Annotated in this window: 116 protein-coding genes, 1 tRNA gene and 2 pseudogenes (1 of these 119 cut by a window edge); 59 read left to right on the top strand and 60 right to left on the bottom strand. The window is 60.6% G+C overall.

Going from position 1 to position 111,094, the window contains the following annotated elements; genetic code table 11:
- A protein-coding gene (locus V6S97_RS08200; protein WP_020011674.1) for an alpha/beta hydrolase fold domain-containing protein crosses the window boundary here: on the bottom strand, positions 1-726 show its 5' portion. It extends 84 nt beyond the left edge of the window; the window shows 726 of its 810 coding nt (coding positions 1-726); the start codon lies at positions 724-726; its stop codon lies beyond the left edge, outside the window.
- A gap of 147 nt (positions 727-873) precedes the next feature.
- Between V6S97_RS08200 and V6S97_RS08195 the strand changes: the two genes are divergently transcribed.
- Positions 874-1,773: a LysR family transcriptional regulator gene (locus tag V6S97_RS08195; protein WP_060726767.1), complete on the top strand. Its 900-nt coding sequence runs from the start codon at positions 874-876 to the stop codon at positions 1,771-1,773.
- A gap of 25 nt (positions 1,774-1,798) precedes the next feature.
- Here V6S97_RS08195 and V6S97_RS08190 read toward each other — a convergent pair whose 3' ends face one another.
- The gene (locus V6S97_RS08190; RefSeq protein WP_035212649.1) at positions 1,799-2,698 is read right to left on the bottom strand and encodes a LysR family transcriptional regulator; all 900 of its coding nucleotides are present in this window, start codon (positions 2,696-2,698) and stop codon (positions 1,799-1,801) included.
- Positions 2,699-2,889: 191 nt separating this feature from the next.
- On the opposite strand from V6S97_RS08190, the gene V6S97_RS08185 reads away from it, so the two are divergent.
- On the top strand, positions 2,890-4,071 hold the full coding sequence (locus tag V6S97_RS08185) for an MFS transporter (protein ID WP_080866418.1): 1,182 nt from the start codon (positions 2,890-2,892) through the stop codon (positions 4,069-4,071).
- A gap of 62 nt (positions 4,072-4,133) precedes the next feature.
- Positions 4,134-4,967 carry an aldo/keto reductase gene (locus V6S97_RS08180; protein ID WP_334426505.1) on the top strand — a complete coding sequence of 278 codons (834 nt, stop codon included), beginning with the start codon at positions 4,134-4,136 and terminating at the stop codon, positions 4,965-4,967.
- A gap of 219 nt (positions 4,968-5,186) precedes the next feature.
- Here the strand turns inward: V6S97_RS08180 and V6S97_RS08175 are convergent, their stop codons facing one another.
- Together V6S97_RS08175 and V6S97_RS08170 are read right to left on the bottom strand one after the other, a co-directional pair.
- A complete protein-coding gene (locus V6S97_RS08175) occupies positions 5,187-7,148 on the bottom strand; it encodes a methyl-accepting chemotaxis protein (RefSeq protein WP_004429888.1) in 1,962 nt (653 codons plus the stop codon).
- 313 nt (positions 7,149-7,461) lie between these two features.
- Positions 7,462-7,536, bottom strand: a tRNA-Gly gene (locus V6S97_RS08170).
- A 367-nt stretch (positions 7,537-7,903) separates the two neighbouring features.
- Between V6S97_RS08170 and V6S97_RS08165 the strand changes: the two genes are divergently transcribed.
- Positions 7,904-8,125 (top strand): hypothetical protein, encoded by a 222-nt coding sequence (locus tag V6S97_RS08165; RefSeq protein ID WP_004429892.1) that lies wholly within the window; start codon positions 7,904-7,906, stop codon positions 8,123-8,125.
- 70 nt (positions 8,126-8,195) lie between these two features.
- Here the strand turns inward: V6S97_RS08165 and dps are convergent, their stop codons facing one another.
- The 10 genes from dps to V6S97_RS08115 all read right to left on the bottom strand — a co-directional run bounded on the left by dps (position 8,196) and on the right by V6S97_RS08115 (position 17,900).
- On the bottom strand, positions 8,196-8,684 hold the full coding sequence (gene dps / locus V6S97_RS08160; protein ID WP_004429894.1) for a DNA starvation/stationary phase protection protein Dps: 489 nt from the start codon (positions 8,682-8,684) through the stop codon (positions 8,196-8,198).
- 122 nt (positions 8,685-8,806) lie between these two features.
- Complete coding sequence (locus V6S97_RS08155) at positions 8,807-9,565, bottom strand: iron ABC transporter ATP-binding protein (RefSeq protein WP_060723681.1); 759 nt, start codon at positions 9,563-9,565, stop codon at positions 8,807-8,809.
- Complete coding sequence (locus tag V6S97_RS08150; protein WP_334426503.1) at positions 9,562-10,530, bottom strand: iron chelate uptake ABC transporter family permease subunit; 969 nt, start codon at positions 10,528-10,530, stop codon at positions 9,562-9,564. Before V6S97_RS08150 ends, V6S97_RS08155 begins: the two co-directional genes overlap by 4 nt.
- Positions 10,523-11,488, bottom strand: coding sequence for an ABC transporter permease (locus V6S97_RS08145; protein ID WP_334426502.1), 966 nt, complete (start codon positions 11,486-11,488; stop codon positions 10,523-10,525). Before V6S97_RS08145 ends, V6S97_RS08150 begins: the two co-directional genes overlap by 8 nt.
- Positions 11,489-11,637: 149 nt before the next feature.
- Positions 11,638-12,576: a siderophore ABC transporter substrate-binding protein gene (locus V6S97_RS08140; RefSeq protein WP_099085886.1), complete on the bottom strand. Its 939-nt coding sequence runs from the start codon at positions 12,574-12,576 to the stop codon at positions 11,638-11,640.
- A 333-nt stretch (positions 12,577-12,909) separates the two neighbouring features.
- On the bottom strand, positions 12,910-13,170 hold the full coding sequence (locus V6S97_RS08135; RefSeq protein ID WP_004429904.1) for a hypothetical protein: 261 nt from the start codon (positions 13,168-13,170) through the stop codon (positions 12,910-12,912).
- Positions 13,171-13,298: 128 nt separating this feature from the next.
- On the bottom strand, positions 13,299-14,816 hold the full coding sequence (locus tag V6S97_RS08130) for a tripartite tricarboxylate transporter permease (RefSeq protein ID WP_004429907.1): 1,518 nt from the start codon (positions 14,814-14,816) through the stop codon (positions 13,299-13,301).
- A gap of 94 nt (positions 14,817-14,910) precedes the next feature.
- Complete coding sequence (locus tag V6S97_RS08125; RefSeq protein WP_004429909.1) at positions 14,911-15,405, bottom strand: tripartite tricarboxylate transporter TctB family protein; 495 nt, start codon at positions 15,403-15,405, stop codon at positions 14,911-14,913.
- Positions 15,402-16,310 carry a Bug family tripartite tricarboxylate transporter substrate binding protein gene (locus V6S97_RS08120; RefSeq protein WP_153463847.1) on the bottom strand — a complete coding sequence of 303 codons (909 nt, stop codon included), beginning with the start codon at positions 16,308-16,310 and terminating at the stop codon, positions 15,402-15,404. Before V6S97_RS08120 ends, V6S97_RS08125 begins: the two co-directional genes overlap by 4 nt.
- A gap of 492 nt (positions 16,311-16,802) precedes the next feature.
- A complete protein-coding gene (locus tag V6S97_RS08115; RefSeq protein WP_376903886.1) occupies positions 16,803-17,900 on the bottom strand; it encodes an ABC transporter substrate-binding protein in 1,098 nt (365 codons plus the stop codon).
- Between the two features lie 51 nt (positions 17,901-17,951).
- On the opposite strand from V6S97_RS08115, the gene V6S97_RS08110 reads away from it, so the two are divergent.
- Both V6S97_RS08110 and V6S97_RS08105 read left to right on the top strand, forming a co-directional pair.
- On the top strand, positions 17,952-18,632 hold the full coding sequence (locus V6S97_RS08110; protein ID WP_003491888.1) for a response regulator: 681 nt from the start codon (positions 17,952-17,954) through the stop codon (positions 18,630-18,632).
- Positions 18,629-20,023 carry a sensor histidine kinase gene (locus tag V6S97_RS08105; protein WP_334426496.1) on the top strand — a complete coding sequence of 465 codons (1,395 nt, stop codon included), beginning with the start codon at positions 18,629-18,631 and terminating at the stop codon, positions 20,021-20,023. The genes V6S97_RS08110 and V6S97_RS08105 overlap by 4 nt, the downstream gene beginning before the upstream one ends.
- 13 nt (positions 20,024-20,036) lie before the next feature.
- Here the strand turns inward: V6S97_RS08105 and V6S97_RS08100 are convergent, their stop codons facing one another.
- The 9 genes and pseudogenes from V6S97_RS08100 to V6S97_RS08060 all read right to left on the bottom strand — a co-directional run bounded on the left by V6S97_RS08100 (position 20,037) and on the right by V6S97_RS08060 (position 25,051).
- A complete protein-coding gene (locus V6S97_RS08100; RefSeq protein WP_060723677.1) occupies positions 20,037-20,342 on the bottom strand; it encodes an addiction module antidote protein in 306 nt (101 codons plus the stop codon).
- Positions 20,343-20,346: 4 nt separating this feature from the next.
- Positions 20,347-20,645 (bottom strand): annotated as a pseudogene (locus V6S97_RS08095) (type II toxin-antitoxin system RelE/ParE family toxin).
- A gap of 45 nt (positions 20,646-20,690) precedes the next feature.
- Complete coding sequence (gene purU, locus V6S97_RS08090) at positions 20,691-21,575, bottom strand: formyltetrahydrofolate deformylase (protein ID WP_099085890.1); 885 nt, start codon at positions 21,573-21,575, stop codon at positions 20,691-20,693.
- Positions 21,576-21,781: 206 nt separating this feature from the next.
- A complete protein-coding gene (locus tag V6S97_RS08085) occupies positions 21,782-22,558 on the bottom strand; it encodes a YbaY family lipoprotein (protein WP_334426495.1) in 777 nt (258 codons plus the stop codon).
- Between the two features lie 93 nt (positions 22,559-22,651).
- Entirely contained in the window at positions 22,652-22,894 is a 243-nt protein-coding gene (locus tag V6S97_RS08080) for a helix-turn-helix domain-containing protein (RefSeq protein ID WP_060723674.1), read from the bottom strand.
- Positions 22,895-22,903: 9 nt separating this feature from the next.
- The gene (locus V6S97_RS08075; RefSeq protein WP_060723673.1) at positions 22,904-23,443 is read right to left on the bottom strand and encodes a DUF2975 domain-containing protein; all 540 of its coding nucleotides are present in this window, start codon (positions 23,441-23,443) and stop codon (positions 22,904-22,906) included.
- A 152-nt stretch (positions 23,444-23,595) separates the two neighbouring features.
- On the bottom strand, positions 23,596-23,985 hold the full coding sequence (locus V6S97_RS08070; RefSeq protein WP_233282764.1) for a hypothetical protein: 390 nt from the start codon (positions 23,983-23,985) through the stop codon (positions 23,596-23,598).
- 184 nt (positions 23,986-24,169) lie between these two features.
- Complete coding sequence (gene hutX / locus V6S97_RS08065; protein ID WP_020809370.1) at positions 24,170-24,694, bottom strand: heme utilization cystosolic carrier protein HutX; 525 nt, start codon at positions 24,692-24,694, stop codon at positions 24,170-24,172.
- A 9-nt stretch (positions 24,695-24,703) separates the two neighbouring features.
- Positions 24,704-25,051 (bottom strand): antibiotic biosynthesis monooxygenase family protein, encoded by a 348-nt coding sequence (locus V6S97_RS08060; RefSeq protein ID WP_004429958.1) that lies wholly within the window; start codon positions 25,049-25,051, stop codon positions 24,704-24,706.
- A 186-nt stretch (positions 25,052-25,237) separates the two neighbouring features.
- On the opposite strand from V6S97_RS08060, the gene V6S97_RS08055 reads away from it, so the two are divergent.
- Genes V6S97_RS08055 through V6S97_RS08045 form a run of 3 tightly spaced genes read left to right on the top strand, consistent with a single transcriptional unit; the run spans position 25,238 to position 27,995 of the window.
- Positions 25,238-26,131 carry a heme/hemin ABC transporter substrate-binding protein gene (locus tag V6S97_RS08055; protein ID WP_111834086.1) on the top strand — a complete coding sequence of 298 codons (894 nt, stop codon included), beginning with the start codon at positions 25,238-25,240 and terminating at the stop codon, positions 26,129-26,131.
- Complete coding sequence (locus V6S97_RS08050; protein WP_060723669.1) at positions 26,128-27,216, top strand: FecCD family ABC transporter permease; 1,089 nt, start codon at positions 26,128-26,130, stop codon at positions 27,214-27,216. Before V6S97_RS08055 ends, V6S97_RS08050 begins: the two co-directional genes overlap by 4 nt.
- Positions 27,213-27,995: a heme ABC transporter ATP-binding protein gene (locus tag V6S97_RS08045; protein ID WP_111782123.1), complete on the top strand. Its 783-nt coding sequence runs from the start codon at positions 27,213-27,215 to the stop codon at positions 27,993-27,995. Before V6S97_RS08050 ends, V6S97_RS08045 begins: the two co-directional genes overlap by 4 nt.
- 8 nt (positions 27,996-28,003) lie before the next feature.
- On the opposite strand, the gene V6S97_RS08040 is transcribed toward V6S97_RS08045, so the two are convergent.
- Positions 28,004-28,360 carry a YbaN family protein gene (locus V6S97_RS08040; RefSeq protein WP_020809365.1) on the bottom strand — a complete coding sequence of 119 codons (357 nt, stop codon included), beginning with the start codon at positions 28,358-28,360 and terminating at the stop codon, positions 28,004-28,006.
- Positions 28,361-28,612: 252 nt separating this feature from the next.
- Between V6S97_RS08040 and V6S97_RS08035 the strand changes: the two genes are divergently transcribed.
- From V6S97_RS08035 to V6S97_RS08015, 5 genes are all read left to right on the top strand, one after another.
- Entirely contained in the window at positions 28,613-29,008 is a 396-nt protein-coding gene (locus V6S97_RS08035; RefSeq protein WP_334426489.1) for a VOC family protein, read from the top strand.
- Positions 29,009-29,026: 18 nt separating this feature from the next.
- Positions 29,027-29,740: a uracil-DNA glycosylase gene (gene ung, locus V6S97_RS08030; RefSeq protein ID WP_031233587.1), complete on the top strand. Its 714-nt coding sequence runs from the start codon at positions 29,027-29,029 to the stop codon at positions 29,738-29,740.
- A 71-nt stretch (positions 29,741-29,811) separates the two neighbouring features.
- Positions 29,812-30,888 carry a siderophore-interacting protein gene (locus V6S97_RS08025; protein WP_334426488.1) on the top strand — a complete coding sequence of 359 codons (1,077 nt, stop codon included), beginning with the start codon at positions 29,812-29,814 and terminating at the stop codon, positions 30,886-30,888.
- 163 nt (positions 30,889-31,051) lie between these two features.
- Entirely contained in the window at positions 31,052-31,996 is a 945-nt protein-coding gene (locus V6S97_RS08020) for a VOC family protein (protein WP_004429973.1), read from the top strand.
- A gap of 256 nt (positions 31,997-32,252) precedes the next feature.
- The gene (locus tag V6S97_RS08015) at positions 32,253-32,867 is read left to right on the top strand and encodes an alpha/beta hydrolase (RefSeq protein ID WP_004429975.1); all 615 of its coding nucleotides are present in this window, start codon (positions 32,253-32,255) and stop codon (positions 32,865-32,867) included.
- A gap of 169 nt (positions 32,868-33,036) precedes the next feature.
- Here the strand turns inward: V6S97_RS08015 and V6S97_RS08010 are convergent, their stop codons facing one another.
- Complete coding sequence (locus tag V6S97_RS08010; protein WP_004429977.1) at positions 33,037-33,621, bottom strand: transglycosylase SLT domain-containing protein; 585 nt, start codon at positions 33,619-33,621, stop codon at positions 33,037-33,039.
- A gap of 666 nt (positions 33,622-34,287) precedes the next feature.
- Between V6S97_RS08010 and V6S97_RS08005 the strand changes: the two genes are divergently transcribed.
- Positions 34,288-34,821 carry a transglutaminase-like cysteine peptidase gene (locus V6S97_RS08005; protein WP_060723664.1) on the top strand — a complete coding sequence of 178 codons (534 nt, stop codon included), beginning with the start codon at positions 34,288-34,290 and terminating at the stop codon, positions 34,819-34,821.
- A 92-nt stretch (positions 34,822-34,913) separates the two neighbouring features.
- Here V6S97_RS08005 and V6S97_RS08000 read toward each other — a convergent pair whose 3' ends face one another.
- Positions 34,914-35,801 (bottom strand): DMT family transporter, encoded by an 888-nt coding sequence (locus tag V6S97_RS08000; protein WP_161974134.1) that lies wholly within the window; start codon positions 35,799-35,801, stop codon positions 34,914-34,916.
- Positions 35,802-36,042: 241 nt separating this feature from the next.
- Here V6S97_RS08000 and V6S97_RS07995 point away from each other — a divergent pair, with 241 nt between their 5' ends.
- Both V6S97_RS07995 and V6S97_RS07990 read left to right on the top strand, forming a co-directional pair.
- A complete protein-coding gene (locus V6S97_RS07995; RefSeq protein ID WP_004429984.1) occupies positions 36,043-37,341 on the top strand; it encodes an adenylosuccinate synthase in 1,299 nt (432 codons plus the stop codon).
- A gap of 70 nt (positions 37,342-37,411) precedes the next feature.
- On the top strand, positions 37,412-39,709 hold the full coding sequence (locus tag V6S97_RS07990; protein WP_334426486.1) for a hypothetical protein: 2,298 nt from the start codon (positions 37,412-37,414) through the stop codon (positions 39,707-39,709).
- Between the two features lie 349 nt (positions 39,710-40,058).
- Here V6S97_RS07990 and rpoH read toward each other — a convergent pair whose 3' ends face one another.
- The 3 genes from rpoH to V6S97_RS07975 form a co-directional block, all read right to left on the bottom strand.
- Entirely contained in the window at positions 40,059-40,961 is a 903-nt protein-coding gene (gene rpoH / locus V6S97_RS07985; protein ID WP_003491840.1) for an RNA polymerase sigma factor RpoH, read from the bottom strand.
- 166 nt (positions 40,962-41,127) lie between these two features.
- Positions 41,128-41,952: a class I SAM-dependent methyltransferase gene (locus V6S97_RS07980; RefSeq protein ID WP_099085896.1), complete on the bottom strand. Its 825-nt coding sequence runs from the start codon at positions 41,950-41,952 to the stop codon at positions 41,128-41,130.
- A 287-nt stretch (positions 41,953-42,239) separates the two neighbouring features.
- A complete protein-coding gene (locus tag V6S97_RS07975; protein WP_004429992.1) occupies positions 42,240-43,262 on the bottom strand; it encodes an RluA family pseudouridine synthase in 1,023 nt (340 codons plus the stop codon).
- A gap of 38 nt (positions 43,263-43,300) precedes the next feature.
- Here V6S97_RS07975 and V6S97_RS07970 point away from each other — a divergent pair, with 38 nt between their 5' ends.
- Positions 43,301-43,693, top strand: a complete 393-nt coding sequence (locus V6S97_RS07970; protein ID WP_004429994.1) for a hypothetical protein — start codon at positions 43,301-43,303, stop codon at positions 43,691-43,693.
- Positions 43,683-44,537: a TrmH family RNA methyltransferase gene (locus V6S97_RS07965; RefSeq protein ID WP_004429996.1), complete on the top strand. Its 855-nt coding sequence runs from the start codon at positions 43,683-43,685 to the stop codon at positions 44,535-44,537. Before V6S97_RS07970 ends, V6S97_RS07965 begins: the two co-directional genes overlap by 11 nt.
- 187 nt (positions 44,538-44,724) lie before the next feature.
- Here V6S97_RS07965 and V6S97_RS07960 read toward each other — a convergent pair whose 3' ends face one another.
- Entirely contained in the window at positions 44,725-45,954 is a 1,230-nt protein-coding gene (locus tag V6S97_RS07960) for a hypothetical protein (protein ID WP_112958707.1), read from the bottom strand.
- A 143-nt stretch (positions 45,955-46,097) separates the two neighbouring features.
- Positions 46,098-46,694: a DUF1134 domain-containing protein gene (locus V6S97_RS07955; protein WP_020011624.1), complete on the bottom strand. Its 597-nt coding sequence runs from the start codon at positions 46,692-46,694 to the stop codon at positions 46,098-46,100.
- 252 nt (positions 46,695-46,946) lie between these two features.
- Between V6S97_RS07955 and chpT the strand changes: the two genes are divergently transcribed.
- The 3 genes from chpT (at position 46,947) to V6S97_RS07940 (ending at position 49,392) form a co-directional block, all read left to right on the top strand.
- Positions 46,947-47,594, top strand: coding sequence for a histidine phosphotransferase ChpT (gene chpT, locus V6S97_RS07950; RefSeq protein WP_060723657.1), 648 nt, complete (start codon positions 46,947-46,949; stop codon positions 47,592-47,594).
- Positions 47,595-47,680: 86 nt separating this feature from the next.
- Entirely contained in the window at positions 47,681-48,208 is a 528-nt protein-coding gene (locus V6S97_RS07945) for a GNAT family N-acetyltransferase (RefSeq protein ID WP_004430003.1), read from the top strand.
- A gap of 137 nt (positions 48,209-48,345) precedes the next feature.
- Positions 48,346-49,392, top strand: coding sequence for an alpha/beta hydrolase family protein (locus V6S97_RS07940; RefSeq protein WP_161974130.1), 1,047 nt, complete (start codon positions 48,346-48,348; stop codon positions 49,390-49,392).
- 52 nt (positions 49,393-49,444) lie between these two features.
- Here V6S97_RS07940 and V6S97_RS07935 read toward each other — a convergent pair whose 3' ends face one another.
- Both V6S97_RS07935 and ctrA read right to left on the bottom strand, forming a co-directional pair.
- Entirely contained in the window at positions 49,445-49,960 is a 516-nt protein-coding gene (locus tag V6S97_RS07935) for a GNAT family N-acetyltransferase (protein ID WP_087744881.1), read from the bottom strand.
- Between the two features lie 225 nt (positions 49,961-50,185).
- Complete coding sequence (gene ctrA / locus V6S97_RS07930) at positions 50,186-50,890, bottom strand: response regulator transcription factor CtrA (RefSeq protein ID WP_003522926.1); 705 nt, start codon at positions 50,888-50,890, stop codon at positions 50,186-50,188.
- A 479-nt stretch (positions 50,891-51,369) separates the two neighbouring features.
- On the opposite strand from ctrA, the gene V6S97_RS07925 reads away from it, so the two are divergent.
- Together V6S97_RS07925 and V6S97_RS07920 are read left to right on the top strand one after the other, a co-directional pair.
- A complete protein-coding gene (locus V6S97_RS07925) occupies positions 51,370-51,720 on the top strand; it encodes a flagellar export protein FliJ (protein ID WP_003491821.1) in 351 nt (116 codons plus the stop codon).
- Positions 51,721-52,007: 287 nt separating this feature from the next.
- On the top strand, positions 52,008-52,211 hold the full coding sequence (locus V6S97_RS07920) for a DUF1059 domain-containing protein (protein WP_004430026.1): 204 nt from the start codon (positions 52,008-52,010) through the stop codon (positions 52,209-52,211).
- A gap of 210 nt (positions 52,212-52,421) precedes the next feature.
- On the opposite strand, the gene V6S97_RS07915 is transcribed toward V6S97_RS07920, so the two are convergent.
- The 4 genes from V6S97_RS07915 to cysQ all read right to left on the bottom strand — a co-directional run bounded on the left by V6S97_RS07915 (position 52,422) and on the right by cysQ (position 55,560).
- On the bottom strand, positions 52,422-52,703 hold the full coding sequence (locus tag V6S97_RS07915; protein WP_004430028.1) for a GNAT family N-acetyltransferase: 282 nt from the start codon (positions 52,701-52,703) through the stop codon (positions 52,422-52,424).
- Positions 52,704-52,926: 223 nt separating this feature from the next.
- Complete coding sequence (gene sciP, locus V6S97_RS07910) at positions 52,927-53,202, bottom strand: CtrA inhibitor SciP (RefSeq protein ID WP_004430042.1); 276 nt, start codon at positions 53,200-53,202, stop codon at positions 52,927-52,929.
- A gap of 191 nt (positions 53,203-53,393) precedes the next feature.
- On the bottom strand, positions 53,394-54,434 hold the full coding sequence (locus V6S97_RS07905) for a DUF2793 domain-containing protein (RefSeq protein WP_004430045.1): 1,041 nt from the start codon (positions 54,432-54,434) through the stop codon (positions 53,394-53,396).
- A 337-nt stretch (positions 54,435-54,771) separates the two neighbouring features.
- Positions 54,772-55,560, bottom strand: a complete 789-nt coding sequence (gene cysQ / locus V6S97_RS07900; protein WP_004430047.1) for a 3'(2'),5'-bisphosphate nucleotidase CysQ — start codon at positions 55,558-55,560, stop codon at positions 54,772-54,774.
- Between the two features lie 335 nt (positions 55,561-55,895).
- Between cysQ and V6S97_RS07895 the strand changes: the two genes are divergently transcribed.
- From V6S97_RS07895 to V6S97_RS07865, 7 genes are all read left to right on the top strand, one after another.
- Positions 55,896-56,798 (top strand): branched-chain amino acid ABC transporter permease, encoded by a 903-nt coding sequence (locus V6S97_RS07895; RefSeq protein ID WP_004430050.1) that lies wholly within the window; start codon positions 55,896-55,898, stop codon positions 56,796-56,798.
- A gap of 4 nt (positions 56,799-56,802) precedes the next feature.
- Positions 56,803-58,200: a high-affinity branched-chain amino acid ABC transporter permease LivM gene (gene livM / locus V6S97_RS07890; RefSeq protein WP_004430051.1), complete on the top strand. Its 1,398-nt coding sequence runs from the start codon at positions 56,803-56,805 to the stop codon at positions 58,198-58,200.
- Complete coding sequence (locus V6S97_RS07885; protein WP_004430053.1) at positions 58,200-59,078, top strand: ABC transporter ATP-binding protein; 879 nt, start codon at positions 58,200-58,202, stop codon at positions 59,076-59,078. The genes livM and V6S97_RS07885 overlap by 1 nt, the downstream gene beginning before the upstream one ends.
- Complete coding sequence (locus tag V6S97_RS07880; RefSeq protein ID WP_004430059.1) at positions 59,078-59,806, top strand: ABC transporter ATP-binding protein; 729 nt, start codon at positions 59,078-59,080, stop codon at positions 59,804-59,806. The genes V6S97_RS07885 and V6S97_RS07880 overlap by 1 nt, the downstream gene beginning before the upstream one ends.
- Before the next feature lie 181 nt (positions 59,807-59,987).
- Positions 59,988-60,341 (top strand): DUF6867 family protein, encoded by a 354-nt coding sequence (locus V6S97_RS07875; RefSeq protein WP_004430061.1) that lies wholly within the window; start codon positions 59,988-59,990, stop codon positions 60,339-60,341.
- Between the two features lie 119 nt (positions 60,342-60,460).
- Positions 60,461-61,579 carry a branched-chain amino acid ABC transporter substrate-binding protein gene (locus V6S97_RS07870; protein WP_004430064.1) on the top strand — a complete coding sequence of 373 codons (1,119 nt, stop codon included), beginning with the start codon at positions 60,461-60,463 and terminating at the stop codon, positions 61,577-61,579.
- Positions 61,580-61,710: 131 nt separating this feature from the next.
- Complete coding sequence (locus V6S97_RS07865) at positions 61,711-62,418, top strand: polysaccharide deacetylase family protein (RefSeq protein WP_004430067.1); 708 nt, start codon at positions 61,711-61,713, stop codon at positions 62,416-62,418.
- Between the two features lie 26 nt (positions 62,419-62,444).
- Here V6S97_RS07865 and V6S97_RS07860 read toward each other — a convergent pair whose 3' ends face one another.
- From V6S97_RS07860 to V6S97_RS07840, 5 genes are all read right to left on the bottom strand, one after another.
- Positions 62,445-62,969, bottom strand: a complete 525-nt coding sequence (locus V6S97_RS07860) for an AAA family ATPase (RefSeq protein WP_334426477.1) — start codon at positions 62,967-62,969, stop codon at positions 62,445-62,447.
- 283 nt (positions 62,970-63,252) lie between these two features.
- Positions 63,253-64,182 carry a response regulator gene (locus tag V6S97_RS07855; RefSeq protein WP_003510174.1) on the bottom strand — a complete coding sequence of 310 codons (930 nt, stop codon included), beginning with the start codon at positions 64,180-64,182 and terminating at the stop codon, positions 63,253-63,255.
- Positions 64,179-67,574 carry a hybrid sensor histidine kinase/response regulator gene (locus V6S97_RS07850; RefSeq protein WP_080866401.1) on the bottom strand — a complete coding sequence of 1,132 codons (3,396 nt, stop codon included), beginning with the start codon at positions 67,572-67,574 and terminating at the stop codon, positions 64,179-64,181. Before V6S97_RS07850 ends, V6S97_RS07855 begins: the two co-directional genes overlap by 4 nt.
- A gap of 97 nt (positions 67,575-67,671) precedes the next feature.
- Positions 67,672-68,442: an SDR family oxidoreductase gene (locus tag V6S97_RS07845; RefSeq protein WP_080866400.1), complete on the bottom strand. Its 771-nt coding sequence runs from the start codon at positions 68,440-68,442 to the stop codon at positions 67,672-67,674.
- A gap of 216 nt (positions 68,443-68,658) precedes the next feature.
- Positions 68,659-69,693 (bottom strand): glutamine synthetase beta-grasp domain-containing protein, encoded by a 1,035-nt coding sequence (locus tag V6S97_RS07840; protein WP_003510168.1) that lies wholly within the window; start codon positions 69,691-69,693, stop codon positions 68,659-68,661.
- Between the two features lie 481 nt (positions 69,694-70,174).
- Here V6S97_RS07840 and V6S97_RS07835 point away from each other — a divergent pair, with 481 nt between their 5' ends.
- From V6S97_RS07835 to aidB, 22 genes are all read left to right on the top strand, one after another.
- Entirely contained in the window at positions 70,175-70,381 is a 207-nt protein-coding gene (locus V6S97_RS07835; protein ID WP_003510163.1) for a DUF2735 domain-containing protein, read from the top strand.
- A gap of 360 nt (positions 70,382-70,741) precedes the next feature.
- Positions 70,742-72,031, top strand: coding sequence for an urea ABC transporter substrate-binding protein (gene urtA / locus V6S97_RS07830; protein WP_003510158.1), 1,290 nt, complete (start codon positions 70,742-70,744; stop codon positions 72,029-72,031).
- 157 nt (positions 72,032-72,188) lie between these two features.
- The gene (urtB, locus tag V6S97_RS07825; RefSeq protein ID WP_334426475.1) at positions 72,189-73,802 is read left to right on the top strand and encodes an urea ABC transporter permease subunit UrtB; all 1,614 of its coding nucleotides are present in this window, start codon (positions 72,189-72,191) and stop codon (positions 73,800-73,802) included.
- On the top strand, positions 73,799-74,971 hold the full coding sequence (urtC, locus tag V6S97_RS07820) for an urea ABC transporter permease subunit UrtC (protein ID WP_334426474.1): 1,173 nt from the start codon (positions 73,799-73,801) through the stop codon (positions 74,969-74,971). The genes urtB and urtC overlap by 4 nt, the downstream gene beginning before the upstream one ends.
- 4 nt (positions 74,972-74,975) lie before the next feature.
- Positions 74,976-75,737 (top strand): urea ABC transporter ATP-binding protein UrtD, encoded by a 762-nt coding sequence (gene urtD / locus V6S97_RS07815; RefSeq protein WP_020011597.1) that lies wholly within the window; start codon positions 74,976-74,978, stop codon positions 75,735-75,737.
- Between the two features lie 19 nt (positions 75,738-75,756).
- Complete coding sequence (locus V6S97_RS07810; protein WP_334426472.1) at positions 75,757-76,332, top strand: hypothetical protein; 576 nt, start codon at positions 75,757-75,759, stop codon at positions 76,330-76,332.
- Positions 76,333-76,346: 14 nt separating this feature from the next.
- Positions 76,347-77,042 carry an urea ABC transporter ATP-binding subunit UrtE gene (gene urtE / locus V6S97_RS07805; protein WP_003510152.1) on the top strand — a complete coding sequence of 232 codons (696 nt, stop codon included), beginning with the start codon at positions 76,347-76,349 and terminating at the stop codon, positions 77,040-77,042.
- 242 nt (positions 77,043-77,284) lie between these two features.
- On the top strand, positions 77,285-78,538 hold the full coding sequence (locus V6S97_RS07800; RefSeq protein WP_334426471.1) for an alpha/beta hydrolase family esterase: 1,254 nt from the start codon (positions 77,285-77,287) through the stop codon (positions 78,536-78,538).
- The gene (locus tag V6S97_RS07795; protein ID WP_003510148.1) at positions 78,445-79,296 is read left to right on the top strand and encodes an urease accessory protein UreD; all 852 of its coding nucleotides are present in this window, start codon (positions 78,445-78,447) and stop codon (positions 79,294-79,296) included. Before V6S97_RS07800 ends, V6S97_RS07795 begins: the two co-directional genes overlap by 94 nt.
- A 109-nt stretch (positions 79,297-79,405) precedes the next feature.
- The gene (locus V6S97_RS07790; RefSeq protein ID WP_003510146.1) at positions 79,406-79,708 is read left to right on the top strand and encodes an urease subunit gamma; all 303 of its coding nucleotides are present in this window, start codon (positions 79,406-79,408) and stop codon (positions 79,706-79,708) included.
- 9 nt (positions 79,709-79,717) lie between these two features.
- Positions 79,718-79,975, top strand: coding sequence for a DUF1272 domain-containing protein (locus tag V6S97_RS07785; protein ID WP_111793143.1), 258 nt, complete (start codon positions 79,718-79,720; stop codon positions 79,973-79,975).
- Positions 79,976-79,994: 19 nt separating this feature from the next.
- Entirely contained in the window at positions 79,995-80,300 is a 306-nt protein-coding gene (locus V6S97_RS07780; protein ID WP_003510142.1) for an urease subunit beta, read from the top strand.
- Position 80,301: 1 nt separating this feature from the next.
- Positions 80,302-80,658 carry a GFA family protein gene (locus V6S97_RS07775; RefSeq protein WP_003510140.1) on the top strand — a complete coding sequence of 119 codons (357 nt, stop codon included), beginning with the start codon at positions 80,302-80,304 and terminating at the stop codon, positions 80,656-80,658.
- Positions 80,659-80,661: 3 nt separating this feature from the next.
- On the top strand, positions 80,662-81,084 hold the full coding sequence (locus V6S97_RS07770; protein WP_138983519.1) for a lysozyme inhibitor LprI family protein: 423 nt from the start codon (positions 80,662-80,664) through the stop codon (positions 81,082-81,084).
- A 4-nt stretch (positions 81,085-81,088) separates the two neighbouring features.
- Entirely contained in the window at positions 81,089-81,733 is a 645-nt protein-coding gene (locus V6S97_RS07765; protein ID WP_003510137.1) for a hypothetical protein, read from the top strand.
- A gap of 4 nt (positions 81,734-81,737) precedes the next feature.
- The gene (gene ureC / locus V6S97_RS07760; RefSeq protein WP_020813390.1) at positions 81,738-83,447 is read left to right on the top strand and encodes an urease subunit alpha; all 1,710 of its coding nucleotides are present in this window, start codon (positions 81,738-81,740) and stop codon (positions 83,445-83,447) included.
- Between the two features lie 9 nt (positions 83,448-83,456).
- Entirely contained in the window at positions 83,457-84,137 is a 681-nt protein-coding gene (locus V6S97_RS07755; protein ID WP_035213596.1) for a TIGR02117 family protein, read from the top strand.
- A gap of 143 nt (positions 84,138-84,280) precedes the next feature.
- Positions 84,281-84,817 carry a peroxiredoxin gene (locus V6S97_RS07750; protein ID WP_003510133.1) on the top strand — a complete coding sequence of 179 codons (537 nt, stop codon included), beginning with the start codon at positions 84,281-84,283 and terminating at the stop codon, positions 84,815-84,817.
- Positions 84,818-85,089: 272 nt separating this feature from the next.
- Complete coding sequence (gene ureE / locus V6S97_RS07745) at positions 85,090-85,575, top strand: urease accessory protein UreE (protein WP_031234548.1); 486 nt, start codon at positions 85,090-85,092, stop codon at positions 85,573-85,575.
- Between the two features lie 3 nt (positions 85,576-85,578).
- A complete protein-coding gene (locus tag V6S97_RS07740) occupies positions 85,579-86,250 on the top strand; it encodes an urease accessory protein UreF (protein WP_162729154.1) in 672 nt (223 codons plus the stop codon).
- Between the two features lie 145 nt (positions 86,251-86,395).
- Positions 86,396-87,007, top strand: a complete 612-nt coding sequence (ureG, locus tag V6S97_RS07735) for an urease accessory protein UreG (RefSeq protein ID WP_334426466.1) — start codon at positions 86,396-86,398, stop codon at positions 87,005-87,007.
- 3 nt (positions 87,008-87,010) lie between these two features.
- Positions 87,011-87,835 carry an AidB family quorum-quenching N-acyl homoserine lactonase gene (gene aidB / locus V6S97_RS07730; RefSeq protein WP_113083424.1) on the top strand — a complete coding sequence of 275 codons (825 nt, stop codon included), beginning with the start codon at positions 87,011-87,013 and terminating at the stop codon, positions 87,833-87,835.
- A 72-nt stretch (positions 87,836-87,907) separates the two neighbouring features.
- Here the strand turns inward: aidB and V6S97_RS07725 are convergent, their stop codons facing one another.
- The 10 genes from V6S97_RS07725 to V6S97_RS07680 form a co-directional block, all read right to left on the bottom strand.
- A complete protein-coding gene (locus V6S97_RS07725; RefSeq protein ID WP_003510124.1) occupies positions 87,908-88,597 on the bottom strand; it encodes a Crp/Fnr family transcriptional regulator in 690 nt (229 codons plus the stop codon).
- 382 nt (positions 88,598-88,979) lie between these two features.
- Positions 88,980-92,300 (bottom strand): efflux RND transporter permease subunit, encoded by a 3,321-nt coding sequence (locus V6S97_RS07720; protein ID WP_060725235.1) that lies wholly within the window; start codon positions 92,298-92,300, stop codon positions 88,980-88,982.
- A gap of 13 nt (positions 92,301-92,313) precedes the next feature.
- On the bottom strand, positions 92,314-93,507 hold the full coding sequence (locus tag V6S97_RS07715) for an efflux RND transporter periplasmic adaptor subunit (protein WP_111784205.1): 1,194 nt from the start codon (positions 93,505-93,507) through the stop codon (positions 92,314-92,316).
- 361 nt (positions 93,508-93,868) lie between these two features.
- Positions 93,869-94,861, bottom strand: a complete 993-nt coding sequence (locus V6S97_RS07710) for an ABC transporter substrate-binding protein (RefSeq protein WP_080866391.1) — start codon at positions 94,859-94,861, stop codon at positions 93,869-93,871.
- Positions 94,862-94,882: 21 nt separating this feature from the next.
- Positions 94,883-95,755 carry an ABC transporter permease gene (locus tag V6S97_RS07705; RefSeq protein WP_003510113.1) on the bottom strand — a complete coding sequence of 291 codons (873 nt, stop codon included), beginning with the start codon at positions 95,753-95,755 and terminating at the stop codon, positions 94,883-94,885.
- Positions 95,752-96,627 carry an ABC transporter permease gene (locus V6S97_RS07700; protein ID WP_003510111.1) on the bottom strand — a complete coding sequence of 292 codons (876 nt, stop codon included), beginning with the start codon at positions 96,625-96,627 and terminating at the stop codon, positions 95,752-95,754. The genes V6S97_RS07705 and V6S97_RS07700 overlap by 4 nt, the downstream gene beginning before the upstream one ends.
- A gap of 222 nt (positions 96,628-96,849) precedes the next feature.
- Positions 96,850-97,644: an ABC transporter ATP-binding protein gene (locus V6S97_RS07695; protein ID WP_020011573.1), complete on the bottom strand. Its 795-nt coding sequence runs from the start codon at positions 97,642-97,644 to the stop codon at positions 96,850-96,852.
- Complete coding sequence (locus V6S97_RS07690) at positions 97,641-98,084, bottom strand: NUDIX hydrolase (RefSeq protein ID WP_003509390.1); 444 nt, start codon at positions 98,082-98,084, stop codon at positions 97,641-97,643. The genes V6S97_RS07695 and V6S97_RS07690 overlap by 4 nt, the downstream gene beginning before the upstream one ends.
- The gene (gene hydA / locus V6S97_RS07685) at positions 98,081-99,538 is read right to left on the bottom strand and encodes a dihydropyrimidinase (protein WP_334426460.1); all 1,458 of its coding nucleotides are present in this window, start codon (positions 99,536-99,538) and stop codon (positions 98,081-98,083) included. The genes V6S97_RS07690 and hydA overlap by 4 nt, the downstream gene beginning before the upstream one ends.
- Positions 99,535-100,782 carry a Zn-dependent hydrolase gene (locus V6S97_RS07680; protein ID WP_003509393.1) on the bottom strand — a complete coding sequence of 416 codons (1,248 nt, stop codon included), beginning with the start codon at positions 100,780-100,782 and terminating at the stop codon, positions 99,535-99,537. The genes hydA and V6S97_RS07680 overlap by 4 nt, the downstream gene beginning before the upstream one ends.
- A 260-nt stretch (positions 100,783-101,042) precedes the next feature.
- Between V6S97_RS07680 and rutR the strand changes: the two genes are divergently transcribed.
- The 3 genes and pseudogenes from rutR (at position 101,043) to V6S97_RS07665 (ending at position 102,530) form a co-directional block, all read left to right on the top strand.
- Positions 101,043-101,684 carry an HTH-type transcriptional regulator RutR gene (rutR, locus tag V6S97_RS07675; RefSeq protein ID WP_003509395.1) on the top strand — a complete coding sequence of 214 codons (642 nt, stop codon included), beginning with the start codon at positions 101,043-101,045 and terminating at the stop codon, positions 101,682-101,684.
- A 254-nt stretch (positions 101,685-101,938) separates the two neighbouring features.
- Positions 101,939-102,262: pseudogene (locus tag V6S97_RS07670) on the top strand (DUF2325 domain-containing protein); the annotation flags it as partial.
- Positions 102,243-102,530: a hypothetical protein gene (locus V6S97_RS07665; protein WP_003509399.1), complete on the top strand. Its 288-nt coding sequence runs from the start codon at positions 102,243-102,245 to the stop codon at positions 102,528-102,530. The pseudogene V6S97_RS07670 and the gene V6S97_RS07665, both read left to right, overlap by 20 nt.
- Before the next feature lie 9 nt (positions 102,531-102,539).
- Here V6S97_RS07665 and V6S97_RS07660 read toward each other — a convergent pair whose 3' ends face one another.
- The 5 genes from V6S97_RS07660 to uppO form a co-directional block, all read right to left on the bottom strand.
- Positions 102,540-102,935 (bottom strand): DUF423 domain-containing protein, encoded by a 396-nt coding sequence (locus tag V6S97_RS07660; RefSeq protein ID WP_003509401.1) that lies wholly within the window; start codon positions 102,933-102,935, stop codon positions 102,540-102,542.
- Complete coding sequence (locus tag V6S97_RS07655) at positions 102,932-103,333, bottom strand: group II truncated hemoglobin (RefSeq protein ID WP_003509402.1); 402 nt, start codon at positions 103,331-103,333, stop codon at positions 102,932-102,934. The genes V6S97_RS07660 and V6S97_RS07655 overlap by 4 nt, the downstream gene beginning before the upstream one ends.
- Positions 103,334-103,437: 104 nt before the next feature.
- Positions 103,438-103,791, bottom strand: coding sequence for a HepT-like ribonuclease domain-containing protein (locus V6S97_RS07650; RefSeq protein WP_003509406.1), 354 nt, complete (start codon positions 103,789-103,791; stop codon positions 103,438-103,440).
- Positions 103,791-104,087 carry a nucleotidyltransferase family protein gene (locus V6S97_RS07645; RefSeq protein WP_035213477.1) on the bottom strand — a complete coding sequence of 99 codons (297 nt, stop codon included), beginning with the start codon at positions 104,085-104,087 and terminating at the stop codon, positions 103,791-103,793. Before V6S97_RS07645 ends, V6S97_RS07650 begins: the two co-directional genes overlap by 1 nt.
- Positions 104,088-104,125: 38 nt before the next feature.
- Complete coding sequence (gene uppO / locus V6S97_RS07640; RefSeq protein WP_003509411.1) at positions 104,126-105,541, bottom strand: polysaccharide biosynthesis phosphomannomutase UppO; 1,416 nt, start codon at positions 105,539-105,541, stop codon at positions 104,126-104,128.
- Between the two features lie 260 nt (positions 105,542-105,801).
- Here uppO and uppM point away from each other — a divergent pair, with 260 nt between their 5' ends.
- Complete coding sequence (gene uppM / locus V6S97_RS07635) at positions 105,802-107,424, top strand: polysaccharide biosynthesis protein UppM (protein ID WP_162694833.1); 1,623 nt, start codon at positions 105,802-105,804, stop codon at positions 107,422-107,424.
- Positions 107,425-107,448: 24 nt separating this feature from the next.
- Here the strand turns inward: uppM and V6S97_RS07630 are convergent, their stop codons facing one another.
- Positions 107,449-107,658: a hypothetical protein gene (locus V6S97_RS07630; protein WP_003509414.1), complete on the bottom strand. Its 210-nt coding sequence runs from the start codon at positions 107,656-107,658 to the stop codon at positions 107,449-107,451.
- A 245-nt stretch (positions 107,659-107,903) separates the two neighbouring features.
- Between V6S97_RS07630 and uppL the strand changes: the two genes are divergently transcribed.
- Positions 107,904-108,704, top strand: coding sequence for a polysaccharide biosynthesis UDP-hexose transferase UppL (uppL, locus tag V6S97_RS07625; RefSeq protein WP_003509417.1), 801 nt, complete (start codon positions 107,904-107,906; stop codon positions 108,702-108,704).
- A gap of 154 nt (positions 108,705-108,858) precedes the next feature.
- Positions 108,859-109,107: a hypothetical protein gene (locus tag V6S97_RS07620; protein ID WP_003509419.1), complete on the top strand. Its 249-nt coding sequence runs from the start codon at positions 108,859-108,861 to the stop codon at positions 109,105-109,107.
- Between the two features lie 22 nt (positions 109,108-109,129).
- On the opposite strand, the gene uppJ is transcribed toward V6S97_RS07620, so the two are convergent.
- Together uppJ and uppH are read right to left on the bottom strand one after the other, a co-directional pair.
- Complete coding sequence (gene uppJ, locus V6S97_RS07615) at positions 109,130-110,074, bottom strand: polysaccharide biosynthesis UDP-hexose transferase UppJ (protein ID WP_334426457.1); 945 nt, start codon at positions 110,072-110,074, stop codon at positions 109,130-109,132.
- A gap of 8 nt (positions 110,075-110,082) precedes the next feature.
- Entirely contained in the window at positions 110,083-110,994 is a 912-nt protein-coding gene (gene uppH, locus V6S97_RS07610) for a polysaccharide biosynthesis endo-1,4-beta-xylanase UppH (RefSeq protein ID WP_233282904.1), read from the bottom strand.
- Between the last annotated feature and the right edge of the window lie 100 nt (positions 110,995-111,094).

Genomic DNA, 111,094 nt, shown 5'->3' with positions numbered 1-111,094 from the left:
CGTCCAGCCGACGCCGGCGGGAAAAACATGCTGCCGGACGCTGACGCCTGAGGCGATGAGGCGGTCTGCATAATTGACCGTTTCGTCGCGCAGAGGGTCGTCCTCGGCCGTAAAGATCAGCGCCGGCGCCACCCGGTTCAGCCGCGTGCACTGGCAGGGCGCGGCATAGGGGTGGAAGAACCCGCACGCCTTGGCAAGGTAATGGCTCCAGCCATCGGCCCAACGCTGGCGCATGCCGATCCTGTCCGCATCACGGAAGGATTCCGTCGTCATCATCGGGTCGATCATGGGCGACAGAAGAATCTGGCCTGCGAGCTTGCCCGGCATGCGGTCACGGGCCTTCAAGGCAAGCCCCGCCGCCACATTGCCGCCTGCTTCTTCGCCGGCCACAAACAGCAGCGATTTCGCGCCGCCATAGTGCTTGCGATCCCGGCTCAGATGATCGAGCGCCTCATAGGCGCAGTCGATCACCATCGGAAACTCGTTGCCGGACGGCTTGCTGTAATCGGCTTCCACGACCACTGCACCGCTTTCCGCAAGCGCGCGGGCCACCGGAAGCTCGGGGCAATTGCCGCCCGGCTCGAGGCCGGGTTCCAGAAAGGATCCGCCGCGCAGATAAAGCACGACAGGCGGATGGCTGCAGAGGCAGGAACCTTCATAACGGCGCACGGAGAGCTTCGGCGCGGACGCCTCGCTGCTGCCGATGTTTTCCCAATGCGCGTTCATGACTCCAGATCCTTTGCGCCGCCACCAATAGGCGGATCGTATTGCAAAATCTGAAATCTATATTATTGTTCGGATCGAAACGATCAAGCATGCAAATTTGAAAACACTATTCCGAAATCACGGATAATCACCTCTCCGAGGCAGTGAATGGATCAGCTCTCCGCCATGCGGGTTTTTACGCGGGTTGTGGAAACCGGCAATTTCAGCCGCGCCGCCACCGCGCTGAACATGCCGAAAACCACTGTCACCAACATGGTGCAGGCGCTTGAGGCGCATTTGCACACCACACTTCTCAACCGCACCACGCGCCGGGTGATGCTGACAACGGACGGCGCTCTCTATTATGAGCGGGCCTCACAGATTTTATCGGAAATCGAAGAACTTGACGGCAGCATGTCCAGCGCACAGGTGCAGCCATCCGGCCGGTTGCGGGTGGAAATGGCCGGTGTCTTCGCGGACCTGGTGGTTATCCCACATCTTTGCGAATTTTACCAGCGTTATCCGCATATCCGTCTCGATCTCGGTGTCGGCGACCGTCTGGTCGATTATATAGCGGAGAATGTCGACTGTGCGCTGCGCGTCGGCGTGCTGCGCGATCAGTCGCTGATTGCCCGAAAAGTGGGCGAACTCCGGTTCGAAACATTCGCCTCGCCATCCTACATCGAAAACTTCGGCATGCCGCAAGAACCGGAGGATCTGGAGAAGGATCATTATTCGGTGGGCTACCTCAATGCCACCACCGGTCAGATCATGCCGGCATCCTTCGACAATGGTGTGCGCAGCGTTGAACTGACCCCGAACTATGTCGTCTCGGTCAATGACAGCCGTACCTATCTCAACGCGGCACTGGCCGGCATGGGCATCGTGCAGCTTCCCGTCTTCATGGTGAGGGATGCGCTTTCGCGGGGTGAACTGGTGCCGGTGCTTTCCGAATGGCGGCGCGAAGCCATGCCGATCTATGTGGTCTATCCACAAACCCGGCATGTGACCAACAAGGTCCGCGTTTTCGTCGACTGGCTGGCAAAGCTCGTTCACGGCCTGGTGTGAGACGGCCAATCACTTTCCGGCCCAATCAGCGCCCGACCCTTGTGGCGAGGAAATCGATGAAGGCGCGCACGCGGGCGGCGAGATGCTCGTGGCCGGCATAAACCGCGTGGATTACCTCCATGTCCTCGGCATTATAGTCCTCAAGGACAGGGACGAGCAGACCGGCCTTGATATCGGGTTCGATATGAAATTCCCCGACCCTTCCTAGTCCGAGACCCGTGAGGCAGAGCCTGCGCATCGCCATGCCGCTATTGACCGATGCATTACCGGTGATGGGGAAGCGATACACCTCCGTCGATCCGGGATCGCGGAAGGGCCATTCGTTGAGGTTGCGGCTGAAATTGAAGCTCAGGCAATTGTGCTGCGCCAGATCCTGCGGTTTTTCCGGCATGCCGTGTTTTTCGATATAGGCAGGGGAGGCGACGATGACGCGGCGGACTTCTTTCAGCTTTCTTGCCTTCAGGGATGAATCGCCCATGGCGCCGGAGCGGATCGCAATATCGGTGCGTTCCTCGATCAGGCTGATGACGCCATCGGTCAGCGAGATATCCAGCTCGATCTCCGGATAAAGCGACAGAAATTCCGGTGCAAGCGGCAGGAGATAACGTTCCCCGAAGCCCAGCGTCGCATTGACGCGCAGCAGGCCGCGCGGCACCACCTTGCCGCCGCTCGCCACGATCTGCTCCGTTTCAGTGATGTCGGCGAGAATGCGCCTTGCCCGCGCCAGATAGACTTCGCCCTCCGGTGTGAGCGTGACAAGCCGGGTGGAGCGGGCCAGCAGTCGCGTGCCGAGGCGGTCTTCGATGCGTGTGACAAGCTTGCTCACCGCCGAGGGGGAAAGCTTCAGCCTGCGCCCGGCAGCGGAAAAGCTGCCGAGTTCCGCCGCTGCCACGAAGACTTCCATTTCTCCGGCCCTGTTGTCCATCGCCTCACCATCTGTGAAATCAATTCAAAGGCGTTTATCCAATCTTGCCGATTATCATGCAAGTCCCCTTCGCCCATATTGCCTCCATAGATTTGATCCAACCGGACAGCACCGCTGTCCAAATGATCCAAACCGACAGCCCTGCTGTCCAGAACGCCCGCGATACCGCTCCGGGCGGAGAGGTAGTCATCATGCCATTGGCCATATTTGCCCTGACGATCGCGGCCTATGCGATCGGAACAACGGAATTTGTCATCGTCGGCCTACTGCCGACGGTCGCCAACGATCTTCACATCACCCTGCCGCTGGCCGGTCTCATCGTCAGCGTCTACGCGCTTGGCGTCACCTTCGGCGCGCCGATCCTGACAGCGCTGACCGGCCGGATCGAAAGAAAGCCGCTGCTGCTCGGCCTCATGGCCCTGTTCATCGTCGGCAACAGCGCTGCGGCCCTGTCGCCGAGCTATGAGATGCTGCTCGTCGCCCGGGTCATTGCCGCCTTCGCCCATGGCGTCTTCTTCTCGGTCGGCTCCACCATCGCCGCCGATCTCGTGCCGGAAAACCGCCGCGCCTCGGCCATCGCCATGATGTTCATGGGGCTGACGGTCGCCATCGTCACCGGGGTTCCGCTCGGCACCTATATCGGGCAGGTCTTCGGCTGGCGCGCGACCTTCTGGGCCGTTGCCGCCCTTGGCGTGATTGCCTTCCTGGGCATTGCCACGCTTCTGCCGAACACGCTCAAGAAAGCGCCACCGGCAAGCCTCTTCGATCAGGTCCGCGTTCTCGGTTCCGGCCGCCTGCTCATCGTTTTCGCCATGACCGCGCTCGGTTACGGCGGCACCTTCGTCGCCTTCACCTTCCTTGCGCCGATCCTGCAGGATGTGACCGGCTTTTCGGAAAAGAGCGTCAGCCTGATCCTCGTGCTCTATGGCATCGCCATTGCGGCCGGCAATATTGGCGGCGGCAGGATCGCCAACCATAACCCGGCCAAGGCGCTGATCGGTCTCTTCCTCGCGCAGGCCATCGTGCTGCTCGTCTTCTCCTTCACGGCCTTCTCGCCGGTGCTGACGCTTATCACGCTTGCCGCGCTCGGCTTCCTGTCCTTCGCCAATGTTCCCGGCCTGCAGCTTTATGTCGTGCAGCTTGCCAAGGAACACCGTCCCGGCGCGGTCGATGTCGCCTCGGCGCTCAATATCGCCGCCTTCAATCTCGGCATCGCGATTGGCGCATGGCTCGGCGGTCTGGTGGTGGAATCGCCGATGGGCCTTGCTGCAACGCCCTGGGTCGGCGCCATCCTCGTCGCCATCGCCCTGCTTTTGACCCTCTGGAGCAGCGCGCTCGACCGCCGTGCCGCGCTGACGCTGAAAACCGCCTGAGCTTTTCATAAAATTCCCGGCCATGTCCCAGGCTGGCCGGGCAACCTCAAAGGAGAAAATATATGTTTGATGTCACCGCAAATGGCGCTTCGATCCCGGCGCTCGGCTTCGGCACCTTCCGCATTCCCGGCCCCGATGTCCTGCGCATCGTTCCGCATGCGCTGAAGGCCGGTTTTCGCCATATCGATACCGCCCAGATCTATGGCAACGAAGCCGAGGTCGGCGAAGCCATTGCTGCTTCGGGCATTGCACGCGGCGAGGTGTTTCTCACCACCAAGGTCTGGGTCGAGAACTACAAGCACGAGGCCTTCCTCGCCTCCGTCGACGAGAGCCTGAAAAAGCTGAAGGCCGATTATGTCGACCTGCTGCTGCTGCATTGGCCGAACGACGTGGTCTCGCTTGCCGAACAGATCGGAGCGCTGAACGAGGTGAGGCAAGCCGGCAAGGTGCGCCATATCGGCGTCTCCAACTTCAATACGGCGCTAATGGCCGAGGCGGTGAAGCTCTCCAGGGCTCCGATCGTGACCAACCAGATCGAATACCACCCCTATATGGATCAGGATGTGGTTATCGCTGCCGCCAAGGCTGCCGGCATGTCGGTGACGGGCTATTACGGCATGGCCGATGGCAAGGTCTTTGCCGACCCGGTGCTGAAGGAGATCGCCGCAGGCCGAGGCAAGTCGGTGGCGCAGGTGGTGCTGCGCTGGCTCGTGCAGCAGCAGGGTGTCGTCGCCCTGTCGAAAACGGTCAGTGAAGCCCGTGTCGATGAAAATCTCGCCATCTTCGATTTCGAGCTTTCGGCCGATGAAATGGCGGCGATCCATGCGCTCGCCAAGCAGGATGGCCGCATTGTCTCGCCGGATGGGCTCGCGCCTGAGTGGGACGAGGCTGCCTGATTATCAGGGCCGGCATGGGAACTCCTAGTGCCGTCACCCCGGATTTGATCCGGGGTCCAGTGCGATCAAGTCATTGATCGTGGAAGATTCTTTTCATGGCACCGACGCGCCATGGCTGGATGCCGGGTCAAGCCCGGCATGACGGAGGAGGTTTTCAACCTTTGTCACCAACTTCAAGACACCCGGATAATGATCCGGGTGTCTTTTGAGCGGGTGGGATCAGAATTCGGCCCAGCTCTGCTCTTTTGACGCGGTCGATACGCCGAGTGCCGCGGCCACCTGGCCCATCATGCGCCGTGCCGGCGATGGTCTCGGCTGGGCATTGTCCGCAACGCGCAGCTGCGTCGATGGCTGATGGGCGTTTCGGGTTTTGCGGGCGGTTGCGGCGGTGCCGTCGAGCCTGAACTGGCCGATGATTTCGCGGAGCGTCTCGGCATCGCCGGCAAGCGATGTGCTGGAGGCCTTGGCCCTTTCGACCATCGCGGCATTCTGCTGCGTCACCTGATCCATCTGGTTGACCGCGCTGTTGACCTCGGCCAAGCCGACCGACTGCTCCCTTGCGGAGGTTGCGATGGCGTCGAGCTGCGTATTGATGGCGATGACGTGACCTTCAATGACCTTCAGGGCATCGCCCGTGGCGGTCACGAGTTTGACGCCGTTTTGAACCTCGTCGGCGGAGTTGCGGATAAGCTCCTTGATTTCCTTGGCCGCCTGCGCCGAACGCTGCGCCAGCTCACGCACTTCCTGCGCGACAACCGCAAAACCTTTGCCCGCCTCACCCGCGCGGGCTGCCTCGACCCCTGCATTGAGCGCCAGAAGGTTGGTCTGGAACGCAATCTCGTCGATGACGCCGATGATGTTGGAAATCTGGCTTGAGGAGCTCTCGATGCGCTTCATGGCGTCAACCGCATTTGCGACGACCTGACCGGAGGTTTGCGCCGATCGGTTCGCCTCCACCGCCACGCTTCGCGCCTCTTCCGTGCGCTTCGTCGAATTGCTGACGTTGCTGGTGATCTGGTCGAGCGCGGCGGCTGTTTCCTCCAGCGAAGCGGCCTGTGTTTCGGTACGGTGCGACAGGTCTCCCGCACTCGAATTCAGTTCCTGCGAGCCGCCATCGATCGTCGCCGTGACCTCGGCAACCGAGAGCAATGTCTTGTTCAACTGACCGACGGCCATATTGAAGTCCGCCCGCAGGCTTTCGAAATCCGCCGCGAAAGGCGTCGTCAGCTGATAGGAGAGGTCGCCGTCGGCCATATGCTTCAGGCCGCCTGCCAGACCGCTTGTCGCCTCCGCCATTTCCGCCGCGCGCCTGCGGTCTATATCGGCGGCCCTTTGACGGTCCGCTTCGGACTGGTCGCGCACCTGGGCCGCATCCGCTTCCAGCCGGCGGGCCTTCAGCTCGTTGTCCTTGAAGATCTGCACGGCCTTGGCCATGGTGCCGACCTCATCGCGCCGGTCCGTTCCGTCGATGTTGGCGGAAAGGTCGCCATTGGCAAGCCTCTGCATGGTGCCGGCAAGCCCCTGCATCGGCGTGACAAGCCAGGTGCGGATCGCGAAATATCCGGCGACGACCACCGTAAGGAAACCGAGGATGACCGCTACGACCGTAATCAGCGCGGTCTGGTCGCTCGTCTCCGTCAGAGCGCCGCTCTCCGTGTCGTTGCGGGTTGTGATTTCCGTGGCGATCTGCGTCAGTTTCGCGCCGATCCTGGCGAAGACCGGCTGGCATTCCATGCCGAATGCCTTTTGCGATGCCAGTGCCTCCTCCACGTTCGATGCGGTGCGGCCCAGATTCCAGGCATTCTTGCACGTAATATTGTAGAGTCTCAGCGCTTCGTCCTTGAGTGCGGGCAGACGGCTGTCACCGGGGACCGAGGCGATGGCTTTATCCAGCAAATGGGCAAATTCCCCACGCGTGGCCTTTGCCTCGACTTCGGCGGCGGCATTGCCCTCTTCCGTAAAGGCAATCATCATATCGGCCAAAGCGGCGCGTCCGTTCAACAAGGCATGGTTTGCCAGTGCCAGGTTGAGGGCTGCCGCGCTGTCATGCTCGATAAGGTCGCTATAGCTCTTGTCGATTGTCTTGATCTGCACTGCGGAATAAGCCGCGATCAAGATTGCGCAAATGCCGAACAGCGCAAATACCGTCAGGAATTTTCCAACGACAGGAATATTTCTCATGGCAACAACTCCGATAGGAAATTGATCCCTTCATGGGTTCTGTGTCGGCATCATGCACTTTGATGGGGAATTATATACTTGGCAAATTAAGAAATAATTATGTATTATTAGCGGATATGTATTTAATATTCATTTTTACTTTGAATAAATTATGTAAAAGTAATGAATAATACTTTGATGGCGTGAGGTGATCAGTGGCATCTTCCGGCCTCTGTTCAACGCGCAATGCGGCTGAACGCCATGCCTGTGGCACAGCCAATCATGGTGCAGAGCTGAAATTCTTTTTTGATAGTTCTGTATCTGCTGGGAAAACTGGAGCGGGCGAAGGGATTTGAACCCTCGACCCCAACCTTGGCAAGGTTGTGCTCTACCCCTGAGCTACACCCGCTCAAATCCACCGGTCCGGGGTAGTTCGCTGAACCGTGGGCCACCGAAGCGGCGACGGGTGCTATATCGCTCAATCGTTTTTGGAATGCAACAGTTTCTTTTGCGGTTTCGGTGGAAATCCACGCGGCTGCACGTTTTTCCGCAGTGCAAGGGCGGCCGGGAACCGAAACAAGAGCGCGCCAGGAAGAAGATGTTGTTTCGATTGGGTTTTATCTCCTTCCTACGGAATATGGCGGTGGAGGAGGCCAGAAAATAACCTATTTACATTTGGTTAAAATCTGATTCGACAAGTGATTCGTTCGGGTGTACAAATTTGATGTCCACGAAAAAAAGAAACGATACTTGGCATATCATCAGGAGGATGAGCCTTGTCGTACGCAGCTTTTGAACGGGTTGGCGCACAATTGTCGCCGGAGCAGATTACCGATCTGCAGAATATTTTCGATGGCGTATGTTTCGAGTGTTTTCAAGATCGCAGTAGCCACGTTGCCAATGAGTGCGCAGCGGTTCTTATCCGCAGCGCCCAGCGGGGCATTCTCGATCACGAGATGCTGCGGGACATCGGGCTTGCCGTTCTGCGGCGCCACTGACGCTTGAATACGAGAAAAAAGCGCCCGGATCATCCGGGCGCTTTGTTGTTGGGGTGGCGGATTTTTCCGCTCAGCTCTTTTCCTGCACATGCGCTTCCAGGAACCAAAGCGACTTGTCGAGATCGCGCGAGGCGGCGGTGAAGATGTCGGCCGTCGTCGGATCACCGGCCTCGTCGGAATCGTCGATGGCCTTGCGGATCATGTTCGCCACGTCGCCATAACGCTCGATCAGCGCATCCAGATGGTCGTGGATTTTGTAGATATCGGTCGGATAGGCCTTGAGCTTGGTCGTCGAGGAGACGGATTGCAGGCTGCCAAGCGCCGTGCCGCCAAGCTGGACGACGCGCTCGGCAATCGTGTCGCCGTGATTGTCGAGTTGTGTGCGGAACGTATCGAGAAGTTCATGGACGGCGATGAATTGCGGGCCCTTGAGGTTCCAGTGCGCCTGCTTGGTGATGAGCGCAAGGTCGATGACGGAAGCGAGCGATTCATTCAGAATGCCGATTACGGTCGACTTGGCGTTGGAAGGCAGGTCGTTCTTCGTCTTGTGCGTCTTCATCGATGTCTCCTGAAGTTGCGGACGGAATGCCGCTTTGGAAAAGTCCGTCGTTTAACGTCCGGGCCTGTGGCCCTGTTCCATGCTAAGCACTGGGACAGTAAAAATCCTGCACAATCATCATGTCATTCGTAAAACAGGCAGATGCGCCGGCCCTCTATCTCATTGACGCGGATCGGCATGTCGTAGATTTCCTGGAGAATCTCGGGGCGGATGATCTCTTCTGCAGGTCCGTGATGGCAGATGCGGCCCTCGCGCATGGCGATGATGGTGTCGGAATACCAGGAGGCGAAGTTGATGTCGTGCAGCACCAGAACCACGGTCTTTTTCAGCTCGTCGGCGGCCTTGCGCATGATCTTCATCATGCTGGAGGCGTGTTTCATGTCGAGATTGTTGAGCGGTTCGTCGAGCAGCACATAATCCGTATCCTGACACAGCACCATGGCCACGAAGGCGCGCTGGCGCTGGCCGCCGGAAAGCTCATCCAGAAACCGGCCGGCAAGGGGTTCGAGATGCAGATATTCCAACGCCCGGTCGATATGGACCTTGTCCTCGATGGTGGGGCGGCCCTTTGAATAGGGGTAGCGGCCGAAACCGACGAGGTCGCGCACCGTCAGGCGCGAGGAGATGTGGTTGTCCTGCCGCAGGATAGAAAGCCGCTTCGCCAGCGTGTCGGAAGCGGTTTTCGTAACATCGAGCCCGTCGACCGTGACGGTCCCGGCATCCATCGACATCAGCCGCGCCACGATGGAAAGCAGCGTCGATTTTCCCGCCCCGTTCGGCCCGATGATGGAGGTGACGCCGCCTGCCGGAATGGAGACGGAGACGCCGTCTATCACAACCGTGTCGCCATAGGATTTGCTGATCTGATTGGCGATGATCATCGCGCACCTCGTTTCAGAATAAGACCGATAAAGACGATGCCGCCCAGAAATTCGATGATGATCGAGAGCGCCGTATCGAAGGCGAATATCCGCTCCAGCACCACCTGACCGCCCACGAGGCAGATCACGGCGATGAGGATCGCGGCCGGCAGCACATATGCGTGCTTGCCATTGCCGGTGAGATAATGGGCAAGGGCCGCAACCAGCAGCCCGAAGAACATGACCGGGCCGACAAGCGCGGTGGAGACGGCAACGAGCACGGAGACCAGAACGAGGGTGATGGTGACCGTGCGCTTGTATTCGACGCCGAGGCTGATGGCCGTCGCACGGCCGAGCGAGAGGACATCGAGCGTGTGCATGAGCCTCAGCCCGATGATGGTCACCACGCCGATGATGACGGCGGAGACCATGAGAAGGGTTGGATCGATGGAATTGAAGCTGGCGAACAGCACGTCCTGCAGCACCGTATACTCATTGGGGTCGAGTACGCGCTGCATGAAGCCCGAGAGGCTGCGGAAAAACACGCCGAAGACGATGCCGACCAGTACGAGAAGATGCAGGCTGCGTTCCGCGCCGACGAACAGCCAGCGATAGAGCAGGGCGGAAAAGGCGACGAGCAGCCCGGTTTCGACGAGAAACTTCAGTTGCGGATCGATCATCACGACGGTTGCCGAGCCGAAGACGAAAATCAGCCCTGTCTGCATCAGCACGTAAAGCGAATCGAAGCCCATGACCGAAGGGGTGAGGATGCGATTATTGGTGACCGTCTGGAACAGTATGGTGGAGACCGCGATGGCATAGGCCACCAGCAAAAGCGACAGAAGCTTGATGCCGCGAAACGGCAGCACGAAGCTCCAGCTTCCCTTTGCGCCGAGCGTCATGAAGGCGGCCATGGAGATGAGCGCGAATGCCGCAAGCACGAGCAGAACGGTTTTTGCGCGCCTTTCGGGGTTTTTCTCACGCATGGTGGCGTTTCCGCAGCAGGAGATAAAGGAACAGCACGCTGCCGATGACGCCGACCACGGTTCCGATCGGTATTTCATAAGGCGCGCGCACGGTTCGGCCGATGATGTCGCAGGAGAGAACGAAGACTGCGCCAAGCGTCGCCACCCATGGAACCGAGCGGCGCATATTGTCGCCGATCATCAGGCTGACGACGTTCGGCACGATCAGCCCGAGAAAGGGGATCATGCCGACGGTGACGACGACAACGGCGCTGACCAGCGAGACGATGGTGAGGCCGAGCGCCATCACCCGGCGATAGTTGAGGCCGAGATTGGTGGTGAAGTCGCGCCCCATGCCAGCCACCGTAAACCGGTCCGCGGCGAGATAGGCGGCAATGGCGAAGAGGAAACCGACCCAGAGCAATTCATAGCGGCCGCGCAGCACGCCGGAAAAATCCCCCGTCATCCATGCGCCGAGCGATTGCAAGAGATCGAAACGATAAGCGAAGAAGGTGGTGACGGCGGAGATGACGCCGCCCAGCATGATGCCGATCAGCGGCACCAGCAGCACGTCCCGCAATGGCACTTGTCTCAGGATACGCAGGAACAGCGCGGTGCCGGCGAGCGCGAAAACGGCGGCCACCAGCATCTTGCCGAAGATCGGCGTGTCGGGTGCAATCAGGGTGGCGGTGAGCAGGCCGAGACCGGCGGATTCGGTGGTGCCCGCCGTCGAAGGCTCCACGAAACGGTTGCGCACCAGCATCTGCATGATGAGACCGGCAATCGCCATCGAGCTTCCGGCCAGTATCAGCGCCAGCGTGCGCGGAATGCGGCTGACGAGCAGCACGCGCAGTGCATCCGTGCTTGTGTCAGGTGCAAAAAGCGTGGCCAGAGAAACGTTGCTCACACCGACGAACAGGCTGACGATTGCGAGTGTCAGCGCCAGAAGAAGGGCAAGGATGAGAGACAGGGATTTCACGTTGGTGGTATTTCGAAAATAGCGAAAGCTCCCGGTGGCTTGGCAGGCTGCCGAAACAGGCGTCCGACCTCTCCTTGGTCCTCCTCGGGTCAAGCCCGAGGATGACTGGGAGTGTGGAGCAGCCTTCAGGAGCGAGTGCCCAGCAGTTTTTACGACTTCTTATCGGAAACGGCCTTGTAGACCTGATCGAGCAGGGTGGTGAGCGCCGTATAACCGCTGCTGACGATATAGGCCGCCTGCGGGTCGAGATAGACGATCTGCTTTTTCTTCCAGGCATTGGTCTGGTGCACCAGCTCGTTATCCAGCACCTGCGCGGCTGCCTTGCCCGGATCGGTGGCGCGGCCGATGCCGGCATCGCGGTCGATCACGAACAGCCATTCGGGGTTGACCTCGGCCAGATATTCGAAGGACACGACGTCGCCGCGGTCGAAACGGTCGTCAATATCGGCGGCGACCGGCTTGAAGCCGATTTCGGTGTGCAGCCAGCCGGTGCGCGAGCTTGGACCGTAAACGCCGACCTTGCCGGCATTGGTGACGAGGATCATCGCCGTGCCGGAGTTGGGAGCGATCTCCTTCAGCTTCGCGACCTTCTCATCGATGACGGCATCAAGTTTCTTTGCTTCTTCCTGCTTGCCGAAGATATCGCCGAGCTTGGTGATGTTGCCTTTGACGCTGTTGATGAATTCCTTGGAATCGATCGACATGTCGATAGCGGGCGTGATCTTCGCAACGTCAGGATATTTCGCCCGCGAACGGCCGCCGACGATGACGAGATCGGCCTCGGCCGCATTGATCGCCTCGTAGTCGGGTTCGAACAGCGTGCCGACCTTCAGATATTTGCCGTCGGCATATTTCTGCAGGTAGGTCGGCAGGTTGGAGCCGACGACGCCTGTTGGCTCGACGCCGAGCGCATCGAGATTGTCGAGCGAGGGAATATCGAGAACCAGAACCTTCTTCGGCGCCGCCTTCAGCACGGTCTCGCCCTGCGCGTGCTTGATCGTCATTTCCTCAGCGCCCGCAGTCATCGCGCCAAGGCTGAAGGCCGCTGCCGCCAGCAGTCGAACGGGGAAGGTGAAGTTGATGGCCACTTATATGTCCCTTGCAATATGGTTCTGAACCGGCGGAAGTGCTCCCGCAGGGTTAACTTGATGTTCGCTATCAGCTTTATTGGCAAGGTATGCGGAAATCAAAAATATGTTTTAGAACGGTTCTGAATTGCGGTGAGCGGGAAATGTGGGGACAGTGAAACATTTGCTCAAACCTCTTCCCGGTCATCCTCGGGCTTGACCCGAGGATCCACTGTGCTGGGGTGATGGATCCTCGGGTCAAGCCCGAGGATGACGTTGAGGGTGAGGAGAGGCCGGGGCCAATGTCGTGGGTGCCCTTTTATCCGTCTGTTTTACCCGTCACGACAGCCGCGCTCACTCCGGCGGCCAGTCACCAACGATTTCGCGTCTCTCCAGCTTCAGGGAGCGGTCTGGCTGTATTCGGTAGGTCTCAATCGCCAGCCGTCCGTCGCCCATGACGAATTCATTACTGAGCGTGCTGCCGATGGGAGATTTGGTCAATTTGGTGCGGGGCTGTCCGCCATAGGTGATGCTGCCGGGAATGGGCTCCACGTCGGGTGCGGCGGTGGCGCAGCCGGCGAGGGCCAGAACCATCAAGATCGCGATCTTGCGCATGTTTTTCTCCTGCGTTTGGAGCGGAATCATATCATGGCCGCGTCTGCGCCACACATCCCGTTGGTGTGAATAAAAAAGCCCCGCATCCGAAGATACGGGGCCAGTTGCCCTAGGAGGTTTCCGGTTTATCAGTCCTCGTTGGCGGCAAGCTGTGTCAGCACCTCGCCGCGGCCGCGGATACGCATGATCAGCGGAATGATGAAGGCGGCTGCCGCGACAAGGAACAGGCCAACGGCAATCGGTGAGGTGAACAGCACCGTCGGGTCGCCCTGGCCGATGGCGAGCGCGCGGCGCAGCTGCTGTTCCGCAAGCGGGCCGAGGATGAGACCGACCACCGCAGGCGCAATCGGATAACCGAAGATGCGCATGATGTAACCGAGGATACCGAAGGCGAGCAGCATGCCGAGTTCGAACACGGACGGGTTGGCGCCGATGGTGCCGAGCGTCGCGAACAACAGAATACCCGCATAGAGCCATGGCTTCGGAATGGTCAGCAGCTTCACCCACAGGCCGACGAGCGGCAGGTTGAGCACCAGCAGCATCAGGTTGGCGATGAAGAGGCTGGCGATCAGGCCCCAGACCAGCTGCGGATTGGTGGCAAACAGCAGCGGGCCGGGCTGAAGGCCATATTGCTGGAAGCCGGCGAGCATGATGGCGGCCGTCGCCGTCGTCGGCAGGCCGAGCGTCAGCAGCGGCACCAGTGTGCCAGCGGCGGACGCGTTGTTGGCGGCTTCCGGACCGGCCACGCCTTCAATGGCGCCATGGCCGAATTCTTCCGGATATTTGGTTAGCTTCTTTTCGGTGGCATAGGACAGGAAGGTGCCGATTTCAGCACCGCCCGCTGGCATGGCGCCGATAGGAAAGCCGATCAGCGTGCCGCGCAGCCAGGCTTTCCAGGAACGCGCCCAGTCCTGCGCGCTCATCCAGACCGAACCCTTGACGGCCTCGACCTTGTCCGGGCCGGTGCTGCCCTGCGCGACGATGAACAGCGTCTCGCCGATGGCGAACATGGCAACCGCAAGCGTCGTCACTTCCACGCCGTCAAGCAGGTCGGGAATGCCGAAGCTCATGCGGGTCTGGCCGGTCAGCTGGTCGATGCCGACGATGGCGAGCGCAAAGCCGATGAACAGCGAGGTGAGGCCGCGCAACGCCGAATCCCCGAAGGCGGAGGAAACGGTGACGAAGGCGAGCACCATCAGCGCGAAATATTCACGCGGGCCGAAGACCAGCGCCAGCTTGACGATGTATGGCGCGATAAACGCGAGCGCGATGGTGGCGATGAGGCCGGCGACGAAGGAGCCGATGGCGGCGGTGGCCAAGGCCGGGCCGCCTCTGCCCTTGCGGGCCATCTTGTTGCCTTCGAGCGCGGTGACGATCGAGGCGCTTTCGCCCGGCGTGTTGAGCAGGATCGAGGTGGTCGATCCGCCATACATGCCGCCGTAATAGATGCCGGCGAACATGATGAGCGAGCCAGCGGGATCGAGCCTGTAGGTGACGGGCAGAAGCAGCGCCACGGTCAGCGCCGGCCCGATGCCGGGCAGAACTCCGACGGCGGTGCCGAGTGTGACGCCGATCAGCGCATAGAGCAGGTTCATGGGTTGGGCGGCAACCTCAAGACCGTGCAGCAGGAATTCAAAGGTACTCATGGACAGATGTCCCCCTGTCGGGCGGAACGGCTGGCGTATGCGTCATCGCGTGCCTGCGGTTTCCTGTGATCTCGAATTTTGGTCGGAATGGCCGTCAGAAGAACAGCCGTTCCAGAGGCCCGGCGGGCAGTGAAAGCTGCAGCAGCCGCGCGAAAATAAACCAGATGACGAAGCTGAGGGCGATGCCGATGGGGATCGAATACCAGAGCTTGCGTTTGCCGAAGGCGCGCGCCGTGAAGGCAAAAAGCAGGCCGGTGGCAATGGAGAAACCCGCCACCTTCAGCAGCAGCATCTGCGCGGCAAGACCGGCGACAACCCAGATAACAGGGGCAATTTCCTGTCTGTCGCGTTCGGGAAAATCGCCGCGCCATGCTTCGATGGCCGTCCAGAGCGCCAGGCCGATGAGACAGAAGCCGATGGCGTAAGGCACGGTTGCCGGGCCGACCGGCGAATAACCGGTGACGCTGGCGAGGCGGGCGCTGTCCCAGAAGATCACGCTTGCGATGAGGACGAGGAAGACGGCGATCGCCAGCGCCGCCCAGTCAGGGCGGCGCTTTTGATGCTCAGAAGGGTTGGAACCCTGGCTCATTTTACCAGTCCGATGTCTTTGAGGATGGCGGCGGTGGCGTCGGTATCCTTGGCAAGCTGTGCCTTGAATTCGTCACCGGCAAGATAGGTGTCCATCCAGCTCTTGGTCTTCAGGGTTTCCTGCCACTTGGCGGATTTCACCAGCTTCTCGATATCGGCATTGACGGCCTTTTCCTGTTCCGGCGTCAGGCCGGGAGGAGCGGCGACCATGCGCCAGTTCTGGACGACGACATCAAGGCCGCTTTCCTTCAGTGTCGGTGCGTCGACACCTTCCAGCTTCTCTTCGCTGGAAACCGCGAGCAGGCGCAGCGTGCCGGCCTTCACCTGGCTTTCGAATTCGCCGTAGCTCGAAATGCCGGCCGTTACCTGCGAACCGAGGATCGAGGCAAGCGCTTCGCCGCCGCCGGAGTAAGCGATGTAGTTGATCTTGGTCGGATCGACGCCGGCCGCCTTGGCGATCAGGCCAACGGCGATATGGTCGGTGCCGCCGGCGGAACCGCCGCCCCAGGAAACGCTGCCCGGGTCCTTCTTGAGCTGGTCGACGAGGTCGCCGATGGTCTTCAGCGGCGAGGATGCCGGAACGACGATGGCTTCATATTCACCGGTCAGGCGGGCGATCGGCGTCACTTCCTTGAGGGTGACGGGCGCATTGTTGGTGAGGATGGCGCCGACCATCACGTAACCGCCGACGATGAGGGCGTTCGGGTTGCCCTTCTGCTGGCTGGCGAACTGCGCAAGACCGATGGTGCCGCCGGCGCCCGGTACGTTCTGTACCTGAACGCTCTTGGAAATGCCTTCTTCCTGCAGCACGCTCTGCAGGGAACGCGCGGTCTGGTCCCAGCCGCCGCCGGGATTGGCCGGGGCAATGATGGTGTAATCCGCTGCAGCGGCCGGAAGAGCGATCATGCCCGCCAGAAATGTGCCGATAAGAAAATGTTTCACGTAGAAAACCCTCCTCAGGATGCCCTTTTTGGGCGTCGTTTTTCGTTTATGCGGGGGGCTTTCAGGACGCGTCTGTGCCGGCGCTGAATAGTCAGCGTGGTGCTTGGCAATCGTCCTGGATTTCCTCCCGCATCTTCTTCCGCCTCCACGGAATGAAGAAGGATTGCAGAGCATCACAAAAAGCTGTCATCTAACTGACGCTACGCAAGTCCTTGCTCATTTACTCTCTATTAATTTCCGTCGGGCGTCTACTGTGGCGTGTGTGGGCGACTTTGTTTTGCGCTTTTGAAGCTTGCTCCACCCTCATTCCCGTGCCTGTCACGGGAATCCAGCCGATGCGCGTCGGCGCGGCGGAAGGACTCCTTTCAGCCCAAGGACTTGGGCTGGCTGGATCCCTGTGACAAGCACAGGGATGAGGGAGAGTTACGGCACCCGGATTGGTTTGCGGGCGCAACCCTATTGCGACCTCAACGCCTCGTTCCAGCGCTCGATCAGGCGGCTGCGTTTCACCTGATCCAGATAGACCATCAGGCCGGGGCTGACGGGTACGGGGCGCAATTGTGCGCCGTGGATGGCCTGCATGGTGTTGGCGGTGTTTTCGCCCGCCACCTCAGGGCTGACGGCGGGAATCTGCAATTGCCGGGCCATGATCGTCTGGCCCTCCTTGGACATGAAGAACTCGAGATAACGACGCCCGAGCGCCGGGTTGGCGGCGGCTTCCGGCACCAGCCCGATACGCGACATGACCACGGTATAGTCTTTCGGCAGCACGATGCCGACATCGGGGTGGCGCGAGGCCCAGTCGGCCGCATAAGAGCCAAGAATGTTGTATCCCAGCACGAAGCGGCCGTCGGAGACCCGCTCCAGAATGGCGGAGGAGGTGGAGTAAACCTTCACGCCCGCCGCGCCCATGGCCTTGATGACGTTCCATATATCGCCGAACTGCTCCTGATCGCGTGACATGAACAGGAAGCCGACGCCGGAGCGTTCGATGTCGTAAGTTGCGATGCGGCCATGCACTTGCCTGGCGTGGCGTTCGAGATAATCGACAAATTCGGCGCGGGTGGCGGGCGGCTTTTCCGTGGTGAAGCTCGGCTTGTGATAGACGAAAACCGCCGGCTCGAAGGTCAGCGCATAGGCGGTGTTGCGCCAGTTCGCCCAGGCGGGCCAGCGGGCGCTCATGGCAAGATCGGAGCGCTGCGCATAACCGTCATTGCTCAGCTTCACCTGCAGATCCATGGCGGAGGAAAAGGCGAAATCGGCGGTCTTCTTGCCCGCATCGGTTTCTTTTACGATGCGGTCGTAGATTTCGCCGGTTAGCATATCCTCGTAGTGGACGGCGATATCGGGATTGGCCTTCTGGAAACCCTCGATCATCGGCGTCGCCAGCGGCTCATCCAGCGAGGAATAGACCACCAGCGTTTCCGCATCCGCCTTGCCTGATGGGGCGGGAAAAATGGCGACCTGCGCAAGCGCGGGCGAGGCCATGCAAAGACAGAGGCAGAGAAAAAGGCAGATACGCATGGAAAAGATCATGCCGCACGCGCTTGCCATTCACAAGCGGCAAGGGCTTGGTTAAATTCGGCGGATTGCGGGAGGGAAGATTTGCGTATTTTGCTGGTCGAGGACAATCAGGTGCTGTCGGAAGGGCTTTCCGCACTTCTGCGCGGCAGCGGTTATGCGGTGGACGTGGTTTCAGACGGCGCTTCCGCCGATGCGGCGATTGCAGCGGAAAGTTTCGACCTCGTCATTCTCGATCTCAACCTGCCGGAAATGGATGGCATCGAGGTGCTGCGCTCCATGCGCTCGCGTCAGGACAAGGCGGCGGTGCTGATACTGACGGCGCGCGGCACGCCGGAAGAAAAGGTCAAGGGGCTCGATCTCGGCGCCGACGACTACATGATCAAGCCGTTCGACATCACGGAATTCGAGGCCCGTGTGCGGGTGCTGCTGCGCCGCAATGCCGGCTTGCGTTCCTCCGCCCTCAGTTTCGGCAAGGTGCTTTTCGATCTCAATTCCCGCACCTTTTCCGCAGATGGGCGTCCGCTCGATATTCCGGCGCGCGAGGTGGCGCTGCTTGAGGTGCTGTTCATGCGGGCGGGCAAGGTTGTCGCCAAGGAGGCGATCGTGCAGTCGCTGACCGGCTTCGACGACGATATTTCCGCCAATGCCATCGAGCAATATGTCAGCCGCCTGCGCAAGCGGCTCGCGCCCCACGGGCTGACGGTCAAGACGGCGCGCGGCATCGGTTATTATCTCGAAAAGCTGCCGGAGATGGCTGAATGATACAGGCCGCCTATTCGCTCAGGCGGCGTCTTCTAGGCTGGCTTCTCATCTCCACCGCCATTATCGGCTGCGTTGCGCTTACCGATACATGGCGGGAGGCGGTCAATACCGCCAATGTCGTCTCCGACCGGGTGCTCTCAGGTTCGGCGCTGGCCATTGCCGAACGCGTGGTGGTGGCAGAAGACGGCTCGCTGGAAGTCGACATTCCCTATGTCGCGCTGGAAATGCTGACATCGGCGGCGCAGGACCGGGTGTTCTACCGAGTCGACGGGCCGAACGGGCAATTCCTCACCGGTTACCAGAACCTGCCGACCGTTGCGAACCCGGCGGGTGATACGCCCGCCTATCGCGATGCCGTGTTCCGCGATGAACCGATCCGCATCGCTGCTATCAGGCGTTTCGCCTCCACCGGCATCAATTCCGTGCCTTTTTCCGTCACCGTTGCCGAAACCACGATTGCCCGCAGCCAGCTGGCGCAGGCGATCATCCTGCGGTCTGCGCTCCGCCTGCTCCTGATGATCGTGGGGGCGGCCATCATCGTCTGGATCGCGGTGACGATTTCGCTCCGGCCGCTTTACCGGCTCAGCGAAGCCATTGCCGAGCGCAGCCCGAACGACCTGCACCCTATCCGCCAATCCGTGCCGGTGGAGGTGGAAAATCTGGTTGAGACGGTCAATTCCTTTATGGTGCGGCTGCAATCGGCGCTCGATGCGCTCAGGCATTTCACCGGTAATGCCAGCCATCAATTGCGCACGCCGCTTGCCATCATCAGCACCCAGCTTGCGCTTTCCGCCCGCGCCGCAAGTCTCGAAGACGCGCAGGCGGCGGCGCGCAAGGGCGGCGCTTCGGTGGCCCATGCCGAACACATCCTCGCCCAGTTGCTGCGCATGGCCAATATCGATGCTGCCGGTTCGAGCGAAAAACATGATTTTTCCCAGATCGACCTCGTGGCGGTGGCGCAGAACGTGACGGCAGATTTCGTGCCACGCGCGGCCGACGCCGGCATCGATCTCGGTTTCGAAGGCGAGGGCGAAGCGACAATTCTCGCCGAGCCGCTCCTTATCGGTGAACTGATCGGCAATCTCGTTTCCAATGCCATCAACTACGCGGGGCGTGGTGCGGAAGTCACCGTGCGCGTCGGCAGGCAAGCGGGTGCCGTCTGGCTGGAAGTGGAAGATAACGGCCCCGGCATACCCACGGAAAAACGCGCCATGGTGCGCCAGCGCTTCGCCCGCGGCGAAGCCAACGCCGCCCCCGGCGCCGGCCTCGGCCTTGCGATCATCGAGGAGATCGCCGGGCTGTTCGGCGGGCGACTGACGCTGGAGGACGGCGCGGGCGGGCGCGGGTTGAGGGCGCGGGTGGTGTTTGGTGGCGTGGAAAAGGCGCCGTAGCCCGCCGGGTTTATCAGGCGGCCGTGTCTGCAGGCGGTTTCGCCACCAGCGAGAGCCTGTAGCCCAGCGCGTCGGCGACCTTGGCAATCGTCGCCAGTTCCGGATTTCCCTCGCCGCTCAGCGCCTTGTACAAGGTCTGGCGGGGAAGGCCGGTTTGTCTCGAAAGGTCAGTCATACCCTTGGCCCGCGCCACGACGCCCAGCGCATGGGCGAGCTCCTGTGCATCGCCGCTCTCTGTGGCGTCGGCGATGTAAGCGGCAAGCGCTTCGTCACTATCAAGGTAGCGGGCAGCATCGTAATCGCGTGTCACAAGTGGCATGGTCTCACTCCTTGAGCGCTCTGGCCAGTTTCTTGGCTCTGGCGATGTCGCGGGGTTGCGATGCCTTGTCGCCGCCACACAGCAATATGATGACGACATCGCCGTGCCGGACAAAATAGACCCGATATCCGGGTCCAAGGTCGATCCTGAGTTCGCTGACGCCTTCGCCAACCGGTTTCACGTCTCCGGGATTGCCGTCCGCCAGCCGGTAAATGCGGCGTGCGATGCGGGCGCGCGCCTGCACATCGCGCACAGACCCGCCAGCCAGTCGGCAAACTCGCTTGTTTCCCGGATCGTGAGCATGGTGCAATGTAAACTGTGGTTGTCATTTCGTCAATGACGAAGGTTTCACCCCATCCGCTCCGAAGCATAGCTGCCGGGGCTCGGCGGGAAGACGACCGTGCGGTTGCCGTTGATGAAGGTGCGGTGGTGGATATGGGCGTGGATGGCGCGGGCCAGCACCTGGCTTTCCACGTCGCGGCCAAGCGAGACGTAGTCGTCGGCCGATTGCGCGTGGGTGACGCGCACCGTGTCCTGCTCGATGATCGGGCCTTCGTCGAGATCGGCGGTGACGTAATGCGCCGTTGCGCCGATAAGCTTCACGCCGCGCTCATAGGCCTGCTTGTAGGGGTTTGCGCCCTTGAAGCTCGGCAGGAAGGAGTGGTGGATGTTGATGATCTTGCCCGACATCTTGCGGCAGAGGTCATCGGACAGAACCTGCATGTAACGGGCCAGCACCACGAGTTCCGTGCCGCTCGTTTCGACCAGGTCCATCAGCTGCGCTTCGGCCTTCGGCTTGTTCTCCTTCGTCACCTTGATGTGGTGGAAGGGAATGTCGTGGTTGACCACCACTTTCTGGTAATCGAAATGGTTGGAGACGACGCCGACGATATCGATCGGCAGCGCGCCGATCTTCCAGCGATAGAGGAGGTCATTGAGGCAATGGCCGAAACGCGACACCATCAGCATTGCCTTCATGCGCTGGCCGTCCGGGTAGATCTCCGCCTCCATGCCGAATTTTTTCGCCACCGGCTGAAAGCCTTCGGTGATGGCCTCAAGGGAGGCGCCTTCTTCCGAAATGAAGGAAACGCGCATGAAGAACTTGCCGGTCTCGAGGTCGTCGAACTGCGAACTGTCGACGATGTTGCAGCCCTTTTCCGCCAGATAACCGGAAATCGCGGCGACGATGCCACGGGTCGATTTGCAGGCTACGGTCAGAACATAGGATGTCATTCGTTTTCCCTCAAAGACTTCGCGCCGGCATCAGCCGGCACAGTTCGGCGCGTTCCATAGCGCAGCTTGGCGGCGGAGCAAAGCGCGAAGGCGACGTAGCCAAAGTCATAGGGCGGGAAACGGGCGCGCGCCGTGCCGGAAGCGACATGGAATGTTCCATGGCCAGCACGGCGGCGTCGGCTGTTTCAGTGCTGCCGTTGCTGGCCTCAGGCGCGGCGCAGGCGCATGGCCGGGCGGCCGCGGCCGTCGATCAGTTCCAGCGTGCCGCGGCGCGGTTCCAGCCGGAAGGAGCGCGCGCCTTCCAGCGCGTCGATGAACTGCCGCTCCTGGCGCATGATGTCAGGCGCGCAGGCCATCTGGGTGGAGATCATCCGGCCGAAATCGACGCGGTTGCGGCTGATCTTCACCTCGCCGCCGATGCCGTTACAGCCGGCATTGCCGGAAACGCGGCCCTCGCGGGTAATTTCCAGTGTCGCCTGGCGGCGGCCGCGAATCCGTTCGCCGCGGATCTCCTGCACCAGCCAGCGTCCATCGATGCCGGCTTCCGGCTCCGGTCTGCCCGGACCCGCGCCGACACGCTCCAGCACGAGATCGGTATCGTCGCGACCGCCGGTCAGGACGGAGTAACGGCGGGTGGTGGTGAAGAGCAGACGGTCGCGGTCGCGGATTTCGGCGCTCAGCGCATAGGAACGGCGGCCACGAATGTCGCGGTCGTCATAACGCAGTACAAAAGGCACCGGCACCTGGCCACGCGGGCGGATGGTGGTTTCGGCAATCGTCTGCGACGGCGCATCCGCCAGCGAAACATCGATCAGGCGCACGGTGACGGTCGCGCCCGGCGGCAGGGCGATGCGCTCGCGATAGGAGACGCTGCCACGCAGGCTTGCCGGCGCGGCGACCGCACCACTTGCCGCAAAAAGCGGCGCAAGCGCGACAAGCCCGGCGAAACTGCGGCGCGAAAGAAGAGGTCGGTGGTCGGTCATGGTGCTTGCTCCGTGCTGGTTCCGTTCGAATTCCACCGGATGATAAAAAACGGCACTGAACGGGCGATGAACCGACGGGACTGCCCGTCGCTTTCAGGTTTCGCCCGTCACCTCCTCGGTGACGACAGAGGGGCCGTGCCTGTATTCGAGAAGGTCTCCGGGCTGGCAGTCCAGCGCCTCGCAGATCTTTTCGAGGGTTTCGAAGCGCACGCCTTTCGCCCTGCCGGATTTCAGGATTGAAAGATTCTGTTCGGTAATGCCGATACGGGCCGCGAGCTCCTTTGATCGCATCTTCCGTTTTGCAAGCATGACATCCAGATTGACGATGATCGGCACGGTCGTTTCCTAGATGAATTCGCGGTTTTCGTCGGCGATGCGCGTCGCTTCCCCCAGCACCCAGCCAACGACAATCATCAACCCGCCGGCAAAGCCCACAAGCATCTGCGTGCTCTCAAAAGAAAAGGAGATGCTCGGAACGGGATTGCCCACCGTCAGCAGAAAGGAAGCAGAGCCGGTCATGACGATCTGCGCCGGCAGCAATGCGGCAAGCGCGACACCGACCTGGATCAGCCTTTTGCCTGACGTCTGCGTAAAGACCTCGCCCCTTTCGAAAAGCCGGAAAAGAAGGACGGCAAACCAGAGCCCGCTAAGCACGGCCAGAAGCGGCAGAAGCCCGACGACAAAACCGGTGACACGCACGGTGTCGGTGAGCAGGTAAGGTGTGGCAGGCGGCAGGATCTGCCCTTCAATCACCGTCCGCAGGGTTTCCGTATCGGCCCATATGGCGACATAAGCGGCGATGAGGGTGCCTGCAAAAACGAAGGAAAGCCATATCAGGATACGGCTGACACGGGCGATGCGGCGGCTGATGGATGGGTCTGTCATCAGGTGATCCGGTGGTTTTTTGTCCTTTAATTCCAGTAAGACGATAAATTTATAACGTCAATCGAGACCGCAGGCCATCTTGCTGGGCTGATGATGCCGCTCATGCCTGCCGGCGGGCGCGCTTTGCATCCCACCGGCACACGAAAAAGGGGTCAGGGGGCTTCCATGTCGATATTGGCGATCTGGCCGCGCGTGTTGAGAATGAGCGACCAGCGCATCTGGCCCTTTTCGAAGGTGACCTTGAATCTGTGAAGATCACCCGCCTCGGTCGCCTGTCTTCCGAGATATTGCATGGCCGTCACCTTGCCACGGCGTCTGATTTCATCCGAAACCGCGCCCGCATTGGCCCGGACATCGGCGACGATGTCATCTTCGAAGCGCGAGAGGTTGAGGTTGCCGCTGCGTGCTTCCTCGAGAACGGTTCTGAGTGTGCGTTCCGCGGAGGCCGGGTCCTGACCGCCCGCTGCCTGCGCGGGGAGTGAGACAAGGCAGGCCTGCAGCACCACGCTCACCACGGCGGCGGTGAATAATTTCTTCATCATCGAGATTCCTTTTTCAAATGACGGCTGGATCGGCCGACGGCGGCCAATCTCAATCAGGAACATCGATTTTTCAACATTTTTTATTGTAAAACGATAATTATTTATTTTGAGGCAGTGTCCTTCCGTCGGTGGATAATCGATCTCGGAAGAGGCTGCCACTTTGCCGTGGCAGCCCTGCGCCTGCTCAGCCGCGGAAACCGTTCCGCAGCGCTTCGAACTTCGCGAGTTGCCCGGCCAGCAGTTCCTTGTTCTCGTCGCGGCGGACGAAAATCTTGAACATGGCGCCGCCGGCGGCGTTCATGAACCAGACGGAACAGGAGCGACGACCGTGGAAGCCGCGATCGACGAAGGTGATGCCGGCGCAATTGTCCTTCTTGATGTGACCACCGATGGGGCTGTCGCCGTGGATGTTGAACCAGCCATGGCTTTCGCTGCCTTCCGGCAGGTGGCCGGGCACTTCCAGCACGATGTCGCCGGTCTGCACGATCATCAGGACTTCGCCCCATCCGCGCATCTCGTTCCAGATGGCGTCGAACTGGTCGGCGGCAGCGGAAACGGCCGCACCCTCAGGCAGAATCGCCAGAATTTCGGCAGGCGTCACTTCGGCCTTGGCGGCAATGGCCTCCACGATGCCATCGGGCTTTTCGGCAAGGGCTGATGCGGCGCGGGCCTGCCTGTCGTCATCGGTCTTCTGGGCTGCAATGCTCATCGGACGGCCTCAGGCGGCAATCGAACGGCGCTCGCCATTCTTGTCTTCATGGATGATGACGTCGAAGCCTTCGAAATGCGGGCCGGAGAGATATTCCACCTTGCCGCGGTTTTCGCCGGCCTTGGCGTGGGCGGCGCGGAACTGTTCGGATTTCGTCCAGGCAAGGAAGTCATCCTTGGTGGCCCAGACGGTGTGCGAGGCATAAAGCGTATGGTCGTCCGCCTTCGGGCCTTTCAGCATGTGAAATTCGATATAGCCCGGCAGTTCGCTGAGGTGCGATTTGCGCTCGCGCCAGATGGATTCGAAGGTGTCTTCATAACCCGGCACGACACGAAAGCGGTTCATTGCGATAAACATGAAAGTCTCCCTTTAAGTTTCCTGTTTCAGTCAGGATATCCGGCCCGGATGGGGTTGGGAAGGGGTTCACGACAAAGCGAACAAATTTACTCCACTTATCGATTGCGCGGTGTATAAACATGTGTAAAGAACTCAAGATTAGTGGCGCGGGCAAACCGGCGCCGGGTCGTGTTTCAGGATAACGCCATGTTGAATTCCCGCCTTCGTTCCTTCGTTCTCGCCGCCCTCGTGCCCGCCGCAATCACCTTTGCCGCGCCGGCTGCCATGGCTTCGGACAAGGGTAATCCGGAGGCGAAACGCATCGTCGCAGTGGGCGGCACGGTGACGGAAATCCTTTATGCGCTGGGTGCAGGAGATCGTATCGTGGCGCGCGATAGCACCAGCAGCTATCCGGCCGATGCGCTCGCCAAGCCTGACATCGGTTACATGCGAGCGCTGTCGTCGGAAGGCATCCTGTCGCAGAAGCCGGATCTCATTCTTTCGGAAGACGGCTCCGGCCCGGCCGATGTCATCGCCATCCTGAAGGCAAGTGCCGTGCCTTTCGTCACCGTCGATACGCCGCCGAGCGGCGACGCCATTCCCAAGAAGATCGAGGATGTCGGCGCGGCCGTGGGTCTCTCGGACAAGGCGAAGGCGCTGGCTGCCGAGACCAGGGCTGGGCTCGATGCACTCGCCAAGGATGTCTCCGCCATCCCGGAAAAGGGCAGGAAGCGTGTTCTCTTCGTGCTCTCCACCGCCGGCGGCCGCATCATGGCGGCGGGCAAGGATACCGAAGCGGCGGCGATCATCGAAATGGCGGGCGGCATCAATGCGGCTCAGGAGATCACGGGTTACAAGCCGCTGACGGATGAGGCGGTCATTGCCGCAGCACCCGACGTGGTGCTGACCATGGCGCGCGGCGACCACGCCGCCAAGGCGGATGAGACTTTCGCGCTTCCCGCTTTCCAGTCCACGCCTGCTGCCGCAAGCAAGACGCTCATCAGCATGGATGGGCTTTATCTCATCGGTTTCGGCCCGCGCACGCCTGCCGCCGGTCGCGAGTTGGCAAACAAGCTCTACCCTGACGTGGTGAAGCCGTGAGCCTTGCGATCTTGAGTTCCACCGAGGGCGGCGTTGCCGGCGACAGATCCCGCCAGGGGGTTGTCGCCCTTGCCGTGCTCGTCGGCATCCTGCTGTTTGCCTGTGGCGTGTCGCTTGTCAGCGGACCCACGGGCGTCGGCATTTCAGAGCTCATTGCCTATCTTACCGGCGGCGCGGATCAGCTCGATGCGCGCGACAGGATCATTCTCGAGGCCGTGCGCCTGCCGCGCACCGCGCTCGGCATGTTGATCGGCGCCGGGCTTGCCGTTTCAGGGGCGATGATGCAGGGCCTGTTCCGCAATCCATTGGCCGATCCCGGCATTGTCGGCGTCACCTCGGGTGCGGCGCTGTTTGCGGTCGCGGCGATTTCCCTTGGGGAAGGCGCGCTTGCCACGGTGGCGGTGTTTTTCGGCCCGCATTTCCTGCCCATCATGGCATTCTTCGGCGGGCTGCTGAACACCTGGGTGCTTTACCTGATCGCCACCAAGGACGGCGCGACCTCCACCACCACGCTCATTCTGGCCGGCATTGCGGTGGCGGCAATCAGCGGCGCGCTGACCGGGCTGATGATTTTCGTGGCGGATGACCGGGCGCTGCGCGACATCACCTTCTGGTCGCTCGGTTCGCTCGGCGGTGCAACGCCCGCCAAGGTGCTCGCGACCCTGCCTTTCATCATCGTCGTTCTCGCCATCATTCCCTTCGTTGCCCGCGGGCTCGATGCGCTGATCCTCGGGGATGCGGCCGCCTTTCACATGGGCATTCCGGTGCAGCGGCTGAAGCGGATCGTCATTCTGGCCGTTGCCGCCGCCTGCGGGGCGAGCGTGGCGGCGGCCGGTTCCATCGGCTTCGTCGGCATCGTCGTGCCGCATCTGCTTCGCCTTGCCATTGGCCCGTCGCACCGCTTTTTGCTGCCGGCGTCGGCACTTGGCGGGGCGGCGCTTCTGCTGCTGGCCGACAGTTTCGCCCGCACGGTGGCCGCACCTGCGGAACTGCCGATCGGCGTCGTCACGGCGCTCATCGGCGCGCCGGTCTTCCTGTTCCTGCTCTTGGGACGCGGCGGCTTTTCCATGCGGAACATGTCATGATCCGGGCCGAAAACCTCACCCTCATCCGCTCCGGCCGCCGGCTGCTCGACACGGTCAGCGTCGATCTGAAGCCCGGCAAGGTCAATGTCATCATCGGCCCCAACGGTGCCGGCAAATCCACGCTGATGAAGGTTCTCTCGGGCGAGATGCGCGCCGAGAGCGGTTCGGTAACCTATAACGAGGTCGACCTGCCGGCCTTCACACCGGTCCAGCTTGCGCGTCTCAGGGCCGTGCTGCCGCAGAGCACCCAGCTTGCGTTTCCTTTCACGGCGCTCGAAATCGTGCGCATGGGGGCTGTCGCACAGGGGTCGCGCGCGCCGGAAGAGCAGGCCCGCCGGGCGCTTGCCAAGGCCGGGCTGCGCGGTTTCGAGCAGCGGTCCTACAACATGCTCTCAGGCGGCGAGCAGCAGCGGGTGCAGTTTGCCCGGGCGCTGGCGCAGGTGCCTTTTCCGGTGGAAAATGGTGAGGCGCGGGCGCTCTTCCTCGACGAGCCGACGGCCAGCCTCGATATCGGCCACCAGATCGCCGTGCTGGAAACGGCGCGCGACTTTGCAAGCGGCGGTGGGTTGGTGCTCGCCATCCTCCACGATCTCAATCTTGCGGCGGAATTTGCCGATCAACTTATCGTCATGCATGGCGGCCGGGTGACGGCGAGCGGTCCTTCGCTGGAAACGATCAGCGACGAGACGATCGCCAGGGTCTATGGCATTGGCGGCGTCGTCGGCCGGCTGCCGGCGCGGCATATTCCTTACGTGCTGCCGCAGTCGCGGCATCGTTAGGAGCGCTCTTAGCTTTCCGGGCGCGTGGCGATGAAGAGCGCAGAGCCCAGCATGACGGCGGCGACGATGGCTGCCCGTAGCGGCGGCGGCTCGCTCAGGAACCAGAAAGCGGCGTAGCTGACGGACATGGCCGAAAGCGCCGCGATCTTGGCGTTGCGGGCGATAGCGCCGCGTTCGCGCCATCGCTGCAGGGAAGGGCCGAATCTGGGGTGGGCCAGCAGCCACGCCTCGAGTTTTGGTGAAGAGCGCGAAAAACACCAGAGCGCCAGAAGCAGGAACGGCGTGGTGGGCAAAACGGGAAGAAACGCGCCGACAATGCCGGTCGCGACCATAAGCCAGCCAAGACAGAGGTATAAAAGGCGCATGCCTAGCCGGTATCATGAGTTCAGCACTCAGGATAGAGCGGCGGGGCCAAAACCATGCGGTCCCGTTGCCGCAGGTCGCAGCCGCACCTGAAAAATCGGGAGTTTTTGCCATCACATTTGCCGTGATCTGGCCGCTACGTCCTGTCGCAGAGCGCCTTTAGGGTTGAAAGCGCGACGCTCAGTCTTTATCCCCTTGGGCCGCGATGCCCGGAGCATAACCGGGCCGTCAACAGGAAGAAGAAGGAAAACACCATGGCCAAGCTGATCCACTCGATGGTCCGGGTGCTGGACGAAAAGCGTTCGGTGGAATTTTACAAACAGGCTTTCGGCCTTGAAATTGCGGAACGCGCCGAGTTCGAGAATTTCACGCTGATCTATCTCAGCAATGCCGAGGGCGATTTCGAGCTGGAACTGACCGTCAACCGTGGCCGCGAAGTGCCCTATGCGCTGGGCGACGGCTACGGCCACCTTGCCGTCAGCGTTGCCGATGTGGACGCCGAACACCAGCGCTTCACCGAGGTCGGCCTTTCTCCCGGCAAGATCATCGAGGCCGATTATAAGGGCCAGCCTTTCGCAAAATACTTTTTCATCTGCGATCCCGATGGTTACAAGATCGAAGTGCTGCAGCGCGGCAACCGGTTCAAATAAGCTCTGATGGAGGCAGGCATGGCAGAGGCAGGCGTCAAACTCGAAGACAGCTGGAAGCGCGTTCTCTCCGGCGAATTCGCGAGCCCCTACATGCTCAAGCTGAAAGAGTTCCTGCTTGCCGAAAAAACCGCCGGCAAGCGCATCTTCCCGAAGGGCGCGGAATATTTCCGCGCTCTCGATCTCACGCCTCTCGATGAGGTCAAGGTCGTCATTTTAGGCCAGGATCCCTATCACGGGCTTGGCCAGGCGCATGGGCTGTGCTTTTCCGTCCAGCCCGGCGTGCGCATTCCGCCTTCGCTCGTCAATATCTACAAGGAATTGCAGGCCGATCTCGGCATTCGCCCGGTGGGTCACGGCTTTCTGGAAAGCTGGGCGAAACAGGGCGTGCTTCTGCTCAACAGCGTGCTGACGGTGGAAGAGTCCCGCGCCGCCTCGCATCAGGGGCAGGGCTGGGAAAAATTCACCGACGCCGTCATCCGCGCTGTCAACGACGAATGCGACCATGTCGTCTTCCTGCTCTGGGGCTCCTATGCCCAGAAGAAGGCGGCCTTCGTGGACCAGCGCAAGCACCTCGTGCTGCGCTCGCCGCATCCGTCCCCGCTTTCGGCCCATAACGGCTTTTTCGGCAATGGCCATTTTTCCAAGGCAAACGCCTTTCTCGTCTCCCATGGCCGCCAGCCGATCGACTGGCAATTGCCTGAAACGGCGGGCAGTGACAAAAACCTTCTCTAGACACTCATAAAATGTCTTTACGCTTTGCGGTTGTCGGGATTAAAGATAACCGGACTACAAAGTGAAGGATTATGCCCGTGTCTCTCCTGTCTGCCGAAACCTCTGTCTCGCTGTCCGATCCGCTGTCGATCGTCGATGCTTTTGAGGATCATTTTTCCGAGCATATGGAGATGGAACGCGACGGTGCGACAGTGCGGTTCAAGACCGAATATGGCCATGGCAGCTTCAGCGCCGAAGGCGGCCATTTCGCTGCAAGGGTCAGCTGCATTTCCGAACATATATTGATGTCGGTAAAGGCCATGGTGGCCGAGCATATCGTCGAATTTTCCGGCGAGACGGGGCTGGATTTCCGCTGGAGCGGCCATGGCGCGCAACAGCGTGAACTGCCCAATCTTTTCGTCGGCAAGGTCGCCCGCGCCTATAATCTGACACCGCATATGCGCCGGCTGGTGGTATCGGTCGAAAGCGGCATCGAAAGGCTGCTGACCGGCGGCATGCATGTGCGCCTGCTTCTGGTGCCGGATCAGGCCCGCGCACCGGTCTGGCCTTATCTTGCGCCCACCGGGGCGATCGTCTGGCCGGCGGGCGATGATCTTCTCACACGGCGCGTCTACACCATCCGTTCCGGCGATATCGCGCGTGGTGAAGTCGATATCGACTTCGTCATGCATGAGGGCGACCACATGCCGGGCGCGACCTTCGGTGCGACGGCGAAGCCCGGCGATGTTCTCGGCATCATCGGCCCGAGCGGTGTTTGCCCGGAAGCCGAGCGTTATGTCTTCGCCGGTGACGAGACGGCGCTGCCGGTGATGCTGCGCATGGCGGCCGAAATGCCGGCCGGGAAAAAGCTCAGCGTCTATGCTGAAATCGATGACGAAGCCGAGCGGCAGGAGATCGTCTGCGCGGCAAATGTCGAGTGGACATGGCTTTATCGCCGCGGCAAACCCGCCGGCACCGCCGGCCTCATTGAAAAGGCGTTGCGCGACCATGCCTGGAGCGCGGATCATGAAGGCCTGCACCTCTTTGTCGCCTGCGAAAAATCCGAGGCGAGGGCGGCAAAATCCTTCCTCACCGACGAGATTTCTTTCCCGAAAGCGTCGCTGCGCGCCGTCGGCTACTGGGCCCTGGGCGTTGCCGACGATCATTGAACTGCCCCATCGGGCTCGTTGAACAGTCGGTTTTATCGTTCACCATTCGGGAACAATCCGTTCCCGTTGTCCACTCTATGCCTGAGAGCGCTGTTACCCCATCTTTACGCCATGAACAGGGCAGGCCCAACCATGAGGCTCGCCAGGCAAAAAGGGGTTTATCATGCTCAACCAGATCAAGGGCCTGCACCACGTCACGTCGATGGCGGCGAGCGCGCGCCAGAACAACAGTTTTTTCACCGATACGCTCGGCCTGCGCCGGGTGAAGAAGACGGTCAATTTCGACGCGCCTGACGTCTATCACCTGTATTATGGTGATGAAGTCGGCACGCCCGGCTCCGTCATGACCTATTTCCCGTTCCCGCATATCGCTCGTGGCCGTCCCGGCACCGGCGAAGTGGGCACGACGTTGTTTTCCGTTCCCGAGGGATCGCTCGGCTACTGGCAGGACCGTCTTTCCAAGGCCGGCGTGGATGGCCTGAAGGCCGATGAAGCCTTCGGCAACAAGCGCCTGCATTTTGCAGGGCCCGACGGAGACGGTTTTGCGCTGGTCGAGGTCAGGGACGACAATCGTGCGCAGTGGATCGGCAATGGCGTCGGCGCGGATCAGGCGATCCACGGCTTTCAGGGTGCCTCGTTGCGACTTCGCGATGAAGGTGCGACGGCCGAGCTCTTGAAATTCATGGGCTATCAGGAAGTGGATCGCCAGGACGGCGTTCTGCGCCTCGGTATGCCCGGCGGTAACGGTGCTGACTTTATCGACATCGAAACCATGCCGAATATCTCTGGCGCGCGGTTGGGTGCAGGGTCCGTGCACCACATCGCCTTTGCGGTCGAAAACCGCGAAAAGCAGCTGGAGGTGCGCAAAGCGCTGATGGATACCGGCTATCAGGTGACGCCTGTCATCGACCGCGATTATTTCTGGGCGATCTATTTCCGCACCCCGGGCGGCGTGCTGTTCGAGGTGGCCACCAACGAGCCCGGTTTCGACCGCGACGAGGACACCGCCCATCTCGGCGAGGCGCTGAAGCTGCCGACCCAGCATGCGCATCTGCGCTCCGTGCTGGAAGAGCATCTGGAGCCGCTGGGCGACGAGAAGGCGGTTTAACCGCTCGATAGCGTTTGGCAGGACATTGCCACGTATTTCTTCTCCCCGTTTGGGGAGAAGGTGGCCCGAAGGGTCGGATGAGGAGGCAACGTCAGCTATAGACCGCACCCTTGCCCCCTTCATCCCGCTGCCGCGACCTTCTCCCCGGCGGGGAGAAGAAACAAGCCGCATCCGTTTGCTCCATCTGATCGCTCCGCCTGGCCGAAGAGGCCGCGCGGAAGCCGTTGAATCTCCTCCTTTCAGAAAGGATTCTCCCATGACCAAGGACAGCTATTTCCACAAATCCCGCGCCGGCGTTGCGGGTGCTCCGCTTTTCGTCTTGCTGCACGGCACCGGCGGTGATGAAAACCAGTTCTTCGATTTCGGCTCGCGTCTGTTGCCTGAGGCCACCATTCTCTCGCCGGTCGGCGATGTTTCCGAACACGGCGCGGCGCGGTTTTTCCGGCGTACGGGCGAGGGCGTCTACGACATGGCCGACCTTCAGCGCGCAACCGAAAAGCTCGCCGATTTCGTCAAGGCGAACCGGGAGCATTATCAGGCCGGTCCGGTCATCGGCCTCGGTTTTTCCAATGGCGCGAATATTCTTGCTAATGTGCTGATCGAACAGCCCGAGCTTTTCGACGCTGCGGTGCTGATGCATCCGCTCATCCCGTTCGAGCCGAAGATCTCCCCCGCCAAAGCCACGCGCCGGGTGCTGATCACGGCCGGTGAACGCGATCCGATTTGCCCGGTGCCGCTGACGAAGGCGCTGGAACAGAGCCTCAAGGCGCAGGGCGGCACGGTGGAAACCGTGTGGCACCCGGGCGGGCATGAAATCCGCTCCGGCGAGATCGATGCGGTCAGGGGTTTTCTGGCGGTTTACGGGGCGTAAAGTGCGCCGCTACTATCGGCTTTCCCCCTCAGGTGGGGAACTCAGGCGCATGTCAGTTTCCTGACAAAGTGTCGCATAAACTCGACGTCATCCTCGGGCTTGATCCGAGGATGACGGAGGAGAGGTTTGGGCACTAGCAACCGCAGGCTGGGCTATTCCCGCCCCAGCCTCAGCGATATCCACATTGCTGCAGCTGCGCCTCGTAACGCATCGCCATGTTGGCGGAGCGGCGGGCGGCCTTCTGGACCGCGGAATTGTTGCGCCAGCTGCCCTTCGCATAACCGCCATGGCCGGAATAATAAGCGAGGTAGAGATTGTAGGGGTCGTTCAGCGAAATGCCGTTTTCGCGACGGCTCTTGGCGTGATACCAGCCGACGAAGTGGATGGCGTCGGTGAAATCGGTGCGGCTTGCCGACCAGCGGCCTGTTTCACGCTGGTAAACACTCCATGTGCCATCAAGCGCCTGCGCGTAACCATAGGCCGTAGACTGGCGTTTCCACGGAATAAAACCGAGAAGCTTGGTGCGGGGCGGCCGCGCATAGGGGCGGAAGGCGGATTCGGTGTAGATCGTCGCCATCATGACAGGCACGGGCACGCCGAACTCCCGCTCGGCCGCTTTCGCGTCGCGCCGCCAATTGTTGAAGATGCCGTTCCGCTGCTCGAAAATCGCACAGGCATTGGTCACCTGCGACGGTGCGGTGGCGCAGCCGGCGAGAACGAGCATCAGGAAAACAACGGCAGATACGCCACGCATAACGGAACCCTTTCGTTCCGCTATTCTTAAATTGCTAACCATTAACGTCGGGTTTTAAGACAAGGTTAATTCAAATGCCGCCGATCAAGGGCCTGTTAACCCGCTGAAAATTCCTGTGTCCGGGATGGGGCGAAACCGCCCCCCGAGCGCCTTTTTCAAGATGCGTTTATCCCCGCGCATCCCCGGTCCCGCCGGCCCGGCTATACTCGGCCCATCCCGGTTATCAGGCGTGCGCGCGGCGCAGGATGGGCGGGGCAGGCGGCCGAAACCGGGGAGTTTCCCGATGTCACGGTTGAGGCGGCCGGCATATGCCCATCCTCCAAACAGGAACCGGTTTGGTGGGCGGGTCATATGTTTGAAGCCGGGGCCGCATCGTCTGCAAAACCCTGCACTACCCTTTGATACCCCCCGCAGCGATGCGGCCCCTTTATCGCTTCCCGACGTTGCCCCGGAATTCGCGGCGACGATACCGGCGCATATTCGAAAAAAAGCGTTCTCTGTACAAAAATGAAAACCGATAAAATTGTAGCAATCGGCTTAAAGCGGCTGAAAACAGTCGTGTGCCATTGTGGGATCACAGACGGGGAGCGGCCTTTGAAAGAGACGCTTCCCCGAAACAGAAATCGAGACCGGCACAAGCCGGCGGATCGCAAAACGGGGTATGAAATGCTGAAGAAGATTATTGCTGCCGCCATCTGCGGAATTGCCGTTGCTTCCATGTCCACCCATGCCGATGCGGCCGGTGCTGCCGGTTTTGCCCGTGGTTTTGCCGCTGTCGAGAAGTCCGCCGTGACACAGATCGGCATTTCCGCGCCGGGCGGTTTTGATGGCTGCGTTCTTTCCGCCGGCCAATGCGTTTCCACCATCGCCGCGCCGCTGACGGGCGAGCGTCGCGAGGAACTGCTGCGCGTCAACCGCGATGTGAACGCCACAATGGGTGCGCTCGATGATTATTTTTCCGGTTTTGCAGCCGATGTTCCGGCAACGCCGTCGTTAAGCCTTGGCGATTGCGGTGATTGCGCCGCGATCAAGCGTGCTGCGCTCGCCGGCGCCGGCTGGTCTTCGAGCGCCCTGCGCCTTGCCTTTTCGCTGAACAATGACGGATCGCTCGAAAAAGTGCTGATCGTTACCACCGACAAGGGCGATATCGTCCTCGGCAACGCCGTCCTTTCTCCGGCTGAGCGCGAAACCGCGCTCTGACCTTTGGTTTGAGCATCGGAAACAGTTTTCGATCCGATGCTCCATTCTTTCATGCCTGCCAGACTACGCCGGTTTTCCTGACCCTTATGGGTTCAGGAAGCCGGCGATTTTTTTCGTTCCGCCACGGCAATGCCTGCCAGTGCCATCACGAGCGCCGCGATTTGATAGGTGTGCAGGGTTTCGCTGAGCACGAAGACGGACAGCAACGTGCCGAAGACGGGCACGAGGTTGATGAAGAGGCCGGCGCGGTTGGCGCCGATCTGTTCCACACCCTTGATGTAGAGGATCTGCGCGATGAGCGACGCAAAAATGGCGGCATAGACCACCAGCACCCATCCCTTTTGATCCGGCCAGACGACGCTGTCGCGCGACATTTCCCAGAAAACCAGCGGGACGGAGGTGAGGAGGGCAAAAAAGGCGGGGATGGCCATCAGCGTGCGCCAGTCGACCGCCGGTTTCCAGCGCAGGATGACGGTGTAGATGGCATAGACCAGAACCGCGAGCAGCATGACGGCGTCGCCGACATTCATTTCCAGCTGCAGCAGCGAGACCGGATCGCCATGCGACGCGAGCAGCGCCACGCCTGAAATGGTGAGGCAGAAACCGGCGATCTGGCCGAACAGCACGCGGGTGCGGAACAGGATGAAGTTCAGCACGAAGATAACCATGGGAATGCCGGCCTGGATGACGGCGGCATTGATGGCCGAGGTGTGCTGCAGGGCCGTGTAGAGAAACACGTTGAAGGCTGTGTAACCGACGCTGCCGAGCACGAGGAAATAGGGCAGGCGCTTTTTCACCACCGGCCAGTCCTTGATGAGCTGCGGCACGGAAATGGCGAAGATGATGGCGACGGCAAAGACCCAGCGCAGGAAGGTGAAGGCCATGGGGCTGATGTGGCCGACGGCGAGCTTGCCGGCAACGGTGTTGCCGCCCCAGCAGAGCGTGGCGATGATGAGGGCGATATAGGCTTTGGAGGGCACGCTGATGTTTCGCTTCTTCACGGGGCGGGAAAACGGCTAAGGGGTGAATGGCGGTCTTGCGCCCGCGCTTGGCCCCCACGGGGCGAGATAATGCGGGAAATCCGCGCCTTGTCACGGAAAAAGCAAAATTCTCCATAAGAAACAGGGTCGCTTTCCGTAAAACAACACAGTATACATTCGCGGGTTTGGGTTTCCCATCGGGTTATCGGGCGCGCAAGCGCCATGAGCAGGAAAGCAAGAAATGACGAATGTTGTGGTGGTCGGCTCGCAATGGGGCGACGAAGGCAAAGGCAAGATTGTCGACTGGCTGTCCGAGCGGGCAGATGTCGTCGTGCGGTATCAGGGCGGCCATAATGCCGGCCATACACTTGTCATCGACGGTGTCAGCTACAAGCTTTCGCTTCTGCCGTCCGGCGTCGTGCGTCCCGGCAAGCTTGCCGTCATCGGCAATGGCGTCGTCGTTGATCCGCATGCGCTGATCGCTGAAATCGGCCGTCTGGAAGCGCAGGGCGTCAAGGTGACACCGGAAAACCTGCGTATCGCCGACAATGCCACCCTCATTCTTTCGCTGCACCGCGAGCTGGACGGTATGCGCGAAGACGCCGCCTCCAACAGCGGCACCAAGATCGGCACCACCCGCCGCGGCATCGGCCCGGCCTATGAAGACAAGGTTGGCCGTCGCGCCATCCGCGTCATGGATCTCGCCGACATGGAGGCGCTTTCCGCCAAGGTCGATCGTATCCTGACGCATCACAATGCGCTTCGTCGTGGTTTCGGCGCGGCCGAAGTCTCGCATGAGACGATTATGGAAGAGCTGGGCTCTATCGCCGAGCGCATCCTGCCGTTCAGCGAAACCGTGTGGCTGCTGCTCGACAAGAAGCGCCGCGCCGGTGCGCGCATCCTGTTTGAAGGTGCGCAGGGCTCGCTGCTCGATATCGACCATGGCACATACCCTTATGTGACCTCTTCCAACACGGTTGCCGGCCAGGCCGCTGCCGGTTCGGGCATGGGGCCGGGTTCGCTGGGTTACATTCTCGGCATCACCAAGGCTTACACCACCCGTGTTGGCGAAGGCCCGTTCCCGACCGAACTGAATGACGAGATCGGCCAGTTCCTGGGCGAAAAGGGTCATGAATTCGGCACCGTCACCGGCCGCAAGCGCCGCTGCGGCTGGTTCGACGCCGCACTGGTGCGCCAGTCGGTCGCCACCAATGGTATTACCGGCATCGCACTCACCAAGCTTGACGTTCTCGACGGTCTCGACGAGCTGAAAATCTGCGTCGGCTACAAGCTCGACGGCCAGGAAATCGATCATCTTCCGGCAAGCCAGGGCGCGCAGGCGCGCGTCGAGCCGATCTACGTCACGCTGGAAGGCTGGAAAGAATCTACCGTCGGTGCCCGAAAATGGGCGGATTTGCCTGCTCAGGCAATCAAATATGTCCGTCAGGTCGAGGAATTGATCGGGGCGCCTGTCGCGCTTCTGTCGACAAGTCCGGAGCGTGACGACACCATACTTGTGACTGATCCGTTTGAGGATTAATGTCCTCGGCGATCTAGATTCATAAACCATATCGGGCCGGTACGTCGCCGGTCACGACGAGAAAGTGCTTATGGCGGATTTTGTAGCAGTCATTCGCAAGGCCGTGGATGGCTTGGCGAACAATACTCCCGAAAACCGGGCGAAGGTTTACGACAAGGCGCGCAGTGCGGTTGTGCGCCAACTCGAGAATATGAAGCCACGTCCGCCGGAAGAATTGTTGCGCCGGCAGATCGCCAAGCTGGACGCCGCCATTGCCGAGGTCGACAGCGAATATGCCGAGGCGCTTCCCGCGCTTGAGGATGATGACGCTATCTCCCCGGCAGCCGAAGAGACGGCGGCATCCTACTACCAGCAGGATGCTGCCGACGCAGACGAGGCCCGCGCCGCCGAACCTGTGGAACAGGCTGAGCAGGAAGAGGAACGGCACGAGCCGGTCTATGAAGAGCCCGCACCCGCCGAGCCTGCACAGCCGGAGCCGGTTTACGAAGAACCGGCCGAAGAGGAAGAGCCCCGGCACGTCGAAGCCGTTGCCGATGAGGCGCAGCGCCACGACGAACACGAGCCGGAAGAGCTTTATGATGCGCCGGAAACGGTTCATGCCGCTCCGGCCCCGGCACACGTTTCCGACGAGGCCGTTGGCACCTATTTCACGCGGGCGGATGAAGAGCCGGCTCAACAGCCGGAGCCTGAAACGGCGCCCGGCCCCGCCGATGATTCCGTTCCTTCCCATTGGGCACAGCCGGTGGATGAGGATGACTGGCGCAAGCTCGATGAAGCGCGGGATGACGATCTGCGTCCGGCCGCCGAGGAATATGAAGAGGTTCGCAACGAGACCGACGAACGTCCGCTCGTTGCCGGTTACGCTGCGCAGCATTACCAGGAACCGGAAGTAAGCTTCGAGCCGGCCCCTTACGAAGACGATGAGCGTCGCGAGGCGGACGACCATTTGGGCCCTGCCGCCGTGGAGCACGCGCCCGCCTTTGGTGGTCGGCACGATTTTGACGAACATCGCCAGACGGAAGAGCAGGCTCCGAAAAAGACAGCCGTGGTCGAGGATTTCTCGTCTTACTTCCAGGATGCGGATATTGCCATTCCCGCCAAGGACGCGCCGGCGCTGCCGCGCGCGGATAACGATCCCTTCGGTGATCAGGCCGCGGCAAAGGACAATAAGGAACGCACACCCTGGGACGATCTGGACGAGCTGATCGGTTATGACGGCGCGTCGCCGTCCACCCGTCAGGCTTCGGACGAAACGAATGGCGTGGGCGCTGCCGCCGCGACGCCCGCCTATATGGTCAAGAAGAAGCCGCGCCGCAACTATGCGTCGCTGGTGCTTGCCCTTGTCGGCGTGGCGCTGCTTGCCGGCGGCGGTTATGCCGTGTGGATGAACCGCGATGCGCTGAACGATATGGTCGGCGGGCTGGTCAGTTCCGCACAGAACGGCGGCAACACCCAGACCTCTTCGAACGGCACGGGCGAGGCGCAGACGCCGACACCGCCGGCGACCCAGCAGCCGCCCGCCACCGGGCAGCAGCCGACAACCCCGACCAACCATCAGACCCCGACCCATGGCGATGACGGCTCCGTCACCGGCACCAAGTTTACCCAGCGGCTTCTGGCCGATGGCACCGAGCGTGACGAGGGACCTGCCGCCGGTGCGAACGGCCAGCCGGTGACGGCCGAAGGCCAATCGGTCTATGAGCAGAATGTCGCGCCGCCGCCCGCGGGCGAGGCTCCGGCCAATAATGCCGGTGCGCCCGCCGGAACCCCGGCTGGCACGCCGCCGGCACAGCAGCCTGCCGCTGCCGCCACCGGTGACCGCATGTTCCTTTATGAGGAAGTGCTGGGCCAGACGGTTCCGACCGCCATTCAGGGCAGCGTTTCCTGGTCGCTGCAGCAGGAAAGTGACGGCGAAGGCAAACCTTCGCCCACCGTGCAGGGCCAGATCACGGTTCCCGGCCGTGGCCTCAGCGCGCTCATCACCTTCAAGCGCAATACCGATCCGTCGCTGCCGGCGAGCCATCTGATCGAGATCGTCTTCTCGGTTTCGCCCGGCTTCGAAGGTGGCGCCATCGACAGTGTCCAGCGCATTGCGATGAAGAGCACCGAGCAGGATCGCGGCAACGCGCTGATCGCGGTTCCGGCCAAGATCACCGACGATTTCCACATGATCGCGCTCAACGACTTCCCGGATGCGATGAAGACCAATCTGGAGCTTCTGAAGAGCCGCAACTGGATCGATATTCCGGTGTCGTATCGCAATGGCCGGCGTGCGCTGCTGACCCTGCAAAAGGGCAATGACGGCATCGCCGCCTTCGACAAGGCGCTCAGCGAATGGGCGGCGGCAGCGCCGGCGACCGGACAGTGATGGTTTAAGGGCGGCCCAGGCCGCCCTTAACATTTCAACATATCCAAGCACTGGCTTATTGCCCGGCGAGATTCCCTCTTCCGTCATACCGGCCTTGAGCCGGTATCCAGCCAGCCCTAGCCCTTGGGCTGAAAGGACTCTTCTCGCCGCGCAGACGCGCGTCGCTTGGATTCCGGCTCTTAAGGCTGGAATGACGGTCGATGGGTTGTCATGGTGAGGACTCAACGGTTGGCAAGGGGCGTTGCCGGACATTTATCCCCGTTTGGCTTTCACACATAAAAAATCCTCGGCCGAGGGCCGAGGATGATGTCGTTCGTGGATGGCGTGCTCTCCTTAAGAGAGTGTCGCCTTAAGCATCCACCACGCGCAAAGCACGCGCGGCTTCCAGCGCTTCCTTCTGCACCGCTTCCTGCACCTTCTCGAAGGCGCGAACCTCGATCTGACGCACGCGTTCGCGGCTGATGTCGAACTCGGAGGAGAGTTCTTCCAGCGTCACCGGGTCTTCGGCAAGCCGGCGGGCCTCGAAGATGCGGCGTTCGCGGTCGTTCAGCACGCCCATGGCCTTGGCCAGCATGCGGCGGCGGGTTTCCAGTTCGTCCTGCTCGATCAGCACGGCTTCCTGGCTTTCATGGTCATCCACCAGCCAATCCTGCCATTGGCCGGATTCGCCCTCGGACGCCTTGATCGGCGCATTCAGCGACGCGTCGCCATGCAGGCGGCGGTTCATCGAGATGACTTCTTCCTCGGAAACCTGCAGCTTGGTGGCGATTTCCTTGACGTGTTCCGGCTTCAGATCGCCGTCGTCGATCGCCTGGATGCGGCCTTTCAGCCGGCGCAGGTTGAAGAACAGGCGTTTCTGGTTGGCCGTCGTGCCCATCTTCACCAGCGACCACGAGCGCAGGATATATTCCTGGATCGAAGCCTTGATCCACCACATGGCATAGGTGGCCAGACGGAAACCACGTTCCGGATCGAACTTCTTGACCGCCTGCATCAGGCCGACATTGCCTTCGGATACGACTTCGCCGATCGGCAGGCCGTAACCGCGGTAACCCATGGCGATCTTGGCGACGAGACGCAGATGGCTGGTGACGAGCTTGTGGGCGGCGTCGCGGTCACCATGCTCGGCGTAACGCTTGCCAAGCATGTATTCTTCCTGCGGCTCCAGCATCGGAAATTTGCGGATTTCGTCGAGATATCTATTGAGACCGGCTTCGCCGGCTGTAATCGTAGGCAAACTATTGCGGGCCATAAAGCACCCCCTTATCTATGGTCTGGAACGGCACCCTCTTTGGTCGGCGATTAACCCGCCGGAGGCGCACCGTAAGCTGCGGGTCGTTACCGACCCCGCACGAACCCATGTGACAGATATGTACGCGCCCGCCGCGTTTCAAGCGAACGCTGCGTTCACACATGCGTTATGTTGAGGCAACATCCTCTTTGACCTGTTTAACTTTCGAACGGTAGATTCGTTCCGAAAAACCGCCAAGGCCGGAGCGCACCATCAGCTCATACATGACCCGCCGGCGCATGGGATTGTGCAGGCGAATCACCTTCGAGCCGAGGAACTGCGTCTCGACATGGCCAAGCCCCTGCAGATCGGGATCGGCGGCAATCGCGTCGGCATAGGTCGCGTGAAATTCCCGCCGGCAGACATAGGTCTTGTATTTGGTCATGCCGAAGCAGACGAGGTTATGGCCATGGGTGCGAAGGAAATCGGCGACGCCCACCGTCACCTCCGGCCAGGCGGGGTTGAAGGTGTCGTCGAAGACGATGACGCCGTGCGGCGCGATCACCTCCATCGCCAGTTTCGCATCGGCCAGCACATGGTGCAGGTGGTGGCCGCCATCGATGCTGAAGAAACGGGCTGGGCCGATCTTCGAGGTGATGTCGGCGGGTGCCAGTCTGGTGCTGTCGCCCCTGATGATCAGTTCCTCATCCATCGCAAAACCCAGCCGGCGGCCGTTTTCCATCAGGCGCTCATATTGATCGAGGCTGCCATCTTCGGGTGGGTCGAGATCGAACAGGTCGACGCCCAGCACCTTTTCCTGTGCCTGGGCGAATTTGCGCAGCAGGAAATAGGAGCGGCCATAATAAACGCCGATTTCCGCCATGCCGCCATCGAGACCCCGGCTCGTCTGCGCCTGCAGCAGCGCCTTGAAGACAAGCGCATCGGGCGGATCGATATAGCCTTCGACGCTGCGCAACTCCTGAAATATAAACCGGCGGTCTTCGATATTCATTCGCGAGAGATCCCGTCATCATGCCGGTTCCGTTCGAGGGAGGCGAATTGAACGTTCGGCGTTTCCTGCGGCGTCAGTGGTCGCCAAGCTCTTGTGCGGCCACGGTTTTCACGGCGGCGGTTTCAAGCTTTGCGGGGGCCGAGGAGGTGTGACGATTGAAGCGAAATTGGGGCGGTCTATAAAAAGGACCGACTGCGGAATATCGCTATCCGCTAATCTTTTTTTATTATCCGGGGCTTCCGGCGAAATACATGGCGCAGTTTTTTTGACCGCGCCATGCGGGTTTTTCAGCCGCGCAATGCGGCGAGCAGCGCTTCCATGTCATCCGGCAGGTCGGTTTCGAACTCCATCACCTCGCCTGTACGGGGATGTTCGAAGGCGAGCAGATAGGCATGCAGCGCCTGGCGCGGAAAGCGGCCAACGGTGCTTTTTGCCGGTTCTTCCAGCAGGTTCGCCTTGGTGCGGAAGGCGGCGCCATATTCGGGATCACCGATCAGCGGATTGCCGATATGGGCCATGTGCACGCGGATCTGGTGGGTGCGGCCGGTTTCCAGGCGGCATTCCACCATCGAGGCGAGGCAGGTGGCGTCCGGTCGTTCATGGTAACGCTCCATCACCTCATAATGGGTGATCGCCTCGCGGGCGTCATCCGAATCCTCGTGTTTGACGGCGCGTTTGGTGCGGTCGGCACTGCGGCCGAGTGCTGCGTCGATGGTGCCGCGCAGGGTGCGCGGGCGGCCCCAGACGATGGCCTTGTAGGCCCGCTCCAAAGGTCCGGTGCGGCCGTGATCGGCAAATTGCGCGGCGAGATGCCGGTGGGCATTGTCGTTCTTCGCCACGACCATGACGCCTGACGTTTCCTTGTCCAGCCGGTGCACGATGCCCGGCCGCTTGACGCCGCCAATGCCGGAGAGGCTGTCGCCGCAATGGTGGATGAGGGCGTTGACCAGCGTTCCCGTCCAGTTGCCGGCGCCCGGATGCACGACGAGCCCGGCGGGCTTGATGAGCACGATCAGGTCTTCATCCTCATATTCCACGTCGAGCGGAATGTCCTCGCCCTTGGGTTCCGGGTCTTCCGGTTCCGGCATCACGATCTCGATGCGATCGCCGGGATGCACCTTCTTTTTCGGCTCCGTCACCGGCTGGCCGTTGAGGGAAACCGCGCCCTGTTCGATCAGCGCCTTCAGGCGGCTGCGGGAGAAGTCGCCGCTCACCTCGCCCGCCAGCCAGGAATCGAGGCGGCCTTCGGCGTCTTCCCCGGCAATCAGGACTTTCCTTGCGTCTCCGCCTTGTTTAAAGGGGTCGTTCATTCTTATTTTTCCGATCCATCAGCATTTCAGGGAACCCGATGACGCAGATCGAGCAAGACGAACAGGAAGACAAGCCGCTTGATCCGGCCATGGAAAAAGTTCGCCGCAAGATGATCCGTTTGCAGATCGTGTCGGGCTCCGTGATGTTTATCAGCCTTATGGCCGTCTTCGGTGCGGTTGTCTACAAGGCGATGGGGCCGTCGAAAGCGGTTCAGACCCAGGCGGAAGCGCCAAACCTCGCCGTCCCGACCGGTAATGGCCCGCTTGCCGTCACCGCCAGCCTGCCGCAGGGCTTCACGATCGACAATGTCAGCTATTCCGGCGGCGACATGCTGTTTTACGGCCGGCTCGCCAACGGCACGCGCAAGGCGCTGGTTTTCAACGTCGCGGCCGGCCGGTTCCTTGCCGATGTGACTGTTGATGGCCAGTGAGGGCAGTGACCTGCTGGACGGGCGGGCGCTGATCCCGGTCGGGGATCCCGCCGATCCGCGCATCGCCGCCTTTCGCGATATTCGCGAGCGCGACCTCACCGGCCGGCAGGGGCGTTTCATTGCCGAAGGCACGGTGGTGCTGCGCATGCTGGCAGCCGCCCACAAGGCGGGTGGTGATTTTGCAGCGGAAAGCATCCTGATCCTGCGCAACCGGCTTTCCGGCGTTGCGGATATTCTTGCCGATTTTCCTGATGATGTGCCGGTTTACGTGGCCGAAGCGCCGGTGCTTGATGGCATTGTCGGTTTTCACCTGCATCGCGGCATTCTGGCGCTCGGCCGCCGGGTTCAGGATCGCGGGCTTACCGAAATGACGGCGGCGCTTCCTCCGTCTTCACTGGTGCTCGTGGGCTGCGGCATTTCCAATCACGATAATCTTGGGGCGATGTTCCGCAATGCGGCGGCCTTTTATGCCGATGCGGTGTTTCTCGACGAGACCTGCTGCGATCCGCTCTATCGCAAGGCGCTGCGTGTTTCCGTCGGATCAGTTCTTTCGGTTCCCTATCATCGCGGCGGCGGTGCGGTGGAGATGCTGGAGCGGCTTTCTGAGGCCGGGTTTGCGATCTGGAGCCTTTCGCCTGGTGGCGAGACCGAGATCCGCAATATCCCCCGCTCCGAGCGCATGGCGCTTGTCATCGGCACGGAAGGCGAGGGGTTGCCGCAATCGGTGCTCTCGCGGTTTCATACGGCACGGATCGCGCAGTCGCCGCAGCTGGATAGCTTGAATGCGGGGACGGCTTCGGGGCTGGCGCTTTATCAGATGGCGGGGGTGATCGGGCGGGTTTAGGCCATCGGTGGGTGTGGTTTACCCCCCTCTGCCCTGCCGGGCATCTCCCCCTCAAGGGGGGAGATCGACAAGCGGCCAGGTTTCGGCCATCTCGACGTTTGAGAATGAAGTGATGTTAGTGCTTCTTGCCGATCTCCCCCCCGAGGGGGAGATGCCCGGCAGGGCAGAGGGGGGTAAAACCACACCCTCAGTGTTTCCGCTTCTCCATCACCACCTTCGCCCGCTTCGCAAGGCTGTCCCGCCCCGATGAGCCGGAGGCCTTGGCAAGCAGCCCTGGAATGGGCGATGTCTCGCCCTCCTGCGCCGCCGTGAGCGCGATCATCTCAGCGGCGATGCGGGCGATTTCGCGGCGGATCGGTTCGTCATTGCCGGTGCCGCGCACATTCAGCAGGCGCTCGGTGAGCGCGGTGCCCTGATTGCGGATATCCTCGATTTCCTGTTCCAGACCTTCTGACGCCGGCGCCGTTGTCTTCTCAACCGGTGAGATGGCTGCCTCCTCGGCGGCGACCGCCGGTGTCGCCTCTGCTTCGGCGACGGGTGCGACTTCAAGCGCGGCGGCTGGGGCCGGCTGTGGCGGCGGGTTTACCGCCTTCTCAACCGGCACGGCAGGGTTCGGCAGACGAATGATCATGTCGTTGGCGCGGCCGCCGGTTGCGGCAAGCTGTTCCTTGAGACGGGCGGCTTCCTGGTTGCGCAGCGTCAGCATCGTGTCGAGATCGGCGTTTTTCGCCATGAGCGTAGCGACCTGTTCTTCCAGCCGGGTGACCTTGCGGCTTTCGCGCGCAACCGCCGTCATGGCTTCCTTGTTACGGGCCGCCACGTCCTGCAGTTCACGGGTCGCCGTCTCGCCTTCCTTGCGGAAGCGCGTGGCGCTCTGCTTGGCCTGTTCTGCCTCCAGATCGCGGGTGGCAGCGAGGATTTTCGAATCATCCAGTTCGCGCGTCAGATTGGTGAGGCGGGCGGTGAGATCGGACATCTGGCTGGCGCGCTCGTTGGCGGCCTGCTCCTGTTGTGCGAGGTTCGCCTGTATGATGCCGGCGCGTTCTTCGCTGGCATCAAGCGCTGCGCGCAATTCGCCGATTTCCAGCGTCAGCTCCTCGATTTTCAGGGAGAAGCTGCGATTCTGCTCGCCAAGGCGATAGGCATCGCTGGAAGCGGCTTCGTTGGCGAGGCGCAGCGAGGTGTTCTTTTCCCGTTCCGTATCCAGTTCCTGGCGGACCTTGGCGTTTTCGGCGGCGTAGAGCGCACGCGCCATGTCCTTCTGGGCGCGGACTTCCTGCGGGCTGATGGGCATTGTCGCGCGTATGCGGTTTTCCGTATAGGCGACGATGCGGCGATGGATCGCGGGTGCGATCAGCAGGGCCAGCAGGGTTGCGGTGAGAAAACCCAATCCGAAGAGAATGGCATATTCGATCACGCGGGACAGTCTCCGAAACTCAGATACGCGCGCATTCGGAAAGAGGGGCGCGAAAGCACGTTACGCTATTATTGCAACCGTGGGGAGGGGTGTCGCACCGTCAAAACCGGCCCGTTATTTCCTCCCGCCCCGGCTTTAGCGAATCAGAAGGGGTTCCAGGTCGGCTGCTGGGTGAGCTTCAGGTAGCCGACATTGATGCCGAGGCGCGCGCCGATGCCGGTGCGGATGGGCGCGAGGGTCACGTCGCTGCTCTTCAGATAGGTCATGCCGACGCCGGCGACGATGAAGGCGGAGCCGCTCACACCGCCGTAACGGCGGTAAAGCGCATCGACGGAGGGCAGGTTATAGACCAGCATCATGGCGCGGGTGCCCTGGCCGCCGTAATCGAGGCCGAGCGACGGGCCCTGCCAGAAGACGGGGTGCTGGCCGGCGTTCTTGGTATAAAGCGTGCCTTCGCCATAGGTGAGGCCCGCGACGAAAGCGCCGGAGCCTTCCTGCCCGAGAATGTAACCGTTTGGAAGACCGTATTGCTGGAAGGCGCGCTCCACCACCTTGGCAAGACCGCCGGTGGTTTCACCGAAGAATCCGTGGCCTGCATCCACGACTTCCTGGAACGAATATTGATCGCTGTTCTGGGCCGAGGCCGGTGCGACCCACATCAAGAGGCTCGCAAGGAGCGCGACAATCTTTCCCAGTCCGAGGCGTGCAATGGTGCGGGTTTTCGTAAGGCGCATCGTCATGTCCGTCCGTCTGTTTCGTTAGCGCATAAGCCCGAAAATCCGAATCGGTTTTCGAAAGGGCCGGTCGCGCAGAGTCAAAGTTCTACAGCATGTTTCGCGCATCCTTGCGGATACACGGGGCTCCAGTGTGGCCTGTTAAGGCATTTGGCATTTTGAAACCATCCTATTAACAATCGGTTTACCAAATATGGTGTCATTATGGCTTAACAATTTCCACACCGTCCGCGCCTCCCTTGCGCAGGAGAGAATTTTATGACCAGCAAACTCAATATCACGCTGTCCGGTCCCGATCTGGCGGCTCTTCTGTGCAGCCGTGTGTGCCATGACGTTATTTCTCCTGTCGGCGCCATCAATAACGGCCTCGAACTTCTGGACGAGGGCGGCACGGATGACGATGCGCTCGATCTCATCCGCACGTCAGCCCTTAACGCATCCGTGCGGTTGAAGTTCGCCCGCCTTGCTTTCGGTGCTTCCGGCTCCGCCGGCGCGTCCATCGACACCGGTGAGGCCGAAAAGGCTGCCCAGGATTTCGCTGCCGCCGAAAAGAAGGCGGAAGTGAGCTGGAACGGCCCGCGCGCCATCGTTGCGAAGAATCGTGTCAAACTTCTGCTCAACCTTTTCCTCGTGGCTTACGGCGCCATTCCGCGTGGCGGCAATGTGGATGTGCTGCTGGAAAGCCCCGACGGCGACGCCAGGTTCGAAATCACCGTCAAGGGCCGGATGATGCGCGTGCCGGCCAAGTTCGCGGAAATTTACGAAGGCAGGTTGGAAGAGGCGGTCGACGCCCATTCCGTCCAGCCCTATTACACGCTGCTTCTGGCCGAAGAGGCCAATATGGCGGTGGAATACAAGGTGCATGACGATCGCATCGTGTTTACGGCGAAGACGATTACGGAGTGATCGTTTCGATGCGACAGTGACGCCATCAGGGGTCGGGCCGGCTTTTGCCAGTGCCCGGCCTTTTTCTTTTCAGAGGAGGAGGTCTCATGATCCGTGTCGAAACCGCGCGTCTCCTGCTGCGGCCGCATGCCATCGAGGACGAAGCACGTTATTGCTCCTTCTGGAGCGCGGATGTTCATCCGATCCCGGGCGTGAGCTCGATCGCGCCGCTCGATCCCGAACTCGCCTTCGCGCGGCTTCTGCGTTTCATCGGCCACTGGTCCGTCTTCGGTTTCGGCCCCTTCGTGGTGGAGGAAACCGCCACGGGACGAATCGTCGGCGAGGTGGGGCTGGCCCATATGCGCCGTGGACATGGCGCGGATTTCGACACCGCGCCGGAGGCCATGTGGAAGATTGACAGGGATCTGACCGGCAAGGGTGTGGCCAGCGAAGCGGTACAGGCCGCCCTTGGCTGGTTTGATGCCAAGGGCATATCGAACCGGATCGTCTGCATGATCGATCCGCTGAATGCGCCGTCGCTCGCGATCGCCGCCCGTTTCGGCTTCTGTCCTTTCCGGGAAACGACCTTCCGCGACAGTCCCGTGCGGCTTTTCGAGCGGATCGCGGATATCTAGCGCTCGGCATAACAGGAAGCGTTTGCGAGCGAGCCGCTGTCTCGATTGCGTTTCAGGACGACCTGAAACCTGTTTGAGGTCTCGGCAGGCGGCGGTTTGAACCAAGGGTTGGTCCATATCAACTCCTGGAGCATCCCATGCGCTATTTCATTCTGGCGATACTCGTCATCTTTTCCACTGCTCAGGCCGCAAGGGCGGAAAGCGGTATCGGCTTTAAACAGATCGAATTGCCGGATGAGGGGGGCGCGAGAACGCTTGCCGTTTCATTATGGTACCCGGCCGCGCCCTCGGGCAAAAGCGAGATCGTCGGCGAAAATGCCGCATTTTACGGTCTTGAGGTTCAACCGGGTGCCTCTTTTCTTAAGGATTCTCGTCCGCTCGTGCTGCTGTCGCACGGTTTTGGCGGTAGCTGGCGCAACCTGAACTGGATTGCCGGCGAGCTTGTTCGGGAAGGTTATGTCGTGGCCGCTCCGGATCACGGCGGCGAATCATTTACCGAAGAAAATGCGACCGAGATCGTTCCATTGTGGGAACGGCCGCGCGACATCAGCAGAACGCTGACGGCCTTGCTTGGCGATGATCGATTCGCCGGCAGGATCGATGGGACGCGCATCGCGGTTATCGGCCATTCCCTCGGCGGCTGGACCGCGATGGAACTGGTTGGCGCGCGATACAGCGCCGATCTTGCCCTGAGGGATTGCGGCGCAGAGAAGCGCCCGCCGCAATGCAAGGCTCCCCGGCTGCTAGCCAAAGTCGGGGTTGTCGGTGACGGCAAGGCCGATCCGCGGCTTTCGATGGATTTGAAGGATGCCCGCATCCGCGCTGCCATCGCGCTGGATCTCGGGCCGGCCGCGGGTTTCCTGCCGGAAACGCTGCAGGCCGTCAGCGTACCGGTTCTGGTTCTGGCGGCAGGTGTGGAGACACCAGAGATCGCCGCTATCAAGGCCGATTCCGAATATATCGCCCGGCATCTGCCAAAGGCGACGACGGTTTATCGGGACATACCGGATGCCAGCCATTTCAGCTTCATGCAGATTTGCAAGCCGAACGGCGAAAAGATCGTGGAGGAACTTTCACCGGGTGAGGGTTTCGTCTGCCGGGATGGCGGCGGCAGGGACCGCGTGGCCATCCATGCGCAGATCGCGGAGGCAATCCTCGGCTTTCTGAAAGTGGAAATGCGCTAAGTTGGATTTTCGGGACGCCTCGCGACCGTAATGGCCGCAAGGCGTCCCTCTTTCAAACAGCGTTTACCTGATAGTGCCGATAAACGAGGTCTTCGGGATCGGAACGAGGTGCTGCCGGATCGAGCCTTCCGCCGATTCGTTCGGCGACGGCCGCTGATTTGCGGTTTTGCGGCGAGACGTAGCTAACAAGCGTGGGCAGGCTCAGGGTCCTGAAGGCCCAGTCGCGCAGCGCCGAGGCGGCTTCAGCGGCATAACCGCGCCCCTCATGGCCTTCGTAAAGCAGCCAGCCAAGTTCCTTTTCCGGAAACAGCGGACCGTGATTGATGCCGACCTGGCCGATACATTCCCCCGTTTCGCCAAGCTCGATCATTAGCGCGCCATGGCCGAAAAAGTACCAGTTGGCGAGATCGTGGCAGAACACGCCCCATGTTGAGGGCAGGTCGTATGGTCCGCCGACACCGATGGAGCGCGGCGACGTCATGAAGTTCCGATAGGCGGGGAAATGCGCCATGGTCAGCGGGCGCAGCGTCAGGCGATCCGTCTTGAGGGTTGGGATGGCGTGGTTCATGTACCGGCGTCCTTTGGCGATGCGTGGCCAGGTCTTTCTCTCCTCATTGCTGTGCTTGTCACAGGAATCCGGTCGACGCGTCTGCGCGGCGGAGAGTCCTTTCAACCCAAGGACTTGGGATGGCTGGATTCCTGTGACAGGCACAGCAATGAGGGAGAGAAAATCGCAACAAAAAACCCGCCGTTTCCAGCGGGTCTTTTAAAAACTGTCCTGTTCCGGATTGGATCAGGCGGTTTCGAGGAATTCCGTGGCGCCGTCAGGCTCGCGCAGAACATAGCCGCGGCCCCAGACGGTTTCGATGTAGTTTGCGCCGCCGGCGGCGTTTGCGAGCTTCTTGCGCAGCTTGCAGATGAAGACGTCGATGATCTTCAGTTCCGGTTCGTCCATGCCGCCATAGAGGTGGTTCAGGAACATTTCCTTGGTCAGCGTCGTGCCCTTGCGCAGCGAAAGCAGCTCAAGCATCTGATATTCCTTGCCGGTCAGGTGAACGCGCTGGCCGCCCACTTCAACCGTCTTGGCATCGAGATTGACGATAAGCTCGCCGGTGGCGATGACCGACTGCGCATGGCCCTTGGAACGGCGGACGATGGCATGAATGCGGGCAACAAGCTCGTCCTTGTGGAACGGCTTCGTCATGTAATCGTCTGCGCCGAAGCCGAGGCCGCGAACCTTATCCTCGATGCCGGCCATGCCGGACAGGATGAGGATCGGCGTCTTGACCTTGGAGAGGCGAAGCGTTCTCAGAACCTCGTAACCCGACATGTCAGGCAGGTTGAGGTCGAGAAGAATAATGTCGTAATCGTAGAGCTTGCCGAGGTCCACGCCTTCCTCGCCGAGGTCGGTCGTGTAGACGTTAAAGCTTTCCGACTTGAGCATCAGTTCAATGCTCTGCGCTGTCGCGCTGTCGTCTTCAATAAGTAGAACCCGCATAATTATCCCCTTTGCCGCCCGCGAACCGGTAAATCATTGCCTCGCGCGATGCGGATCCAGACGTTGCCTGATTTGCAGGCTGCCACCAAATGGTTAACAAATTCTAATTGCCTTTGGCAAGGTGTATCGAATTTATTAAGCAAAGAAGGCATTTCGCTGTTTTTGCACGTGAATCCACCATCGCCAAAATTGAAGCTCAACGTGAGGATTTCCCGCTAAGTGATTCAATCGACTCTTACATCGTCTGGCCCGTTTTTTTGGACCTGGCATTTACCGACCCTTAAATGATCGTGTTTATCATTAACGATGCCCGTAAACGAAAGGTTAACGACGGCGGTTTTTTATTAACGTCGGGTAACTTTTGGGAATCATTCCGGGACAGGGGTCAACCCTTACGGAAAAACGGGCGGGTTAAACGGGCCGGTCAGGGGGCATAGTGCCTTTTTGATCCGGGTCTCGCTATCCATGGAGTATTGCGTATGAAGTCGCGTGACAGCCTGGTTCGCCTGAAGGAATTTCAGGTCAATGAAAAACGCCGGCAGCTTAACCAGCTGCAGCAGATGATGTCCGAGTTTGAGCGGATGGCAAAGGAACTGGTGCATCAGATCTCTCTGGAAGAGAGCAAGTCGGGCATTACCGATCCGACACATTTCGCCTATCCGACCTTCGCCAAGGCCGCGCGCCAGCGGGCGGATAATCTTCAGGTCTCGATCCGGGAGCTGAAGGCCCAGCAGGAGGCCGCCGAGGCTTCGCTGGAAGAGGTGCAGGCCGAATATGAAAAGGCCGCCGCACTGGAAAACCGCGACGGAGCCATCCGCGCCCGCGCCTGACCGCAGGCGCAAAAGCTGACGAATGATCGTCCTCATTGACGGCTGCCGGTGGATCAGGAGGCGGCTTTCAATGACGGGACGCCGTGCATTTTTTTAAAAGGCCGCTCCTTAAGGGCGGCCTTTTGTTTTGCGGCGTCGCCGGTGTTTCCCGCCGGGACGGTCATGCCCGATTTCGATTGTCCGGAAGTTGGGAAAGGCGTATTTTACGGGGGTTCCGACCGTGAGCCGGAGGCTTTTACGCGCACGCGCCCCGTGCAGGCGCGGGCGGCTATTGCAGGGAGGAAAAAATGGCCCGCCAATATATCGATTGCCGTGAATTCCCCAGTGACAGCAGATGCACCGTTGCCATTTCCGCCGATTCTCAAGAAGAGCTTATGGAAGCGGCCGTGCAACATGCCGTGGCGGTGCATGGCGCAGAGGATACGCTGGAATTCCGTGAAGAAGTCCGCCGGAGCATGCATGCCGGGACGCCGCCGTTGAAGGTGGCGTGATTGCTGGCACACCTGAAAATCTCTCCGCCGTCATGCCGGACTTGATCCGGCATCCAGCCGACGCGCGCCTGCGCAACGAGAAGTGTCTTTTCAGCTCAATGACTGAGCTTGCTGGACCCCGGCTCAAGGCCGGGGTGACGGAGTGTGGATGCTCCGTTTTGGCCAAAACACCCGTAGATAGCTGCCATTACGCTCTTTATGTCTGCCATTTTACCCCTGGATCACATCCGCCCATTCGGCATGGCGCAATGTCTGGGCCTTGAAGAAGGGGCAGAGCGGAATGATCTTCCAGCCGCCCTTGCGGGCTTCATCAATCGCATGGGCGGCGAGCGTCTGGCCGACACCCTTGCCGCGCAGCGCATCGGGCACACCGGTATGGTCGATGATGATGAGGGAAGGGGAGGTGCGCGAATAGGTCATCTCCGCCTTGTGGCCGTCGATGGTCGCCGAATATTCGCCGCGCGATCCGGTTTCGGTGGTCTTGATGTCCATGGTCTCTGCCTCCGCATTGCTGTTCGTTTTCGCCACTCTAACGGCTTGCGCCTGAATTGAAACAGCGCGATAGCGAACGCAGCGGACACAAACCGGCGACAATCACCGGCTCTGTCGGGCAGTTTTCAGGAGAAATCCGAAATCAAACCGAAAGCCCCGTCGATGATCCGGCGGGGCGTTCTGGAATTCGGTTTGGGGGCGCGTTACCGCGCCGGCGCACTGTTTAGTGGCGATATTGCTGAATGCGCGTGGTGCGCAGACCGGCGAGGCCATGATCGGAGATCGAGGACTGCCAGGACAGGAATTCTTCAACGGTGAGCGTATAACGCTCGCAGGCTTCCTCGAGGCTCAGCAGTCCTCCGCGTACCGCGGCAACCACCTCCGCCTTTCTGCGAATGACCCAGCGACGGGTATTGGCAGGCGGAAGATCCGCAATCGTCAGAGGGCTGCCATCGGGGCCGATGACATATTTAACTCGTGGGCGTATCATTTCGGTCATTGGACACTCTATACAAACTCAAGACCATATGACGGGAACTCTATCCCGGTACCTTTAAAAATTGCCTAAGCAGCTCGTGACAATTTATTAAGAATTTGAACGGTTTCGCCTGATTTGTTCGAGTCGCCTTATTTTGCCGGGAAAAAATTTTTCCAAAAATCGCAATTTTTCTCTCTCATCGGTTGTTTCCGTCAGAGTGCCGCAAGCGAAAGGCACGTTTTCCCGTTGCCCTGGGTAAATTCCGCCGTTCCCTCATGCTGCAGCCGCAGGCGGTCGCCGGCATCGAGCGGAAGGATCGATGTTGCCGACTGCTGTGTGCCTGAGGTCGATGCATTTCCTGCCATGCCGAAACTGGCCGCCGCACCGTTGATGAAAAGCGTCACCCGGTGGCCGGAGGAGGAGACCACGGCGAGCGACAATGCTGCCAGATAAAGGCCCTTTGCCGGAACGACGAGTTCACGCCCACCGGTTCCCAGGGTTTCCCCGAGCGCAAATCCGCCCTCGGCGATGAAGAGCACGGAAAAACCCGCCGCCGAGCCATTGGTGGGTTTCGTCGTGCCAGAGGGCATGCCGGCGACGGCAAGCGGACGGTTGGGCATCGAGACCCGGCCATCGCCGCTGCACAGAAGCGCCGTGTGCCAGGAGGTGCCATCCACACTGGTCTTGATCGAAAACCCGTCATGGCCGGCAAGGCCCATTTCCGCCCGGCCGCTCCAGCCGGACTGGAACAGCAGCGTGGCGGTATCGGCCTTTGCCGCCTTGTTGATCGTCATGCGGTGGCTGCCGTCTTCCTCGGCATGGGTAAAGAGGCTGGCGGGGGAGGCGAGCGCCAGCCGGTTGGTGTCATCGGCCTCCGCGCCGATCCCCAGCCGCTCCTGCCGGCCGGTGGCCGGCAGCGGCAGGTCGCGCCAGCTCCCGTCCTGCAGCAGGCGATATTTGCTCTCGGTCGCAAACCATGCCGTCCAGCCCGGCTGCGGTACTATAAAGAGCCACGCGCCATCCTGCCGGAACGCGAGCCTGCCGCCCTTGCCGACCCAATCGCCGGTGGCGCCCGGCGTCAGCAGGAAACAATCGCCTTCGGACGCATTCTCGGGCGGGGCGGCAACGGCAGCCTTGATGGTGAGCTGCACGATTGCATCCAGCCTTTGCAGGGCTTCGTTGTGGGTGACGTGTTTTTGGGCCTGTGAGGGTAGGATGTAAGGAAGCCGAAGTCTCGCCGTCTGTTCCGTCATGATGTGCCTTCCGCGTTGTTGTGTTTCCTTGCGGGGCATTGTGACGGGGGGACGTGGGGTGGGGATGAGTGGGGATGGATTATTTTTTGTTGGGCCTTGGTGGGCGCGGCTTACCCCCTCTGCCCTGCCGGGCATCTCCCCCTCAACAGGGGAGATAGACTCGCGGGCAGGCTTCGCCCATCTCAGCATCTGCGAATGAAGTGGTGGTAGTGCCTCCGGCTGATCTCCCTCCTTGAAGGGGAGATGCCCGGCAGGGCAGAGGGGGGTGAAGCCTCATACGCCGAAGCGGAGATCGATCCGCGCTTTGCAAGAGCCGAGGAAACGCGCCGAGCGCCTGTTACCCCGCGTGTTCCACCGCCATCGCCCCCTCGGCAATGAAGTCCGGATTGGCCAGCGCATCCTCGCCATCGCCCCTCACCGCATAGACAAGGGGCCTGCCCTCGCAATCGAGCGTCCTGCCGCCTGCGGCGCGCAGCACGGCGTCGCCGGCGGCCGTGTCCCACATCATGGTACGGCTGAAGCGGGGGTAGATATCGGCAGCGCCTTCCGCCAGCATGCAGAATTTCAGCGAGGAGCCGACGGAAATGCAGTCTTTCAGCCCGTGTTCGGCCACGAAGGCTTCCGTCTTCGCCGTGCAATGCGAGCGGCTGATCAGCGCCACGGGCGAAGCGCCGCGCTGACGCGCCCGGATGGGGTGGCGCGAAAGGATTGCGCCTTCGCCTGATATTGCGAGCTTTTCGGCGGCGTTTTCTTCACCCGTCCACGCCTGTCCACGGCAGGGGGCGTAAACGACGCCGGCCACCGGAATGCCATTGCGGATGAGCGCGATATTGACGGTGAAATCGTCCTTGCCGGCAATGAATTCCTTGGTGCCGTCAAGCGGATCGACGAGAAAGAATTCCGCACCGGTTTCCGGCAGGATGCCGTTTGAGACAGCCTCTTCGGCCACCACGGGGATGTCAGGAAAATGGAGGGCCAGCGCCGCAAGGATGATCACCTCGGCACGCTGGTCGGCCTCGGTCACGGGCGAACAGTCGTCCTTGTATGACACATGTGGGCCGGCGCGATGGACCGCCATGATGGCCTGCCCGGCGTCCAGCGCCGCTTTCGTCAATATGTCGATCATCTCTTTGCCAATTGTATCCCGTCTGCGGGATATCGCCGTTCCGATATTCGCTACTCCTTTGCCCGCTGCCCGTCAAATAATGGCATTGGACAATGCTAAAATAAGCATCCAACCGTCATTTTTTCAGCACTTCCTGCCAAAATCATGGCTCTTTTGACCGGGAAAGCGGCAGTCCATGTGGAAATTCCAAATTTTGTGCAGGATCGCCCGTTTTTGACTTCACATTTTTAACGAACACGATATGCATTTTGAGGGTGGGGGTCTGCCTGAAAGGCTTCCCCTATAATTAACATAACGAGGCGTGACCCATTCGAGGTCGTGCCCGGGGGAAAGACATGGAGTATTTTATCCAGCAGCTCATCAACGGGCTGACTCTTGGATCGATCTACGGCCTCATCGCTATCGGCTATACGATGGTTTACGGCATCATCGGCATGATCAACTTCGCCCATGGCGATATTTTCATGCTTGGCGGCTTCGCCGCCCTGATCGTTTTCCTGATCGTGACATCTTTTGTCGCCGGCATTCCGGTGGCGCTTCTTCTGCTTTTGATGATGGTCGTCGCCATGCTGATGACCGGCCTGTGGAACTGGGTGATCGAGCGCGTCGCCTACCGCCCGCTCAGAGGTTCGTTCCGTCTTGCACCGCTGATCACTGCCATCGGCATGTCGATCGCGCTGTCCAACTTCATCCAGGTCACCCAGGGTCCGCGCAACAAGCCGATCCCGTCCATGGTGACGGAAAGCTATCATTTCGGCGCCATTACCGTCTCGCTGAAGCAGCTGATCATCATGGTCGTCACCTCGGTGCTGCTCTTCGCCTTCTGGTATATCGTCAACAAGACCCCGCTCGGCCGGGCGCAGCGCGCCACCGAACAGGACCGCAAGATGGCCGCATTGCTCGGCGTTGATGTCGACAAGACCATCTCCATCACCTTCATCATGGGTGCGGCGCTGGCTGCGGTCGCGGGCACCATGTATCTGATGTATTATGGCGTTGCCTCGTTCAGCGACGGCTTCATTCCCGGCGTCAAGGCGTTTACCGCGGCCGTTCTCGGCGGCATCGGCTCGCTTCCGGGCGCTGTTCTCGGCGGTCTGCTGATCGGTCTCATTGAATCGCTGTGGTCGGCCTATTTCTCCATCGCCTACAAGGATGTCGCGGCATTCGGCATTCTGGCTTTCGTGCTGATCTTCAAGCCGACCGGTATTCTCGGTCGTCCGGAAGTCGAGAAGGTGTGATCCCATGACCAATATCGCTTCCGAAAACGCCGCTTCCAGCCCGAGCCTGATGGCGACGGCCGTGAAGGAGGGCCTGATTGCGGGCCTCATCTCGTTCGGCATGTTCATTCTTTATGTCGGCATCGTCACCTATCAGGATATCAACAACCAGCTGATCTGGGGCACCCGCTGGGGGCTTCTGGCGATCTTCGTCGGCATTGCCGCGGTCGGCCGCTTTCTCGTGGTCGGCTTCATCAAGCCGTCGCTGGACCGCCGCCGGCTTGCCAAGGCGAAAAGTGGCATTCTGGAAATCTCCGAGGAAAAAGGATTTTTCCACAAGCACTTCCTGAAGCTGGCGCTCGTCCTGCTGCTGCTTTATCCTGTTATCGCCGTGCAATTGTTCGGCTTTCAGGGCTCGCTGAAATTCGTCGACAATTTCGGCATCCAGATCCTGATCTATGTGATGCTGGCCTGGGGCCTGAACATCGTCGTCGGCCTCGCCGGCCTGCTCGATCTCGGTTATGTGGCCTTTTACGCGGTCGGCGCCTATTCTTATGCGCTGCTGTCAAGCCATTTCGGCCTGTCCTTCTGGGTGCTCCTGCCGGTCGCGGGCATTCTCGCCGGCTTCTGGGGCATCATTCTCGGTTTCCCGGTTCTGCGCCTTCGCGGCGACTATCTGGCGATCGTCACGCTGGCCTTCGGTGAGATCATCCGCCTCGTGCTTTTGAACTGGACGGCCGTCACCAAGGGCACCTTCGGCATTTCCGGCATCGCCAAGGCTTCGGTCTTCGGCATCTGGTCCTTCGATGTCGCCGCGCCGAACAATTTCGCCAAGGCCTTCGGCCTGTCGATGTCGTCGGCCTATTACAAGATCTTCCTGTTCTACGTGATCCTGCTTCTGTGCATGCTGACGGCTTACGTCACCATCAAGCTGCGCCGCATGCCGATCGGCCGTGCATGGGAAGCGCTGCGCGAGGACGAAATCGCCTGCCGTTCGCTCGGCATCGACACCGTCATCACCAAGCTCACCGCCTTTGCCACGGGCGCGATGTTCGGCGGTTTCGCCGGTTCCTTCTTCGCCGCGCGGCAGGGTTTCGTTTCGCCGGAAAGCTTCGTCTTCCTGGAATCGGCCGTCATCCTCGCCATCGTCGTTCTCGGCGGCATGGGTTCGCTGACAGGCATCGCCATCGCCGCCCTCGTCATGGTCGGCGGCACCGAGCTTCTGCGTGAGATGGAGTTCCTGAAGCATGTCTTCGGGCCTGACTTCACACCGGAACTTTACCGCATGCTGCTCTTCGGTCTCGCCATGGTCATCGTCATGCTGTTCAAGCCGCGCGGTTTCGTCGGCTCGCGTGAACCCACGGCCTTCCTTAAAGAACGCAAGGCCGTCTCCGGCAGCTTTACCAAGGAAGGTCACGGTTGATGGCTTCCGGAATGACGAACATGACACCAAACACCACTGGCGATACGATCCTCAAGGTCGAACATCTCTCGATGCGCTTCGGCGGCCTGATGGCCATCAACGACTTCTCCTTCGAGGCGAAGCGCGGCGAGATCACGGCGCTGATCGGCCCCAACGGTGCGGGCAAGACCACGGTCTTCAACTGCATCACCGGCTTCTACAAGCCGACGATGGGCATGATCACCATGCGCCAGCAGAGTGGCGAGGCGCATCTTCTCGAGCGCCTGCCGGATTTCGAGATCACCAAGAAGGCCAAGGTGGCGCGCACCTTCCAGAACATCCGCCTGTTTTCGGGTCTGACGGTTCTGGAAAACCTGCTGGTGGCGCAGCACAATGCGCTGATGAAGGCCTCGGGTTACACCATTCTCGGCCTTCTCGGCCTGCCCGCTTACCGGCGGGCGGTGGATGATTCGATCGAAAAGGCCAAATACTGGCTGGACAAGGCCGATCTGACCGACCGCGCCGACGATCCGGCCGGCGATCTGCCCTATGGCGCGCAGCGCCGTCTGGAAATCGCCCGCGCCATGTGCACGGGGCCGGAGCTTCTGTGCCTCGATGAGCCGGCCGCCGGTCTCAATCCGAAGGAATCGCTGGCGCTCAATGCGCTGCTGCGCGGCATCCGCGATGAAGGCACGTCGCTGCTTCTGATCGAGCACGACATGTCCGTGGTCATGCAGATTTCCGACCATGTCGTGGTTCTGGAATATGGCCAGAAGATTTCCGACGGTTCGCCGGACCATGTGAAGAACGACCCTAAGGTCATCGCCGCCTATCTGGGTGTCGAGGATGATGAAGTGGAAGACGTGATTGCGGAAGAACTCGACGGAGGAGCGGCCTGATGCCCGGTGAATCGCTTCTCAAAGTCCAGGGTGTCGAAACCTATTATGGCAATATCCGGGCTCTGGCCGGTGTCGATGTCGAGGTCAACAAGGGTGAGATCGTCAGCCTGATCGGCGCCAATGGCGCCGGCAAGTCGACGCTGATGATGACCATCTGCGGCAGCCCGCAGGCGCGCGCCGGTCAGGTGATCTTCGACGGTGAGGACATTACCCATCTGCCGACGCATCTCATCGCCCGCAAGCGCATCGCCCAGTCTCCCGAAGGCCGCCGGATTTTCCCGCGCATGACAGTGCTGGAAAACCTGCAGATGGGCGCCAATCTCGATAATCTCAAGCATTTCAAAGAGGACGTCGAGAAGATCTTCACGATGTTCCCGCGTCTGAAAGAGCGCCAGAGCCAGCGCGGCGGCACGCTTTCCGGCGGCGAGCAGCAGATGCTCTCCATCGGCCGCGCGCTGATGGCGCGTCCGAAGCTGCTGCTGCTTGATGAACCGTCACTCGGTCTTGCACCGCTGATCGTCAAGGGCATTTTCGAGGCGATCAAGAAACTCAACCAGGAAGAGGGGCTGACCGTCTTCCTCGTGGAGCAGAACGCCTTTGCCGCGCTGAAGCTTTCCGACCGCGCTTATGTGATGGTCAACGGCAAGGTGACGATGAGTGGTTCGGGCAGGGAACTGCTCGCCGATCCGCAGGTGCGCGCCGCCTATCTCGAAGGCGGACGGCACTGAAAGATTTTACTTGCGCCGGAAATCTTGCGGCGCAAGACTGCAAACGGCGGCCTGCCGTCCTTTCGGCCAAACCTTAAGGATCCCTGGTGGGGCGTAAACAATAAAATGCCCGGCGGGAAACGACGGGACGACAGACAAGGCAGGGCCAGGGCGTTTCCGCCCGGCACTGATGGGGAAAGAGATGCAGGGCCTTTTTTTCGAAACCGATAACGGCGTGCGTTATGTTCTGCGCGCACTGGTTGTTCTCTTGGGTTTCTGGACGGCGTGGCGCACGGGCAGATCGGTGGCCGATGGCTGGGGCGGTTATACGCGGGTGGTGATCTATACGCTCGCACTGGGGCTCGTCATGCGGTTTCTGCATTACGCGCTCTTCAACGGGCCGTTCATCAACGGCTTCTATTACGTGTTTGACGTCGTTCTTCTTCTGGTCTTTTCCAGCATCGGTTTCCGCATGCGCAGGACGAGCCAGATGGTCAATAATTACTATTGGCTCTACGACCGGACGTCGGCATTTTCCTACAAGAAGAAAGATTGACAGGCGGATTTTTCCGACTGCACAATGCTCGTCAGAGTGGAACGGTTTCCTGTTCAGTGAAGGTGGGTACTGAACAGGTCCTTGCAATCAACCCATCCAAAGGAACTGGGAGTAAAGTAATGAAGAAGTCTCTTCTTTCCGCTGTTGCGCTGACCGCCATGGTCGCGTTTGGCGGTTCGGCCTGGGCCGATGTCGTGATCGCTGTCGGCGCACCGCTGACCGGCCCAAACGCTGCTTTCGGCGCTCAGATCCAGAAGGGTGCCGAACAGGCTGCGAAAGACATCAATGCCGCCGGCGGCATCAATGGCGAGCAGATCAAGATCGTGCTGGGCGACGACGTATCCGACCCCAAGCAGGGTATTTCGGTTGCCAACAAATTCGTTGCTGACGGCGTGAAATTCGTTGTCGGTCACTTCAACTCCGGCGTTTCCATTCCGGCCTCTGAAGTTTACGCCGAAAACGGTATTCTCGAAATCACGCCTGCCGCAACCAACCCTGTTTTCACCGAACGCGGCCTGTGGAACACTTTCCGCACCTGCGGCCGTGACGACCAGCAGGGCGGCATCGCCGGCAAGTACCTGGCCGACCACTTCAAGGACGCCAAGGTCGCCATCATTCACGACAAGACACCTTATGGTCAGGGCCTTGCCGATGAAACCAAGAAGGCTGCCAATGCCGCCGGCGTGACTGAGGTCATGTATGAAGGCGTCAACGTCGGCGACAAGGACTTCTCCGCGCTGATCTCCAAGATGAAGGAAGCCGGCGTTTCCATCATTTACTGGGGCGGCCTGCACACCGAAGCCGGTCTCATCATCCGCCAGGCGGCTGACCAGGGCCTGAAGGCGAAGCTCGTTTCGGGCGACGGTATCGTCTCGAACGAACTTGCTTCCATCGCCGGCGACGCCGTTGAAGGCACGCTCAACACCTTCGGCCCCGATCCGACGCTGCGCCCGGAAAACAAGGAGCTGGTAGAGAAGTTCAAGGCCGCCGGCTTCAACCCGGAAGCCTACACGCTCTACTCCTACGCCGCGATGCAGGCGATTGCCGGTGCGGCGAAGGCTGCCGGTTCCGTGGAGCCGGAAAAAGTTGCCGAGGCCCTGAAGTCCGGCACCTTCCCGACCGCGCTCGGCGACATCTCCTTCGACGAGAAGGGCGACCCGAAGCTTCCCGGCTACGTCATGTACGAATGGAAGAAGGGTCCGGACGGCAAGTTCACCTACATCCAGCAGGGCAGCTAAGCTCTTCTGTGACTTCCTATCGAAGCCCGGCAGCGATGCCGGGCTTTTTCTTTTTGTGGTCCGGCTTGCCATACTGGAGACAACAAGGCGGGAAACAAAGCCTCTCGGGAAAACTGCAATGAGGGGTAGCAATGACGATAAAGCGAACCGTGTCTCTATTCCTTGTTCTTGCTGGGCTGGCGGCGGTGCTGATAGGCGTGCATTTCTTCAGCAAATCCCGAACGACGCAATTATTTGGTGGCATCATCGCAAGGGTCGAAACGGAAAGGCCGGTGGTGGCGCTGACCTTCGACGATGGGCCGTCGGTGCGTTTTACGCCTGATGTCCTGACGATCCTGAGGGAGCGCGGGGTAAAAGCGACTTTCTTTTTGACCGGTAAGGAGACCGAAGAAAACCTGCCGCAGGCGCGCATGATCGTGAGCGAGGGGCATCAGCTCGGCAACCATAGCTATACGCATTCCAACATGATGTTCATGGGGCCGGCGCGGATCAGGGAGGAGATCGAGCGCACCGATGCGGCTATTCGCGCTGCGGGCTACGAAGGCGAGATCATGTTCCGGCCGCCCTATGGCAAGAAGCTGCTCACCTTGCCCTGGTATCTTTCACGGCATGACCGGAAAACCATCATGTGGGATGTCGAACCGGAATCGTTTCCCGATGTCGCCGACGATGCGGCCGCCCTCGCCAGTCACGTCATCGAGCAAACGAGAAACGGCTCGATCATCATCATGCATGTCATGTATCGAAGCCGCGAGGTATCCCGGCAGGCCTTGCCCCTGATCATAGACGGCCTTCGTCAACGCGGGTTTGAGTTTGTCACCGTTGCGCAATTGCTCTGATATCGCCGAGGCCGAACCTGTCGCTGTCAGCCGATCCGCGCCAGGATAAAGTCGGCACGTTCCTCGATGCCTGATTTTGGCAGCACGACACTATCGTAGCCAAGTGCTTCATAGTCCCGGACAAGACGTTCATACTCCTCGACCGCCGCGTCGAAACCATGCCGGCGCTCATCGTCGCCGCGATAGATTTCAGGCCAGGGCGGGGTGAGGAAAACCAGAGGGTTATAGCGGTGCGTGTTTTTCAGCGTATCGATGAAGCCATCGCCGCCGACATGGCGTAGCGCAGTGGCGGCGTCGATCAGGCCGCGATCGAAAAAGACGAGGCCATCCGCTGGCGCCTTTTGCCGGTCTTCCAGGGCCATGGTGATCGCCCGGCGGGCGAAGGCCTCGATGTCGATCCAGGGCAGGGCGGTGCCGTTATTGCGGGTTTCTTCGATGACGATGCGCCGACCGGGCTCCTCGACGGTTACGAAACCGCGCCGGGCAAGTTCTGCGAGGAGGGTGGATTTTCCGCCGCCGGAGCAGCCGGAAAGGATGATGAAACGGTTCATGGGCGTTTCTCCTGTGTTGGGGATCAGGTGGATCGGGTGGTGATTTTTCGGCAGGCAGGGGTGAGGCAGGTTTCTTCTCCCCGTCGGGGAGAAGGTGGCCCGAAGGGTCGGATGAGGGGGCAAGCTCTCCGAATATCTCGACCCTCGCCCCCTCATCCCGCTGCCGCGACCTTCTCCCCGGCGGGGAGAAGAAACAAGTGGCGACCGCTCGGCCGGAAGCGGATACTCTGCATTCAAGCAGAAAATATATGTTTGCTGAACCTTACCGCACTAATTGTGCTCGTCAGCCCTGATGCAAAATATGCGCCGCCTTGACGGCCGCCGAAGCGCGGTTTTCGACGCCGAGCTTCACATAGATCTGTTCCAGATGTTTGTTCACGGTTCTGGCGGAAAGGCCGAGAATATCGCCGATATCGCGGTTGGATTTGCCTTTGGCAATCCACAGCAGAACTTCCGATTCCCGCGTTGTCAGGGCAAAGTGGTCCTTCAGCAGGTGGTCGTCGGATTTCTCATTGGCGGCTGTCAGACGGAAGAGATATTCGTCCGGTCCCATTGCGCCGAGGAAGGATAGCTGCAAAGCGGGCCGCCCGGCCTCGGTGATCGTCAGCGGTGCATCGCGGGCGGAATCCACTGTTGTCCTGTCGGCCAGCCAGCCGGAAATATGGGCAACGACAATCTCCAGCCCATCATCACGGCCGGTGGCGGCGTTGACCAGCCGGGTTGCCTGCGGTGTGGACCAGTGGATCGCGCCGTTGGCGCGCACGGCAAGCAGGTGGCGGCCGGCGGCATCGAGCGCCACGCGGGCGCTCTGGGCCGAGCGGGCATTGGAGAGGTGCACGCGGATGCGGGCGCGCAGCTCATCGATGTTGATCGGCTTGGTCAGATAATCGACACCGCCGGATTCGAGCGCTCGCACCACATGTTCGGTCTCCGTCAGCCCGGTCATGAAGATGACAGGCACCTGCGCCACGGCGGCATTGGCCTTCAGGCGACGGCAGGTTTCGAAACCGTCCATCGAAGGCATGACGGCATCGAGCAGGATGATATCGGGCGTGATGCGCTCGGCAATGTTGAGGGCGGCCTGACCCGAGGTGGCGATCAGCGCCGAAAAGCCTGATTGTTCCAGTGCATCGGTCAAGAAACCAAGCGCCTCCGGGCTGTCATCCACCAGCAATACGATGTCTCTCGGCAGTGCTGCGCCTGGCCCGCTCATGCCTTACCGTCTCCCCTGTCGCTATCTGAAAACCGTTTGAGAAAATGGGCGTAACCGGCCAGATCGAAAGCCTGTACATAGGTCCCCAGCTCTTGCGTGAAAGGCAGGTTGTCGGTGTTGCGGGCAAGATCGGCGAGTTTCGCTTCTATGCCGCGTATGTAACCTATTTCGCCGAGCCGCTGCAAATCTTGAATGTGAATTGCGCCGGGATGAACGATCTGCGCCGGCGGCTGTGGCGCGGGCGGTGGGGGCAAGTCCGTATCGTAAATCCATTTGAGGCCGAGATGCACGGCGAGCCTGTCGCACAGGTGGCGGATATCGACCGGTTTGGCGATGGCGTCGTTGTGGTTATCTTCGCCCGCACCCGCAACGGTTCCGTCACCGATATTGGCCGAGAGCATGATGAGCGGGGCGATCTGGCCGGCTTCGCGCAGTTTCGTCACGAGCTGCCAGCCGGTCATGCCGGGCATGGAGATATCGATGAGGAAAAGGTCGGGCTTCACACCTTCGATCAGCGTCAGGCATTCCGGTCCGCTCTGGGCGGTCAGCACCACAAAGTCGAGCGGCACCAGAACCTGCCGCATCAGCTCGCGATGGTCTTCGTTGTCATCAACCACCACGATGGTGCGGCGTGGGCCGGAATAGGAGCGGATGGTCTTTTCCGGCGCAGGCGCCGTGCTTGGCCGGTGCACGGCAGACAGCATGAGGCGGACGCGGAAGGTGGAACCCTGATCCTTTTCGCTGGAGACCGAAATCTCGCCGCCGAGCGTGTTGGTCAGAAGCCTTGTGATTGTCAGCCCGAGGCCGAGGCCCGGCATGGGGCGCACGCTTTCGGCCTCGCCGCGCTGGAAAGGCTCGTAGATGCGGGCGAGATCTTTTTCGGCGATGCCGCGCCCGGTATCCGACACCGTGAAGCTTGCGACCTGGCTGCGATAGGCGACATCGAAGGTGACGCTGCCCTCGTCGGTGAATTTGATGGCGTTGGAGAGCAGGTTGACGAGAATCTGGCGCAGACGCTTTTCATCCGTGCGCACATATTGCGGCAGGGAATGGGCGCGTTCATGCCGGAATTCCAGACCCTTGGCCTGCGCCTGCGGGCGGAACATATCGACGATCTGGTCGAGGAAATCCTGAATATTGATCTCGTTGGAATAGACCTGCAACCGGCCCGCCTCGATCTTGGAAATATCCAGAAGCCCGTCGATCAGGCCCGACAGATGGTCGGCGGAACGGCGGATGACCTTGATGGCCGATTGCCGGGGAGGAGGGATAGTTTCGTCGCGTTCGAGGATCTGCGCGTAACCTAAAACGGCATTAAGCGGTGTGCGCAATTCGTGGCTGAGGCCCACAACGTAGCGGCTCTTGGCGCGGTTGGCGGCTTCCGCCGTTTCCTTGGCGTCCTGAAGGGCGGCGTCGGTCTTCTTGTGGGCTGCGATTTCCTTCAACAGCAGCGTGTTCTGGCGTGAGGATTCCTCTTCCGCGACCACCCGGCTGTCATGGGCAAGAACCAGAAACCAGCAGACGATGCCGGCAATGACGGCAAAGACGAAAAACACGATGAGGATGGTGCGGTTGACCACGTCAGCCGTTGCCGGCGAGGCGGTGCCGACCTGATGGGCGATGAGCGCCAATATGCCGCCAATGGCGGTGACGGCGATGGCCGCCGCCATGCCATAACGTCCGAGCCGTGTGGCGAGTTTTGCAACCAGTTGGTGGGGCAGGAAAGATTTTGCGACCGTCGCGACCTGATAGTTGAGCTTGGCCTTCGGCTTGCACATGTCATGGCAGCGGCTGTCCAGCGAGCAGCAGAGCGAACAGATCGGTGCCGCATAGGCCGGGCACCATGCCATGTCCTCCGGCTCGAACGGGTGTTCGCAGATCGAGCAGGTGATGGCGCTCAGCTCGCGCCATTTCTGGCGCGGCTTGCGAGCGAGATAGAATTTGCCCTTCGTGCCCCACGCGATCAGCGGCGAGGCGATGAAGGCGACGATGAGGGTGAGATAGGGCGCAAGCGAGGCAGCGAGTGCGCCGAAGGTGCCGAAATGCGCCATCAGCGCAATGGTGGCCGAAAGCGCCATGGAGCCGACGCCGACGGGATTGATATCGTAGAGATGGGCGCGCTTGAACTCGATGCCCGGTGGGGCAAGGCCGAGCGGCTTGTTGATGAACAGATCGGCCGAGATGGTGCAGAGCCATGCCATGGCGACGATGGAAAAAATGCCGAGCGTTTCTTCCAGCAGGCGATAGATGCCGAGTTCCATCAACAGCAGCGCGATCACTACGTTGAAGACCAGCCAGACCACGCGGCCGGGGTGGCTGTGGGTGAGGCGGGAAAAGAAGTTGGACCAGGCGAGCGAGCCCGCATAGGCGTTCATGACGTTGATCTTCAGCTGCGAGACCACCACGAAGGCGACCATCAGCAGCATGGCCGCCGTATGGTTGGGGATCATGTAGCCGAAGGCGGTCAGGTACATCTGGGCCGGATCGGCGGCGCGGTCCACCGAGACGCCGGAACTGAAGGTCAAGACCACGAGGAAGGAACCGGCCAGCAGCTTCGGCACGCCCACGACGACCCAGCCAGCACCGGCCAGAAAGACCGCGATGCGATGGCGCAGACGGCTCTGTCCCTCGGCGGGCAGGAAGCGCAGGAAATCCACCTGTTCGCCGATCTGCGACATCAGCGCGAGGATGACGGCAGACGCCGCGCCGAATTCCACCAGATTGAAATGGGCCACGGTGCCCGGCGGACCGGAGGCGTGATGAATGCCGGAAAACGCCCGCCACAGATCGTATTTTTCCCAGTCCATCAAAGCGATGAAGATGAAGGGCAATACGTTCAGCACGATCCAGAAGGGCTGGGTGATGATCTGGAAACGGCTGATGAGGCGCACGCCATGGGTGACGAGCGGAATGACCATGACGGCGGAGATGATGTAGCCGATCCACAGGGGAATGCCGAGCGCCAGCTCCAGCGCGCCGGACATGATCGACGCCTCGATGGCGAAGAGCATGAAGGTGAAGGCGGCGTAGATCAGCGAGGTGATGGTGGAGCCGATGTAACCGAAGCTCGCGCCGCGTGTCAGGAGGTCGATATCGACGCCGTGGCGGATGGCGTAACGGCTGATCGGCAGGCCGACGGCAAGCATGGCAATGGCCGCGACGATGATGGCGTAAAAGGCGTTGGTGGTGCCGTATGACAGCGTGATCGCGCCGCCGATGGCTTCCAGTGCCAGAAAGGAAATAGCGCCGATGGCGGTGTGGGAAATGCGGTTGGAGGAAAACTGCCGGGCGCTCTTGGCAGTGAAGCGCAGCGCATAATCTTCCAGCGTCTGGTTGGCGACCCAGCGGTTATATTCGCGCCTGACGGGGATGATGCGTTGCCGTGCGGCCATGCTTACGATCCAGCCCCTTTCCGTAACGGATGTTTCGTCATGCCGCCCGCCGCCAGAGGCCCGGTTTTGCCGGGACGATATGGCTGCGGGAGGTCTCTCACAGCCGCACCGACATGCCGCCATCCACCGTCAGCACATGGCCGTTGACGAAGGAGGCCGCGTCGCTGGCCAGAAACAGGGCCGCACCGGCGATTTCATCCGGCCTGCCCCAGCGCTCCAGCGGCACGCGCAGCTTGGCGAAGGCGACCATCTCAGGGTTTTCGGCAAGGGCTGCATTGGTTTCCGTGGCGAACATGCCGGGCGCAATGGCGTTGCTGGTGATGCCACGCGCGCCATATTCCACGGCGATGGCGCGCATCAGCCCGGTCAGGCCCTGCTTGGCGACGGGGTAGATCGCATCACCCGGCCGGACGATGTGGCCGAGAATGGAGGTGATGGTGATGATGCGGCCGTAACCATTGGCATTCATGGCTTGCGCAGCATCCCGCGACAGCGAGACGGAGGAGGTGAGGTCGGTGCGGATAAGCTCCAGCACATCGTCGTCGCTGAATTCGGCAAGCGGGCGACGGTCGCGCGCGCCGACATTGTTGACGAGAATATCGAGATGGCCGAATTCGTCCATGATGCGGCGAACAAGGGCGCTTCCGGCGGCCGTATCAGCGATGTCGAAGGCCGCATAATCGGCTTTTCCGCCGGCGTTACGAAGGGTGTCTGCCGCCTCTTCCAGCGTCTCGGCATTGCGGCCGGTCAGCCACACATGGGCACCAGCTTCGGCGAAAGCCTTGGCGATTTCGAAACCGAGGCCGCGGCCACTGCCGGTGATGACGGCGATGCGGTTTTCGAGAGAGAATTTGCGGAGAATGCCCATCGCTCACTTTCTTGCTTTAGAGCATCGGACGAAAGCTGTGTCGCGGTTTTCGGAAAATCCGATGCAGTTGCTCGAAGCCACGCAACATTTCTGAATTTGCGCATAAGAAAGTCTATGTCGCGCACGGCGATGGCGAAAGGTCACCTGTCCGGTCCGGCCGTTTGGTGGACACAAAAATGGCGTCGCCCGGTTCGGGCGACGCCATGTCTTGGCTTATCAGGCAGCAGCCGACTTTGCGAGCGGCACTTCTGCGATCGTCTTCAGAACGACGGAAGCGATCTGGTAAGGGCAGCCCTGCGAGTTCGGACGACGGTCTTCGAGGTAACCACGGTAACCGTTGTTGACGAAGGAGTGCGGAACGCGGATCGAGGCGCCACGGTCGGCAACGCCGTAGGAGAACTTGTTCCACGGAGCGGTTTCGTGCTTGCCGGTCAGGCGCAGGTGGTTGTCCGGACCGTAAACGTCGATGTGCTCCTGCCAGTTCTTGGCGAAAGCGGCCATGAGGGCTTCGAAATACTCCTTGCCGCCAACTTCACGCATGAACTTGGTGGAGAAGTTGCAATGCATGCCCGAACCGTTCCAGTCGGTATCGCCGAGCGGCTTGCAATGGAATTCGACGTCGATGCCGTACTGTTCGCAAAGACGCAGCAGCAGGTAACGGGCGATCCAGATCTGGTCGGCGGCGCGCTTGGAGCCCTTGCCGAATACCTGGAATTCCCACTGGCCCTTGGCCACTTCGGCATTGATGCCTTCGTGGTTGATGCCAGCTTCGAGGCAGAGGTCGAGGTGCTCTTCAACGATTTCGCGGGCAACCGAACCAACGTTCTTGAAGCCGACGCCGGTGTAATACGGACCCTGCGGAGCCGGGTAGCCCTGCTCGGGGAAGCCGAGCGGACGGCCGTCCTGGTAGAAGAAGTATTCCTGTTCGAAACCGAACCATGCGTCCTCGTCGTCGAGGATGGTCGCGCGGCTGTTCGATGCATGCGGGGTGACGCCATCAGGCATCATGACTTCGCACATGACGAGTACGCCGTTGGTGCGGGCCGGATCGGGATAGATCGCAACGGGCTTCAGCACGCAATCCGACGAGTGGCCTTCGGCCTGCTGGGTGGACGAGCCATCAAAACCCCAAAGCGGCAGCTGCTCGAGCGTCGGGAATTCGTCGAATTCCTTGACCTGTGTCTTGCCGCGCAGGTTGGGGACCGGCTTGTATCCGTCCAGCCAGATGTACTCGAGTTTGAACTTAGTCATTACGAACCTCTCATAGGTAACAATGCGAAGCCTTGAGGCCTCCCGTGGCTTTGACCACCGGAAGCGCATTCGCGTTCAAGGGCTGACGGGTTAGATGCATGCCGCGTGCCAGATTGGCGATATCGGGCGAATTCTTCGAAAAATCTTTCAGGGGCCCTGTCATGCAGGGGCTGCGGTATTGCCCCGGCCGGCTTCTGCTGCACTGCGGCGGGCAAATTCACCCCTCATGTTTCATCATTGAATCCTGATAGATAGCCGACGTCTTGCGGGGAAATGCCCTGCTGCGGTGCAATGATTTCAATTGCGCGCGAGGGATCGGCATTTGCCCCAAAAACCGGCGCTTTCGGAATGGTTTTTCTTGTAGATGAGACGATTAATGCCTATATTTTTCGCAACGTGATTTTTTTTTAATCAAACGGAGCGAATCCGGCGCTTGCGGGTTTGCTCCATACAAAAAGTGCTTCGATGCAAACAAAGTGAGATGATCGAAATGGCAACTGGCATTCATCGCGAGACGGCAACGATCTATCAATTCCCGGTCGGCGGGCGCGCGGGTCTTTCGAAGTTCCGCAGCAGCGGCCTGAACGACCTCGAGCGCCAGGCGCAGGAACCGCATATCGACTTCGGTTCCTGGTATCACGATGATGCGATCCGCGACGAAGAGCGGAACGACAAGCCGCATTCCTGATCTGGCTTCTTGTGAAGTTTTACCGATTGTGGTGGGCCTAGCCACGTTTGCGTCTTCAACTCTTCAGGCCCACTCTGCGTCAACCTCGGGCTTGACCCGTGGATTCACGATGGGAGCGCCTATGGATCCTCGCCTCAAGGGCGAGGATGACGTCGAATAGGCGGGACGGTCGAACATAAAAGCCGGCGGATGTTTAAGCCGAGCTTTCTCCCAAATCTCCTTCCCAGCATCTTTCGCCACCCCGCCTACGTCAATTGACGTATACGGTTTCGCGTCCGCGAGATCGATAGTCCCTCCCAGCAGCGGCCGCAGATGCCGCTGAGCCTCGACGAGAGGCCAACAAGGAGAGGGGTTCTTCCGATGATGTTCCGCAAGACGCTTAGTGCCGCGCTGCTTGGCGCGATCCTGTCCACCACCGCCTTCCACGGCGCGTTTGCAGCTGATGACACGATCAAGGTCGGCGTGCTGCATTCGCTTTCCGGTACCATGGCGATTTCAGAGACGACGCTGAAAGACGCCATGCTGATGCTCATCGACGAGCAGAACAAGAAGGGCGGCGTTCTCGGCAAGAAGCTCGAAGCCGTCGTGGTCGATCCGGCCTCCGATTGGCCGCTGTTTGCCGAAAAGGCCCGCCAGCTGATTTCGCAGGACAAGGTCGCCGCCGTCTTCGGCTGCTGGACGTCTTCCTCGCGCAAATCCGTGCTGCCGGTTTTCGAAGAGCTGAATTCGATCCTGTTCTACCCGGTTCAGTACGAGGGTGAGGAATCCTCGCGCAACATCTTCTATACGGGTGCGGCACCGAACCAGCAGGCCATTCCGGCCGTCGATTATCTCGCCAGCACCGAAGGTGTGGAGCGCTGGGTTCTGGCCGGCACGGACTATGTCTACCCGCAGACCACCAACAAGATCCTGAAGGCCTACCTGATGTCGAAGGGCGTCAAGGAAGAGGACATCATGATCAACTACACGCCATTCGGTCATTCCGACTGGCAGACGATCGTGTCCGACATCAAGAAGTTCGGCTCGGCCGGCAAGAAGACCGCCGTGGTCTCCACCATCAACGGCGACGCCAACGTGCCGTTCTACAAAGAACTGGCGAACCAGGGTATCAAGGCGGAAGACATTCCGGTCGTCGCCTTCTCTGTTGGCGAAGAAGAGCTTGCCGGTCTCGATACCGCACCGCTCGTCGGCCACCTTGCCGCCTGGAACTACTTCCAGTCTGTCGATGCTCCGGTCAATGCCGAGTTCATCAAGACCTGGCACGCGTTTACGAAAAACGACAAGCGCGTGACCAACGACCCGATGGAAGCGGCCTATATCGGTTTCAACGCCTGGGTAAAGGCCGTCGAATCCGCCGGCACGACCGATACGGACAAGGTCCTGGACTCGATCATCGGCGTTTCGGTGCCGAACCTTTCGGGCGGTTACTCCACCGTCATGCCGAACCACCACATCACCAAGCCGGTGCTGATCGGCGAAATCCAGGCCGATGGGCAGTTTGAGATCGTGCAGCAGACACCGCAGGTGGTGGGTGATGAATGGTCGGATTACCTGCCGGACTCGAAGGATCTGATCTCGGATTGGAGGAAGCCGATGTCTTGCGGCAACTTCAATGTGGCCAGCGGCAAGTGCGGCGGCAAGGGTAGCTGATAGCGACGGTTGGTTGCCGCCCCCTTGTCGGGGGCGGTGACTTTGCACTCCTATCGCCCGAACTGAACAAGCATGCCCCCCTCTGCCCGGCAGGGCAGAGGGGGGTGGCGGCACCCACAGACGGCGCTTTTATCGGAAACGCTCCAAGGAACCCGACATGACGATCCGCTCTTTTCTCGGAGCCATCTTTCTCTGGCTCACCCTCGGGATCGCGGCGCAATCCTTCGCGCAAAGCGATCCGAAGGCGCTGATCGACCAGCTCGGCACGGCGGACTTCAAACAGGCCGAAACGCTGATCGGGCAGGTCGCCGCCACCGGCGATGCGCGGGTCGTGCCGGCGCTCGAGGCTTTCGCGGCGGGTGATCTTTACGTGCGCAAGACCGATAATCTGGTGTTCATGACGAAACCAGCAGGGTCGAGCTTCACGTTGATCGATCCGCTGAGCGGCGAAAGCGCCGGTGAGGCCCCCAAGGCCGCCGTCTCTAAGATCAAGATCAACAACAATCTTCGCCGCGTCATCCGTGCCGCTCTCGGCGGTCTGACCCTGCTAAGCCCGGAAAAATCCGTGCGGCTTTCGGCGGCCGATGCCGTCTTGAAAGCGCCGAGCGCCGAAAATCTCGAATTGCTGGAAGCGGCCATCGCCAAGGAGGCCGATAATGAGGTGCGGACCCGGATGGAGGAGGCGCGGGCCGTCTCGCTGCTCTCCTCCGACCGCCCCCTCGAGGTAAAGAAAGAAGCGATCGCCACCATCAAGAACCTTGGTGGCCGCGATGCCATCAGCATCCTCATGGCGGCGTCCTCGTCGGTGGATCAGAGCCTGAAGCCGGATATCGACAACGCCATTGCGAGCATCGAAAGCGCGCTCGCCTTCTGGGATTACGCACAGAATGTATGGTACGGCCTGTCGCTCGGCTCCGTACTGCTGCTCGCGGCCATCGGCCTTGCCATCACCTTCGGCGTGATGGGCATCATCAACATGGCCCATGGCGAGATGGTGATGATCGGCGCCTATTCCACCTTCATGGTGCAGGAGGTGATCCGCAGCCATTTCCCCGGCCTGTTCGACTGGTCGCTCCCCATCGCACTGCCAGCTGCTTTTCTGGTGACGGCCTTCGTCGGGCTCATCATGGAGCGTGGCGTCATCCGCTTCCTTTACGGGCGGCCGCTGGAAACGCTGCTGGCCACCTGGGGCATTTCACTCATCCTGCAACAGGGCGTGCGCTCCATCTTCGGCCCGACCAACCGGGAAGTCGGCAGCCCCGGCTGGATGTCCGGCTCCTTCAGCGTCGGTTATCTCAATTTCACCTGGAACCGGGTCTGGATTGTCTGTTTCTCGCTCTCGGTCTTCTTCGCGCTGCTGGTGCTTTTGAAGCGCTCCGCCTTCGGCTTGCAGATGCGCGCTGTGACCCAGAACCGCCGCATGGCCTCTTCCATGGGCATCCGCACGCCCTGGGTGGATGCCTTCACCTTCGCGCTCGGTTCCGGCGTTGCCGGCCTTGCCGGGGTAGCGCTGTCGCAAATCGACAATGTCTCGCCCAATCTCGGCCAGAGCTACATCATCGACAGTTTCATGGTGGTGGTGTTCGGCGGGGTCGGCAATCTCTGGGGAACGCTCGTGGGTGCGCTGTCGCTCGGCGTGCTCAACAAGTTCCTTGAGCCGACGGTGGGCGCCGTGCTCGGCAAGATCCTCGTGCTCGTTCTCATCATCCTGTTCATCCAGAAGCGGCCGCGTGGTCTCTTCGCACTCAAGGGAAGGGCGATCGAAGCATGATTACCGGCTTCCTCCTGCGCGCGCTCGATCGCCGCATTTCCATCGCCATCGGCATCATCCTGGCCATCGCCGTGCTGGTGCCCGCCTCCAACCTGCTTTTGCCAGCAGACAGCGCATTCCGCATCCCGACTTACATCATGTCGATGCTCGGCAAATATCTCTCCTATGCGCTGCTTGCGCTGGCGCTTGATCTTGTCTGGGGTTATTGCGGCATTCTCTCGCTTGGCCACGCCGCCTTCTTCGCGCTCGGCGGTTATGCCATGGGCATGTATCTGATGCGGCAGATCGGCACGCGCGGGGTCTATGGCCATCCCGTGCTGCCTGACTTCATGGTCTTCCTCAACTGGAAGGAACTGCCGTGGTTCTGGCACGGCTTCGACATGTTCTGGTTTGCGGCGTTGATGGTGCTGGTGGTGCCGGGCCTGCTCGCCTTCGTGTTCGGCTGGTTCGCCTTCCGCTCGCGCGTCAATGGTGTTTATCTCTCGATCATCACCCAGGCCATGACCTATGCCCTGTTGCTCGCCTTCTTCCGCAACGACATGGGTTTTGGCGGCAATAATGGGTTGACCGATTTCAAGGACATCCTCGGCTTTTCCGTGCAGGCGGATGGCACCCGTGCCGTGCTGTTTGCCATGACGGCGGTGATGTTGGCGCTTTCGCTGCTGGTCGCATCGGCCATCGTCAATTCCAAATTCGGCAAGGTGCTGGTGGGCGTGCGCGATGCCGAAAGCCGGGTGCGCTTCCTTGGGTTTAGGGTGGAGAACATCAAGCTCTTCACCTTCGTCGTGTCAGCCATGATGGCGGGCATTGCCGGGGCGCTGTTCGTGCCGCAGGTGGGCATCATCAACCCCGGCGAATTCTCCCCCGCCAACTCCATCGAAGTGGTGGTGTGGACGGCGGTGGGCGGGCGCGGCACGCTGATCGGGCCGATCATCGGCGCTGTTCTGGTCAATGGCGGCAAGAGCTATTTCACTGGCGCTTTTCCCGAATTCTGGCTGTTTGCGCTGGGCGGTCTCTTTATCGCGGTAACGCTGTTCTTCCCGAAGGGCATTGTCGGCACCGTGCAGCATTATCTCGTCGGGCGTCGTGAAAAGCGGGTCGCGCGTGCGGCAGGCGCTGCCCAGCAGCCCGGCAACGACAGCGCGGTTGCGCAACAGGCGGCGGAGTAAGCCCATGAACACGGTTTCCGAAAACAGAACCAAGAGCCTGCTTTATCTCGATGGCGTTTCCGTCTCTTTCGATGGTTTCAAGGCCCTCAACTCGCTCTCCTTCGTGGTGGAGCCCGGTGAACTCCGCGCCATCATCGGCCCGAATGGCGCGGGCAAGACGACGATGATGGATATCATCACCGGCAAGACGCGGCCGGACACGGGTACGGTGTTGTTCGAAGACAGCATCGATCTCACGAAAAAGGACGAGGCTGACATCGCCCAGCTCGGCATCGGGCGGAAGTTCCAGAAGCCGACGGTGTTTGAAAGCCATACCGTCTGGGACAATCTGGAACTGGCGTTGAACCGCAAGCGCGGCGTCTTCGCGACGTTGTTCTATCGGCTGACGGAGGAGGACAAGGCGCGCATCGAGGAAATTCTCGCCACCGTGCGTCTCGGCCACCGCCGCGGCGATCTCGCCGCCAACCTTTCGCATGGCCAGAAACAGTGGCTTGAGATCGGCATGCTGCTCGCGCAGGAACCGAAGCTGCTGCTGGTGGACGAGCCTGTCGCCGGCATGACGGATGCGGAAACGGCGGAAACCGCCGTGCTTTTGAAGGAGATCGCGAAGACCCGTTCGGTTGTGGTGGTGGAGCACGATATGGGCTTCATCCGCGAGCTGGGCGTGAAGGTGACGTGTCTTGCCGAAGGCTCGGTGCTGGCCGAAGGGTCGATCGATTTTGTGTCCAGCGATCCGAAGGTGATCGAGAATTATCTGGGGCGTTAGAAAGAGTGTTCTTCTACTTGTGACTGTAATAATAACCGGATTTAAGTTGAAAAATTTAAGATCTGGAGTTGATTTGATGGCGTTGATCGGAATTCTGGTTATGGCAATCGGCGGTGCGGCTGTCTGGTATTGGCGGCTGAAAATGGCGCGTGAGGCGGGTAGCGAGATCATCGATACCGTCGAAAAAATGCGCGGCGCTTATAAGCGCAGATCGTTTCGGAAGAAGGCCGAAGTCGCTCCGATAGCCTCCATTCGCGATCCGGCTATCGCTGCGGTGGCATTCTTCATGTGCCTTGCGAACGAAAAGCCGATGTATCTCGACATGGCCAAAAATGTCGTTCGCGACAGGATGAAAGGCATCGTCCCGCCAGCGGATATGGAGGAAGTTATCGTCTTTGGAGAGTGGGCGTCCAGAAATGTCGTTAATCCCGAAGACCCAATTCGCAGGTTTCGCGATTTATGGGCAAATACGCTCGATTTCGATGAAAGACGCCAACTGATCGATATCGCCGAAGAGGTTAGCCGAGTGGGGGGTGACAAGACCTCCGAGCAGGATCTCGCTCTGCAGGCCTTGCGACGAACATTATTGAATTAGAACAGGTGGGTGAAATGCTGACAGTCGAAAACATCAACCTCCACTATGGCGCGGCGCAGGCCCTGCGCGGCGTGTCGCTGAAAGCGGAGATGGGCAAGATCACCTGTGTTCTCGGCCGCAACGGCGTCGGCAAAAGCTCACTCTTGCGTGCCGTCACCGGCCAGCAGGCCACCAGCGCCGGCACCATCCGTTTCGGCGATGCGGCGCTCGACGGGCTCGCACCTTACCAGCGGGCTAAGCGCGGGGTGGGTTACGTGCCGCAGGGACGGGAAATCTTTCCGCTGCTCAGCGTGCAGGAAAATCTGGAGAGCGGTTATGCGCCGCTGCCGCGTAGGGAGCGTTTCATCCCGGACGATATTTTCAGCCTGTTTCCGGTGCTGCAAACCATGCTGTCGCGGCGCGGCGGCGATCTCTCGGGTGGCCAGCAGCAGCAGCTTGCGATCGGCCGGGCGCTGGTGACACGGCCGAAAATCCTCGTCCTCGACGAGCCGACGGAAGGCATCCAGCCGTCGATCATCAAGGATATCGGCCGGGCGATCAAATATCTGCGCGACTCCACCGGTATGGCGATCCTGCTGGTCGAGCAATATCTGGATTTCTGCCGCGAGCTTGCCGATTACGTCTACATCATGGACCGCGGTGAAATCGTGCATGAGGGGCTGGCCGAAACGCTGGATACGCCGGAAGCGCGGCGGCATCTGACGGTGTAATGTTGCGTGCGCCGATCACGGCATAAAAACGGCCGATTAATATTTTGAAAGTCTATGCGCCTGTGCATGGCTTTCATGCGTAATTTTAGCGTTTCATTAAGTAAAAGCCTATGGTATTGGGCGCATGAAATGCTGCATGCGAGACACAGAAGAAGTCTATTCGCACGCCGCGACTGTTGATCCCTTACATTTCCCGCACGCTCGACGTATCGTCGGGAAACTGTGCCAATAAAGGCGTGTCAATGATTCAAGACTTTGCAGTGGGCCGGGCTCCCCGGTTGGTGCGTTCCGCACGCAGCCTGTTCCTCGGGCTGGTGATCAGCGCAAGCGCAGGGGCCGCAGCGTCGGCATCGACCTGCGGTCAGGGTATTGGCCCCGGTATGGAACCGGGTCGGCACGACTTTTCCATTCTTTCCAACGGTGAAAAACGCGACGGCGTCTATTTTGTTCCATCGGCCTATGATGGAAATAAGCCGCTGCCGGTCGTGTTCGATTTCCATGGTTCCAACAGCAATCCGCATGGTCAGCTGAACCGCAGCGGCTGGGACAAGCTTGCCGAGCGTGACGGTCTCATGGTCGTGGCGCTGGCCGGCAGCCTGAGCGGCGAATTGCCGGGCACCCATGCCTGGAATGTTCCCGGCGTCACCAAGCGGCCGGGCGGGCTCGATGAAGTCGGTTTCATCCGCGATGCCATCACCATGGTGAAGGGCAAGTTCTGCGTGGATGAGGAGCGTTTTTATGGCTCCGGTTATTCCGGCGGCGGGCGCATGCTGTCGCAATTCATCTGCAGCGGCAACGCGGATTTTAACGCTGCCGGCTTCGTTGCTTCGCTGCGCGCCGGTTATCCGCTGGAGACGGAAGGCAAGTGGGGACCGGATGCGGCAAGCTGCCAGCCTGTGCGGCCAATGTCGATCATCGCCTTTGCCGGGCTGAAAGACCCGGCCAATCCCTATCAGGGCGGCGGCAAGTCCTATTGGCAATATGGCGGCGAAACGGCGTTGAAGCGCTGGGCCGAAATGGATGGCTGCAAGGGCGCTGCCAAAAGCAAGGTGGGCGAAAGCTTCACCGTCAATTCCTATGATGTCTGCAAGGCTGGCGCACGCATCCAGTCCTATGTCATCAACGACTGGGACCATGCCTGGCCGCGCGCCACCATGAAGGCCGAGGTTCTGGCCGCTAACGCCGTCGTCACCCGCAAGCCGGGCGGCGAGCAGACACCGAAGGCGGAACCGGCCGTGGAGCGCAAGATGCCCACAGGCGAAGTGACACGCACGGTTGATGCGGCCGAAAGAATGTGGGATTTCTTCCGCAATACGGAAGGGCAGCTTGTCGTGGATGCCGTCGTCAAGAAGGATTGCGGCGCCAAGACCTCGTCCGCTTCCGCAACCGTTTCGGAGACCGCGTGCAGCAGCAACAGCAAGCCATCGGCCCTTCCGGTCGCCAAGACGCTCAACCTGTCCGGCAGCAACGCGCCCGTGGCAGAGGACGCATTGTAACAAAGGCTGTTGAAGGCCGCAGCCGGCTGGACGAACTGTTCCAGGAAGGCTGCGCGAAAATCCGCCTGCCGGAAACCTTCTCAAACGAAGCGGAAGCCATCCTCATCAATTCCTCCGGCGGCCTGACCGGCGGAGACGAAATCGAATGGCAGGCCACGGCCGGCGCCGGCACCTCGCTTGTTGTGACCACGCAGGCCTGCGAAAAGGTCTATAAGGCATCATCAGGCACCGCCGCCGTGACCGCCCGCGTTTCCGCCGGGCCGGGTGCGAAGCTGCATTGGCTGCCGCAGGAGACCATCCTCTTCGACCGTGCTTCCTTGACCCGCCGGCTGGAAGCCGATCTCGACCAATCCTCCGAATTCATCGCTGTCGAAGCCGTGCTGCTCGGCCGTAAGGCCATGGGCGAGGCGATGACGCATGGTCTCTTTCGTGACCGCTGGCGTATTCGCCATGGGGGCAGGCTGGTGCATGCGGAAGAACTTGTGCTTCAGGGCGAGGTGGCGGCGCTGACGGCGAAACCGGCGGTTCTGGCTGGTCAGGTGGCCTTTGCCACGCTTCTTTATATCGGGCCGCTGGCTGAGGCGCTTCTGCCTAAAATCCGGGCTATTGCCGGTGAAAGCGGCGGCGCCAGCGAATGGCAGGGCAAGCTTGTCGTTCGCGTCTCTGCCGAAGATGGTTTCTCCTTGAGAAAATTGCTTTTTCCGATCATTTCGCTCTTGCGAAACGGCGCGCCAGTGCCGAAAGTCTGGAATCTGTAAACCCTTAAGGTTGCCCCGCGACAGGCGTCCTTCGGGGTCTGTCAACACGTCGGATCTGCCTGCCGCAATCGCGCTGTTTGCGGGGCAGGCGCCAAGCTGCGGGACCACGATGAACCTTAGCCCAAGAGAAAAAGACAAGCTGCTGATTTCCATGGCCGCCATGGTGGCGCGCCGCCGGCTGGAACGCGGCGTGAAGCTCAACTATCCCGAAGCGATTGCGCTGATTACCGATTTCGTGGTCGAGGGCGCCCGCGATGGTCGCGCTGTGGCCGACCTGATGGAAGCCGGCGCGCATGTCATTACCCGCGATCAGGTGATGGATGGTATCGCCGAGATGATCCATGATGTGCAGGTGGAAGCGACCTTTCCTGACGGCACCAAGCTGGTGACCGTTCACGAACCGATCCGTTGAGGGGTTGATATGGCGCTGGAACTTCGGCCCAATTGCGAATGCTGCGACCGCGATCTTGCGCCCGATAACAGGGATGCGATGATCTGCTCGTTCGAATGCACTTTCTGCGTCGACTGCGTGACGGGCGTGCTTGATGGCGCCTGCCCGAATTGCGGTGGTGAGATGGTTCGCAGGCCCGTTCGTCCGGCGGCCAGGCTCATCAACAACCCGGCATCGACGAAGCGGGTGCTGAAAGCGGAAGGCTGCGCGGCAGCCACGGCCGCGTGAGAAAGACAAGGGGAGCACCATGAAACCAGGCGAAATCATTGCCGCAGAAGGCACCATCGAACTCAATGCCGGCCAGCCGACCGTGACGATCGAGGTGGCCAATTCGGGCGACCGGCCGGTGCAGGTGGGCAGCCATTATCATTTCTTCGAGACCAATGCGGGTCTCATCTTCGACCGCGACAGGGCGCGCGGCATGCGTCTCGATATTCCCGCGGGCACGGCGGTTCGTTTCGAACCCGGCCAGAAGCGGGAAGTGACGCTGGTGCCGCTTTCCGGCAAGCGTGAGGTTTATGGTTTCCGTCAACAGGTCATGGGGAGGTTATGAAATGGCGACGGCGCATTATCATGGAAGCTGCCAGTGCGGCAGCGTCAGCTTCGAGGTCGATGCCGATCTCGATCACACTGTTGTCTGCAATTGCTCGCGCTGCAAGCGTCTTGGCTCCACGCTCGCTTTCGCGCCGCGTGACAAGTTCACGCTGCTTTCCGGCGAGGACAAGCTGGCGGAATATCTCTTCAACAAACACAAGATCCATCATCTTTTCTGCTCCACCTGCGGCATCGAGAGTTTTGCTTATGCCGACGGGCCGGATGGAACGCCGATGGTGGCAGTGAACGCCAATTGTCTTGATGGTGTTGATCCCCGGGCGCTGAAGCCGCAGGCTTTCGATGGCGCGGCGGCCTGAGCGATGGAGATGAGCCGAAACAACGTCTTCATGGCGGCCGTGCTTCTCAGCGCGACCGCCGGATTTTCCATGCCGGCCGCAGCGCAGAGCGAGCCGGACTGCAAGGCGCCGCAGACGCAGGCGGACATGACCATCTGCGCCGGCAAGGATTACGAAAAGGCCGACAAGCAGTTGAACGCCGAATATCAGAAGCTGCGCAAGCTGCTCGCGGAGCGCGACAAGACAGCCGATGCGGACGGCAAGGGTGCGACCGACGCTCTGGTGGCTGCCCAGCGCGCCTGGGTGGCGTTTCGTGACGCCAATTGTGCTCTTTCAGGCTTTCAGGCGCGCGGCGGCTCGATGGAACCGATGCTGATTTCTTCCTGCATGGCCGATATTAGCGGCAAGCGGGCGGAAGAACTGCGTCAGCTGTCGGAAGGTTTCTGAACGCATGGGGCGGCGGATCACGATCGTCGGAAACGGGGAACTGCCGCCGGGCGTGGCTGATTTCATCGACCGTTCCGACATCGTCATCCGCTTCAATGATTGCCGGTCGCTGGGGCTGGGTGGTACGCGGACCGATGTGGTGGCCGTGTGCAACACCGGGCGGCCGGGCCTCGAAATGACCGAGGGAACCGAATGGCGCGAGAGCGACGGTGTGCGGCAGGCCGCTGCCATCTGGTCCGTGCGGGATCCCGCAAAATTTTCCGAAATGGAACCGGACATACGCGCACGCTGGCCGGAACTGACCGATTTCTGCGCCGATTACACCGAAGGCTTTGCCGCCATCGCCCGCGAGACCGGCAAGAGCCACATCGTCATTCCGCGCGGCGTGCATGAAAGGCTCGATGTTGCGCTCGAAGCCTATGCGCCCGCGCCCTATGTCTGCCCCAGCACAGGCCTTGTCACCATCGCCCATGTTCTTGAGAACGTGAGCGGCGATGGTGACGAAGTGGCGATTGCCGGCTTCGGCCATGAGGGCTGGAGCGGCCATCCATTTGCTGCCGAACAACAGCTGGTAGAAGCCCTTGCGGGCGAGGGCCAGCTCACACGAATTTCTCCCACATCGATTTTCTCCGCGTCCGAAGGAGCCTGAGCCCATGCCTTACAAGATTTCCCGCGCCGCCTATGCCGGCATGTTCGGCCCGACCGTGGGCGACAAGGTGCGCCTTGCCGACACCGAACTCTTCATCGAGATCGAGAAGGACCACACCACCTATGGCGAGGAAGTGAAATTCGGCGGCGGCAAGGTCATTCGCGACGGCATGGGCCAGAGTCAGGCGACGCGGGCCGAAGGGGCGGTCGATACCGTCATCACCAATGTGGTGATCGTCGACCATAGCGGCATCTACAAGGCGGATGTGGGCCTGAAGAACGGCCGCATTCACGCCATCGGCAAGGCGGGCAACCCCGATACGCAGCCGGGCGTGACGATCATCGTCGGTCCCTCGACGGAGGCGATTGCCGGTGAAGGCAAGATCCTGACCGCCGGCGGCATGGATGCACATATTCACTTCATCTGCCCGCAGCAGATCGAAGAAGCACTGATGAGCGGCGTCACCTGCATGCTGGGTGGCGGTTCCGGCCCGGCGCACGGCACGCTCGCCACCACCTGCACCGGCGCATGGCATATCGAGCGCATGATCGAGAGCTTCGATGCCTTCCCGATGAATCTCGCGCTCGCCGGCAAGGGCAATGCCTCGCTGCCAGCGCCTCTGGAAGAGATGATCCTTGCCGGCGCTTCCTCGCTGAAATTGCATGAGGACTGGGGCACGACGCCTGCCGCCATCGACAATTGCCTGACGGTGGCCGATGAATACGACGTGCAGGTGATGATCCACACCGATACGCTGAACGAAAGCGGTTTCGTGGAAGACACTGTCGCCGCCATCAGAGGTCGCACCATCCATGCCTTCCATACAGAAGGTGCGGGCGGCGGCCATGCGCCTGATATCATCAAGGTCTGCGGCAACCCGAACGTCATTCCGTCCTCCACCAATCCGACGCGGCCCTATACCGTCAATACGCTGGCCGAACATCTCGACATGCTGATGGTGTGCCACCACCTGTCGCCGTCAATCCCTGAAGACATTGCCTTTGCCGAAAGCCGCATCCGCAAGGAAACCATTGCGGCGGAGGATATTCTCCACGATATCGGCGCGTTTTCGATCATTTCGTCCGACAGTCAGGCCATGGGCCGTGTCGGCGAGGTGGCGATCCGTACCTGGCAGACAGCCGACAAGATGAAGCGCCAGCGCGGCCGCCTGAAGGAAGAGACCGGCGAAAACGACAATTTCCGTGTCCGCCGTTACATCGCCAAATATACCATCAACCCGGCCATCGCCCAGGGCGTCAGCCATGAGATCGGCTCGATCGAAGTCGGCAAGCGCGCCGATCTGGTATTGTGGAACCCGGCCTTTTTCGGCGTGAAGCCGGAGATGGTGCTGCTCGGCGGCTCCATTGCCGCGGCCCCGATGGGCGATCCGAACGCCTCCATTCCCACACCGCAGCCGATGCATTACCGGCCGATGTTTGCCGCCTATGGCAAGCTGCGCACCAATTCCTCGGTCACATTCGTTTCGCAGGCGTCGCTGGATGCCGGCCTTGCCCAACGCCTCGGCGTGGCGAAAAAGCTGCTGCCGGTGAAGAATGTACGCGGCGGCATTTCCAAGGCGTCGATGATCCATAATTCGCTGACGCCGCATATCGAGGTCGATCCGGAAACCTATGAGGTGAGGGCGGATGGCGAGCTTTTGACCTGCGAGCCGGCCACGGTGCTGCCAATGGCGCAGCGTTATTTCCTGTTTTAACGGCATTTCATGGTGAGATTTATCACAAGGTGGATCGGCGGCGGCATGCTGCTGCTCCTCCTGCTCCTCCTGCTCCTTCTGCTCGGTACTGTCCTGCCGCGCCCGTTTTTCGCCGATGAGGTGAGCGGGGGCGTGAAAGACCGCGAAATCCTGCTGTTATCCAACCCGATCCACACCGATATTGCGCTGCCGATCGATAACGATCTGCGGCGGGTCTTTTCCGAATTGCAGGAGGACGGCATTGCCGTCAACCATCCGGCGGCCGCTTATCTGGTGTTCGGCTGGGGCGGCCGGTCGTTTTATACCGAGACACCCACCTGGGCCGATCTGAAGCCCATGCCGGTCTTGCGCTCGCTGACGCTTGACCAGTCGGTGATGCATGTGGATGTGACGGGAGATTTTCCCGCCGATCTTGCCGGGGTAAAGCGCCTTCGCATTTCCGAAGCCGGGTATCAGCGCCTCGTGGCGGCCATTCGTGCCAGCTTTTCGCGCGACAATGGCAAGGTGCGGCTGATACCGGGCGTCGCTTATGGCCTGACGGATGCGTTTTTCGAGGCGAATGGCCGGTTCAACGCCCTTGTCGGCTGCAATACATGGTCGGCTGCCATGTTGCGTGAGGCCGGCATTCGCACCGGCTGGTGGACACCATTGCCGCCGTTTCTGCGCTGGTCGGTGGCGCTGCATGATTGATCCTCGCAAGCCGTGGTTTTCCTCTGACAAAGCCTATTTTTATGCTGCACCGCAGCGTGTCTTGCGTTATGGAAACGGCAAAAGAATTATGCAGGGATCGATCCCAAGTGATCCCTGTAAAACGCCAGAACAGGAGACAAGACATGCTCGGCAAAAAAGTGCCCGCCGTTACCTTCCGCACGCGCGTTCGTGATGAGGCCGTTGGTGGCCCGAACCCCTTCCGTTGGCAGGACATGACCTCCGACGATTATTTCAAGGGCAAGAAGGTCGTTCTGTTTTCGCTGCCCGGCGCTTTCACGCCGACATGCTCGACCTACCAGCTCCCCGATTTCGAAAAGCTGGCGCCGGAATTCCGGGCGCTCGGCGTTGATGAAATCTATTGCCTGTCGGTCAACGACGCCTTCGTCATGAATGCCTGGGCAAAGGGCCAGAACCTCGAAAACGTCAAGGTCATTCCTGACGGCTCGGGCGAGTTCACCCGCAAGATGGGCATGCTGGTCGCCAAGGACAATCTCGGTTTCGGCATGCGCTCCTGGCGTTACGCCGCCGTCGTCAATGATGGCGTCGTCGAGCAGTGGTTCGAGGAAGAGGGCTATCAGGACAATTGCGAATCCGACCCCTATGGCGTTTCCGCGCCGCAGAACATTCTGGAAAACCTCAAGAGCCGCGCTGCGGCCTGATTGTGGGTTTGCGCAGGCCCGGCAGCGATGTCGTGTCTTCGGGCTATCGGCAGGAGGCGAAAATCTCTCCTCCGTTATCCTCGCCGTTGAGGCGAGGATCCATAAGCGCCCGAGGATGACGTCGAAGGCGGAGAAAGGTTTACGCTTGGCCCGGCAGCAACGCCGGGCTTTGTCGTTCTGGCGGCCATGTGTCCCAAAATCGTGCCTTGAAATCCCCCCGTCTATCCGTCAAAAATCGTAACCCCAAGACTGTTTCTGAAACGGATCATCCCATGCTGCGCGTCACCTCCTATCATCCGGCCGGAACCCCCGCCGACGAACCTTCCGGTTATGTCACTCTTGCGCATGACCAGCGGCATCTTCGCCGCAAGCTGCTGCATCTGCAGAATGACGAGATGGTAATGCTCGACCTGAAGGAAGCCGTGCTTTTTGCCCATGGCGATCTTCTCGTGGTGGAAAACGGCGACCTGATCGAGGTCCGCGCGGCTGACGAAAAGCTCTTCGAAATCAAGGCGAAGGATCGCCTTCACCTGATCGAGCTTGCCTGGCATCTGGGCAACCGGCATCTTTCCGCGCAGATCGAGGAGGAGCGTATTCTCATCCTGCGTGACCACGTCATCCGCGCCATGCTGGAAGGTCTTGGCGCCACCGTGCGTGATGTCGAAGAGCCTTTCCAGCCGGCGCGCGGCGCTTATCATGCCCATGGCGGTCATTCCCACGGCCATGATCACGGCCACAGCCATCACGATCACGGCTGAGCCGTGAGCGAAGATCGCGGCGTTGCCGCGCTGCTGCGGCTCATGGCCTGGATGTCGCCTGCCTTTCCGGTTGGCGGTTTTTCCTATTCCGGTGGACTTGAAAAGGCGGTGGAGGATCGGCGCGTCGGGGATGCGGCGGCTCTGCGCGACTGGCTCGAAACGCTTCTGCGCTGTGGCAGCCTTTGGAACGATGCGGTGTTTCTGGCACATGCCTGGCGCAATGCCGAGGACGCCGCCGTCTTGAGCGAAACGGCCGATCTGGCGCGAGCGCTGGCCGGTTCGGCGGAGCGATACCGCGAGACGGTGCTTCTGGGCGATGCCTTCGTTGCCGCCGCCGGCGCCTGGCCGCATGCGGTTCTGGACGTGTTGCCCAAAGACGTTCCCTATCCCATCGCTGTCGGGGCAGTCGCCGCCGGTCATGCGGTGCCGCTCAGGGACACGATTGCCGCCTTTTTGCATGCCGGCGTCTCGCAGATCGTGTCGGCTGGCATCCGCCTCGGGGTCGCGGGACAGAAGGATGGTGTCGCCATTCTGGCCGCAAGTGAAGCGATCATCGTGGAGATGGCGGCGCGGGCGATGCAGTCCACGCTCGACGATCTCGGCAGTGCGACGATCATCGCTGACACGGCGGCCATGCGGCATGAAACGCAGGGCACCCGGCTTTTCCGGTCCTGAAGAGCGAGCGGGCGCCACGAGTTTCTTCTCCCCGGCGGGGAGAAACAAGCGGCACGATCCTTGCATATCTTGAAGCGTCCGGCTGGCGGACTATGGTGAAACAATACCAAAGCATATCGAAGGGAACAGAGCGGTGAAATCGGGCATGAAATCGGGCAATGGCCCGCTGCGCGTCGGTATTGGCGGGCCGGTCGGTTCGGGCAAGACGGCGCTGACGGAAAAGCTCTGCAAGGCGATGAGCGTCGATTACTCTGTCGCCGTCGTCACCAACGATATCTATACCAAGGAAGATGCGGAGGCGCTGGTGCGCATGCAGGCGCTGCCTTCCGAGCGTATCGTCGGCGTGGAAACGGGCGGTTGCCCGCATACGGCCATCCGCGAGGATGCGACGATCAATCTGCAGGCGATTGCCGGGCTTAATGCGCGCTTTCCCGATCTCGACGTGGTCTTCATCGAATCCGGCGGCGACAATCTCGCCGCGACCTTTTCGCCCGACCTTGCCGATATCACCATCTATGTCATCTCCGTCTGTCAGGGCGAGGAAATTCCGCGCAAGGGCGGGCCGGGCATCACCCGCTCGGACCTGCTGGTCATCAACAAGAAGGACCTAGCGCCCTATGTCGGGGCCGATCTGACCGTCATGGACAGCGATGCGACCCGCATGCGCAACGCCATGCCTTTCGTCTTCACCGATATGAAACGCGGCGATGGCGTGGAGCGCATCGTCGGTTTCCTGAAAGAGCAGGGCGGTCTCTGAAATATGGCAATGTCCCGCCGGTTCGGCGCTTACGAGGTTTCCCGTTTTGTCGACGGTGTCTACAAGGCGCCCGTCGGCCATCTCATCCACCGTCAGGGTGCCGAAGCGCTGGCCGCTGCCCTTGCCGGCCATCAGGGCGAAACGGTGGATATGGACGTCAACTGTTTCGCATTGTCCGGGCCTGACGGCATCTGGCTGATCGATGCCGGTTGCGGCACCGCCTGGGGTGCTGCCTATGGCCATGCCCGCGCGGCGATGGTAGCCGCCGGTATTCAGCCGGCCGATGTAGGGCGTGTCATCCTCACCCATATTCATGGCGATCATGCGCTTGGCCTCATCGATGGCGACCGGCCTTATTTTCCCAATGCCGATATCTGGGTGCCTGAGGCCGATCTCGGATTTTTCAGCAGTGCGGAGGCGCGCAAGACCCTGCCGCCGGCCCGGCAGGGCGGCTTCGATCTTGCCGCGCGGCTGCTCGACATTTGTGGCCCGATGTTGCGGCCGATCCCGACAGGCAGGATTGCCGAGGACGTGGAAGCCATCGCCATGCCCGGCCATACGCCGGGACATGCCGGGTACCTGATCGGCAATGGTGATGAGCGGCTGTTATTATGGGGCGATGTGCTGCATGTGAGCGACTTGCAGGTGAAGGATCCCGGTGTCGGTTTCGTCTACGATATCGATTCTGCGCTTGCTTACCAAACACGCCTTGAGGCGCTGGCCGAGGCCGCCGATCACGGCTGGCTGGTTTCCGGCGGTCATCTCGGTGGATTTTTCCGTGTCGAGCGGCAGGGTGACAGCTTCCGCTTTGTGTCGCAGCCGGACTGATTTTTCGATTTCGGACATGCAGAAGGGCGGAATACCCTAAGGCATCCCGCCCTTCGTCCTCTCCCGGTGTCTTCAGATCTGCTTCAGCGCCGCAACATCATTGACCTGCACGATGCGGCCGCGCACGGTGACGCCAGCTTTCTTCAGTGCCGAGAAGGCGCGTGAGAGCGCTTCTGGTGCAAGGCCAAGCTTGCCGGCAAGCAGGCTTTTCTGGAACGGCAGCCGCAGCGAAAAGGATGTGGCGTCGCGCGGTCCCTGATTGATGAGGTAATGGGCGACACGCTGCGGCGCTGTCTGCAACCGGTCATTGGCGATGCAGTCCATGGTGGCCAGCAGGCTGTTGGACAGGCAGCGCATGACGGCCTTGGCGATTGCCGGTTCCTGATCGATCAGGCTGCGGATTCTTGTGAGTTCGAACCGCGCCACGGTGCAGCTTTCCGCCGCCTGCGCGCTGTAACGATAGGTATCGCTGCCGAAAATCAGGCATTCGTTGAAGGTATCGCCGGGCCCGCTGACGCGCACATCCGCCTCGCGCCCGTGCCTGTCCAGCCGGTAAAGCCTGATGTAACCCGACAGCACGCAGTAGAAATGCTGCGCGGCCTCGCCTTCCTTGAAGAGCACATGGCGGGCGTTCACGTTGGTGATGGTCGCCGCTTCCATCAGCTTCAGCGCCGCTGCATCATCCGCTATCCCGATCAAGGGCGCGCGCAGCAGAATGTTCCTGTCCCTGTTGCTCAGCTTCACGGTCTTGTTCACGTCCATTCGGCTCCCGCTCAAACCTTTTGCCGGGCTGTCCGAAGCGATACGAAACCGGGGAAGTTCCTTCTCCCTCACGCCTATCTGCACAGAACTCATCGCATTATCCCTCGACCGGCAATTCCCGATGCGAGGGAGATTAGCAGTTCACCTGGAAAGCGAATTGATTTCGATCAAACAGGATTTGAGTTGTCATTTGGGACAGCGGGAATGCGGCGAGGCCATTCCTGCTCAAGAATGTGAGGAGGAATATGGAGCGGGCGAGTGCCACATATTTCTTCTCCCCGCCGGGGAGAAGAAACAAGCGGCGGCGCTTTGTCCTTAAACGTCCACCCAAAAAGAAACGCCGGGCACATGGCCCGGCGTCTCAATCGTTACGCTGCAAACTTCACTCCGCAGCAAGCGGCGGCAACCGCAATATATTGCTGCCCTTGTCACCGGCCTTGTCGCCGCTGCCCTTTTCCATGCCGGCCACCCGTGCCTCCAGCGAGGAGAGAGCCAGGCTGTTTTCGCGGGCGATCTCCGAGAGTTTCTCGTTGGAGAGCGCTTCTTCCTCCTCTTCCTTCTTGCCGACGAAGCGGCCGAAGAGGTGGGCGAGCAGGCGCGACAGGTCGTCCATGATCAGGAAGAAGGCCGGGACCACGATCAGGGACAGCACCGTCGAAACGATGATGCCGCCGATCACCGCAATCGCCATCGGCGCGCGGAACGAACCGCCTTCGCCGACGCCGAGCGCCGAGGGCAACATGCCCGCGGACATGGCGATGGAGGTCATGATGATCGGGCGGGCGCGCTTGCGGCCGGCCTCCACCATGGCATGCACCCGTTCCATGCCGTGTCGGCGCATTTCGATGGCGAAATCCACCAGCAGGATGGCGTTCTTCGTCACGATGCCCATCAGCATCAGGATGCCGATGAGAACGGGCATGGAGAGCGCGTTCTGCGTGATGATGAGTGCGACGGCCACGCCGCCGATGGCAAGCGGCAGCGAGAACAGGATGGTGAAGGGCTGGATGACATCCTTGAACAGCAGGATGAGCACGACCAGCACCAGCATCAGGCCAAGCAGCATGGCGTTCACGAAGCCCTGCTGCATTTCGCCCTGCACCTTGGCGTCGCCGCTTTCGGCAAGGCGAACACTTGCCGGCAGGTCGGTTTCCGAGACGATGCGCTTGAACTCAGCCGTCGAGGTATCGAGCGCCGTGCCGAACGGGACGTCGGAGCCAATGGAGACCACGCGGTTGCGGTCGTTGCGCTTGATCGAGCTTGGACCTTCCGAATAGTCGATATCGGCAACGCTGTAGAGCGGCACCAGCGACCCGGAGGCGGTCTTGATCTTCAGCGCGCGGATGGTGGCGAGATCACGACGTGTATCGAGCGAGGCCTGCACGCGGATCGGGATCTGCCGGTCATCAAGCGAAATCTTCGTCAGCTGGGCGTCGATATCACCGATGGTGGCGACACGCACCGTCTGCGAAATCTGCTGCGGCGTGATGCCGAGGCGGGCGATTTCGTCCTTGCGCGGGCGGATCTGCAGTTCGGGGCGGGGCAATGCACCTTCCGAGCTGACATTGGCAAGGATGGGCGAGGCGCGCAGGCGGCTTTCGAGAATGCCGACGGCGTCGTTCAGGTCCTTCTCATTGGTGGAGAGGAAGTTGAAGGAGAGTTCGCGTTCCGCACGGTCGTTCAGCTTGATGATGCGGACATCCGGAATGCCGCGAACCTGCGCGAAAATATCCCGTTCCACATCCCATTGCGGACGTACGCGGCCCTTTTCCTCCACCTTCGGCAGATATTGGCCGATGAGCGGAATGGAGCCGAGCCCCTTGTTGACCACCAGCTTGAGCAGCGAATGGTCGATATGCTGCAGAATGACGTTGACGGTGGCGCGGCGAAGCTCCAGGTCCCCCTTGGGCGACGCGCCGCCAAGGATGAAGACGCTTTCCACGCCGTTGATGTCCCGCAGCGCGTGATAGATCTGCGTCGTCGTCCGATCTGTCTCGTCAAGCGTCGCATTGGGCGGCAGTTCCACCGAAAGCGTTACGCGTGAGGCGTCGTCCGGCGGCAGGAAGCTGCCGGGTACCTGGCTCAACAGCATGACGGAGGCGACGAGAAACGCGATCGCGCCGAGCAGCGTCAGATACCGCGCCCACCATTTGCGGGTGGTGGCGGTCACCATGCGCGTATAGGCCTTCATCAGCCGGCTGTCATTGTCGTGGTGATCGTCCATCGCGTCTTCGGCGCGCATCAGATAGGCCGCCATCAGCGGCGTGATGAGACGGGCGACCGCGAGCGAGAAGAATACCGAGAAGGCGACCGTCAGGCCGAACTGGATGAAGTACTGGCCGGGAATGCCGGGCATGAACGAGACAGGCACGAAGACGGCGATGATGGTGAAGCTGGTGGCGATGACGGCGAGGCCGATTTCGTCCGCCGCTTCCAGTGCCGCGCGATAGGGCGTCTTGCCCATCTTGATGTGGCGGGCAATGTTCTCGATTTCCACGATGGCGTCGTCCACGAGAATACCCGTGGCGAGCGTGAGCGCGAGGAAGCTGACGAGGTTGAGCGAGAAGCCCATGATATCCATGATCCAGAAGGTCGGGATCGCGGAGAGCGGCAGCGCCACGGCGGCAATCAGGGTTGCGCGCCAGTTGCGGAGGAAGAGCAGGACCACGATGACGGCGAGGATAGCGCCTTCGATCAGCGTGTCGAGCGCCGCCTTGTAGTTGCCATAGGTGAAATAGACGGCGTCATCGACCATTTCGATCGAGACATCAGGGTGGTTCTTGCGCACCTGATCGAGGCTTGCCGCCACGGTTTCGGCGACCGAGACCTCGCTGGCGCCCTTGGAGCGGAACACCGCGAAGGTGACGGCGGGGTTGCCGTTGAACCGCGAGAAGGACTTCTGCTCCTCATAGGTGTCTGTGACCGTGCCGAGCTCAGAAAGCTTGACGAAACGGCCGTTGGAAAGCGCAATCGTGGTGTTGGCAAGCTGGCTCACATCGCGTGTGTCGCCGAGCGTGCGGATGGTCTGCTCGTTGCCACCGACCTGGCCGCGGCCGGAGCCGAGGTCGATATTGGTGCCGCGCAGCTGGCTGTTCACCTCGGTTGCGGTGATGCCATAGGCGTCGAGCTTTTCGGGGCTCAGCGAAACGCGCACCTCGCGGTCGGCGCCGCCGTAACGGTCGACCTTGCCGATGCCGGACTGGCCCTGCAGCGAGCGCTTGATCGTGTCATCCACGAACCAGGACAGTTCTTCCAGCGTCATGTTCGGTGAGGAGACGGCAAAGGTCTGGATTGCCTGTCCCTCGACGTCGATCTTGCTGACGACGGGCACTTCGATATCGGAAGGCAGATCGCTGCGGATCTTGTCGATGGCGTCCTTGGTGTCCTGAACCGCTTCTTCCGTCGGCTTTTCGATGCGGAAGACAACTGTTGTCGTCGACTGGCCGTCGACCACGGTGGACTGGATTTCGTCGACGCCGCTGATGGCGGCGACGGCGTCTTCGATCTCCTTCGTCACCTGCATTTCCAGCTCGGAGGGCGAAGCACCGCTCTGGGTCACGGTGACGGCCACGACGGGAACGTCGATGTTCGGAAAACGGGTGATCGGCAGGGTGTTGAACGCCTGCATGCCGAGGATCATCAAAAGCGCGAAGCCAAGCAGCGGCGCAATCGGGTTACGGATTGACCATGCGGAGAAGTTCATTTCATTCCCTCAGTCAGTTGGACACAGCCGCAGGGGCTTCCACCGGTCTTATCCGGTCACCATCACGCACGAATGCTCCAGCTTTCTCGACAACCTTGTCTCCAGCAGCAAGACCGCTGACAATCTCGATAAAACCGCCGTCTTCAATGCCGGTCTCGATCTTCACCTGCTTGACGATATCGCCTTCCACCTTGCGGGTGGTCGAGCCTTCACGCCCGGAGGTGACGGCCGACAGCGGCAAAGCGAGCGCATTCGTCTCCTCGACGATGATCGCCGCGCTGGCATACATGCCCGAGCGCGCCGGGCTGTTTTCGGGCAGAACGACATGCACGGAACCGAGGCGCGTCGTCGGATCGACGGTGGGCGAAACGAGGCGCACCTTGCCCTCTATTTTCTCAGCTCCGCCGGCAACCGTCAAATAGGCTTTCTGGCCGACCTTCACCTTCTGGATATCGGTCTCGGACAGATCGGCGACGAGTTCGATCGCGCCGTCCTTGATGACGGTGAAAAGCGGGTTTCCGGCGCCGCTGGCAATCGCGCCGACCTTGGCGTTCTTGGCCGAGACGATACCGGTGACCGGGGTTTTCACGCCCGTGCGCGTCAGCTTCAGATCAATGTCGGCGATCTGGGCGTCAACCACCTTGATGTCGGCCTCGCCGGCGGAAACGGCCTGGCGGGCGGCGTTGAGCTTGGCGGCGGCCACTTCGGCCTGTGCCTGGGTCTGTTCCACCTGCGAAACCGAGCCGGAGCCACTCTGGCCGAGCTTTGCGGCGCGGTCGCGCTGGCGGTTCGCGTCGCTTGCGCTCGCTTCGGCTTCCAGCACCTGCGCCTTGGCCTGGGCGACGGCAGCTTCTGCCTTTGCCTTGTTGGCTTCCAGCTGGCTTTTCTGCAGGATGAGGCTGTCGGAAGAAAGCACGGCCAGAACCGCATTCGCTTCCACCCTGTCGCCGATATCAACGTTCAGCGTGTCGATCGACAGGCCATCGACCAGCGGCTGGACGTAGATTTCGTCCACGGGGCGGATCGTGCCTGTCGCGATGATACGGTCCACGAGATCGCGTTTTGCGGCATGTGCGACGACGATGGAAGGCAGGTTCTGCTGTTTGACCGGTGCCTGCGCCTCTCCCTCGGCTGCTGCGGAAAGGGGGAGCGCCGTTGCGGAAAGAAGAAGGAATACAAAGCGGTTAAACGTGAATTTATGCTGCATGTGTCTTGGCTCGCGCAATATTCGATCGCATGTCCTGCAGCCTTGCGGCATATATTAGAAGGTCATGCGATAGCGAATGTGAAACAAGGGATCACAATACTTCCTTTTCGATCCTCCCGATTCAAACGCCCCTCAACGCGAATCTCAAGCACCTTTGCCGAGTGCTTTCTTTACAAGATCAAATTTGGCAGTCTTGTGGGCGGGACTGTAATTCTTGTTGTCGTACAAATCAATCCGCATAGCCGCGATGGTTGATATACATTTTTGTATAGGTCGGAATATTGTAATTCATCAAAAGGGTTACCAGTGAAAAAAACGCGCGGACGGTGCCGCGCGTTCCATGCATCCAGGGTAAATTCGACTACTTCAGCGCCGCATCGGTGATTTCGGTGGTGTAGGCGCCTGTCGGCTCCTTGGTGATGACAGGATCGGAGCCGCCGCCGAGCAGCGTCTTGACGGTACGTTCGTAATCCGCCTTGTCCAGCGCGCCCTTCGAGCCGGCCGTCAGCTTGGCGACCTCGCCCATCATGCGCTTCTGGTGCTTTTCGGTCTGGGCGCCGGAGGCGTCGTTTTCGAGAACGATATCGGCGGCATCGTCAGGGTTTTCTTCCGCCCATTTCCAGCCCTTCATGGAAGCGCGGACAAATTTGACCATGTCTTCCTTGAACTTGGCGTCTTTCAGCTTGTCTTCGAGAACGTAAAGCCCGTCCTCCAGCGTTGCCACGCCTTCCGCCTCGTATTTGAAGGTGACGAGTTCCTCCGGCTTGATGCCGGCATCGATGACCTGCCAATATTCATTATAGGTCATGGTGGAAATGCAGGCGGCCTGCTTTTGCAGCAGCGGATCGACGTTGAAACCCTGCTTGAGGACGGTAACGCCATCCGCGCCGCCGGTGGTCGGGATTTTCAGGTGCGCCATCCAAGACAGGAACGGATATTCGTTGCCGAAGAACCAGACGCCGAGCGTCTTGCCCTTGAAATCTTCCGGCTTGGTGATGCCGGTTTCTTTCAGGCAGGTCAGCATCATGCCTGACGATTTGAACGGCTGGGCTATGTTGACGAGCGGAACACCCTTTTCGCGGGTGGCAAGTGCCGAGGGCATCCAGTCGACGATGACATCCGCGCCGCCGCCGGCCAGAACCTGCGCCGGCGCAATATCAGGGCCGCCGGGCTTGATGTCGACGTCGAGGCCTTCGGCTTCATAAAAGCCCTTGTCCTTGGCGACGTAATAACCGGCAAATTGCGCCTGGGTCACCCATTTCAGCTGCAGGGTGATCTTGTCGGCGGCCTCGGCGCTCACTGCCGTCAGAAGTGACGCGCCGGCAAGAAGCATGGATGCAAGTTTCATTTTCATCGCTGTTCCCTTTTTCGTTATTTACGTTCGTCCCCCACGGACGGACGGATGCCAGAAGGTGACGGCACGCTCCGCGAGCGCCACCAGACCGTAAAAGCCGGAGCCTGCAAGCGCGGCGACCGCGATTTCGGCCCAGACCATATCGACATTGCTGCGGCCCATTTCCGCCGAGATGCGGAAACCCATGCCGACGATCGGCGTGCCGAAAAATTCCGCGACGATGGCGCCGATCAGCGCCAGCGTGGAATTGATCTTCAGCGCGTTGAAGATGAAAGGCCAGGCGGCGGGCAGGCGCAGTTTTATCAACGTCTGTCCCCAGCCGGCGGCATAGGTGCGCATCAGGTCGCGTTCCATGTGGCTGGAAGCGGCAAGCCCCTGAACCGTGTTCACCAGCATGGGGAAGAAAGTCATGATGACGACGACGGCCACTTTCGACTGCCAGTCGAAACCGAACCACATGACCATGATCGGCGCGATGCCGACAACAGGCAGAGCGGAGACGAAATTGCCGATCGGCAGCAGCCCACGCTGGAGGAAGGGAGACCGGTCGATGAGGATGGCGACGATGAAGCCAAGACCGCAGCCGAGCACATAGCCTGTCAGCACCGATTTGAGGAAGGTCTGGCGGAAATCGGCCCAGAGGATCGGCAGGGATGTGAGAAGGCGGGCAAGAATGGCGCTCGGTGCCGGCAAGAGGATTGGCGGTACGGCAAAACCGCGCACCACGCCTTCCCACAAGGCGAGAATGGCCAGCCCGAAGAGGAGTGGCACTGCCATGCGGCTCATGCGCTTTGCCGCCGGTGACGAGAAGCTGTGGCGCACCAGCCATTCATTGAAGGCCCAGGCGGCAAGCCAGAACAGGATCGCGCCAGAAAACCAGAAGGGATTCGTCATGGCCGGGCTCCCATTCTCTTGAGGACGGCTGCGTGGGCGATGCCGATGATCGACACCAGCAGGGCCGCGACGCCGGCGGCCATGAACAGGGCCGCCCATATCTGCACCGTCTGGCCGTAATAGGAGCCGGAAAGCAGGCGCGCGCCGAGCCCGGCGACAGCCCCTGTCGGCAATTCGCCGACGATGGCGCCGACCAGCGCAATGGCGATGGCGATCTTCAGCGAGGTGAAGAGATAGGGCAGCGCCGAGGGCCAGCGCAGCTTCCAGAAGATCTGCGCCGGTGAGGCATTATAGGTGTGCATCAGGTCGAGCTGGAGGGTTTCCGGGCTTCTGAGGCCCTTCACCATGCCGACGACGATGGGGAAGAAGGAAAGGTAGGTGGAGATCAGCGCCTTGGGCAACAGCCCGGAAATGCCGATGGAATTCAGGACGACGATGATCATCGGCGCGATGGCGAGGATCGGGATGGTCTGGCTGGCGATGATCCACGGCATGACGGAGCGGTCCATGGCGCGGTTATGAATGATCGCGACGGCGAGCAGGATGCCGAGGACAGCGCCGATGGCGAAACCCAGCAGGGTGGCGGAGAGCGTGACGCCGGCGTGGTAGATCAGGCTGCGCTTGGAGGTGATGGCCTTGTTGACGGTGGTGTCCCAGAGTTCCGCGACGATCTGGTGCGGGGCGGGAAGGACCGGACGTTCCTGCGCGAAGGTTTGCGGCAGGAGTTCGGAGAAGCTTGGCGTTTGACCGGCGCGGGTGGCCTGGTCGCGGGCGAAGGGCATGTTGAGGTAGATGACGGCGAGATGCCAGAGGATGAGGATGGCGAGGAGGACGGTGAGGATGGGGAGGATGCGGTGGCGGAGGAGGGTCATTGGGGAGCCCTCTGTGGGTGGGATTTACGCTTACTCCGTGGGTGCGGCTTATCCCCCTCTGCCCTGCCGGGCATCTCCCCCTCAAGGGGGGAGATCGACTCGCGGTTGGGTCTCAACCATCTCAATGTTTGCGAATGAAGCGGTGATCGAGCCTCCTGCCGATCGCCCTCCTCGTGGGGGAGATGCCCGGCAGGGCAGAGGGGGGCAATGCTGGCGCTGACCTCACCCCTCATAGCCATGCCCCGCCTTCAACCCTTCACGCACGCGGTGCGCAATTGCCAGAAACTCTGGCGTCTCCCTGATCTCCAGCGGCCTTTCCCGCGGCAGGGTGGATTCGATCACGTCAGTCACTCTCCCCGGCCGAGGCGACATGACGACGATTTTCGTCGAGAGATAGACCGCTTCGGGAATGGAGTGGGTGACGAAACAGATGGTCTTGCCGGTCCTGTCCCACAGCTTCAGCAGCTGTTCGTTCAGGTGATCGCGGACGATCTCATCCAGCGCCCCGAAAGGCTCGTCCATCAGCAGCAGGTCGGCATCGAAGGCGAGCGCGCGGGCGATGGAGGCGCGTTGCTGCATGCCGCCGGACAGCTGCCAGGGGTATTTCTTGCCGAAACCGTTGAGGTTGACGAGATCGAGTGTGCGGTCGATGCGCTCGCGCTGTTCCGCCTTGCCATAGCCCATGATTTCAAGCGGAAGGGCGATGTTCTTTTCGATGCTGCGCCATGGATAAAGCGCGGCGGCCTGAAAGACATACCCATAGGAGCGGTCTTTGCGGGCGTTTTCCGGTGTCGTGCCGTTGACGGTGATCTCGCCGGATGTGTGTTTTTCAAGATCGGCGATGACCCGCAGGAAAGTGGTCTTGCCGCAGCCGGAAGGGCCGATGAAGGAGACGAAATCGCCCTTTCCCACATCCAGATCGACATCAGACAATGCATGGACCGGGCCATCCCCCGTTTCGAAGGTGAGGCCCAGTTTTCTGGCGGAAACGACGGAATAGGGAGAGGCCTGGTTCATCTTGGCTGATTGTCGCTTTCCGTGAGCGCCGCGCGCGCCAGCGGCAGCATTTGGGTTTCCGTAAGCCTGGCGATCATCACGCCGGGGTGGCGGTCGAGATCAAGCCAGCGCACTTCCTCTATCTCCGCCTGCGGTGTGACATCGGCATAAAGCCTTGCGATGAAGGCATGGGCGACGACATCGGCGCCGGTTTCATTGGCGGCTTCCTCGCGAAAGACGCCCTCGTAACGCACGGCATTTTCGGGAAGCGTCAGGCCGATTTCCTCGGCAAGTTCGCGGTGAAGCGCCTGTTCCGGCGTTTCGCCAGGATCGATCTTGCCGCCCGGCTGCATGAACTGCGTGGTGCCGCGCTTGCGCACGACAAGCATCTGCCGCCGCTCGTTGAGGAGAACGGCTGCGGCGATGACGATTTCGCGTTTCGGCTCAGCGCTCACGGTCATACACCCGATGCCGGAATGCCGCTGCGTTCCACCTTGCGCGGCGAAACGAGCTCCTTCCAGGTGGAAAGCGCCCGGCTGACGGCTGGATAAGCGTCGCGGGCAATGAACTGGCCGTGGCCCGGCTGCGTTTCGATGGTGGTCTCCTCGATGCTGACGAGGCCGCGCGACAGGGTGTAGCGCGGCAGGCCTTTGACCTTCCGCCCTTCGAATACGTTGTAATCGATGGCCGATTGCTGGCTTGCCGCGCTGATGGTCTTTTCCAGCTGCGGATCCCAGACGACTATATCCGCATCGCTGCCGACGAGGATAGCGCCCTTTTTCGGATAGATGTTGAGGATCTTGGCGATGTTGGTGGAGGTGACGGCGACGAATTCGTTCATCGTCAGGCGGCCGGTGGTTACGCCATGGGTCCAGAGCAGCGGCATGCGATCTTCCAGCCCGCCGGTGCCGTTCGGTATCTTGCGGAAATCGCCGAGGCCGAAGCGTTTCTGCTCGGTGGTGAAGGCGCAATGGTCGGTCGCCACGCATTGCAGCGAACCGGAAGCAAGACCCGCCCAGAGGCTGTCCTGATGCTGCCGGTTGCGGAAGGGCGGCGACATCACGCGGCGGGCGGCGTGATCCCAGTCGGGGTTGGCATATTCGCTTTCATCGAGGATCAGATGCTGGATCAGCGGTTCGCCATAGACCCGCATGCCGTTCTGGCGGGCGCGGCGGATCGCTTCATGCGCCTGCTCGCAGGAGGTGTGGACGACATAAAGCGGCGCACCGGCCATATCGGCAATGATGATGGCGCGGTTGGTGGCCTCGCCCTCCACCGAGGGCGGGCGGGAATAGGCATGCGCCTCCGGTCCGACATTGCCTTCCGCCATCAGCTTTTCCTGCATCTGTGCGACGATATCGCCGTTCTCCGCATGCACGAAAGGAATGGCGCCAAGCTCGGCGCAGCGCGAGAAGGAGGCGAACATCTCGTCGTCATTCACCATCAGCGCGCCTTTATAGGCCATGAAGTGCTTGAAGGAGTTTATGCCCTTTTCCCGGACCACCGTCTTCATTTCGTCGAAGACCTGTTCGCCCCACCAGGTGACGGCCATGTGGAAGGAATAATCGCAATTGGCGCGGGTCGCCTTGTTGTCCCATCGCGCCAGCGCGTCCAGAAGCGACTGGCCGGGCTCGGGCAGGCAGAAATCCACCACCATGGTTGTGCCACCGGCAAGGGCCGCCCGCGTGCCGCTCTCGAAATCATCGGCGGAATAGGTGCCCATGAAGGGCATTTCCAGGTGCACATGCGGATCGATGCCGCCGGGCATGACGTAACATCCCGTGGCATCGAGCACCGTACCGCCGGTCAGATCGGGCCCGATCTCGGTGATCCTGCCGCCTTCGATCTTCACATCGGCCTTGTAGGTGAGGTCGGCGGTGACGATGATGCCGTTCTTGATGATGGTGGCGGTCATTGCACGATCTCCGCAGTCTCCAGCACCGCATGCAGCAGCACATCGCAGCCGGCTGCTGCCCATTCCGGCGAAATTTCCTCGGCCTCATTGTGGGAAAGCCCGTCCACGCAGGGGCAGAAGATCATGGTGGAGGGGGCGACCCTCGCCGTCCAGCACGCATCGTGGCCGGCGCCGGAGATGATATCCATGTGGCTGTAGCCCAGTCTTTCGGCGGCGGCGCGCACGCGGCCGACCAGAACGGCGTCGAAAGTGACGGGATCGAAATGGCCGATGGCTTCGATCGAGCAGCCGACGCCGAGTTCTTCGGCGATTGCGGGCACCTCGCGTTCGAAGATGGCGCGCATGCTGTCGAGTTTCGCCTGTGAGGGCGTTCTGAGGTCGATGGTGAAGACTACCTTGCCGGGCAGCACGTTGCGGGAATTGGGCGTGAAGATCATCTGGCCGACGCCCGCCACTGCACCCGGCTGGTGGGCCATCGCCACTTCCTGCACCTTTTCGAGTATGCGGGCGGCAGCTAGGCCGGCATTGACGCGCATCGCCATCGGCGTCGAGCCGGTATGCGCCTCCTTGCCGGTCAACGTCACTTCCAGCCACCACAGGCCCTGACCATGGGTGACGACACCGATCTGTTTGCCATCCGCTTCGAGGATAGGCCCCTGTTCGATATGATATTCGAAATAGGCGTGCATCCTGCGTGCGCCGACCTCTTCTTCGCCCAGCCAGCCGATGCGTTTCAGCTCCTCGCCATAGGTCTTGCCGTCGGTATCGGTGCGGCTATAGGCGTAATCAAGATCGTGAATGCCGGCGAAGACGCCCGAGGCCAGCATGGCGGGCGCGAAGCGGGCGCCTTCCTCATTGGACCAGTTGGTGACGACGATCGGATGTTTGGTTTTGATATTGAGGTCATTCAGGCTGCGCACCACTTCCAGCCCGGCCAGCACGCCGAGCACGCCGTCGAACTTGCCGCCGGTCGGCTGGGTGTCGAGATGGCTGCCGATATAGACCGGCAAAGCCTCCGGGTCCTCACCGGGGCGCGTGGCGAACATGGTTCCCATGCGGTCGACGCCCATCGTCAGGCCCGCCGCCTCGCACCAGCGCTGGAACAGGCGGCGGCCTTCCGCATCCTCATCCGTCAGTGTGCGGCGATTATTGCCGCCGGCGATGCCGGGGCCGATTTTCGCCATGTCCATCAGACTGTCCCACAGACGGTCGCCATTGACCGTCAAGTTTTTACCCGCCGTCATGCAGTGTCGTCCTCACCTGTTTTGTTTTTATCGAAGCAAAGCTTGTGCCGTTCCCGTTTTTGCCGGTTAAGATAACAGCCATTGCCTTGTGATGGCGATGGGGGATAAATTGACCGGCTGGTAAACATTGCAAATTCGTGGTGACGTCAGCAAGGGATATTCGTGACGAATCGCACTAATTTTGCCTAAACTGTACGCGACGATTATTTTTTAAGCATACTGTAACGGCAATTGCATTGAAAAGAAACAGAGAGCTGAGAATGGCCATACCGCGAGCAGCGAAAACACAGAAGCGGACCCGCATTCAGGAAGAAAAGCAGGAAGCGATTCTTGAAGCCGCGCTCAGTGTTTTTTCCACGAACGGGTTTCGCGGCTCCACCATCGACCAGATTGCCGAGGCCGCCGGCATGTCGAAACCGAACGTGCTTTATTATTTCCGCACCAAGGAGGCGATGCATCGCGCGCTGATCGAGCGAGTGCTTGATACATGGCTCGACCCGCTCAGGGCTTTCGACGCCAAGGGCAATCCCGAAAGCGAGATCCGCTCCTATATTCGCCGCAAACTGGAAATGTCGCGCGATTTTCCGCGTGAGAGCCGCCTGTTCGCCAATGAGATCCTGCAGGGCGCGCCGCATATTGAGGACGAGCTGAAAGGACCGCTGAAACAACTGGTGGATGAGAAGGCTGAGGTCATCCGCGCCTGGGTGAAGGCCGGACGGATGGCCAAATGTGATCCCTACCACCTGATTTTCTCGATCTGGTCGACCACCCAGCATTATGCGGATTTCGACGTGCAGGTACGGGCGGTGCTGGGTGACAAGAATGGTGGCGAAGGCCGTTTCGAAGATGCGGCCCGGCATCTGGAGCAGCTTTTCATGGGCGGATTGCGGATAAACGGCTGAACGGGACCGTTCTCGCGAATATGTGATCGATTCTTTATGTCAAAACATGAGGAAAATTATCACCTTTATACTTTACTCCAAAACTCATCTTTATTATGGTGCCGGCATCCCGAACGTCCGGGGCATTGAAAAATCAACCGGCAGGTGAGGGAATGGCACGCAAGGAAAAGAAGAAGGCCGAACGCGGCGGCAAGCAGGGCAAGGGCGCGCCACAGACCGAAAAGGACGTGGCCGAACAGCAGCTTTCCGGTCCGAAAAGCTTTCTTTATGTCGGCGGCCGTGACTGTCAGGTTGCGCATCTTCGCCAGATCGCCAGCAATTTCGGTGCGGAACTCATTCATCATGATGGCGGCCTGCGCGAGGCCGTCTCCCGCATCGATACCGTCCTTCCCTCCGTCGACTGCGTTTTCTGCCCGATCGACTGTATCAGCCACGATGCGTGTCTGCGGGTGAAGTCGGGTTGCAAGAAATTCGGCAAGACGTTCATTCCGCTGCGCAATGGCAGCAAATCCAGTCTGGAGCGGGCGCTGCAGACGATGAATGAACGGACCTCCAGCGATGAGCGACGAGCGCAGTAATTTCCACGATGAAGATCCCGCGGTAGCAGAAGCCTGCCGTGTGGAACTGCACAAGATGGCCGAGCAGGCCGGCGACGCCGTCCTGACGGACATCTATGAAATCGTCGGTGAACGGGAAAGACGCAACCGTGTTGCCAGAAGCGGCGGCAATGTTGTGACCTTTCCCCATCTGCGCACCCGCCAGCCGGGTGAAACACCGTCCTTCGAGATCGGCGCGGCGGCTGAAGAGGGCCGCAATATTCTATCGTTTCGCTGGAAGCGGCGTTAGGGCTGAAACCTAGCCCTTCGGCTTCAGAAACGCTCCCGCACACAGCACCAGCCATCCGGCGATCATGCCGAGGCCGCCCGTGGGTGCAGCGTAAGGAAACAGGCTGTGGCCGGAAAAATGCCTGACAACGAGATCGCCGACAAAGATCGCCGTGCCGAGACCGAGGATCAGGCCCGCCGGAATGGCGGTTCGGATGCGCTCCGCACCGATATGCAGCGCCACCAGCACCGGCGCATGCGCCAGCGCCATCGCCGAGGCATTGCCGAGCATATAGGTTTCGCCGGTATGGGTGGCGGCGGCGGCAAGCATGACGCCGCTCGCGCCCAGCAGGCCGCCCAGCAGCAAAATGAAGGCCCGCAATCTTTCACGGGGCACGCTTGCGATGGTCGCGCTCTGCGTGGTCATTGGCTGTCCGCCTCCTGGTTCTGCATGTGAAAGGCCAGCCGCTCGACCGGCGTCCAGATGATCTCGCGCAGCTTCTCGTTCTCGATGGTTTCGTCCATGGCGCGGCGGAAGCAGAGCAGCCATTCATCCCGCTCGGCGGGGCCGATGGGGGCGACGAAATGGCGTCGCCGCAACATCGGATGGCCGTGTTTCTCGACATAGACGGGCGGTCCGCCAAGATATCCCGTCAGATAATCGTAAAACTTCGCTTCGCTGCCAGAGAGGTCGGCAGGGTGGATGGCGCGGCAGCGCGCTGCTTCCGGCAGGGTATCCATCAATTCGTAGAAGCGCCGGGTGAGCGCCCTGACGGTCGCATCGCCACCGATCGCTTCATAAAGGGTAATGGTCTCGCCGCTCATAATCCGCCTCTCGTGGCCCTCCGATCCTTATCGCTCCGTGGAGCCGGAAGAGCAACAGGGCGCTGGCGGGGTGCGACATTTGCGACACCATTCTGACAAAGCGCTCAGGTTTCACTTTCGACGGAGCGTTGAATAGTCTCAATTGCAATTTTGAGTGGCGCTAAATGTTCGGTGACAACCGCCCAAACGATGTCGTCGGCGATCTTGTGGTACTCATGGCGCAGAATATTACCGATACCGCGAATCTGTTTCCACGGGACATCAGGCGTAAGCTCAAGCAAGTCTTCGGGGAGGTGGCGGGATGCCTCGGAAACGATTTCCAGAGCGCGCTGCACAGCGAGTTTGAGGAGCCAATTTTGCTGGAAATCAGCAAGTGACAGACCCGCGGTGTGGGTTTCAATGCCGTTTATGGCTTCCAGAATTTCGGCGAGAACCGGCTCGACCCTGCGTCCGACCATCAAAATATCCGTACAGCGGATTGTTCGATGTCATTCCGGAGCAGCGGGTGGAGGCTGTTACGTGTCGTCACGTCCACTTCCACCGCCAATTCCTCTTCCAGAAACTGCTTGATGCCGACGAGATCGAGCAACGAGAAACGGCGGCCCGGATCATAGTCGATGAAGATATCCAGATCGCTTGTCGCAAAGGCTTCATCGCGGGCCGTCGAGCCAAAAAGATAAAGCGACGTCACGCCCATGCTTTTCACCGCATGGGCGTGTTGCTTGAGTTTCCTGATGGCGTCCATTCTCTTCATGCGCGCAGCTTACACCATCGCGCATGCGGCATCCACTCTCACCCGAAATTACGGATGAGATCGAGCCCCTTGTTCAGAAGCGTTTCGGCCTCATCCTGATTGGCGGCCTCGACGTAGCAGCGCATTTCCGGAGCATTTCCGGAAGGGCGGAAGTGGATGGTGCTGCCGTCGGTGAGCGCCACGCGCAGGCCGTCAATGTCGCTCAGCGCTTTGACGGAGCCGACCGGGGCGAGGAAGGCGTCGAGATTGGTCCGCGAGGCGCGCAGATGCGTCATCAGGGCGGCGCTCTTTTCCTGGGCGAAATTTTCCAGACGATCGGCGGCGGCGACCGGCAGCTTATAGGCGGCGGCGATCTGCGACAGCGGCTTTTTCTGTTCTGCCGAGAGAAGCAGCACGGCGAGGATCGGCAGGAAGCTGTCCCGCGTCGGCAGCGGCGAAAGCGGCCTGCCGTTGAGTGTGAAGGCGGAGGCCGTGAGCAGGCCGCCATTGGCCTCGAAGCCCATGACGCCGTTCCTGCCGGCGGCGAGCGCCTCGGTCATGCCGGCGATGACGAAGGGGGAGCCGACTTTGGTACGGATAACGTCGAAGGAGCCGCTTGCCTCGATGCCCGAATTGGAGGTGACGGGGGTGACGACCACGCCGGCTCCTAGGAAGTTGGCGGTGATCAGGCCGATGAGGTCGCCGCGCAGCGGCACGCCGTTTTCATCGGTCAGCAGCGGACGGTCGCCGTCGCCATCTGCGGAAACGATGGCATCGAGACGATGCTCCAGCGACCATTTCTTGAGAAGGGCCAGCGTTTCCGGCGAGACCGCTTCGGTATCGACGGGGATGAAGGTTTCGGAGCGGCCGAGCGGAACGACATCAGCGCCATAATGGGCAAGGACGTCGACAAAGAGATCGCGCGCCACGGTGCTGTGCTGGTAAACACCGATCTTGAGGCCGGAGAGCGCCTTTTCCGGCAGCAGCGCAATGTTGCGCTCGTAGAAAAGTTCGGCTGCGGTGCCGGAATGGTCCTCCGCCGTCGCCGCCTCGTCGCTTACGCCCTCCGCTTCGATTTCGGCAGCGAGAGCGGCAATCGCCGTCTCGTCCTGCTTGTCGATTTCGCCGTCCGGGCGGTAGAACTTGATGCCGTTGCGGTCGGCCGGGATATGCGAGCCTGTTATCATCAGCGCGCCTGCCTTCAGCGACATGCCGTAAAGCGCAAGCGCCGGTGTCGGCACCGCACCGCAATCGAACGGCGTCAGGCCGGCTTTTTTCAGCGCAGCGATGCAGGTGGCGGAAACATCCGGGCTCGAATCACGGAAATCGCGGCCGACGAGAATGGGATCACCCGCCTTTGCCTGGCCCGATGTGAGAAGATGCCTTGCAAATGCCGTGGCATAGACGGCCGAGGCCTTTCCTTTCAGATCGACGGAGAGGCCGCGAAGGCCGCTCGTTCCAAATTTCAGGCTCATGCCAAACTCCGTTTCGATAAAATCTTTTGAGGGTCAAATGGATAATGTAAAAATATAACGCCTGAAAGAACCGTATCGATCCATTCAAGTCAATCATCCCTTTCATGGCGGCCGCGAATAGGCGATGATGGCGGGGAATGATGCGGGTAACCTAAAATTCACCCGTCATATTTAAACTTGTCTGTCGATAGCGGCTCTGGCGACGATGAGAACCATGTGTTGCCGGCCTTTTTTGTGGTTCGTTCGAGTTGGATTGGCTGATGTACAGGCTTCAAAAGGCGGGACATAAGCAGGCACGTCCGCTCGATGAAAAAACGGCGCCCGCCGCGAAACCCCATGGTTCCCTGCTGGACGATCTGGTGGATGAGGACGAGGTTTTCGAGCGCACGGTGCTGAAGGAGCATCTTGAGCCGAAACCGGCGGCGACTGCTGCCGAGCCGGCTCCGGCCGAGACGCGGGTGAAGACGGCTTCACCGAGCGGCAGTCTGGCGGCTGCGCTGCCCGGTCTGAAATATATCGACAGGATCGGTGTGGATGACGTCATCCTCTGGCTTCGCAAAGGCATCATCTGGATCGTGCTGGCGATTGTTCTCTGCGTCGCCGGCGCACTCACCTACGCCTATATGACGCCGCCGCGCTACAAGGCCTATACGGATATCGTCGTTAATCCCTCCAATCTGAATGTCGTCAATGACGGGGTGTTTTCACCCAACCAGCAGCGCGACACTCAGATCCTCGAGGTGGAAAGCAAGCTGCGCACCATCACCTCACGCAACGTGCTGGCGCGGGTGGTGGATGAACTGAAGCTCGATCAGGACCGTGAATTCATAACGCCACCGCTGCTTGCCCGGTTGAAGGCGATGTTCTCTTCCGCGCCTGACGATGGCGACAACCGGGTCGGTGCGCTTCGTTCGCTCGGCGACCGGGTGGCGGCGGAACGCGACCCGCGTTCCTTTGTCGTGACGCTTTCGGTCTGGACCAATGATGCGGAAAAATCCGTGACGGTTTCCAAGGCCATCGTGAAGGCCTTCGAAAGCGAGTTGTTCCAGACGACCTCCGACAGCAGCCAGCGTGTCGTCGACGATCTCAAGAAGCGGCTCGAGGAAATGCGCGAGAATGTAACCATCGCCGAAAAGCGCGTGGCCGATTTCCGTCGCGAGAACGGCCTGCAGGAAAATAATGGCCAGCTCGTCAGCAATCTCGCATCCGGCGAGCTGAATGCGCAGGTGCTTGCGACCCAGCAGCGGCTCATTCAGGAAGAATCGCGTCTCAAGCAGATGGAGGCGGCGATTGCCCAGAACCGCACCCAGAGCGACGCCATCTTCGACAGCCAGACCATGAACACCATCCGCGCCCAATATAGTACCCTGCAGCAGCAGATCGGCGCGATGACGCTGACCTATGGCGCCCGCCATCCGCGTCTTGCAACCGCGGGTGCGGAGCGGGCGATGCTGGAACGCGGCATGGCGGACGAGGCGCGGCGCATCCTGCAGGCGGCCAAGATCAATGTCGCCGAAGCGCGCTCCTCGCTGGATGCGCTGAGGCTGAAGGCAGTGGCGGAACGCGCCAATGTCTTTACCGACAATGACGCGCAGGTGCGGTTGCGTGATCTTGATCGCGACGCCCGCTCGGCGGCGGCGATCTACGAGACCTATCTGACCCGCTCGCGCCAGCTGGCCGAACAGCAATCGATCGATTCCACCAATGTGCGGGTGATTTCGCAGCCGGTCGCACCCAATTCCAGAAGCTGGCCGCCCGGCAAGCTGACCTTCCTGATTGCCGGTGGCGTCGGGGGTCTGTTCCTCGGTCTCGGACTTGCCGTGGCTCTCGGCCTCTGGGGTTATCTGCGCCGGGATGATCATGCGGAAGCCGTGGCGCGTTAAGCCGTAAGGCGGCTCCGTGCCGGGTTATTCTTCCGAAATCAGACCGTCATAAACTTCGAGCAGGGCGGCGGCGATGGCAGCACCCAGCGCATTGCCGGCGTCGCGAATGCCGGCCTCGTCACCGTCGCGAACCGAAATCGCAAGATCGGAGGCCTCGTTGGCCACGATTTCTTTTGCCCGTTCTATCGCCCAGAGGCCGAAATCGCCGCGATTGTCGATGGAGATTGTTTCCATGGCCGGAGCCCTTCCGTGGTTTGATTTCCGCGTCCCTTAACCCATCGGCTGGAAAACCGGAATAGGCAGAAAATGTGGCGCACAACCTTCAGGCGTGTAAAATGCCTGCCGCATACGGGGATTTATAAAAATATTAATGATAGTTCTTCGTAGTGTTTGAAGCCTTATACCCTATGCATAAGCGTGAATATAACAATGAAACGATGCCTATCTTGGACACCGGACAGATCATGACAGGGAGAGAGATGCCGGATGCGGAGGGGACTGGTCAGGTCTGGCCGGTTATTCCGCTTGCGGCGTTGCCCATCACTGACGCGACCATCGATGAAACGGCGCAGGACTTCATCCTGCGTGCGACGTCGGCGCGCGTCGCCGGTGCACGGCCATTTTATTCGACATCGGCGAACGGCCAGGTCATCGCGCTCTGCCATCACGACCGGGAATTTGACGCCATGCTGCGGCAGGCGGACCAGATACACGCCGATGGCATGTCGCTGGTGATCTTCTCCCGCAAGTTCTGCCCGAGGGCATTGAGGGAACGGGTCGCGACGACTGATCTCGTCCATGCGGTGGCGAAGCGCGCCGAAGAGACGGGCAGCCGGTTTTATTTCCTCGGCGGTTCTGAAGACGTGAACCGTGCGGCAGTCGAGGAAATGCAGAGGCTCTATCCGCGCCTCGTCTTTTCCGGGCGGCGCAACGGTTATTTCAGCCGGGCCGAGGAAGAGGCGATCCTCGCGGATATCGCCGCGTCCGGGACCGATATTCTCTGGGTTGGTTTCGGCATACCGCTGGAGCAGCGTTTCGTTTCGCGCAATCTGGACAGGCTTTCCGGTATCGCTGTCATCAAGACCTGCGGCGGCCTTTTCGATTTCATCGCCGGCAAGAACAGCCGGGCGCCGCAATGGATGCAGGACATGGGGCTGGAATGGCTCTACCGGGCGATGCTTGAGCCGAAGCGTCTTGGAAAACGTTACCTGCTGACCAATCCGATTGCGATATATTCGCTGCTGAAGTACCGCTTCGGGGCGTCCGGGCAAAATCGCTAGAGCATCGCGCCTCTCCCGCCCGATAATTTGAGATTTCTCTAACATATTGAAACGATGCGCTTCGCCGCCGAAACCCGTTGCAACTGCGAACGGGTGCGCTACACTGCACAAATATTATAAATTTATTCGAATCAGAGATATTTCGAGGCCGCCAATGGTGATTACGTCCATTTCTCTTTTCATATATGGAATTGGCACCGTTACCTCTCTCGCCATGACCTATATCGAAGGCGCCCGCCGCGATAAGAGCTGGGATTTTTATCGGGTAACCGGCATTGTCCTTTGTTTCTTCTGGCCGGTGCTCGTGCCGCTGCTCGTCCTTGCGACGGCCTTTTCGTCGTTCGGTTTGCAGAAACGGCTCATAAATACAATCTCGCTCGGCAGGGAAAAGACCCTGAACTAACCATGGCTGGAGTGATTGGACTTCAGGTCTTCTTCGCCGGCGCCTTGTAAGGCGTCAGCGTTATGCCAAGGCTCGCTATCACGCGGCCGATGGACATCAGCGGCGGATGGGTGGCGGGCAGCAATGCGCCGGTTTTCAACCCGGCGGAAACGGCGCGCACCAGCGACAGGCACAGGCTGACGGCGTTTTTGGCGGCAAGCTGCAGTCCGCCTTTCAGGCCGGGGCGGCGGGCGCGGTCGATGCTGTAATTGATGATGCCGGTGCGGAGCGAGCGCTCCATGATCCAGCGCGGCGCCATGCGGCTTTCTGGCACATATTCGATAATGACGGCTTGCGCATTCCAGGCGAATTTAAAACCGGCCTTGCGGCAGCGGGTAAAGAAGTCCATGTCGCCGCCGCCGAGGAAGTTGAACTGCACGTCGAATTCCGGTTTCGGCAGGGTTTCGAACACCCGCCGGGAGATCAGGCAATTGCCCGATCCGTGGATTTGCTCGACCCGGCCGGTCGGCGCTTCGATGGAGCCGAACAGTGGATGCGATAAAACCGCCTTCGAAGCCGGGGCGTCGAATTCGCGGTTCACCGGTCCGCCGACGATATCGACGCCGAAGGACTTTGCCGCCGAAACCATTTCGGCAAGCCATTGGGGGGAGGCGGCCTCATCGTCATCGATCATCAGCAACCACTCAGCCGAAGGATAAGTCTGCCGGGCGGTACGGAAGGCCGTGTTGATGGCGTAACAATTGCCCTGCGTCGGTTCCACCAGCGCCCGACCGGCCATGCCGCTCTCGGCGAAAAAGGCGCGCGCGACGGCGAGACCCTGCTGGCCTGCGCCATCATTATCGACAACGACGACGGCGAAGGGAAAATCGACCTTCTGGGCTGCGAGCGATGCGAGCGTCTTTTTCAGGCCTTCCGGCCGGCGGAAACTCGGAATGCACACCACCGCTTCCGGCATGATCTCGGACATGGAAACTCCTAAATTCCGGCAAGTGCGGCGGCGGAAAAAACGACGGCCCGAAGGCTCTGGCGCGGGCGGTTGAGGAAGGTATCGGCAAGCGCCGAAAAGGCCTCGCGGTAGCGGCGGGCGCGAAAGGCCTGCGCCACGGTATAGGCATTCATGTGGTTTTCGGACTTGCGGCGAAGCCGTCGCAGTTCCTGCGGGGAGACGGCTGCGATGATGGCGGGATCGGAAAACACGGCTTCGATGGCCGGTTCGCAATCCCGGAAAGTCAAAAGCCTGTTCATCATCACGCTCGTCCTGTGCACCCGGTAGTCGAGCACATGGCGGCCGGGCAGATAGGCAAAACGGCCGGCGGCGGCGAGTCTGCACCAGCCGTACCAGTCTTCCGCATAACGCAACGTCTCGTCGAAACCGCCAAAGTCCTGAAAGATGCGGGTCCTGACCAGCATGATGCCGCCGTTGACGATGAAGTTTCCGCCGAGCAGCGGCTGGAGAATAAAACCGTCAGGCTTTTCCCGGCGGCGAATGAGATTGCGCCGGCCGATCTTGACGCCGTTTTCATCGATGCGCTCGTAATCGCCATAGACGGCGACGACATCCTGCCCGGAAATGCCGGCGCAAAGCGCTGCGATGGCGCCCGGTTTCAGACGGTCGTCGGCATCGAGAAACATCGTCCATTCGCCGCGCGCCTGCGACAGTCCGAAATTGCGCACGGCGGAAACGCCCTGTCTTCCCTGCGGCCGGGCCAGAAGTTTCACGCGCGGATCGGAAAAACCTTCCACCTTTTGCGCGGTGGTGTCGGTGGAGCCGTCATCGACAACAAGCACTTCGCGGATGGTCTCGCCCTGCAGCAACACGCTTTCGATCGCTTCCACGATGTAACGCTCGCCATTGCGAACGGGAATGACAATCGAAACGGAGACCAAGCTTTTCAACTCCATGAGGGGCGGCCCAAGCATTCTCACAGTGAAGTTACTACCGCATTAAGCGGGGCTCACCAATTATGACGTGGTATAGCGTCGGTTA

The organism is Agrobacterium sp. CCNWLW155, from assembly GCF_036888815.1.
GTDB classification, from domain to species: Bacteria; Pseudomonadota; Alphaproteobacteria; order Rhizobiales; family Rhizobiaceae; genus Agrobacterium; species Agrobacterium radiobacter.
This window is presented reverse-complemented; position numbering and strand designations above follow the sequence as displayed.

Excerpts from the sequence above, each read along its gene's own strand:
- V6S97_RS08195 (WP_060726767.1), top strand. The coding sequence starts at position 874 with ATGGATCAGCTCTCCGCCATGCGGGTTTTTACGCGGGTTGTGGAAACC.
- V6S97_RS08190 (WP_035212649.1), bottom strand. The coding sequence starts at position 2,698 with ATGGACAACAGGGCCGGAGAAATGGAAGTCTTCGTGGCAGCGGCGGAA.
- V6S97_RS08185 (WP_080866418.1), top strand. The coding sequence starts at position 2,890 with ATGCCATTGGCCATATTTGCCCTGACGATCGCGGCCTATGCGATCGGA.
- V6S97_RS08180 (WP_334426505.1), top strand. The coding sequence starts at position 4,134 with ATGTTTGATGTCACCGCAAATGGCGCTTCGATCCCGGCGCTCGGCTTC.
- V6S97_RS08175 (WP_004429888.1), bottom strand. The coding sequence starts at position 7,148 with ATGAGAAATATTCCTGTCGTTGGAAAATTCCTGACGGTATTTGCGCTG.
- dps (WP_004429894.1), bottom strand. The coding sequence starts at position 8,684 with ATGAAGACGCACAAGACGAAGAACGACCTGCCTTCCAACGCCAAGTCG.
- V6S97_RS08155 (WP_060723681.1), bottom strand. The coding sequence starts at position 9,565 with ATGATCATCGCCAATCAGATCAGCAAATCCTATGGCGACACGGTTGTG.
- V6S97_RS08150 (WP_334426503.1), bottom strand. The coding sequence starts at position 10,530 with ATGCGTGAGAAAAACCCCGAAAGGCGCGCAAAAACCGTTCTGCTCGTG.
- V6S97_RS08135 (WP_004429904.1), bottom strand. The coding sequence starts at position 13,170 with ATGCGCAAGATCGCGATCTTGATGGTTCTGGCCCTCGCCGGCTGCGCC.
- V6S97_RS08130 (WP_004429907.1), bottom strand. The coding sequence starts at position 14,816 with ATGAGTACCTTTGAATTCCTGCTGCACGGTCTTGAGGTTGCCGCCCAA.
- V6S97_RS08125 (WP_004429909.1), bottom strand. The coding sequence starts at position 15,405 with ATGAGCCAGGGTTCCAACCCTTCTGAGCATCAAAAGCGCCGCCCTGAC.
- V6S97_RS08120 (WP_153463847.1), bottom strand. The coding sequence starts at position 16,310 with ATGATCGCTCTTCCGGCCGCTGCAGCGGATTACACCATCATTGCCCCG.
- V6S97_RS08115 (WP_376903886.1), bottom strand. The coding sequence starts at position 17,900 with ATGGCAAGCGCGTGCGGCATGATCTTTTCCATGCGTATCTGCCTTTTT.
- V6S97_RS08105 (WP_334426496.1), top strand. The coding sequence starts at position 18,629 with ATGATACAGGCCGCCTATTCGCTCAGGCGGCGTCTTCTAGGCTGGCTT.
- V6S97_RS08100 (WP_060723677.1), bottom strand. The coding sequence starts at position 20,342 with ATGCCACTTGTGACACGCGATTACGATGCTGCCCGCTACCTTGATAGT.
- purU (WP_099085890.1), bottom strand. The coding sequence starts at position 21,575 with ATGACATCCTATGTTCTGACCGTAGCCTGCAAATCGACCCGTGGCATC.
- V6S97_RS08085 (WP_334426495.1), bottom strand. The coding sequence starts at position 22,558 with ATGACCGACCACCGACCTCTTCTTTCGCGCCGCAGTTTCGCCGGGCTT.
- V6S97_RS08075 (WP_060723673.1), bottom strand. The coding sequence starts at position 23,443 with ATGACAGACCCATCCATCAGCCGCCGCATCGCCCGTGTCAGCCGTATC.
- V6S97_RS08070 (WP_233282764.1), bottom strand. The coding sequence starts at position 23,985 with ATGATGAAGAAATTATTCACCGCCGCCGTGGTGAGCGTGGTGCTGCAG.
- hutX (WP_020809370.1), bottom strand. The coding sequence starts at position 24,694 with ATGAGCATTGCAGCCCAGAAGACCGATGACGACAGGCAGGCCCGCGCC.
- V6S97_RS08060 (WP_004429958.1), bottom strand. The coding sequence starts at position 25,051 with ATGTTTATCGCAATGAACCGCTTTCGTGTCGTGCCGGGTTATGAAGAC.
- V6S97_RS08055 (WP_111834086.1), top strand. The coding sequence starts at position 25,238 with ATGTTGAATTCCCGCCTTCGTTCCTTCGTTCTCGCCGCCCTCGTGCCC.
- V6S97_RS08045 (WP_111782123.1), top strand. The coding sequence starts at position 27,213 with ATGATCCGGGCCGAAAACCTCACCCTCATCCGCTCCGGCCGCCGGCTG.
- V6S97_RS08040 (WP_020809365.1), bottom strand. The coding sequence starts at position 28,360 with ATGCGCCTTTTATACCTCTGTCTTGGCTGGCTTATGGTCGCGACCGGC.
- V6S97_RS08035 (WP_334426489.1), top strand. The coding sequence starts at position 28,613 with ATGGCCAAGCTGATCCACTCGATGGTCCGGGTGCTGGACGAAAAGCGT.
- ung (WP_031233587.1), top strand. The coding sequence starts at position 29,027 with ATGGCAGAGGCAGGCGTCAAACTCGAAGACAGCTGGAAGCGCGTTCTC.
- V6S97_RS08025 (WP_334426488.1), top strand. The coding sequence starts at position 29,812 with ATGCCCGTGTCTCTCCTGTCTGCCGAAACCTCTGTCTCGCTGTCCGAT.
- V6S97_RS08020 (WP_004429973.1), top strand. The coding sequence starts at position 31,052 with ATGCTCAACCAGATCAAGGGCCTGCACCACGTCACGTCGATGGCGGCG.
- V6S97_RS08015 (WP_004429975.1), top strand. The coding sequence starts at position 32,253 with ATGACCAAGGACAGCTATTTCCACAAATCCCGCGCCGGCGTTGCGGGT.
- V6S97_RS08010 (WP_004429977.1), bottom strand. The coding sequence starts at position 33,621 with ATGCGTGGCGTATCTGCCGTTGTTTTCCTGATGCTCGTTCTCGCCGGC.
- V6S97_RS08005 (WP_060723664.1), top strand. The coding sequence starts at position 34,288 with ATGCTGAAGAAGATTATTGCTGCCGCCATCTGCGGAATTGCCGTTGCT.
- V6S97_RS07995 (WP_004429984.1), top strand. The coding sequence starts at position 36,043 with ATGACGAATGTTGTGGTGGTCGGCTCGCAATGGGGCGACGAAGGCAAA.
- V6S97_RS07990 (WP_334426486.1), top strand. The coding sequence starts at position 37,412 with ATGGCGGATTTTGTAGCAGTCATTCGCAAGGCCGTGGATGGCTTGGCG.
- rpoH (WP_003491840.1), bottom strand. The coding sequence starts at position 40,961 with ATGGCCCGCAATAGTTTGCCTACGATTACAGCCGGCGAAGCCGGTCTC.
- V6S97_RS07980 (WP_099085896.1), bottom strand. The coding sequence starts at position 41,952 with ATGAATATCGAAGACCGCCGGTTTATATTTCAGGAGTTGCGCAGCGTC.
- V6S97_RS07975 (WP_004429992.1), bottom strand. The coding sequence starts at position 43,262 with ATGAACGACCCCTTTAAACAAGGCGGAGACGCAAGGAAAGTCCTGATT.
- V6S97_RS07970 (WP_004429994.1), top strand. The coding sequence starts at position 43,301 with ATGACGCAGATCGAGCAAGACGAACAGGAAGACAAGCCGCTTGATCCG.
- V6S97_RS07965 (WP_004429996.1), top strand. The coding sequence starts at position 43,683 with ATGGCCAGTGAGGGCAGTGACCTGCTGGACGGGCGGGCGCTGATCCCG.
- V6S97_RS07955 (WP_020011624.1), bottom strand. The coding sequence starts at position 46,694 with ATGACGATGCGCCTTACGAAAACCCGCACCATTGCACGCCTCGGACTG.
- chpT (WP_060723657.1), top strand. The coding sequence starts at position 46,947 with ATGACCAGCAAACTCAATATCACGCTGTCCGGTCCCGATCTGGCGGCT.
- V6S97_RS07945 (WP_004430003.1), top strand. The coding sequence starts at position 47,681 with ATGATCCGTGTCGAAACCGCGCGTCTCCTGCTGCGGCCGCATGCCATC.
- V6S97_RS07940 (WP_161974130.1), top strand. The coding sequence starts at position 48,346 with ATGCGCTATTTCATTCTGGCGATACTCGTCATCTTTTCCACTGCTCAG.
- V6S97_RS07935 (WP_087744881.1), bottom strand. The coding sequence starts at position 49,960 with ATGAACCACGCCATCCCAACCCTCAAGACGGATCGCCTGACGCTGCGC.
- ctrA (WP_003522926.1), bottom strand. The coding sequence starts at position 50,890 with ATGCGGGTTCTACTTATTGAAGACGACAGCGCGACAGCGCAGAGCATT.
- V6S97_RS07925 (WP_003491821.1), top strand. The coding sequence starts at position 51,370 with ATGAAGTCGCGTGACAGCCTGGTTCGCCTGAAGGAATTTCAGGTCAAT.
- V6S97_RS07920 (WP_004430026.1), top strand. The coding sequence starts at position 52,008 with ATGGCCCGCCAATATATCGATTGCCGTGAATTCCCCAGTGACAGCAGA.
- V6S97_RS07915 (WP_004430028.1), bottom strand. The coding sequence starts at position 52,703 with ATGGACATCAAGACCACCGAAACCGGATCGCGCGGCGAATATTCGGCG.
- sciP (WP_004430042.1), bottom strand. The coding sequence starts at position 53,202 with ATGACCGAAATGATACGCCCACGAGTTAAATATGTCATCGGCCCCGAT.
- V6S97_RS07905 (WP_004430045.1), bottom strand. The coding sequence starts at position 54,434 with ATGACGGAACAGACGGCGAGACTTCGGCTTCCTTACATCCTACCCTCA.
- cysQ (WP_004430047.1), bottom strand. The coding sequence starts at position 55,560 with ATGATCGACATATTGACGAAAGCGGCGCTGGACGCCGGGCAGGCCATC.
- V6S97_RS07895 (WP_004430050.1), top strand. The coding sequence starts at position 55,896 with ATGGAGTATTTTATCCAGCAGCTCATCAACGGGCTGACTCTTGGATCG.
- livM (WP_004430051.1), top strand. The coding sequence starts at position 56,803 with ATGACCAATATCGCTTCCGAAAACGCCGCTTCCAGCCCGAGCCTGATG.
- V6S97_RS07885 (WP_004430053.1), top strand. The coding sequence starts at position 58,200 with ATGGCTTCCGGAATGACGAACATGACACCAAACACCACTGGCGATACG.
- V6S97_RS07880 (WP_004430059.1), top strand. The coding sequence starts at position 59,078 with ATGCCCGGTGAATCGCTTCTCAAAGTCCAGGGTGTCGAAACCTATTAT.
- V6S97_RS07875 (WP_004430061.1), top strand. The coding sequence starts at position 59,988 with ATGCAGGGCCTTTTTTTCGAAACCGATAACGGCGTGCGTTATGTTCTG.
- V6S97_RS07870 (WP_004430064.1), top strand. The coding sequence starts at position 60,461 with ATGAAGAAGTCTCTTCTTTCCGCTGTTGCGCTGACCGCCATGGTCGCG.
- V6S97_RS07865 (WP_004430067.1), top strand. The coding sequence starts at position 61,711 with ATGACGATAAAGCGAACCGTGTCTCTATTCCTTGTTCTTGCTGGGCTG.
- V6S97_RS07860 (WP_334426477.1), bottom strand. The coding sequence starts at position 62,969 with ATGAACCGTTTCATCATCCTTTCCGGCTGCTCCGGCGGCGGAAAATCC.
- V6S97_RS07855 (WP_003510174.1), bottom strand. The coding sequence starts at position 64,182 with ATGAGCGGGCCAGGCGCAGCACTGCCGAGAGACATCGTATTGCTGGTG.
- V6S97_RS07850 (WP_080866401.1), bottom strand. The coding sequence starts at position 67,574 with ATGGCCGCACGGCAACGCATCATCCCCGTCAGGCGCGAATATAACCGC.
- V6S97_RS07845 (WP_080866400.1), bottom strand. The coding sequence starts at position 68,442 with ATGGGCATTCTCCGCAAATTCTCTCTCGAAAACCGCATCGCCGTCATC.
- V6S97_RS07840 (WP_003510168.1), bottom strand. The coding sequence starts at position 69,693 with ATGACTAAGTTCAAACTCGAGTACATCTGGCTGGACGGATACAAGCCG.
- V6S97_RS07835 (WP_003510163.1), top strand. The coding sequence starts at position 70,175 with ATGATCGAAATGGCAACTGGCATTCATCGCGAGACGGCAACGATCTAT.
- urtA (WP_003510158.1), top strand. The coding sequence starts at position 70,742 with ATGATGTTCCGCAAGACGCTTAGTGCCGCGCTGCTTGGCGCGATCCTG.
- urtB (WP_334426475.1), top strand. The coding sequence starts at position 72,189 with ATGACGATCCGCTCTTTTCTCGGAGCCATCTTTCTCTGGCTCACCCTC.
- urtC (WP_334426474.1), top strand. The coding sequence starts at position 73,799 with ATGATTACCGGCTTCCTCCTGCGCGCGCTCGATCGCCGCATTTCCATC.
- urtD (WP_020011597.1), top strand. The coding sequence starts at position 74,976 with ATGAACACGGTTTCCGAAAACAGAACCAAGAGCCTGCTTTATCTCGAT.
- urtE (WP_003510152.1), top strand. The coding sequence starts at position 76,347 with ATGCTGACAGTCGAAAACATCAACCTCCACTATGGCGCGGCGCAGGCC.
- V6S97_RS07800 (WP_334426471.1), top strand. The coding sequence starts at position 77,285 with ATGATTCAAGACTTTGCAGTGGGCCGGGCTCCCCGGTTGGTGCGTTCC.
- V6S97_RS07790 (WP_003510146.1), top strand. The coding sequence starts at position 79,406 with ATGAACCTTAGCCCAAGAGAAAAAGACAAGCTGCTGATTTCCATGGCC.
- V6S97_RS07785 (WP_111793143.1), top strand. The coding sequence starts at position 79,718 with ATGGCGCTGGAACTTCGGCCCAATTGCGAATGCTGCGACCGCGATCTT.
- V6S97_RS07780 (WP_003510142.1), top strand. The coding sequence starts at position 79,995 with ATGAAACCAGGCGAAATCATTGCCGCAGAAGGCACCATCGAACTCAAT.
- V6S97_RS07775 (WP_003510140.1), top strand. The coding sequence starts at position 80,302 with ATGGCGACGGCGCATTATCATGGAAGCTGCCAGTGCGGCAGCGTCAGC.
- V6S97_RS07770 (WP_138983519.1), top strand. The coding sequence starts at position 80,662 with ATGGAGATGAGCCGAAACAACGTCTTCATGGCGGCCGTGCTTCTCAGC.
- V6S97_RS07765 (WP_003510137.1), top strand. The coding sequence starts at position 81,089 with ATGGGGCGGCGGATCACGATCGTCGGAAACGGGGAACTGCCGCCGGGC.
- ureC (WP_020813390.1), top strand. The coding sequence starts at position 81,738 with ATGCCTTACAAGATTTCCCGCGCCGCCTATGCCGGCATGTTCGGCCCG.
- V6S97_RS07755 (WP_035213596.1), top strand. The coding sequence starts at position 83,457 with ATGGTGAGATTTATCACAAGGTGGATCGGCGGCGGCATGCTGCTGCTC.
- V6S97_RS07750 (WP_003510133.1), top strand. The coding sequence starts at position 84,281 with ATGCTCGGCAAAAAAGTGCCCGCCGTTACCTTCCGCACGCGCGTTCGT.
- ureE (WP_031234548.1), top strand. The coding sequence starts at position 85,090 with ATGCTGCGCGTCACCTCCTATCATCCGGCCGGAACCCCCGCCGACGAA.
- ureG (WP_334426466.1), top strand. The coding sequence starts at position 86,396 with ATGAAATCGGGCAATGGCCCGCTGCGCGTCGGTATTGGCGGGCCGGTC.
- aidB (WP_113083424.1), top strand. The coding sequence starts at position 87,011 with ATGGCAATGTCCCGCCGGTTCGGCGCTTACGAGGTTTCCCGTTTTGTC.
- V6S97_RS07725 (WP_003510124.1), bottom strand. The coding sequence starts at position 88,597 with ATGGACGTGAACAAGACCGTGAAGCTGAGCAACAGGGACAGGAACATT.
- V6S97_RS07720 (WP_060725235.1), bottom strand. The coding sequence starts at position 92,300 with ATGAACTTCTCCGCATGGTCAATCCGTAACCCGATTGCGCCGCTGCTT.
- V6S97_RS07715 (WP_111784205.1), bottom strand. The coding sequence starts at position 93,507 with ATGCAGCATAAATTCACGTTTAACCGCTTTGTATTCCTTCTTCTTTCC.
- V6S97_RS07710 (WP_080866391.1), bottom strand. The coding sequence starts at position 94,861 with ATGAAAATGAAACTTGCATCCATGCTTCTTGCCGGCGCGTCACTTCTG.
- V6S97_RS07705 (WP_003510113.1), bottom strand. The coding sequence starts at position 95,755 with ATGACGAATCCCTTCTGGTTTTCTGGCGCGATCCTGTTCTGGCTTGCC.
- V6S97_RS07700 (WP_003510111.1), bottom strand. The coding sequence starts at position 96,627 with ATGACCCTCCTCCGCCACCGCATCCTCCCCATCCTCACCGTCCTCCTC.
- V6S97_RS07695 (WP_020011573.1), bottom strand. The coding sequence starts at position 97,644 with ATGAACCAGGCCTCTCCCTATTCCGTCGTTTCCGCCAGAAAACTGGGC.
- V6S97_RS07690 (WP_003509390.1), bottom strand. The coding sequence starts at position 98,084 with ATGACCGTGAGCGCTGAGCCGAAACGCGAAATCGTCATCGCCGCAGCC.
- hydA (WP_334426460.1), bottom strand. The coding sequence starts at position 99,538 with ATGACCGCCACCATCATCAAGAACGGCATCATCGTCACCGCCGACCTC.
- V6S97_RS07680 (WP_003509393.1), bottom strand. The coding sequence starts at position 100,782 with ATGACGGCGGGTAAAAACTTGACGGTCAATGGCGACCGTCTGTGGGAC.
- rutR (WP_003509395.1), top strand. The coding sequence starts at position 101,043 with ATGGCCATACCGCGAGCAGCGAAAACACAGAAGCGGACCCGCATTCAG.
- V6S97_RS07665 (WP_003509399.1), top strand. The coding sequence starts at position 102,243 with ATGAGCGACGAGCGCAGTAATTTCCACGATGAAGATCCCGCGGTAGCA.
- V6S97_RS07660 (WP_003509401.1), bottom strand. The coding sequence starts at position 102,935 with ATGACCACGCAGAGCGCGACCATCGCAAGCGTGCCCCGTGAAAGATTG.
- V6S97_RS07655 (WP_003509402.1), bottom strand. The coding sequence starts at position 103,333 with ATGAGCGGCGAGACCATTACCCTTTATGAAGCGATCGGTGGCGATGCG.
- V6S97_RS07650 (WP_003509406.1), bottom strand. The coding sequence starts at position 103,791 with ATGGTCGGACGCAGGGTCGAGCCGGTTCTCGCCGAAATTCTGGAAGCC.
- V6S97_RS07645 (WP_035213477.1), bottom strand. The coding sequence starts at position 104,087 with ATGAAGAGAATGGACGCCATCAGGAAACTCAAGCAACACGCCCATGCG.
- uppO (WP_003509411.1), bottom strand. The coding sequence starts at position 105,541 with ATGAGCCTGAAATTTGGAACGAGCGGCCTTCGCGGCCTCTCCGTCGAT.
- uppM (WP_162694833.1), top strand. The coding sequence starts at position 105,802 with ATGTACAGGCTTCAAAAGGCGGGACATAAGCAGGCACGTCCGCTCGAT.
- V6S97_RS07630 (WP_003509414.1), bottom strand. The coding sequence starts at position 107,658 with ATGGAAACAATCTCCATCGACAATCGCGGCGATTTCGGCCTCTGGGCG.
- uppL (WP_003509417.1), top strand. The coding sequence starts at position 107,904 with ATGCCGGATGCGGAGGGGACTGGTCAGGTCTGGCCGGTTATTCCGCTT.
- V6S97_RS07620 (WP_003509419.1), top strand. The coding sequence starts at position 108,859 with ATGGTGATTACGTCCATTTCTCTTTTCATATATGGAATTGGCACCGTT.
- uppJ (WP_334426457.1), bottom strand. The coding sequence starts at position 110,074 with ATGTCCGAGATCATGCCGGAAGCGGTGGTGTGCATTCCGAGTTTCCGC.